The 115,343-nt window shown below is 43.7% G+C and carries 84 protein-coding genes, 2 tRNA genes, 1 other RNA gene and 2 pseudogenes (1 of these 89 cut by a window edge); 47 read left to right on the top strand and 42 right to left on the bottom strand.

Features of this window, described 5'->3' with window-relative positions; translation table 11 throughout:
• The first annotated feature begins 37 nt into the window (after nt 1-37).
• Nucleotides 38-433, top strand: a complete 396-nt coding sequence (mutT, locus tag GQR89_RS17095; protein WP_158771163.1) for an 8-oxo-dGTP diphosphatase MutT — start codon at nt 38-40, stop codon at nt 431-433.
• A 25-nt stretch (nt 434-458) separates the two neighbouring features.
• Here the strand turns inward: mutT and GQR89_RS17090 are convergent, their stop codons facing one another.
• The 7 genes from GQR89_RS17090 to ssrS form a co-directional block, all read right to left on the bottom strand.
• Entirely contained in the window at nt 459-1,478 is a 1,020-nt protein-coding gene (locus GQR89_RS17090) for a hypothetical protein (RefSeq protein ID WP_199271336.1), read from the bottom strand.
• Between the two features lie 213 nt (nt 1,479-1,691).
• The gene (gene rpiA, locus GQR89_RS17085) at nt 1,692-2,348 is read right to left on the bottom strand and encodes a ribose-5-phosphate isomerase RpiA (protein WP_158771161.1); all 657 of its coding nucleotides are present in this window, start codon (nt 2,346-2,348) and stop codon (nt 1,692-1,694) included.
• Between the two features lie 85 nt (nt 2,349-2,433).
• Nucleotides 2,434-3,030 (bottom strand): 5-formyltetrahydrofolate cyclo-ligase, encoded by a 597-nt coding sequence (locus GQR89_RS17080; protein WP_158771160.1) that lies wholly within the window; start codon nt 3,028-3,030, stop codon nt 2,434-2,436.
• A 231-nt stretch (nt 3,031-3,261) separates the two neighbouring features.
• On the bottom strand, nt 3,262-4,197 hold the full coding sequence (locus tag GQR89_RS17075) for a nucleoside hydrolase (protein WP_158771159.1): 936 nt from the start codon (nt 4,195-4,197) through the stop codon (nt 3,262-3,264).
• 21 nt (nt 4,198-4,218) lie between these two features.
• The gene (locus GQR89_RS17070) at nt 4,219-5,115 is read right to left on the bottom strand and encodes a ribokinase (RefSeq protein WP_158771158.1); all 897 of its coding nucleotides are present in this window, start codon (nt 5,113-5,115) and stop codon (nt 4,219-4,221) included.
• Nucleotides 5,116-5,208: 93 nt separating this feature from the next.
• On the bottom strand, nt 5,209-5,619 hold the full coding sequence (locus tag GQR89_RS17065) for a hypothetical protein (protein WP_158771157.1): 411 nt from the start codon (nt 5,617-5,619) through the stop codon (nt 5,209-5,211).
• Nucleotides 5,620-5,804: 185 nt separating this feature from the next.
• Nucleotides 5,805-5,986, bottom strand: a non-coding RNA gene (gene ssrS, locus GQR89_RS17060) — 6S RNA.
• 210 nt (nt 5,987-6,196) lie between these two features.
• Between ssrS and GQR89_RS17055 the strand changes: the two genes are divergently transcribed.
• From GQR89_RS17055 to GQR89_RS17035, 5 genes are all read left to right on the top strand, one after another.
• Complete coding sequence (locus GQR89_RS17055) at nt 6,197-6,766, top strand: UPF0149 family protein (RefSeq protein ID WP_158771156.1); 570 nt, start codon at nt 6,197-6,199, stop codon at nt 6,764-6,766.
• A gap of 13 nt (nt 6,767-6,779) precedes the next feature.
• Nucleotides 6,780-8,108, top strand: a complete 1,329-nt coding sequence (pepP, locus tag GQR89_RS17050) for a Xaa-Pro aminopeptidase (RefSeq protein WP_158771155.1) — start codon at nt 6,780-6,782, stop codon at nt 8,106-8,108.
• Nucleotides 8,109-8,155: 47 nt separating this feature from the next.
• A complete protein-coding gene (locus tag GQR89_RS17045; RefSeq protein WP_158771154.1) occupies nt 8,156-9,367 on the top strand; it encodes an FAD-dependent monooxygenase in 1,212 nt (403 codons plus the stop codon).
• A 37-nt stretch (nt 9,368-9,404) separates the two neighbouring features.
• Nucleotides 9,405-9,872 carry a Cys-tRNA(Pro) deacylase gene (ybaK, locus tag GQR89_RS17040; protein ID WP_158771153.1) on the top strand — a complete coding sequence of 156 codons (468 nt, stop codon included), beginning with the start codon at nt 9,405-9,407 and terminating at the stop codon, nt 9,870-9,872.
• A gap of 275 nt (nt 9,873-10,147) precedes the next feature.
• Nucleotides 10,148-10,756, top strand: coding sequence for a MarC family protein (locus GQR89_RS17035; RefSeq protein WP_158771152.1), 609 nt, complete (start codon nt 10,148-10,150; stop codon nt 10,754-10,756).
• Between the two features lie 61 nt (nt 10,757-10,817).
• Here the strand turns inward: GQR89_RS17035 and GQR89_RS17030 are convergent, their stop codons facing one another.
• The 10 genes from GQR89_RS17030 to GQR89_RS16985 form a co-directional block, all read right to left on the bottom strand.
• On the bottom strand, nt 10,818-12,857 hold the full coding sequence (locus tag GQR89_RS17030; RefSeq protein ID WP_158771151.1) for a hypothetical protein: 2,040 nt from the start codon (nt 12,855-12,857) through the stop codon (nt 10,818-10,820).
• Nucleotides 12,854-15,229, bottom strand: coding sequence for a DUF4175 domain-containing protein (locus GQR89_RS17025; RefSeq protein ID WP_158771150.1), 2,376 nt, complete (start codon nt 15,227-15,229; stop codon nt 12,854-12,856). The genes GQR89_RS17030 and GQR89_RS17025 overlap by 4 nt, the downstream gene beginning before the upstream one ends.
• Nucleotides 15,229-16,881, bottom strand: a complete 1,653-nt coding sequence (locus GQR89_RS17020) for a BatA domain-containing protein (RefSeq protein ID WP_158771149.1) — start codon at nt 16,879-16,881, stop codon at nt 15,229-15,231. Before GQR89_RS17020 ends, GQR89_RS17025 begins: the two co-directional genes overlap by 1 nt.
• A 2-nt stretch (nt 16,882-16,883) precedes the next feature.
• A complete protein-coding gene (locus GQR89_RS17015) occupies nt 16,884-17,786 on the bottom strand; it encodes a DUF58 domain-containing protein (protein WP_158771148.1) in 903 nt (300 codons plus the stop codon).
• A 2-nt stretch (nt 17,787-17,788) separates the two neighbouring features.
• Nucleotides 17,789-18,856 carry a MoxR family ATPase gene (locus tag GQR89_RS17010; protein WP_158771147.1) on the bottom strand — a complete coding sequence of 356 codons (1,068 nt, stop codon included), beginning with the start codon at nt 18,854-18,856 and terminating at the stop codon, nt 17,789-17,791.
• An 81-nt stretch (nt 18,857-18,937) separates the two neighbouring features.
• A complete protein-coding gene (locus GQR89_RS17005; protein ID WP_158771146.1) occupies nt 18,938-19,648 on the bottom strand; it encodes a DUF4159 domain-containing protein in 711 nt (236 codons plus the stop codon).
• Nucleotides 19,649-19,719: 71 nt separating this feature from the next.
• Nucleotides 19,720-21,054 (bottom strand): TldD/PmbA family protein, encoded by a 1,335-nt coding sequence (locus tag GQR89_RS17000; protein WP_158771145.1) that lies wholly within the window; start codon nt 21,052-21,054, stop codon nt 19,720-19,722.
• A gap of 26 nt (nt 21,055-21,080) precedes the next feature.
• A complete protein-coding gene (locus GQR89_RS16995; protein ID WP_158771144.1) occupies nt 21,081-22,709 on the bottom strand; it encodes a TldD/PmbA family protein in 1,629 nt (542 codons plus the stop codon).
• Nucleotides 22,710-22,873: 164 nt separating this feature from the next.
• Nucleotides 22,874-24,640, bottom strand: coding sequence for a DUF885 family protein (locus tag GQR89_RS16990; RefSeq protein ID WP_158771143.1), 1,767 nt, complete (start codon nt 24,638-24,640; stop codon nt 22,874-22,876).
• Nucleotides 24,640-25,995 (bottom strand): Xaa-Pro peptidase family protein, encoded by a 1,356-nt coding sequence (locus tag GQR89_RS16985; protein WP_158771142.1) that lies wholly within the window; start codon nt 25,993-25,995, stop codon nt 24,640-24,642. The genes GQR89_RS16990 and GQR89_RS16985 overlap by 1 nt, the downstream gene beginning before the upstream one ends.
• 291 nt (nt 25,996-26,286) lie before the next feature.
• Here GQR89_RS16985 and GQR89_RS16980 point away from each other — a divergent pair, with 291 nt between their 5' ends.
• Nucleotides 26,287-26,700: a MerC domain-containing protein gene (locus tag GQR89_RS16980; protein WP_158771141.1), complete on the top strand. Its 414-nt coding sequence runs from the start codon at nt 26,287-26,289 to the stop codon at nt 26,698-26,700.
• Between the two features lie 145 nt (nt 26,701-26,845).
• Here the strand turns inward: GQR89_RS16980 and GQR89_RS16975 are convergent, their stop codons facing one another.
• The 4 genes from GQR89_RS16975 to rsgA form a co-directional block, all read right to left on the bottom strand.
• Nucleotides 26,846-27,538, bottom strand: a complete 693-nt coding sequence (locus GQR89_RS16975) for a glycerophosphodiester phosphodiesterase family protein (protein WP_158771140.1) — start codon at nt 27,536-27,538, stop codon at nt 26,846-26,848.
• Nucleotides 27,539-27,546: 8 nt separating this feature from the next.
• Nucleotides 27,547-28,413 carry a DMT family transporter gene (locus tag GQR89_RS16970; protein ID WP_158771139.1) on the bottom strand — a complete coding sequence of 289 codons (867 nt, stop codon included), beginning with the start codon at nt 28,411-28,413 and terminating at the stop codon, nt 27,547-27,549.
• 2 nt (nt 28,414-28,415) lie between these two features.
• Nucleotides 28,416-29,276 (bottom strand): archaetidylserine decarboxylase, encoded by an 861-nt coding sequence (gene asd / locus GQR89_RS16965; RefSeq protein ID WP_158771138.1) that lies wholly within the window; start codon nt 29,274-29,276, stop codon nt 28,416-28,418.
• Between the two features lie 159 nt (nt 29,277-29,435).
• On the bottom strand, nt 29,436-30,464 hold the full coding sequence (rsgA, locus tag GQR89_RS16960) for a small ribosomal subunit biogenesis GTPase RsgA (protein WP_158771137.1): 1,029 nt from the start codon (nt 30,462-30,464) through the stop codon (nt 29,436-29,438).
• Nucleotides 30,465-30,576: 112 nt separating this feature from the next.
• Between rsgA and orn the strand changes: the two genes are divergently transcribed.
• The 6 genes from orn (at nt 30,577) to cynS (ending at nt 35,786) form a co-directional block, all read left to right on the top strand.
• Nucleotides 30,577-31,122 (top strand): oligoribonuclease, encoded by a 546-nt coding sequence (gene orn / locus GQR89_RS16955; protein WP_158771136.1) that lies wholly within the window; start codon nt 30,577-30,579, stop codon nt 31,120-31,122.
• A gap of 168 nt (nt 31,123-31,290) precedes the next feature.
• A tRNA-Gly gene (locus tag GQR89_RS16950) sits at nt 31,291-31,365 on the top strand.
• A 269-nt stretch (nt 31,366-31,634) separates the two neighbouring features.
• Nucleotides 31,635-31,709: transfer RNA gene (locus GQR89_RS16945), tRNA-Gly, on the top strand.
• A 997-nt stretch (nt 31,710-32,706) separates the two neighbouring features.
• Nucleotides 32,707-33,573, top strand: coding sequence for a formate/nitrite transporter family protein (locus GQR89_RS16940; protein WP_158771135.1), 867 nt, complete (start codon nt 32,707-32,709; stop codon nt 33,571-33,573).
• Nucleotides 33,560-35,302, top strand: coding sequence for a bifunctional protein-serine/threonine kinase/phosphatase (locus GQR89_RS16935; RefSeq protein WP_158771134.1), 1,743 nt, complete (start codon nt 33,560-33,562; stop codon nt 35,300-35,302). The genes GQR89_RS16940 and GQR89_RS16935 overlap by 14 nt, the downstream gene beginning before the upstream one ends.
• Before the next feature lie 37 nt (nt 35,303-35,339).
• Nucleotides 35,340-35,786, top strand: a complete 447-nt coding sequence (cynS, locus tag GQR89_RS16930) for a cyanase (protein WP_158771133.1) — start codon at nt 35,340-35,342, stop codon at nt 35,784-35,786.
• Between the two features lie 51 nt (nt 35,787-35,837).
• Here the strand turns inward: cynS and GQR89_RS21785 are convergent.
• Together GQR89_RS21785 and GQR89_RS21780 are read right to left on the bottom strand one after the other, a co-directional pair.
• A pseudogene (locus GQR89_RS21785) lies at nt 35,838-36,170 on the bottom strand (methyl-accepting chemotaxis protein); the annotation flags it as partial.
• A gap of 207 nt (nt 36,171-36,377) precedes the next feature.
• Nucleotides 36,378-37,139, bottom strand: a pseudogene (locus GQR89_RS21780) (PAS domain-containing protein); the annotation flags it as partial.
• A gap of 318 nt (nt 37,140-37,457) precedes the next feature.
• On the opposite strand from GQR89_RS21780, the gene GQR89_RS16920 reads away from it, so the two are divergent.
• Nucleotides 37,458-38,423 (top strand): MBL fold metallo-hydrolase, encoded by a 966-nt coding sequence (locus GQR89_RS16920; protein WP_158771131.1) that lies wholly within the window; start codon nt 37,458-37,460, stop codon nt 38,421-38,423.
• Nucleotides 38,424-38,556: 133 nt separating this feature from the next.
• Here the strand turns inward: GQR89_RS16920 and norR are convergent, their stop codons facing one another.
• Nucleotides 38,557-40,140 carry a nitric oxide reductase transcriptional regulator NorR gene (norR, locus tag GQR89_RS16915; RefSeq protein ID WP_158772308.1) on the bottom strand — a complete coding sequence of 528 codons (1,584 nt, stop codon included), beginning with the start codon at nt 40,138-40,140 and terminating at the stop codon, nt 38,557-38,559.
• A 252-nt stretch (nt 40,141-40,392) separates the two neighbouring features.
• Between norR and GQR89_RS16910 the strand changes: the two genes are divergently transcribed.
• The 6 genes from GQR89_RS16910 to GQR89_RS16885 all read left to right on the top strand — a co-directional run bounded on the left by GQR89_RS16910 (nt 40,393) and on the right by GQR89_RS16885 (nt 48,772).
• Entirely contained in the window at nt 40,393-40,644 is a 252-nt protein-coding gene (locus tag GQR89_RS16910) for a hypothetical protein (protein WP_158771130.1), read from the top strand.
• A gap of 3 nt (nt 40,645-40,647) precedes the next feature.
• Complete coding sequence (locus GQR89_RS16905; protein WP_233269008.1) at nt 40,648-41,922, top strand: NnrS family protein; 1,275 nt, start codon at nt 40,648-40,650, stop codon at nt 41,920-41,922.
• Nucleotides 41,923-41,976: 54 nt separating this feature from the next.
• Nucleotides 41,977-43,167 (top strand): NO-inducible flavohemoprotein, encoded by a 1,191-nt coding sequence (gene hmpA, locus GQR89_RS16900; protein ID WP_158771129.1) that lies wholly within the window; start codon nt 41,977-41,979, stop codon nt 43,165-43,167.
• Nucleotides 43,168-43,747: 580 nt separating this feature from the next.
• Nucleotides 43,748-46,198 carry a TonB-dependent receptor gene (locus tag GQR89_RS16895; RefSeq protein WP_158771128.1) on the top strand — a complete coding sequence of 817 codons (2,451 nt, stop codon included), beginning with the start codon at nt 43,748-43,750 and terminating at the stop codon, nt 46,196-46,198.
• A 102-nt stretch (nt 46,199-46,300) separates the two neighbouring features.
• Entirely contained in the window at nt 46,301-47,887 is a 1,587-nt protein-coding gene (locus GQR89_RS16890; RefSeq protein WP_158771127.1) for a sulfotransferase, read from the top strand.
• A 198-nt stretch (nt 47,888-48,085) separates the two neighbouring features.
• Nucleotides 48,086-48,772, top strand: coding sequence for a pseudouridine synthase (locus tag GQR89_RS16885; protein ID WP_158771126.1), 687 nt, complete (start codon nt 48,086-48,088; stop codon nt 48,770-48,772).
• 70 nt (nt 48,773-48,842) lie between these two features.
• Here GQR89_RS16885 and GQR89_RS16880 read toward each other — a convergent pair whose 3' ends face one another.
• Nucleotides 48,843-50,531, bottom strand: a complete 1,689-nt coding sequence (locus GQR89_RS16880; RefSeq protein WP_158771125.1) for an outer membrane protein assembly factor — start codon at nt 50,529-50,531, stop codon at nt 48,843-48,845.
• A gap of 372 nt (nt 50,532-50,903) precedes the next feature.
• On the opposite strand from GQR89_RS16880, the gene GQR89_RS21595 reads away from it, so the two are divergent.
• From GQR89_RS21595 to GQR89_RS16825, 11 genes are all read left to right on the top strand, one after another.
• Nucleotides 50,904-51,071, top strand: a complete 168-nt coding sequence (locus tag GQR89_RS21595) for a winged helix-turn-helix domain-containing protein (RefSeq protein WP_233269007.1) — start codon at nt 50,904-50,906, stop codon at nt 51,069-51,071.
• Nucleotides 51,072-51,616: 545 nt separating this feature from the next.
• Complete coding sequence (locus GQR89_RS16870) at nt 51,617-53,230, top strand: methyl-accepting chemotaxis protein (RefSeq protein ID WP_158771124.1); 1,614 nt, start codon at nt 51,617-51,619, stop codon at nt 53,228-53,230.
• Between the two features lie 171 nt (nt 53,231-53,401).
• On the top strand, nt 53,402-54,001 hold the full coding sequence (locus tag GQR89_RS16865) for a DUF502 domain-containing protein (protein ID WP_158771123.1): 600 nt from the start codon (nt 53,402-53,404) through the stop codon (nt 53,999-54,001).
• Between the two features lie 359 nt (nt 54,002-54,360).
• Entirely contained in the window at nt 54,361-54,666 is a 306-nt protein-coding gene (locus tag GQR89_RS16860) for a YqjD family protein (protein ID WP_158771122.1), read from the top strand.
• A gap of 4 nt (nt 54,667-54,670) precedes the next feature.
• The gene (locus tag GQR89_RS16855; protein WP_158771121.1) at nt 54,671-55,141 is read left to right on the top strand and encodes a hypothetical protein; all 471 of its coding nucleotides are present in this window, start codon (nt 54,671-54,673) and stop codon (nt 55,139-55,141) included.
• A 27-nt stretch (nt 55,142-55,168) separates the two neighbouring features.
• Nucleotides 55,169-55,435 (top strand): hypothetical protein, encoded by a 267-nt coding sequence (locus GQR89_RS16850; protein ID WP_158771120.1) that lies wholly within the window; start codon nt 55,169-55,171, stop codon nt 55,433-55,435.
• Nucleotides 55,436-55,901: 466 nt separating this feature from the next.
• Nucleotides 55,902-57,683 carry a gamma-glutamyltransferase gene (gene ggt / locus GQR89_RS16845; RefSeq protein WP_158771119.1) on the top strand — a complete coding sequence of 594 codons (1,782 nt, stop codon included), beginning with the start codon at nt 55,902-55,904 and terminating at the stop codon, nt 57,681-57,683.
• 127 nt (nt 57,684-57,810) lie between these two features.
• Nucleotides 57,811-58,695 carry an aldo/keto reductase gene (locus GQR89_RS16840; protein WP_158771118.1) on the top strand — a complete coding sequence of 295 codons (885 nt, stop codon included), beginning with the start codon at nt 57,811-57,813 and terminating at the stop codon, nt 58,693-58,695.
• Between the two features lie 148 nt (nt 58,696-58,843).
• The gene (locus GQR89_RS16835; protein WP_370460956.1) at nt 58,844-59,050 is read left to right on the top strand and encodes an alternative ribosome-rescue factor A; all 207 of its coding nucleotides are present in this window, start codon (nt 58,844-58,846) and stop codon (nt 59,048-59,050) included.
• 460 nt (nt 59,051-59,510) lie between these two features.
• Entirely contained in the window at nt 59,511-60,323 is an 813-nt protein-coding gene (locus tag GQR89_RS16830; RefSeq protein WP_158771116.1) for a transcriptional regulator, read from the top strand.
• A gap of 15 nt (nt 60,324-60,338) precedes the next feature.
• Nucleotides 60,339-61,235: a fatty acid desaturase family protein gene (locus GQR89_RS16825; protein WP_158771115.1), complete on the top strand. Its 897-nt coding sequence runs from the start codon at nt 60,339-60,341 to the stop codon at nt 61,233-61,235.
• A 150-nt stretch (nt 61,236-61,385) separates the two neighbouring features.
• Here GQR89_RS16825 and GQR89_RS16820 read toward each other — a convergent pair whose 3' ends face one another.
• The 3 genes from GQR89_RS16820 to GQR89_RS16810 form a co-directional block, all read right to left on the bottom strand.
• Nucleotides 61,386-63,278: a GGDEF domain-containing protein gene (locus GQR89_RS16820; protein ID WP_158771114.1), complete on the bottom strand. Its 1,893-nt coding sequence runs from the start codon at nt 63,276-63,278 to the stop codon at nt 61,386-61,388.
• 579 nt (nt 63,279-63,857) lie between these two features.
• Nucleotides 63,858-65,855 (bottom strand): serine hydrolase, encoded by a 1,998-nt coding sequence (locus tag GQR89_RS16815; protein ID WP_158771113.1) that lies wholly within the window; start codon nt 65,853-65,855, stop codon nt 63,858-63,860.
• 151 nt (nt 65,856-66,006) lie between these two features.
• Nucleotides 66,007-67,137: a DNA alkylation repair protein gene (locus GQR89_RS16810; protein WP_158771112.1), complete on the bottom strand. Its 1,131-nt coding sequence runs from the start codon at nt 67,135-67,137 to the stop codon at nt 66,007-66,009.
• A gap of 322 nt (nt 67,138-67,459) precedes the next feature.
• Between GQR89_RS16810 and GQR89_RS16805 the strand changes: the two genes are divergently transcribed.
• Complete coding sequence (locus GQR89_RS16805) at nt 67,460-68,071, top strand: EF-hand domain-containing protein (RefSeq protein ID WP_158771111.1); 612 nt, start codon at nt 67,460-67,462, stop codon at nt 68,069-68,071.
• A 138-nt stretch (nt 68,072-68,209) separates the two neighbouring features.
• On the opposite strand, the gene ggt (GQR89_RS16800) is transcribed toward GQR89_RS16805, so the two are convergent.
• The 7 genes from ggt (GQR89_RS16800) to sbcD all read right to left on the bottom strand — a co-directional run bounded on the left by ggt (GQR89_RS16800) (nt 68,210) and on the right by sbcD (nt 83,972).
• Nucleotides 68,210-69,958, bottom strand: coding sequence for a gamma-glutamyltransferase (gene ggt, locus GQR89_RS16800; RefSeq protein WP_158771110.1), 1,749 nt, complete (start codon nt 69,956-69,958; stop codon nt 68,210-68,212).
• Nucleotides 69,959-70,318: 360 nt separating this feature from the next.
• Nucleotides 70,319-72,229, bottom strand: coding sequence for a S9 family peptidase (locus GQR89_RS16795; protein ID WP_158771109.1), 1,911 nt, complete (start codon nt 72,227-72,229; stop codon nt 70,319-70,321).
• A gap of 554 nt (nt 72,230-72,783) precedes the next feature.
• Nucleotides 72,784-74,064 carry an MFS transporter gene (locus GQR89_RS16790; RefSeq protein ID WP_158771108.1) on the bottom strand — a complete coding sequence of 427 codons (1,281 nt, stop codon included), beginning with the start codon at nt 74,062-74,064 and terminating at the stop codon, nt 72,784-72,786.
• A gap of 759 nt (nt 74,065-74,823) precedes the next feature.
• Nucleotides 74,824-76,464: a methyl-accepting chemotaxis protein gene (locus GQR89_RS16785; RefSeq protein WP_158771107.1), complete on the bottom strand. Its 1,641-nt coding sequence runs from the start codon at nt 76,462-76,464 to the stop codon at nt 74,824-74,826.
• A gap of 891 nt (nt 76,465-77,355) precedes the next feature.
• Entirely contained in the window at nt 77,356-77,958 is a 603-nt protein-coding gene (locus GQR89_RS16780) for a thiamine biosynthesis protein ThiC (protein WP_158771106.1), read from the bottom strand.
• Between the two features lie 1,032 nt (nt 77,959-78,990).
• On the bottom strand, nt 78,991-82,701 hold the full coding sequence (locus GQR89_RS16775; protein ID WP_158771105.1) for an SbcC/MukB-like Walker B domain-containing protein: 3,711 nt from the start codon (nt 82,699-82,701) through the stop codon (nt 78,991-78,993).
• Nucleotides 82,701-83,972, bottom strand: a complete 1,272-nt coding sequence (sbcD, locus tag GQR89_RS16770) for an exonuclease subunit SbcD (protein ID WP_158772306.1) — start codon at nt 83,970-83,972, stop codon at nt 82,701-82,703. The genes GQR89_RS16775 and sbcD overlap by 1 nt, the downstream gene beginning before the upstream one ends.
• Nucleotides 83,973-84,490: 518 nt before the next feature.
• Here sbcD and GQR89_RS16765 point away from each other — a divergent pair.
• Nucleotides 84,491-87,019: a TonB-dependent siderophore receptor gene (locus tag GQR89_RS16765; RefSeq protein WP_158771104.1), complete on the top strand. Its 2,529-nt coding sequence runs from the start codon at nt 84,491-84,493 to the stop codon at nt 87,017-87,019.
• 158 nt (nt 87,020-87,177) lie between these two features.
• Here the strand turns inward: GQR89_RS16765 and GQR89_RS16760 are convergent, their stop codons facing one another.
• The gene (locus GQR89_RS16760) at nt 87,178-88,020 is read right to left on the bottom strand and encodes a DUF2797 domain-containing protein (protein WP_158771103.1); all 843 of its coding nucleotides are present in this window, start codon (nt 88,018-88,020) and stop codon (nt 87,178-87,180) included.
• 469 nt (nt 88,021-88,489) lie between these two features.
• On the opposite strand from GQR89_RS16760, the gene GQR89_RS16755 reads away from it, so the two are divergent.
• The 6 genes from GQR89_RS16755 (at nt 88,490) to GQR89_RS16730 (ending at nt 95,916) form a co-directional block, all read left to right on the top strand.
• Complete coding sequence (locus GQR89_RS16755; protein WP_158771102.1) at nt 88,490-90,118, top strand: endonuclease; 1,629 nt, start codon at nt 88,490-88,492, stop codon at nt 90,116-90,118.
• A 134-nt stretch (nt 90,119-90,252) separates the two neighbouring features.
• The gene (locus GQR89_RS16750; RefSeq protein WP_158771101.1) at nt 90,253-91,284 is read left to right on the top strand and encodes an aminoglycoside phosphotransferase family protein; all 1,032 of its coding nucleotides are present in this window, start codon (nt 90,253-90,255) and stop codon (nt 91,282-91,284) included.
• 280 nt (nt 91,285-91,564) lie between these two features.
• A complete protein-coding gene (locus tag GQR89_RS16745; RefSeq protein ID WP_158771100.1) occupies nt 91,565-92,263 on the top strand; it encodes a hypothetical protein in 699 nt (232 codons plus the stop codon).
• A gap of 74 nt (nt 92,264-92,337) precedes the next feature.
• Nucleotides 92,338-93,048, top strand: a complete 711-nt coding sequence (locus GQR89_RS16740; RefSeq protein WP_158771099.1) for a phosphatase PAP2 family protein — start codon at nt 92,338-92,340, stop codon at nt 93,046-93,048.
• A 39-nt stretch (nt 93,049-93,087) separates the two neighbouring features.
• Nucleotides 93,088-93,471: a diacylglycerol kinase gene (locus GQR89_RS16735; protein WP_158771098.1), complete on the top strand. Its 384-nt coding sequence runs from the start codon at nt 93,088-93,090 to the stop codon at nt 93,469-93,471.
• A gap of 387 nt (nt 93,472-93,858) precedes the next feature.
• A complete protein-coding gene (locus GQR89_RS16730; protein WP_158771097.1) occupies nt 93,859-95,916 on the top strand; it encodes a bifunctional diguanylate cyclase/phosphodiesterase in 2,058 nt (685 codons plus the stop codon).
• A 126-nt stretch (nt 95,917-96,042) separates the two neighbouring features.
• On the opposite strand, the gene GQR89_RS16725 is transcribed toward GQR89_RS16730, so the two are convergent.
• Nucleotides 96,043-97,683, bottom strand: a complete 1,641-nt coding sequence (locus tag GQR89_RS16725; RefSeq protein WP_158771096.1) for a phosphoethanolamine transferase — start codon at nt 97,681-97,683, stop codon at nt 96,043-96,045.
• A 249-nt stretch (nt 97,684-97,932) separates the two neighbouring features.
• On the opposite strand from GQR89_RS16725, the gene GQR89_RS16720 reads away from it, so the two are divergent.
• From GQR89_RS16720 to GQR89_RS16705, 4 genes are all read left to right on the top strand, one after another.
• Nucleotides 97,933-99,681, top strand: coding sequence for an ABC transporter transmembrane domain-containing protein (locus tag GQR89_RS16720; protein WP_158771095.1), 1,749 nt, complete (start codon nt 97,933-97,935; stop codon nt 99,679-99,681).
• Between the two features lie 51 nt (nt 99,682-99,732).
• Nucleotides 99,733-100,272, top strand: a complete 540-nt coding sequence (locus GQR89_RS16715) for a peptide deformylase (RefSeq protein ID WP_158771094.1) — start codon at nt 99,733-99,735, stop codon at nt 100,270-100,272.
• Between the two features lie 152 nt (nt 100,273-100,424).
• The gene (locus tag GQR89_RS16710) at nt 100,425-101,735 is read left to right on the top strand and encodes a lytic murein transglycosylase (protein ID WP_370460955.1); all 1,311 of its coding nucleotides are present in this window, start codon (nt 100,425-100,427) and stop codon (nt 101,733-101,735) included.
• Nucleotides 101,736-101,905: 170 nt separating this feature from the next.
• On the top strand, nt 101,906-104,227 hold the full coding sequence (locus tag GQR89_RS16705; RefSeq protein ID WP_158771092.1) for a YgiQ family radical SAM protein: 2,322 nt from the start codon (nt 101,906-101,908) through the stop codon (nt 104,225-104,227).
• Nucleotides 104,228-104,267: 40 nt separating this feature from the next.
• Here GQR89_RS16705 and GQR89_RS16700 read toward each other — a convergent pair whose 3' ends face one another.
• Nucleotides 104,268-104,783, bottom strand: a complete 516-nt coding sequence (locus GQR89_RS16700; RefSeq protein WP_233269006.1) for a CHRD domain-containing protein — start codon at nt 104,781-104,783, stop codon at nt 104,268-104,270.
• A gap of 407 nt (nt 104,784-105,190) precedes the next feature.
• The gene (locus tag GQR89_RS16695; protein ID WP_158771091.1) at nt 105,191-105,736 is read right to left on the bottom strand and encodes a type 1 glutamine amidotransferase domain-containing protein; all 546 of its coding nucleotides are present in this window, start codon (nt 105,734-105,736) and stop codon (nt 105,191-105,193) included.
• 198 nt (nt 105,737-105,934) lie between these two features.
• Here GQR89_RS16695 and GQR89_RS16690 point away from each other — a divergent pair, with 198 nt between their 5' ends.
• Nucleotides 105,935-106,114 (top strand): hypothetical protein, encoded by a 180-nt coding sequence (locus GQR89_RS16690; RefSeq protein WP_158771090.1) that lies wholly within the window; start codon nt 105,935-105,937, stop codon nt 106,112-106,114.
• Nucleotides 106,115-106,127: 13 nt separating this feature from the next.
• Here the strand turns inward: GQR89_RS16690 and GQR89_RS16685 are convergent, their stop codons facing one another.
• Nucleotides 106,128-107,213, bottom strand: coding sequence for an SMP-30/gluconolactonase/LRE family protein (locus GQR89_RS16685; protein WP_158771089.1), 1,086 nt, complete (start codon nt 107,211-107,213; stop codon nt 106,128-106,130).
• A gap of 411 nt (nt 107,214-107,624) precedes the next feature.
• Between GQR89_RS16685 and acnB the strand changes: the two genes are divergently transcribed.
• Nucleotides 107,625-110,237 (top strand): bifunctional aconitate hydratase 2/2-methylisocitrate dehydratase, encoded by a 2,613-nt coding sequence (gene acnB, locus GQR89_RS16680; protein WP_158771088.1) that lies wholly within the window; start codon nt 107,625-107,627, stop codon nt 110,235-110,237.
• Nucleotides 110,238-110,531: 294 nt separating this feature from the next.
• Complete coding sequence (locus GQR89_RS16675) at nt 110,532-110,999, top strand: DUF192 domain-containing protein (protein WP_158771087.1); 468 nt, start codon at nt 110,532-110,534, stop codon at nt 110,997-110,999.
• A gap of 57 nt (nt 111,000-111,056) precedes the next feature.
• On the opposite strand, the gene GQR89_RS16670 is transcribed toward GQR89_RS16675, so the two are convergent.
• Nucleotides 111,057-112,619, bottom strand: a complete 1,563-nt coding sequence (locus GQR89_RS16670; RefSeq protein WP_158771086.1) for an amidase — start codon at nt 112,617-112,619, stop codon at nt 111,057-111,059.
• A 224-nt stretch (nt 112,620-112,843) separates the two neighbouring features.
• Here GQR89_RS16670 and lysC point away from each other — a divergent pair, with 224 nt between their 5' ends.
• Nucleotides 112,844-114,199 (top strand): lysine-sensitive aspartokinase 3, encoded by a 1,356-nt coding sequence (gene lysC / locus GQR89_RS16665; RefSeq protein ID WP_158771085.1) that lies wholly within the window; start codon nt 112,844-112,846, stop codon nt 114,197-114,199.
• A 113-nt stretch (nt 114,200-114,312) separates the two neighbouring features.
• Here lysC and GQR89_RS16660 read toward each other — a convergent pair whose 3' ends face one another.
• Nucleotides 114,313-115,343: the 3' portion of a methyl-accepting chemotaxis protein gene (locus GQR89_RS16660; protein WP_158771084.1), read on the bottom strand. Its footprint extends 994 nt past the window's final position; 1,031 of the gene's 2,025 nt are visible here — the last part of the coding sequence; the start codon falls outside the window, past its right edge; the stop codon is at nt 114,313-114,315.

Raw genomic sequence — 115,343 nt, 5'->3', positions numbered from 1 at the left:
TAGCCCGTTTTTTTTGGGTGAAATATAAGGTGCTTCAATGAAAGTGGTCGACGTAGCAGTAGGCGTTATCAAAAGAGAACAAGCCATTTATATCAGTAAACGTTCAGACGATTTACACCAAGGAGGCAAATGGGAATTTCCTGGAGGTAAGCTCGAACTCGGTGAAACGCCAGCTCAAGCATTAACGCGAGAGTTACAAGAGGAAGTTGGTATTGAGGTCATCGCGTTACGGGATTATATGCTGATTGAGCACGATTATGGTGACAAGCGTGTTCGCTTACATATTCAACTAGTTGAGGGCTTTAGAGGCGAACCACAGCATCAAGAGGGGCAAATTAGCTGCTGGGTTAGTATTCCCCAGTTAAGTGATTACGATTTCCCCGCCGCTAATGCGGATATTGTCAGTAAATTGCAAACTGACAGCTTAGGTTAATTCATATACGTTGAATTGTATTAGGTTACATGCCTAATCTCAGTCGGGTAATTTCGTCCTGTGCCGCGCGAAGCTCTTGTTCTATTTTACGACGTGAGTCAATCATCTCGTTGGCAATAGTGGCTAGGTATTTAAATTCCGAAAAGCCCACGCTTTTTTCATCCATGTGCTTATATTCGCGCTTACAGCGATAAAAAAACATTCCAAAGTTATTAAAAGCACGTTGTAGAGTTAGAAAACTACGAACCAAAAGTACGATTAAGGTAGCCGTTGTGCTTAGCATTATCATAACACTGGTGATTTCCACCCGACGCTGGGCGGCTGTAACTTGCTGCTGTAGGTGATGATCCAGATTTACGAAGTTTTGTTCAACCAAATGCGCCTGATCACGAAAATTTCCCTGTAAACCCGTATTATGATTTAAGCCGACATAACGGTAAGCATCGACTAACTGCATAAATTCATGCTGGTATTTGCTCAATAACGGCATGAGCTGCGAGTATTGAAAGGGCGATTGAGCTTCAATACGCTGAATAAGTGTGGAATATAAAGCACGCTCTTTATTGACGTATTTCAGATCTTTGCGTAATAAAAAATCTTTTTCGGCCCGACGAATTTGCAACAACAATTGATACATATTTAAAAACTCAGCTTCAGATAATTTTGCTTCCAGTGCATGGGCTGCTTGGCGAAAACCACCCTGATAGCCTCTATTTTCATCTAATCCCATGGCAATTCTTGTTTCTACTAGGCTGACAAATTGCTGCTGGTATAAGGGAAAGCTGTTGAATAGCTCATCGAATATCTGTTGATTCTGTTGGGACTGTTTATCGAGTGCTTGAACCGCTGTTAACTGGGTTAAAAACCGCTTGGCTTGATGGGTAAATTTATCAGTGTATTTAAGATCCAAGCGTAATAAAAAATCTTTCTCATGGCGGCGAAGTTGCAAAAAATCTTGGCCTAAGCGTAACAGTGATTTGTTTTTTTCATTCAAATCTACCAACTTTTGGGTGTAGTAAATTTGACTGCCCACAAGTAACAGCATGCCCAATACACAGACCGTTATAATTAATAGCAGGCGAGTTTTAATAGAATCTAAATGGATCAACACGACTAAGCACTACAAATAATGAGTCTAGTCAGACAGTGTGGCACTGTTTTATGACGGTTTAGTGTCTAAGATGGCATATTAAAAGACGAAAAAACCGCCATTGGAGGCGGTTTATATAAATAATATTATTCGAATAGGTTAGTTTGTTTATTCGCTTACTTGAACGCCAGATTCAGTACCTGTTAACACTACGTCAGCTGAGCGCATAGCGAAAAGGCCATTGGTGACAACGCCAACTATATTATTGAGTTGCCGTTCTAATTCCACTGGGTTTAATATTTTGAGATTGAATACATCTAGCAGCACATTACCGTTGTCAGTTACAACCCCTTGGCGATAAACCGGATCTCCGCCAAGCTTAACGATTTCTCGAGCGACGTATGAACGTGCCATTGGTATCACTTCTACAGGTAGCGGAAATGCCCCTAAAATAGGGACATTTTTAGTATCATCAATGATACAAACAAACTTTTTAGCCACAGCAGCGACGACTTTTTCACGGGTCAATGCCGCGCCGCCGCCTTTAATCATGTGGCGATGTTCGGTGATTTCGTCGGCGCCATCTACGTATACCGATAATTGATCTACGGAGTTCAGATCGAATACCTCAATACCTAATGCTTCTAATCGTTTAGTTGAAGCCTCTGAGCTTGAAACTGCCCCTTGGATAGTGTTTTTAACCGACGCTAATGCTTCTATAAAGTAATTAACCGTGGAACCCGTGCCTACGCCAACGATTGAGTCTTGCTCTACATATCTGATAGCGGCTAGAGCTGCGGCTTTCTTTTTGTCATCTTGGTTCATGGTTTTCTTCAGTAAGTCTGGTGAAAAGCAAAGTATACCCAAGGAAAATGCAAAATATATGTTCAGTGTAAAAATTATATTTGTTTCAAGGGGCTATATATATTTTTGAGGGAGTAATAATTTTTTGCATAGGGATATCCCATTTGTCACTTTTTATCCCACTTGGCACTTTCTGACAATCATGAGCCACGCCGTATATCTCAGTGGCAAACGTATTGTGCGCAACAGGTGCCAAAGTACGGTCATAAAATCCTCCGCCCATACCTAAACGGTTGGCTTGGGCGTCAAAGGCAACTAGAGGCGCAAAAATTACATCTATTAAGGGCAGCGGGACGATGTCCGTAACCCGCAGAGCCGGTTCAGGAATACCAAATCTATTTGCTTCCATTTGGCTGTCTTTGTGGTAGCGCAAGAATAACAGTTGGCCTTTGGCAAATGGATGTAGCACAGGCAAACAGACTATTTTTCCTTGCATCCATGCATCTTCGATCACTGGCTTCATTGAAATCTCACCATCTTGAGCCAAATAACAGGTAATATATTTCGCCGCCTGATATTGCTCAATAGCTTGGCAGTGTTCCAGTAGAAGATTGCTTGCGTGCGTTTGTTGCTTCTCTGACAGGCAGTTGCGCTTTTGACGAAAATGTTGACGCAGAGTTTGCCGTGTATAATTTGTATGCATAGTCATTTTCAATATGTTTTTCAATTGGGCGGACAATAACGGTTCAGTATAGCTACGCGTTTATTTTTATCAAAAATACTGATTAACGCGATAGGGGGCATGGATTTTAGATGTTAGTGTCGTAAAGCACTCAAGTGCTTTTTCACTGCGCACTCGAATGCTTTTAACTTTTCAATATTCTGCCGATATCAAACGAGTAATTTGTCGTGATATCGGCATATCTACATTAATTTAGTAGGTATCAATATATAATTGGGTGAGTCTTTCCTTGTCAACTTTAACAGCAACGTCAACCTGTTGTGCTTCGAGCCAATCGGGGCTGGCTGTAGTATTTTTTGGCGCGATTGACGTTTGGCCAATGTTTAGTGGATCCGTTGATACCCGTGCGTGACCTCGGACAATTTCAAACAAACTTGGATCAACAAGATGAGCAATAGGCATCGCGTCATGGAAGAAACACACTCGATCTTCACGATTTTGTGAGTAAAAGTCCATATAGAACTGAGCAGCATCGTGAACAAACCCACCTAATTTTGCGTTGTTTTTGCGTAAAGCTTCTAAAAACGTTGGTTCAAACGGGACCGTCATTGTCACATCTAGACCAAACATAGTTAGGTTCCAGTCTGCCCCGAAAACAATCTCAGCTGCATAAGCATCGTTCCAAATATTTGCCTCTGCAACCGGGGTTACATTCCCCGGCACAAATGCTGCACCGCCCATTATTGAGACACCTTTTAGTAACTTAGGCAACTCGGGTTCAAGACGCAGTGCTAACGCAAGGTTACCAAGAGGACCAATCGCAACTACGGTAATTTCACCAGGATACTGACGAGCCATATCAACAATATATTGTGCTGATGAGCGAGGATCTAATTTACGTTTTGAAGGCTCAGGGCAAATATTACCGAAACCATCCTCACCATGCACAAAGTGCGCGTATTTAGACTGCGGCCCGACCCAAGGCATACCGACACCTTTGCATACGGGAATATCTACACCTGCCATCTCACATAAGGTAAGAGCATTTTGTGCCGCCATTTCAACGGGCACGTTTCCGTACACAGTGGTTAGGCCGAGTACGTCAATATCTGGAGATTGAAAAGCGAAAAAAATCGCCATTGCATCGTCGATTCCCGGATCGGTATCAAGAATAATTTTATGGCTCATAGGGTCCTCGTTGAATGTGGGTTAGCAATTATGTTTAGCAAGAAAACGATTTACTTGTTCTTCATCTGGAATAGATTGGGCTGCGCCCACTTGAGTAACCGCAAGTGCAGATGCAGCACAAGCGCGGGTAAGCGCTGTTTTTGCATCCGTGTGCTGGCTGTAAGCCGATAAGAAGAAACCAATAAAGGTATCACCGGCCGCTGTGGTATCAACCGCATCCACTACAAATGCATCAACTTCAATTCTGCGATCGTTTTTGAGCATGCACACCCCAGCCTTACCTAGCGTGATAATGATTTCGCTCTTTGGCCAGTTAGCACTAAAGTATTGCGCCATGCTATCTAAGTCGCTATGGCCGGAAATTTCTTGTGCTTCAACTTCGTTAACGATCAAAAGGTCAATACACTCAAATGGCAGTTGCTTAACTGACTCTGTCATCGGGGCAGGGTTGAACGCGACTTTGAGACCTTTTTCTTTAGCTTGTTTGAGTACTTCATCAATGGCGCTAGTCTCATTCTGCGTTAATACCCAATCACTGGATTTTACGTCATCCAGAGCCGCCATTACTTCTTTGGACGTAATTTCATGGTTAGCGCCACCAAATAACACAATAGCATTTTCGCCAGATGGCGTGACTTGTATAATGGCATGGCCAGAAGGGCTTTCGGTGCAAGCTACAAATTTACAATTAATATTGTGTTTTATCATGATCTGTTTGAAGTTGGCGTCAGATTCATTGATACGACCAACGTGGCGTACATCAGCCCCGGCTTTAGCAAGCGCGATAGATTGGTTCGCGCCTTTACCACCCAATAAACATTGATAATGAGTCGAGGCTAAGGTCTCACCAGGTTGAACGAAGTGCTCAACCTGATAAACATGGTCCACATTGATAGAACCAAAATTAATAACGGCCATATAGAGTAATTCCGAAAGTTTATATCATTTTGGCATTATTCTAACCGAGAAACTGTATATATGTCCCATATAAGTAACAAGATTTAGCTCTTTTCAATTCAGAAAAGGAAAAATTCGTTTCAGTAGAGGTTTTTTTGAAACAAATGGTTCTTGATTGACAATAAATAATCTGATCGAGACGGTTGCCCCGTGGCCCCAAGGCCACCAAGCAAGCATAACGTCAGGGCGCTCATCTTGCTGAGGGTAATATAGTTTCTGTTTTTTGCTTAGACGGGCGTATTTCCCGGCTAAGTGTTTCATTAAATTTGGAGCTTGCTTGACGTTAGTCACGTCCCACTCGACAGTAAAATGTTGACGCACAATCGCATTGACCTGCTGAGCTTTATCAGCCGAAAATTCAGCTAATAATGCACGATTAAAATCATCGTATTTCCATTTCACCACGTCATTAAGTGCATCTACGATAATGGCGCCGCGTTGGCGTATTATTGTTTCTTGATTCATTTAGGCCACTTGTAAATGTGCTTGAAGTGCATATTTTTCATCCTTGAAGTATAAATGCAGTAGGACGATAAAAATAAAAATTTCATCGATATCATATACCCAAATAACTTTAAACCAGTCGTGAGTGGCCGTACAAGCAACTCTTAATCCGTTATTTCGAAGTCACTTGGGTATATGTAAGATTGGTGTCTCCCGAAATGCCGCTGTTCGGTGTACGCCCGTGAACCGAAAGTTCAGGGCGGAAGTATCATCATTGCCGTAGGCGTCTCGATACGAGCCGAGCTTGCGCAATAGCGATGGAATCAACTTCCTAGGTAAAAAGCATCGGCCAGGGACATTACTGAACTGGCAAACATCCCAGGAGACATAGTACATGCACATTGTTGAGCATGTTTTGAACGAAAATCGATTACTTTTATGCTTGCATAATCACAACCGCGAATTCGACGCCATTATAGTATGTTCTGGGGGGAATGTTCCAATTTCATTTCACTTACTGGCAAATTACTCATGTGCTGGGCATGACCTGATTTGACCATAGTGATAGAATCAAGCATTAACAATACGGGATACTGCTTTGAATACTCAACAACAAAACTACGAACAGATTACGGCCGCGCTGCAGCGCAATAATATTTTAGCCAGTGCAGCTGAAATTCAAGGGCTGTTTTGCGGCATGCTAGGTGGTGGAATGCCTTTAGAATCCCAAGATTGGGTTGACGCGGTGGCAGATTTTGTTAATCAAGGTGAGCCGTTAACAAAAGAAATTGTGCAGTTGTTGACAGAGTTGTATAACGAAACTTGCCAGCAATTACTTGAAAGCGATTTCTCGTTCGCCCTTTGTTTGCCAGATGATGCCGCTCCTATTAATGAACGTGGTCAGGCCTTACTCGAATGGGTTCAAGGTTTTATGCTTGGTTTTGGCTTACATCAAGACGATCTCACTAATTGTTCTGATGATGTAAAAGAAGCCCTTGAAGATTTTGCCGACATCGCTCGTATGGATGAACAAATGGCCGAAGGAGAAGAGTTTGAACAGGCATTATTCGAGGTAGTTGAATACGTGCGTGTCAGTGCGATGTTGTGTTTCAACGAATTAGGCAAATCGCCTGAAGAACAACAAAGCCAACCAAAAACGGTTCATTAAGTATGTTAATGGCATGATAGATTTTGCTAAAAATGAGTTCATTGAGCGGCGCCAACAACTACTAAGTAAAATGCAAAGCAATAGCATTTGTATTGTGCCAAGCGCGACGTTATTGACGCGTAGCCGGGACACAGAATTTCCATTTCGCCAAGACAGCTATTTTCATTACCTATGCGGTTTTCCCGAACCTGACGCGTGGCTGATTTTATCTAATTCTGCTGAATATCCCGTGGGCCTTTGCGTATTGTTTTGTCAGGACAAAGACCCGAATGTTGAGATGTGGCAGGGTCGACGTATTGGCCCTCGCGTGGCAAAACAACAATTTGGCTTTGATATTGTATTTGATATCGAAGACATAGATGAAAGATTGCTTGAATTAATAGATGGTCATCAGCAACTCTATTTCGCTTTAAATGAATATCCTGAGAGCGAAGAACGCATATTGGATTGTTTATCTCAGCTTCGTAGTGCACCTAGGCAGAGTCAAAGTGCTCCTGCGAGCTTAGTCGACAGCCGAGCGTTATTAGATGAAATGCGTTTGTTTAAGTCTCCTTACGAAGTCAATATTATGCGTAGGGCAGCTGAAATAAGTGCGCAAGCTCATATAAAAGCCATGCAGTTTGCTCAGACTGGGCGTTTTGAGTATCAATTAGAAGCAGTGCTACACCATGAATTTGCCATGCAAGGCGCAAAACATCCTGCATATAGCACAATTGTCGGGTGTGGTGAGAACGCCTGTATTTTGCACTACACCGAAAACAGCGATGAACTAAAAGCGGGCGATCTGGTATTAATTGATGCTGGGTGTGAATTACAAGGCTACGCAGCTGACATCAGTCGGACATTTCCTGTATCAGGGAAATTTTCAGCTGAACAACGTGAGTTGTATCAGTTAGTACTGGATGCGCAAATAGCGGCATTTGACTGTATTAAACCCGGTGGCACTGTATCTAAAGCAAACCGAGTAGTGGTAGAGGTAATAACTAACGGGCTTCTCGAATTAGGTTTGCTACAGGGCACTGCAGCAGAGAATATTGAACATCAGCATTACAAAGCCTTTTTTATGCATGGCTTGAGCCACTGGTTAGGGCTTGATGTGCACGACGTGGGTAATTACAAAGTCGACGGGCGTGACCGGCCATTAGCGCCAGGTATGGTATTAACTATCGAACCCGGTATTTATATCGCCCATGATGCGCCAGTAGCAAGGCGGTGGCGAGGTATAGGTATTCGAATAGAAGATAACCTGCTAGTGACTGAAAGAGGGCATGAAGTGCTGACCCACGGTGTACCAAAAGAAATTGAGCAAATAGAAGCGCTCATGGCGCAGCGCAATGTCTAGTCGTAAGTTTACGCAATGAAACGAAACCCTAAATAGGACAGCAATTGATGCAAAGTTATGATGTGGTTGTCATCGGTGGTGGTGTTGTCGGTTTAACCGTAGCACTAACGTTAGCTACCAGTGAACTTAATGTTGCGGTTATTGACGCTCAAGTCGGTGATAAGCCATTGGGTGTTACGCCGCATTTGCGCGTAAGTACTTTCACCCTTGCTACGCAAACGGTTATGCAAAAATTAGGTGCGTGGCAACTTCTTGATCAATCTCGTCTATGTGCTTATCAACATATGTCAGTATGGGATCAAGACAGTTTTGCCAATATAGGCTTTTCTCATGACGATGTGCAGCAGTCTTATTTAGGTCATGTAGTCGAAAATCAGAATTTACGTCGTGCATTATGGTTACGCGCACAGCAAAGTGCCAAAATCACCCTTATTGCGCCCAACAAAGTCAATAAGATGGTGTTTGGCCAGCAAGAGAGCTTCTTAACGTTAGATGATGACACTATGCTCAGTGCGCGCCTTATCGTAGGAGCAGACGGCGCCAACTCGATGGTACGTCAAAACGCTAATTTACCCCTCACATTTTGGGACTATGAGCATCACTCGATTGTTGCAACTATCAAAACTCAGTTCCCCCATGAAAATACCGCACGTCAAGTATTTACGGCCCATGGGCCTCTTGCGTTTTTACCCTTGTGGGATGAGCACCATTGTTCAATCGTTTGGTCTCAGCAAGAACCAATGGCTAAACAGCTGATGAGTTTAGATAACGAAGCTTTTGCGAAAGCATTAATGGCCACATTTGATATGCGATTGGGCATATGTGAGGTTGTTAGCGAGCGTCAAAGTTTCCCGCTTAAAATGCGTTATGCTAGGCAGTGGGTGACGGATCGAGTCGCTTTGGTTGGCGATGCTGCACATACTGTTCACCCGCTAGCAGGCCAGGGCGCAAATCTTGGTATCATGGACGCTGTGGCCTTAGCCGAGCAAGTTATTAAAATCTCAGAGCAAGGTAAAGATATTGGCCTAGGCAAAAATTTACGCCCATACGAGCGCTGGCGTAAAACAGAAGCTGTAAAAATGATTGCCACAATGGAATCGTTTAAGCGCTTGTTTGACGGCGCTAACCCTGTACAAAAACTTGTTCGGGATATTGGCTTATCGGCGATGAATCATTTACCCAAGGCTAAACAAAATATTGTGCGCCATGCCATTGGTTTAAGTGGTGAGCTTCCTGTTTTAGCCATGGATAAAAAATAACTCGGGATTAATCGGAAAACACAATAAAAGGTATAACATGACACCTGCGATTAACTTATTGCTCAAGTATAAAATTGCGCACGAAGTGCTGCAGTATGCACATGATGCGAATGCCGAATCATTTGGTTTAGAGGCTGCACAGAAATTAAACCTAGCTGCTAACTTAGTGTTTAAAACACTGGTGGTGAAGCTCGATACACAAGCTCTATGCGTAGCCATATTGCCCGTTGAGCATAAGCTCAGTATGAAGTTATTGGCGAAGTCAGCGGGGGCAAAAAAGGCACAAATGGCTGATAAAGCAGAAGTCGAGCGAGTGACCGGATATGTGCTAGGTGGCGTGAGTCCTTTGGGGCAAAAAAAGACCTTGATGACAATTATTGATAGTTCCGCATGTCAACTACAGACCTTTTACGTCAGTGCGGGTAAGCGAGGATTAGAAATAGCACTCACACCAGATGATTTAGCCTCTGTGTTAAATGCAAAGTTCGTTGATATTTGTCAGTGAAAAACACCTTACACTTAAGCGACGATGCCGTATTTTAATCGCTTATCCTACCTATTTCACGACTACTAGATACATTAGATAACACTTTTACTATCGACTAAATAGCCCTCTATATGCTATATTCCCCGCTTAAACGGTGTTAAATCATTTCACCTTGTCGTTATTTTATTTACTAAGGAGTATCAATTCTCAACATATTATTTAGGTAACACCCCCACTCTTGTTAGGGTAGTATTTATTACCTTACTCCGTGACTTTTCTTCCGTAGGAGCCATATGAGCGAATTAATACCGATTTTTATTTTCTTCTTTGCCGTCATTGACCCTATCGGTAGCGTGCCTGTTTTTATTGCGACTACCACAGACTTTGATGCCAAAGCCAAGCGCCATATCGCCTACAAAGCTATTTGTGCCGCTGCCGGTATACTGCTGTTTTTCATTGTGGCTGGTGAGTATGTGCTGTCAGCAATGGGAATACCACTTTCTGCCTTTGAAATAGCCGGTGGTATTGTGTTGTTTCTTTTCGCGTTAACGATGATCTTTGGTGAGGGTAAAGCTAAGAGTGAGCTTCGCATGGCTAAGTCGGTCACTGAAACGGCTATTTTCCCGTTAGCAGTGCCGTCTATCGCTAGCCCAGGTGCTATGCTCGCTGCAGTTATGCTAACTGAGAATGCCCGGTATACTGTAGCCGAACAGGCCACAACAACGGGTATCATGTTGTCAGTGCTTTTAATTACGCTTATTTTGCTGTTAACGGCTGGGCCAATTCATAAAGTTATCGGTAATGGTGGGGCTAATATTGTTAGTCGCGTAATGGGGTTAATATTAGCTTCTGTTGCTACCGCCAGTATTCTTGAAGGGATTAAAACCTATTTTGCGTTATAAAATAACCGTTTTATAACTATCGCTTTATTACTACCTACATACCGTGCGCTTGCTCAGAATTTTAGAGCAAGCGCCGGGCTATCCATAACAGGGTCAGTAGTAGCAACAACAAGCCATAAAACCAACCTTTGTGTAACGAACTATCATATGTATTCACGGCGATTTCGGGTGCTGATGCGGCTACTTCTGTGCTAGCTAAATGTTTAATGGACTGCTGCCAGCTAGGCCATGCATCACTTGGATAGACATAGCTGTATTGCTCTGTAACTGATGCCGTTAATTGCTTGTTAGCTTGTTCGGTTGTATGCGTTTTAGCGGTATAGATACGATGCCAGCCAGGGAATTCAGGCCAATAGTGAGCGCACCACCAAGCCGACTGTTCTGGAAGTTGATTTAAAAATAACGGCTGCTGTGTGAGGGCTTGGTTGTTAACGCGCTCGATAAACGCGTGTGGCTCGACAAGATCTAATCCATCACTGCGCGAAGTCAAACACGCATTTACGAGATTATGTACTAACGTTAGTTGATCTTGCTGCTCGTTTTGCCATTTATTTTGCTGGGTATTACGCGCAATTTGTTTTAACAAGTAATGCCACAGATACGTGTAATCGCCTCGCGTCTCATTGAGTTTCCACACATAGGTACGCGGTAACAAGGTAAGCGCTACTTGCCCGAACCCGTTTTTGATACGCTTAACTAAGGCACGTTGATTCGTGGCTTTGAGTAATACATCACCTTTTTCATCGCTGAATCTTAGCGGAGATACGCCAAGTAACTGACTGCTATTGGCGTTACTTGGCGCTATGTATCCATCGACGTTGCCGATAGCTAGCTCATCTGCAGCTTGTTTATCTTCTCGTACTTTTGGGATATTAAGACTGTTTTCTTGGTGTGTATCTGTGTTCAGATTGCTACTGGCTAAATCATTATCGGCTAAAATAAGCAAACCTAATCCGTCTTGTACCGCTTTTTGTAATCGTGTCCGTTCATTTGCTGAAAGGCGTATGAGTGCGCGTCCATCGATTATCAAAACATCTGTCTTATCAAGCGCTTGATTGCTATAAAAACCATCGTCAGAGTGATCCCCAGCATCCGTTTCGGGTTGATTGAACGTTTGTCGTAGATAGGCATCTTGACTAACTTGTGTGACAACTGTCACCTGACTACCCGCAGCGCCGACCCAGTCTTTAATATGCTTAGTTTCGAAAGATGGCGACGATTGCCAAATGGCCAAACGCAGCCCAGCTGGTTTTTCAACAAATACCGCTATGTCGCTTAGCTCAAGTATGTTTTGCTCGTTACCTCGTTCTATTAACTTTAATTTATAGAGCCATTGGCCAGCTGCTTTAGGTCGAGTATTTAGGTTAAATGCTTGTCCGGCTTCTAGCATCAGTTCTTGTTGCACATCACCGCTTGGTGAGAGTAGTTGTAATGAATATTTAATAACGTCTTTATTATCAGCAATAACACGCGTGTCAGGGCCTTGTATGGCGCCACTGATAGTAAGTCGTTCACCGAGGATGAGTTGTTTATTCCAACTCATATTTACTAAACCTACCGTTTTATTTCCAGGCGTGAATGCTACGGCGATACTGCTAGTGTGAGTGTTGCCCCATCTAGGTTGACTAGCGAACAAGGCTTGCCATTGATATGGGCTTAATCCATCACCCAACACCGTTATTTTATTAACATTAGGCATGGTTTTAACAAGTAGAGACGGTGATGATAAATATATCGCATTGGCCAAATCCAAATTACGCTCTAACGTAAACAGCTTGTTGTTAAGTGATTTATCATCGACCACTGTGTTTAGCTTATCTTGGCTTACGCCAGGCGTAATGAATATGGCTTGATTAGTTTGTGTACTGACATAGTTGATATCTAACACGGTTCCCAGAAGTGCTATAAATGCTAAGGAATTTAGGCTTAATAGTAAGCATGAAACATAAAACTTAGATTTAGATAACCGGCGATAAATAAATAGATTACCCAATAACCATGCAGCCAGTAACATCGAGCCTAATATAGCGCATTGAACTAACGACATATTAGCAGGCGTAGATACCGTATATGCGCCAAATTGTGCTATTTGCCAGCTCATTGTTGCTCCTTGCCACGTAAAAATTCTGCATAGTGCGTAATGGTAGATTGAGAATTACTGTAAGGCCGATTAGGTTGCCCAGGGCTACTTTTGGCTGCTGGTAAAAGCTGCCATAGCTGTTCTTGCAATTGTTGCGCGCACAATTCACATGTTGGGGGATAGCGTTTATTCGCACTTTGAATTTGTGCTAGCAGCGCTAATGCATGAATGACATTAGGATCGTTAATTAGCCTTTTCTGAAGCAATGCGTCGGTATCTTGCAGTACTTTGATTTCGTCCCCATTGAAAGGTAATGCTGGGCGCAAAGGGTTGTTGAGTAGTGTGAGCATTCGCGCGAGTGTTTGCGCCTCATTTTCATTTTGAACAGTAGGTATGTTGTGTTTCTTATTCTTAATATCATCCAACTTGCCTTGATAGCGGCGTTTCTCGCTGACAGGTGGAGGCTCAAACCCTAATCGTTTCACATAAATTCGCTCAGCTTTTTTGGCCCGGTTTAGCCACAGTAAGGCTTGTTCTTCATGGGGCAGGGCATCTTGTGGACGATTCAACAAAAGTTGACTCTCAGCTTGCCACATGTATCCAATGGCCCGTTTCATCATTACACGTGGATTTTGCTCTACCGAGTCTTTGCTTTTAAATATGGCGATATCAGTTTCGCCATGGGCATGGCCAAACTGTTCCAGCATTGATTGATAACCAGATTTATCATTTATATTCTGTTGTTCATGAGCATCGTGCCCTTCGTGATCATCCGCTTCGTCACCGTCATCATGACCCGTATGTTCCTCGGTTGTGATGCGCTCTTTACTGTCGCCATCTTCCATAGAACGCGTGATTCCACTGACTTCATCCCCTACAAATTGACCGTATTTATGTTTTAAATCGGCTTGGGCAATACCTAAGCCTTGAGATGAATGCGTAAATTCTGCATCGCTTAACGCCCCACTTTCTTCAATCAGCGATTTAGTATCTATGATTATTTGCCGCTGACTTTTGAAATAGGCTGGCATATTGTTGACTAAGGTACCTTCACTAAAAACCCTTTCAACATCTTCATCTAACCAGCGCACAATCTTGCTCGACGACCGAGTTAATTGACGTTCAGGTTGGCGGTTATCCCACGCTCTGATACTGAAATACAGCTCATCCCCAGGCGCCATTCCAAGTTCGATTAAATCCCATAATTTGCTATAAATTTGTTGGCCCTCTTTATTGTTAGCGGTCACACTATCGAAGGAAAATACACTGTCTCGAAACTTAACGGATTCACCCGAGCCTTTAGCGACCGAAGCAACAATCTCAATTTTACTTAAGCCAAAATCATCACTTATTAGCGCTTGAGTGTTTATCAAAGGTTTAGATACATTGTCAGCAGTTTGAACCTCAGTGATGGTTGCTTGAGGCGTTATATAAGTGATTTTTGGAGGATAGTCAGGTGTTACGCTAATCGTATGAACCGCAATAACTCGCTGTTTTGCATCGAGTATTTGGTAAACGCAAGCGCGTTGAATAACCTTTGATGCGGTAAATAATCCATCGGCGGTTTGGACTAATTTTACGCTGTCATCAGCATTAAATTTGAGCGTGTACTGTGCATCACTGATAGAAAAGTCGAAACGCCAAGATACCTTACTGCCAGCAAGTACTTGCGCATCTAAAGGTTGCATTTGATGGGCTAAATAGCCTGCTTTACCAAGGGCATATTCAGGCGCAACGACATCTAGTTGCGCCGAGAGAATGTTGGCTAATGTATCGGTATTACTATTTTCAGCACTGCGGCTTTCATGGAGAGACGTTTGTTCAACTAACGATGGATTCATATGTCCATTGCCAACAGTAAAAGACCACAATAGGAGACATACTATTGCTGTCAAAAAATTGAGTATCAGCAGTACTTTAAGTGGATAATGTACCGCCAAATCAATGGTTTTATCGTTACTCAAATTATCGAAAGCACCTGCAACACGTTTGCACTGTAGGCGCTGTATGCTGCTCGGTAATGGTTCTGAGGAGGGAGCTAAAGAGCTCTTTTGACCGTCAAGTGTTAGCAGCAGTTCGCAGCTCTCTTCAAGGGCCGTAAACCGTCGGTTGAGATGTTTTGCTAAATTGCTCAGAGTGATCTTTTTATAAGAGGGGCGTATAAAACCCAGCAGCAAAATCAAGGGTGTTGCACCCAGCAACATCACGTACTGACTGTAACCGAACCATAGAGAATCTCCCGGGGTAAATGCAACATAAAGTATTAAAGCAAGCACAAACAAAAGAGGCGAGCACTGCAGCATATGTTGCAGTAATTTACGTTTTTTACTCTTTTGTAATGCTCGCTTTAAGGTATGCAATCGTTGGGCGTGAGACATTCGCTTCTGTGCCATTACTTAGCCCTGCCGAGCGCACTTGCTTTAGGTTTATACTCTGACCAAACTCGCTCGGTACAAAACGCAGCTATCAGCAGAGTGAGTAACCAAAAATGAATGTCATCTTCGCTACGCCTATAAAACTGTGCTTGATTGAAATTCTGCTCGAGGGACTTATTTTGCAACCCTCCAGTATGTTTTATCTGAGATCTATCAGCAGTATTCACATCGCTTTTCTTTGCATGATTAGGCGCGATATCGCTAGTAATTTGTGCTTCAGTGATCTGAGCTCTATTGAGATAACTTTCACGATAAGGACGTTCATTCAAAAGACTATCCAAGGCAAATGGAAAGTCTAAGTGCGTTACCCAGTCTGTCCAATTCGTCTCAAAACGACTGTAAAATTTAATTACCTGACCATTCTTCTTTTGTGGGCTAAATGTGGTTCTGGTTAACACGTTTTGTCGGTCGGGGGTTTGCCATAGGATCTCTTCTTTTGCATCAGGATTTACTTTCTGCAAAAACGGTAACATCGTCGCTGGCTCACCTATTTGGCTTAACTTTATGGGGCTGGTGATATCTTTTGCGCTTGGGTTTCTACCTATGTCAAAAATAGAGCCCCTCATAGAAGTATGTGGTGCAATAACAAGCCAAGTTCCTTGTTTATGTTTTTCTAGGGCAGTTAGAAATAGTTGCCCGCCATTTTGTACATATTGATTTAAGTTACTTAGCGATACGGGGTTGGGAATTACTTCTCCAAGGTAGAATACCCAGTCGTAACGAGCTAACTCGGTCCAACCGGAAAACGTTGTAAGCAGCGCTACATCAAATTGTATTTCGCGTTCGCTTCGGGTATTGATGGCATTAAATGCAGCGCGCAAATAATCTACTTGAGGTTGCTTTGTATCGCTCGAGAGCAGCAGTATTTTTGATATTAATTTGTTATTGGGCACATCTGTTGTTTTTAATATATGCCACTTTATCTGTGCTGGCACTGCAACACGTTCGTTATTGAACTGGGCTAAGTGATTAGTGGCAAATACCTGAATATTGGCCGGGAGTACATTCGGATGGGTGGCACTAAAATTGGCAACTTGCTGCCAAATCGTTAATTGAAGATCGCCAGGTAAAATGCGATCCCTCAATAAATCATCTATGTCTAAAGTAGCGAGCGTTATTGCTTCCTGATGATTAGATTTGTAGCCGTTGCCTGACTGATAACCGTTATTAGCGGTCATATCTGGATCAAACGAGCCTTCGCTGTCATCTAACAATATTAAGCGTTTTTCGGTCTCCTTTTCGAGCTGGTTAAATCCCTTAATAAACGTCTTTTTTTGCTGCTGATTGGCGGCGGCTAGCCAACCATGGCTCACGATAAAATATTTGACCTTGTTATCGTTCTCGGTTGGCTTTACACACTGGGCTAGCAATAAGCTGAGTAACAGCAAAATCACTATACGTAGTGCTAATAATAGCCACTCACTGAGGCGCATAGCATTAGGTATTGTGCTCTGTTTTACGGGGATCAGCGCAAATTGAGAAAAGGAAATAAGCGGCGCTTTGCTTTTGCTAAAAAAGTGAATGGCAAGTGGGATCACGCACGCGAAAATACCAAGTAACCACCAAGGTGATAGCCACGCGCTAGTCAATGCATTGAAAATATTAGTCACGCTTATCTGACCTTTCTGCGAGAAGCTAAATAGGCATGTACGCTTTCATCTAATGGCTGATCGATATTGGCAGTAAATAGATTAACATTCTGGGCTGTTAATCGATTCTGTAAATCCACTTGGAAGTTTTGATAGGCTGCAAGATAAGAGGCTTTTACATCTTGGCTTGAAACGAGTCTTTGTTGCTGTGTTTCGGGATCTTCAACACGTATCGCCCCTTTATACGGGAAAGCGACTTCGTCGTCACAAATCAACTGTATAGCGACCAGCTCATTTTTACTGTGATTCAATGGCTGCATGAAATCGAGTATTTCCTGATCGTGCTGAATAAAATCGCTGAGCACGAAGATCAATCCTTGGGGTCGTATATTACCAAGTTGTGCGTGTAAATTTTCTTTGTTTGGAAATTGCTTACCTACTTTCAGTTGGCTTAACTGCAACATCAATTTATGCCAGTGGCGCTGTCCCGATCCGCAGGGCAGGTAGTCAATCTGTTGATCAGACAAGCCAATAAGACCGACTGAGTCACCCTGTTGCTGAGCGATATAAGCAATGGTAGCCAGAAAATAGCGTGCATAATCAAGTTTATGCCAGCCATTTTGTGCCCTACTAGCGACTGACTGTTGCAGCATAGATTGACTGGCATCGAGTACTAACCAAATATGCGTATCACTTTCACGTTCGGCTTCACGCACAAAATAACGATCTGAGCGTGCAAACAATTTCCAGTCCACTTTACCTAGCTCATCTCCGGGTTCATAACTACGGTACTGACTAAACTCGATACCTGAACCCTTTTGTACGCTGGTGTGTTGCCCTTGCAATATACCTTCTGCCACAGTTTTGGCTACCAAAGGCATGTCTTTAATTCGTGAAAGGGTAAGGGGGTCAATCCATTGCTGCATGGTTAGCTTACGTTGCCATTAGGTGCTGCAGACGCTAATGGGCTTTTTGGCAAAGGTGTATTCTTAAGCAGATGCTCGATTACTGCGTCGGTATCAATATTTTGTGCCTCAGCTTGAAAGTTTAGCAGTATTCGATGGCGCAGCACGCCGTGGGCAACACTGTGAATGTCTGCCAGGGTTACGGCGAAACGCTCACTTAGCAATGCATTGGCTTTGGCGCATAAGACCAATGCTTGACCGGCACGAGGGCCTGCCCCCCAGCGTACGAAATCGACGACTTGTTGGTTATCACTGCCCTCTGGACGCGTATTACGGGTTAGTGCACTGGTATATTCAAGTAGGTCAGAGGAGATATCCACTTGGCGTACGACGCCTTGCAGTGTAAGAATATCTTGGGTATGCAGTACTTCTTTTAACGTGGTACTTTGCGTGCCTGTGGTGCGTTTTAGAATTTCAACTTCTTCAGCCGCACTTGGATATCCCACTCGCACAAACATTAAAAATCGGTCTAATTGGGCTTCAGGTAATGCATAGGTGCCTGACTGTTCAACTGGGTTTTGTGTAGCCAACACAAAGAATGGTTTAGGCAAGGGATAAATACTACCAGCATAGCTGATAGTGCGTTCTTGCATGGCCTCGAGCAGGGCCGCTTGTGTTTTTGGTGGTGTGCGGTTTATTTCATCCGCCAGCAAAATATTAGTGAAAACGGGGCCTTGCTTAAACTTAAAAAAACGCTCGCCGCTGTCATGGTCGGTTTCCAATATTTCTGTGCCTATGATGTCGCTTGGCATTAAGTCAGGGGTAAATTGAATACGTTTATAATCTAGCTCCAATGTTTTAGCCAGCGAACTGACCATTAGGGTTTTTGCCAAACCTGGTGCACCCTCAAGCAAACAATGTCCCCCTGCTAGCATAGCGACCAATAATTGCTGAACCACGTCCTGTTGGCCAACAATTACTCTTGCTATCTCGTCTTTCACTGAGGTAAGTTTGGCGAGTAACCGTAAAATAGTTTGCTCAGATAAAGTGTCGTCTTGAGCCAGTAACTCGACGTTTTCAGTTGTGCTCATGGTCATACTACCTGTGGTTTTAATTATATGCGCATGCGTTGCGCTATTAGTTAATTCGCGCTATTCATTCAAATTGAAGCGTTAAGCCGTCATAGCATAAAGCACGATATTAACGGCAAATTTGGTATTGTCTTCTTTTAACCAGCGCTTATTACGAAAATCGTAATCCCATTCGCAGCCCAAATCCTTATTACTGTATAAAACGGCGATTTTATCGTTTATGACGATAGCTTTTAAGTAGTTATGTACTAAATCATCACCCCAACCATTGAGTTCAATGGAAGTGCGGGGGGGACCATCGAAGGTAAAAAACGCGCTATAAATAGGATGATCATTGGGAATTTTTTGCAATGCGTCTTCACCAAACAGTTTGACCATTTGTGCTTCAAACGTTTTGGCGAACATACCGTCGATATCATGATTACAATCGTCAACAAATACAAAGCCGCCGTTTTCGACATACTGTTTAAAGTTTTGCGCCTCAGCATCACTAAATTGGACGAGCCTGTGACCTGCCATATAACAAAATGGTGCGTTTAGCATGGCTGGGTCAGATAAGGGGACGATGCGCTCTTTAATATCCACCCTCAGGCTAGTGTATTCAATCAACGAGTTGAGCATATTCGCTGGCATGCGCTCATCTACTTCCCAATCACCAGACTCATAGCTTAATCGGGTAAAGTAAAAATCGAAATTATTGCTCTGTGCCCATGAATAACTATCACGAAAAAAGGCCTGTGCGGCAAAAGCTATACAAGCATTTTTAATAAATTGTCGTCGTTGAATACTCATGACTTATTACCGTACACAGGAAATACCGTTGGTGAATATCTCAGGCCCATGTGAGCCTGAGAAAAATCGACTTATACCGCGTCAGATAAGCTACTAAAGGTAAAGTCACGGATTTTCATAGGCGGTATCATGCTGCCATCAATACGCTGTGGCTCGCCAAGTGCTTCGATGTTGTTCAACATAATGATTGGGCTTTCGTTGAAGCGGAAGTTTTTAATCGGATATTTTATTTTACCATTTTCGATATAAAACGTGCCGTCACGGGTCAAGCCTGTGTATAACAAGGTTTGTGGATCTAAGCTACGGATGTACCATAAACGGGTAACCAGTACACCACGGCGGGTATTTTTAATCATGTCCTCCAGTGATTGATCGCCACCGCTCATAATAATGTTACGGTTTGTTGGGATATATTCACTTTTTGTATGTTTCGCCCAATAAGGCGAGTTCGGCATATTTTGTATGGTGCCGTCTTTTATCCAATCAATTTTATTCAACGGATAACCATTACCTGCAAAGGGGGCGCTTGGGGCAATAGAGTGCTGAGGGTCTGAATAAATGTGTACGCGTTCGTCGAACATTTTTTGGCCCAATTTATTTTTAGGCCCTTCTTCACCTTTTGCGACTTTATTACTTAAAAAGCTGCGGCCTTCATCTGCTGAACGTTGATCGAAAGCTCGCATCATATTCTGCAGTAAATCTACGCTGGCTGCAGGCTCGAGAATAACTGTGTATTTTCCTGGCTCCATTTCTTTAGCGTCAGCTGAACCTTTCGATTTTTGAATGGCGATAGAAGACAATTTAGCCGTATCTAATAACTTAACGTCGCTGTAATTGCCCGACGACCAGCCTGAACCTTTGCCATCTTCGGTGCGAATAGTGACTGAGAAATCCACATTGGTTGAGGTGTTATAAGCAAACAACCCCTTGCTGTTCATGATGGCACTCATCAACACTTCATCTTCTAAAAAACCAGCTGCAATTAACTTGCTTTTCTTGGATGGGTCAATACTGTCAAATGCTGCTTGAGCCCGGTCTTCTGGCGTAACGTTGGCAGTAGAGTCAAAATAAGTATTAGCTTCGGCATATTTCTGCTGACCAAACAGCGGCATGAACTCTTCATTTTCTGGGGCAAGTTTGGCAAGTTCTTCTGAGCGTCGAACTACTTTTTCAAGTGACGCATTATCAAACTCATTGATTGTTGCGGTACCTGTGCGCTTGCCAAATGTAGATTGAACGATAAGGATCAGGTCGCTTTCCTGACCAGAGGTAGAAACCGTATTGCGTGCGTAACGAATATTGCCGCCCACTTTGCTTTCTAAATTACATTCACATTCATCGGCTTTTGAGAATTTTAGTACTTTACTCAGCAGCTCTTTTGCATGTTGTTGGGTGATAATTGTCATGATTATATTCCTTCTAAGTGAGCTGCTTACACGTTGCGCGCGGTGTTAATAACATTAATGCTGTCAAATCTCGTGGTTGGGCAACCATGAGAAACTGCGCTCACTTGTGAAGGTTGGCCTTTACCATCAAAGAACGAACCGCCCACTCTATAATCTGATTTACCGGCTAATTGACTACAGCTATTCCAGAATTCTTGGGTGTTTGATTGATACGCCACGTCCTCAATCTGGTCGACAATTTTGCCGTCTTTGATTTCGTAAAACAACTGCCCGCCAAACTGGAAATTATAGCGTTGCTGATCGATTGAGTAAGAGCCGCGACCGGCAATATAAATCCCTTTTTCTACATTTTTGATCACATCATCAGCAGACAAGTCTTTCTCATTGGGGCGCAGTGAAACATTAGACATACGCTGGAACTGCACGTCACGCCAACTTTGTGAGTAGCTACAGCCGTGAGATTCTTTTTGGCCTAGCATATGTACTTGGTCACGTGTAGCTTGATAATTAACCAATATACCGTCTTTAATTAAATCCCACTCTTTGGTTTTTACACCTTCGTCATCATAAGCGACGTTACCTAATGTATAAGGTTGATTCTTATCAGCATATAAATTGACTATGTCAGAACCATACTGGAACTTACCGCTTTTCCACTTATCTAGCGTTGCAAAGCTAGTACCTGCGTAGTTCGCTTCGTATCCCAGTACGCGGTCAAGTTCTAACGGGTGCCCTACTGACTCGTGAATAGTCAACATTAGGTGGGCAGGGTCAAGCACTAAGTCATATTTACCAGGCTCTACTGATTTAGCTTTAAGCTTGGCTTGCAGTTGTTTGCCCGCCGCGGCAGCATCTTCAACCATATCGTAAGAATTATTGTATCCAATGTTTGCGCCTTGAATACGCACTTTGTCTTTTTCTAAACCGTCTAAGTACTCATAACCCATGCCAACTGGATTACCTAAGGCTGAACGTTGTTTGAAACCGTCTTCACCGACGGCGGTGGCAGTAAACGGTGCCCATAAACGATGAATGTCTTGATCGATATAAGACCCGTCAGTTGAGGCGAAATACTTTTGCTCATTTACTAAGAATAAACGCGAACTGATAAAGTTGGCGCCGTTTTGCATCGCGGCGTCATTAACAGATAAGAGTAAATTTACTTTGTCCTGAATTGGCACTTCCATGGCGTTTTTCACAATGGGTGTTTGCCAGCTTACGTCACCCACGCCTTTAACTGGAGCGAGTTGCACAGGCGTAGTTTGAAACTTAGAGTTTGCCATGGCGACAGCGACAGCTTGTTCAGCAGTTTTGGCCACGCTATCCGGAGTCATATTTGATGTAGAAGCAAATCCCCAGGTACCATTGGCAATCACGCGCACACCAATACCAGCAGATTCAGTATTCACAATATTCTCTACGCGCGTTTCGCGGGTCGTGACGAATTGATTCAAATAACGGCCGATACGAGCATCAGCATAGGTTGCACCTTTCGCTTTTGCTGCGTTCAATGCGATGTCAGCAAGCTTCTTTTTATAGGCTACGTCCATTGGTTTATCGAGTAATTGGTCGGCTGAAATCGCCGTCCCCGATATGGGTAGCATAAGGGTGCCCATACCGGCACTCCCTAATTTAATAAAGTCGCGTCTTTCCATTTGCTCTGTCCCCTAGGTTAGGTATTGTTATGATTTTTACAACTTTCTAAGAAGTCTATATTTTAGTCACTTAGTGTATGGCAAACAGTTAAAGTCACTCAAGGCGGCTTTGTACTCTTTGATTGGTAATGCATGTCTAATACGTAACAAGCCGTAACAGACGGTTATTCGTCGTGTTTTTGCTGTGTTTCAATCCATTGGTTCACGCTGTCTTCTAATACGGCCATGGGCAAAGAACCTTGACCTATTATCACATCGTGAAATTGGCGTATATCAAAGTTTTCTTTTAGGCTGCTTTCTGCTTGGCTTCGTAGTTCACGTATTTTAAGCTCGCCAATTTTGTATGACAGCGCTTGTCCCGGCCAAGATATATATCTATCAATTTGATCTGCTGTTGACTTCTGAGTTAGGGCAGTGCGTGAGCCCAAATAATCGATGGCTTGCTGGCGGCTCCAGCCAAAAGCGTGAATACCTGTATCTACCACGAGACGCACAGCGCGCCACATCTCGTAACCTAATCGACCAAAGTCACTGTAGGGATCTTGGTAAAACCCCGCTTCTTTTCCTAGGCGTTCAGAATACAAGCCCCAGCCTTCGGTGAAGGCTGAATGACTCAAGGTGCGACGAAATTCCGGTACATCAAGTTCCATTGCAATGGCGTTTTGCAGGTGATGACCAGGTACAGCTTCGTGTAAGCTCAGTGCTTCAAGATTATACAGAGGTTGCTGGGCAGGCTCAGACGTTAAAAAATACGTGCCGGGTGTGCGCGTATCTGGTGGCGGCATATAAAATGCGCCTCTTGAGGCAGAACCTTTTATGGTAAAGGTGTTACGTGGCAAAGTGGCAAAAAAGCTCGGTAATTTGCCGTACATTTTTTGGGTGATAAAGGCTGTTTTTTCTAATACATCTTGGCGATCTTGGGCATAAAACTGCGGATCAGTGGCTAAAAACTGTAAAAATTCACTGTTACTACCCTCAAAGCCCACTTGTTTAATAATGGCGTTCATCTCTTTTCCGATGCGCTCTACTTCGTCTAAGCCAAGCTGATGAATCTGCTTAGGCGTTAGATCGGTCGTGGTGAAGTAGTTAGCAGTATAAGCATAATATTCAGCGCCGCCTTTTACACTAGCTATACCCGGTTCTTTACGACAATGAGTCATGTAATCATTAACAAAATAATCGTAAAAATGGGCATAGGCTGGCACCACAGCTTGTTTAATAAGTTCCGCACCTTTATGCGCATACTGATTTTTTTGTGCTTCACTAAACTGACTAGGGAAACGAGTGAAAGGCTCGTATAACGCGCTGTCTTTTGGCGTATCAACTATGTGCGTGGATATGCTTTGTTGATAATCTTTGAACGTTTCACAGTGTTGTACAAACCCTTTCTTAACGCCTTGTGCAAGTAAGTCGATATTTTCTTGATTGAAACGAGGATAATCGGCAAGACTGACTAAGTATTGATCGTAATCTTGCGTCGATTGGAATGCCATATTGGCCGGTGCTTCAGCAAAATAGGTATGCCAACCGCTTAAAAAATTAATTGGAAAATAACGGTCTTGAAATTGATAACTGTTGGCTTCAGTTTCTCGTTCATATTTAAATAAGCGATAGCTAACCTGCTGCTTAGCGCTCAACTGGGCCATATCTATGTTATCTAACGCGTCTAACATGCGCTGATTAAATGCGTCACGGCGGGCAAATCCTTGAGCACTAAAGTCGGCCAGTTTGCCCTGAGGTTTCCAACCATCAGGGTCGGTACGAAAAAATATTTTTTCCTTATTTGCTTCTTGCCAATGGATGTCCAGCAGGGTCGAGAAATCTTCGTTAGCGCCTGCCCAAGCTGTTGAACTGATGACTAACAAGGTTAGGGTGCTTATCGCTTTAGTCAGTGCGCTAGATGCATGATTTAATAATGTCGTCTGCTTCATTAAATGGCTTCTTCTTTAGTCGATAAACGAAAAGGGATCTGAGCTGATAGGACCGAGTCTAATGGGCTTACGTTACCTATGGGCGCTTCAAGGTTATCTGGCGGTGTGGTGAACCAGCGAGGGCCGTCTTTTGTCATATAGAGGCAGTCTTCCAACCGTACGCCAAATTCTTCTGGGATGTAAATACCGGGCTCATCGGAAAAACACATACCTACTTGAAGCGGGGTTTGTTCATTGTGCACAAAATTAACAGGCTCGTGGCCTTCCATACCAATTCCGTGACCAGTGCGATGAGATAGACCCGGTAATTGATAATCGGGCCCCAAGCCTTGTGTATGATAGTAAGCTCGCACAGCGTCATCAACTGCACCAGCGGGGGTGCCAAGTTGGGCTTTTTCAAAAGCTATTTGTTGGCCTCGGCGCACAGTTTGCCAAATTTGTTGCTGTTTTTTACTGGCTTCGCCAAAAACAAACGTACGACTGATATCAGATTGATAACCCTGCACCGCGCAGCCGCAATCCATTAATATCGTTGATCCCGCACGAATGGTTTGCGCTTGATTACTACCATGTGGATACGCACTGGCTTCATTAAATAGCGCCATTGTCCAGATACCGCTACCACCGAGTTGCGTTTGCGCACTGCTCATCAACTGTTTGACGTCTTGTTGGCTCATACCTATGGCAAGGTTAGCGTGCACGTGAGCATATGCCCTCAAGGTTATCTCATTCGCTTTGTGCATCAGGGTGATTTCATGGACGCTCTTAAACATGCGGCAACCCTGAGTAATGGGATCAGCTGAGGTATGCTGCATATTGCTCATTAAGGCCAAAGTCCCTTGCAGTACGAAGTACCGTACCGACTGCTCAAATGCTAATCGGCCTTTTTGAACACCGCGGTCCTTCAATATTTGCTGTATCAACGCGAAAGGGCTTTCGTGCTCTTGCCACACACGGACATCGTCACCTACCTGAAGCGATTCACGGATACTGGGTTCTTCGAAGAAGGGGCAAAGTACCGCTATCTCGCCTTCCCTTGGAATAACCACCGCTGTTAGGCGTTCGCTACGCCACCACTGAATACCAGTAAAATAATCCATAGAAGCGCCAGGCTCCAATACCATTGCGGCAATATTAAATTGCGTCATGAGTATTTGGGCTTTTTTGATCCGCGCAACGCGCTCGGCTTTGCTAATGGGAATGCTTTTTGAGCTAATATTAGGCAGCTCTGAAGTTTTAGCGCCAAGTGATGGATTGGCTGAGGCTGTATTTACCGCCGAAACAGTATGCGAAAGGGGGAGGGTAGCAATGGCTGCTGCACTGGCTTTGATAAAAGCTCTTTTAGTTAACTTCATCAGGTTCATTCCTTGTGACACTTGCCCACAACATTATTACAAAAGGCTGACGAGATATAGCAAGTTTATAAAATTACGGAAGCCCAACTGTAAGGAAATTAACCCATCTGCGGAACGTTAATTAACAGTATTGATTTGAGATAGCAGCTCTTGTGGCTACAGGGATGGAAGAACTTAAGCATATGTTAGTTATATTTTGCTGATTAATTCATTGAAAAAAGCGTGAAATAATTTTGCAATATGCTGATTATGTTATATTATAACGTTTGACTTATTAAGGATTGACGCGCAATGCAAGTAATACAAGACAAATCGCTATTAGATAGGCTAGGCATATGGGCCTCAAGTTTATGCGCGGTGCATTGCCTGGCATTACCCATTCTTATTCCCTTATTACCTTTAGTCGGTGCAAGCTTCTTCGCTCAAGCATGGTTTGAACGCATTATATTATCGTTATCCATGATCGTTGGATTTTGGGCATTGTTATCTGGCTTTTATCGTTATCATCGCCAAATTTATCCTGTTTATAGCTTAATGCTTGGGGGGATTATTTATTGGAATAAGAACATGTTTGGCGATAGTTATGAGCCTTTCACTATTGCGATAGGCGCCATGCTTATTGTGGGTGCTCATATAGTGAATTTGAAATTGTGTAGGAGTTGTCACAGTTGTGATACTGAAACAACAAGCTGCTCTGCGGATTAGTCTAACTTGAGGCGTCGTTGTCACGCTGCTTTCTAATCTGGAAATCCAATCGCTAACGCCTCTTTCAGCTTCTAAAATTAGCCTTAAACTTCTACACTAACCTTCTACAAGAAGCGTTCAAATCTCTCTATTAAGCAACACTACCCTAACGTGCCAAAAAAGCTTTTGCTCGTCCCGGGCCATTGCTAAATACACCATCAACATGCCAATTAGCTAACTTGGTTAAATCTGCTTGCTGATCAACTGTATATACAAATATTTTCAAACCTCTACGTTTGGCATCAAGCACAAACGCTTCATCGACAAATGTTACATCTGCATTGACTGAATAGGCATTTAGCGACTGGGCAAAGCCTGCGTAATCAATAGGCTTACTTGCCGTTAAGGCACCAATTTTTAAATCTGGCTTATGTTCTTTAATACTGCGCAGTAGATGGTGGTCAAACGATGAAACAATAAAATGATCTAAAGTGAAATTCAGTTCGTGCAAGGCTTTTTCAATATTATCGAGTACCAGTTGTACATCATGTACGCCTTTTATTTCAATATTCAATAAACAACGCCCAGCAACACACTCCATTACCTGCCACAGGGTAGGGATACTCTCACCAAGGCCAGCATCGAGTTTTTGTAGCTGTTCAAATGTGTATTCACTCAGTTGCCCCTGACCATTGGTGGTGCGATGCAACCAGTGATCATGGATCACCAATAGTTGGTCCCCATGTTGATGTACATCTATTTCTATACCATCGCAATCTTGGCCTAAGGCCTTGTTGACGGCGAGTAAGGTGTTTTCAGGGGCATCGGCACTAGCACCACGATGGGCAAAAACAAGCATAGGTAGGCCTATTTCTTATGTAATTTTTGAGTGTTAATAGTTTCGTACAAAGCGGCTGAAATGACCAATAATCCACCCACAAATGTCTGCCAATTGGGCTCTTCGTCGAGTACCAAAATAGCCAAAATAACGCCGTATAAGGGCTGCATACAGGCAACCAGCGAAAATGTTTTTGCTCTTAGGTGCTGCAAGCTCGTAGCAATCAGTGCATGGGGAACAGCGGTAAAAAACGTGCCGAGTAAAACGAGATATACATAGGTTTGGCTACTAGCTTTGAATAATTCCGGTGTAATGAAAAAGCTCAAGCAGAAGAAAATAACCAAAGTTTGATAGGCCATCGCCAGCGATCCGCTGTAATGGGAAAAGTATTTTCGATGACACAGATTACGCAAGGCATAGAGTATGGCAGAACCTACGCCAACAATAATTCCTAAGGTAACATCGTTATCGAACGACACTTCAGGCACTATCAAGCATATGCCAAAAAGTACCACTACCGCGCTAAGAACATCTTGCCAAACAAGTCGTATCCCTTCAAAGAAGGGCTCAATTAAAACGGTTATCACAGGAAAGGTAAATAGGGCAATCATGCCCACCGAGACGCTGGAATATTGCATTGCTGCAAAATAACTGACCCAATGCGCCGCCATTAATAAGCCTAAGCCGATACCAATTAAATAATCTTTTCTGCGGGCTAGGTTAAGCTTGCCACCACTCATTTTCACCAATGAAAAAAGCATTAAGCAGGCAATAATAGAGCGACCGAATGTGATATCAGTCGCCGAGAGGGGGATTATTTTAGAAAAAAGTGCAGTTGCCCCTAATAAAATAACAGTGAAGTGCAAAGACCACAGACTTTTTTTAACAGGATCCATGACTATTTAGTCAAAGTAGCGAAAACATCACCGAGGCGAGTTTCATCTCCAGCGTTATAGTCAGCGAATTCCACCATATTGGGCTCGAAACAAGCCACTATGGTCGAGCCTAATTTGAAACGACCTAATTCGTCGCCCTTTTTGAGGAAAACGGATTCTTCTCCTTCACTTGGATATTGCCAATGCACGACATTTTTACCCACTGGTGGCGACACTGTACCTGCCCAAACGGTTTCAATGCTGGCAACGATTGTTGCGCCCACTAATACCATAGCCATTTTGCCTTTAGGTGTAGAAAAAATGGCGACGACACGCTCGTTTCGTGCAAATAAACCAGGAACACGTTCCGCAGTTAGAGGACTGACAGAAAACAAATCACCGGGCACATATACCATATCAGTCAGCTGACCATCTATTGGCATATGAATTCGATGATAGTCTTTTGGCGATAAATACACAGTGGCGAATTTACCATTTTTGAAAGCTGTAGCTAATTCAGGTTTTCCACCGAGTAAAGTCGTTAAGCTGTAATCGTGGCCTTTAGCTTGGAAAATATTGTCGTGCCTAATATCGCCTAATTGGCTTACTGCACCATCAACTGGCATCGCTACGTCTTGTGCGTTAGGGCAAATAATCCGTGCATCACTTTTTAGGGCGCGAGTGAAAAATTCATTGAATGACGAATAATCAGCTGGGTTTTCACGCTCAGCTTCTGACATATTGACGTTGTACTGTTTAACAAATAGCTTAATTAAAGCCGTGGTTAAACCACCTGCTTCGGCAGCGGCAAGTTTACCTACTAGCCTTGAAATCAAATGCTTAGGGGTGATGTATTGCAAAGCAATTTTTAGCGAGTCGAACAAAATTAGCATCCTAAAACGAAAAGTTTTTACCGTAGGTGATTGTACAGCAATATTTTATTTTGTGTGAAGGATGATAAGCACGTTGGGCTATATGCTAGTTAAATATGGCGATCAATAATTCACTGACCGCCTTAAATAGGCTAATTATCTAAGCGTTTGTTAAACTTTACTGTGGGCAGGCCGCTGTTCATCTAGGTTTGACAGTATTTTGTGATAGCTCTCATAGCGTTGCATGCTGATATCACCTTTCTCTGCGGCGGCGCGAATAATACAGCCTGGGTCGTCTCCATGCGTACAATCACGAAATTTACAGCCGCCGATATAATCTCTGAACTCTTTGAACCCCCAAGTTAAACGCTCCATGGGCATGTGCCATAGTGCAAATTCACGTACGCCTGGGGAGTCAATTAAATCACCGCCTTGAGGGAAGTGTAACAACTTGGCTGTGGTAGTCGTGTGCTGGCCTAAACCTGAGTTGTCAGAAACTTCTTTGGTGATCTCACTAGCATCAGGTAGTAATTCATTGATTAAACTAGATTTACCTACACCCGATTGACCCACGAAGACGCTAATTTTATCTTTTAAACACAAAGCAAGGTCGCTTATTCCTGTGTGCGTTTTACAGCTGGTATAAACCACCCGGTAACCAATGTTGTGATAAATTTGTAATTGTTTTTCGACGTTCTCGCGCTCAGCATCCGTTAAAAGCTCTACTTTATTAAGCAAGATCACCGGTTCGATCCCCACATCTTCTGAGGCCACTAAGTAGCGATCAATAATGTTCAATGACAAGGCGGGTATAACAGAGCTCACGATAATAATTTGATCGATGTTGGCAGCCACAGGCTTAACACCGTCATAAAAGTCAGGGCGAGTCAGTACTGACTTACGATCTTGGACTATTTCAATGACGCCACTGATGTTTTCAGTACCGTCTTTACCGGGACGGAATAACACCTCATCACCACAGACTACGCTGATAACGGTACGACGAATATGACATCGATGAATATTACCTTCACTGTCTTCAACGTCAGCATGCTTGCCGAAGCGGCCGATAACACGACCTGCTCGTTGATCCTCTAGTTGATCATCAGTTGGGGTAGTCGCTGGCACAGCCAATCGCTTAGTACGATTATTTGAGACTTGACGGCGCTGTTTATGCGTAAGTTTTGGTTTTTTCGACACAGGCGAATATCTGCATTTGCTTCTAATATCTAGTATTATGGTAACGTTAGCTCGGACGGAATTATAGCAATTCCTTTCACCAACTTAATTTAGCGCGATTTTAGGAGTAACTATGACGGTTGATGCACAAAACCTTGTTTGGATTGATATGGAGATGACCGGATTGCATCCCGAAGTAGATGTTGTGTTAGAAATAGCCACAATAGTGACAGATGCCAATCTAAACATCTTGGCAGAGGGGCCTGTTTTAGCCATACATCAATCTGACGATGTGCTCAACAACATGAACCAATGGTGTATTGATACTCACGGTAAATCGGGATTAACCCAGCGTTGCCAAAAGAGCAGTATTAATGAGCAAACAGCTGTAGCAGAAACGATTCGGTTTCTTGAAAAGTATGTGCCTAAAGGCGCGTCGCCTCTTTGCGGGAATACCATTGGGCAAGACAGGCGGTTTATGGTGAAATATATGCCGGAATTGGAAGAATATTTTCATTATCGCAATATTGATGTCAGCACGCTTAAAGAGTTGGTTAAACGCTGGAAGCCTGAAGTACTAGACGGATTTACTAAAAAGGGTGTGCATTTAGCCTTAGATGATATCCGCGAATCAATTGCCGAGCTGGTTTACTACCGTCAGCATATATTCAATATTTGAATAACAATTTTCAGCTTTGTACTTTTCTTCAGCACAATGCCGATAAACTACGCATTTAACCTTATCAATTTCATATAAATGCAATTTAGGGCTTGCGTCCTCAGCTAGTTTTTGTAAAATGCGCACCCGCTGTTAACTACAGCGGATGATTTTGTCACAAATCATGATGCGGGAATAGCTCAGTGGTAGAGCACAACCTTGCCAAGGTTGGGGTCGCGAGTTCGAATCTCGTTTCCCGCTCCAAATTTAGACGTTGAAAGTAATGGAATATAATTACTTAGTATGCGACCCCGAGGGGTCACGACAACGCGGTTGCCGGTTACGAATCTCGTTTCCCGCTCCAAATTTAGACGTTGAAAGTAATGGAATATAATTACTTAGTATGCGACCCCAAGGGGTCACGACAACGCGGTTGCCGCAACGCACTTGCCGTAACGCGGTTAGCGGATATGAATCTCGTTTCCCGCTCCAAATTTACAAAGTGACAAAGTTAGTAAACACCATATCATTATGCGGGAATAGCTCAGTGGTAGAGCACAACCTTGCCAAGGTTGGGGTCGCGAGTTCGAATCTCGTTTCCCGCTCCAATTTCGACTATTCAGTCAAGTTTCAATATTATACATTTTTGGGTAAGCGACCAGTCGCGACAACGCGGTTGCCGGTTACGAATCTCGTTTCCCGCTCCAATTTCGACTATTCAGTCAAGTTTCAATACTATACATTTTTGGGTAAGCAACCAGTCGCGACAACGCGGTTGCCGTAACGCGGTTAGCGGTTATGAATCTCGTTTCCCGCTCCAAATTTAGACGTTGAAAGTAATGGAATATAATTACTTAGTATGCGACCCCAAGGGGTCACGACAACGCGGTTGCCGCAACGCACTTGCCGTAACGCGGTTAGCGGATATGAATCTCGTTTCCCGCTCCAATTTCGACTATTCAGTCAAGTTTCAATACTATACATTTTTGGGTAAGCGACCAGTCGCGACAACGCGGTTGCCGCAACGCACTTGCCGTAACGCGGTTAGCGGATATGAATCTCGTTTCGCGCTCCAATTTCGACTTTTCAGTCTAGTTTTAACATCATACGTTTTTTGTAAGCGACCAGTTGGGATCGAGCGTCGCCCGCAACTCGGTTGGCGCAACGCGGTTGGTGTAACTCGGTTAGCGCAACGCGGTTGGCGCAACATAGGTTACCTATATCCAATCTTATTCTCAGTGGTTATTATTAAGCCTCAATCGTCGCTGCCTATTCGTGCACGTATCGTGCGCCAAAATGTTGCATTTGATTCATTTAAAGAGCACTTTTGCACCATTTCGTGCCAGCGTCATACTCCATAAATAAATTAACCTACTGAAAATATTGATTTTATTCTGTTGGCATAAGACTTGTAACACAGAATGTGTATTCGGGGGATTTTGTCCTCTCAAACAAATTAATTCAGACGACGGCGTCTAGTTTTTTCTGCTTCATAGCGGAAAGACTAGCGCCGTTTTTTTTTGGTTTGCTTGAAAGGACAAAATTAATGAAGTACCGAACAAGATTCAAAACTAGCTAAACACATTCACTTAAACGGGGTTACTTATGGCTTATTTATTACCGGCAGAGTTTGTCACTAAAATGGTAGACGCAGGGGAATCGAAAGTATTTATGTCGACGCGAGATACATTGATACGCGGCTATATGGCAGGTGCAATTTTAGCGTTGGCGGCGGTTTTTGCTATTACGATTGCGGTGCAAACGGGTATGTTCCTACTGGGGGCTATTTTATTCCCTGTAGGCTTTTGTATGTTGTATTTAATGGGATTTGACCTGCTCACTGGAGTTTTCGTCCTGACGCCATTAGCGCTTATTGATAAGCGACCCGGTGTGACTATTCAAGGAGTATTGCGCAACTGGGGTTTAGTCTTTATAGGCAATTTTGGTGGCGCGTTAACAGTCGCCATTATGATGGCCTTCATCTTTACTTATGGGTTTAACACCGACCCCGGCGCTATTGGTAAGAAAGTTGCCTCGATCGGAGAAGCACGTACTTTGGGTTATGCTGAATATGGTACTGCGGGTTGGTTTACTATTTTTATTCGCGGCATGTTGTGTAACTGGATGGTATCTCTTGGCGTGGTTGGCGCAATGATTTCAACTAATGTCAGCGGTAAAGTGATCGCCATGTGGATGCCGATATTCTTGTTCTTCTTTATGGGTTTCGAGCATTCAGTCGTTAATATGTTTTTGTTCCCATTCAGCCTAATATTAGGTGGTGAGTTTTCAGTAATGGATTACCTCGTATGGAACGAGATCCCTACTGCACTGGGTAACCTAGTGGGCGGCTTAGCCTTTACTGGCTTGACCTTGTATACCACGCACGTGCGTACAGGACCAAAACGCAATTTACCTTATACAAAAACGGCTGATTTAGCCTCAAGCTCAGTTGCTGAGCATGCAACTCGCTAAGTTAACGGTTGGCCAGCATAGTATTGCTGGCCTTAAATCTATAAACCAGGATTATTGCGGTTGGCATAGTACTAATGACGCGCAAAGTCGCTTAAAAGGGCAAGTGCTGGCTATTGCAGATGGTATCGGCAGTAGCAGCGTAAGTCAGGTAGCGAGTAAAGCTGCGGTTAATAGTTTCTTGCAAGATTACTATGCCACATCTGATGCCTGGTCAGTTGAAACATCCGCAAGACGAGTGATGCAGTCTATCAATGCGTGGTTGCATGGTTACACCAAGCAAAGTGAATTTCGCTACGACATTGAGAAAGGTTATGTGTGCACTTTTAGTGCGTTGGTTATCAAAGGTGATACTGCGCATGTTTTTCATGTTGGCGATGCGCGAGTTTACCTTTTACGTCACGGCGTATTAGAGCAGCTTTCTAATGACCATCGACAGTATGCCGCACAAGGTAAAAGTTACTTGAGTCGCGCGCTAGGAATGCATCCCCAGCTTGATATCGATTATTCTCATTTAGCAGTCTGCCAAGGCGATACGTTTATTTTGTGTACTGACGGTGTACACGAATATTTAACCCCTGGGGATATGCTTCAAACCGTCACATCTACGCTAGCTATTGATGATGAACATTCTGCGAACACACTTGCTGAGGCGTTGGTGCAACAGGCGCTGAATAACGGCGGTGATGACAACCTGACATTACAAGTCGCTATAGTAGAAGCTTTAATTGAATCACAGCACAAGCCTATTACCAGCGAATTGACCGCCTTGCCTTTGCCGCCTATGTTGCAAGCGGGAGAAAATTTTGACGGTTATTGCATTATTCGCTCGTTACATGTATCTCCACGTAGCCATGTGTATTTGGCTGAGGATTTATCGACTTCGCAACAATGCGTTTTGAAGACGCCCTCAGTAGATTTATCTGATAACGATGAATATTTAGAGCGGTTCTGTTTAGAAGAATGGATCGGGCGGCGAATACATAATCCTCATGTACTCAATATACCCCCTAGCTTACGGGCTAAGCAGTTCATTTATTCTGTGGCTGAATATGTGCAAGGCCAGTCATTACGCCAATGGATGACCGACAACCCCAAACCTGAACTTGAAGCGGTGCGTCAAATCATCGAGCAAATTGCTAAAGGGTTACAGGCTTTTCATCGCCTCGATATGTTGCACCAAGACATTCGTCCTGAAAACATTATGCTTGATAAACAAGGCACAGTAAAAATCATCGATTTTGGTTCGACCACGGTGGCTGGTTTGCAGGAAGTGGGGCAGGGATGTCGCAACAATGAATTGCTCGGTACCGCCTTATACATGGCGCCGGAATACTTTTTAGGCGAAGTTGGCACGCCTCGCTCAGATATATTTTCATTAGCTGTTTTGGCATATCACATGCTTAGCGGCCGCTTTCCCTATCATACCCATGTGGCTAAAACACGTACCCGTGCTCAGCAAAATAGATTAATTTATCAATCTGTTAGAGATGACAATAGCGTTTTACCCGCATGGTTAGATGCCACCTTATACAAGGCTCTTCGAGTTGACCCTTTTAAGCGTTATTCAGAGCTTTCAGAGTTCGTACATGACTTGCGCAATCCTAACGTAGATTTCGTCCGCAAAGCTAAACCACCCATTATGGAGCGTAATCCCGTAGCATTTTGGCAAGGCGTTGCTAGTGTGCTGCTTATTAGCAATCTGTATTTTATTTACTTATTTTTAGCGTAAAAAATTACATTATCATTTTAATTAGGAGTCGATCTTTATGCAAAGCAGAGAACAAGTAACGCAAGCCATTCTGGTAGCAAAAGTACAAAAAGGTATTACTTGGCAACAAGTTGCTCTGGATGTAGGACAGTCGAAGGAGTGGACAACCGCTGGATGTCTTGGGCAAATGACCTTTAATGCCCAACAAGCAAGCATTGTTGCCAAGCTGTTTGATTTAGACGAGAACGCTGAGGCTTGGTTACAAGTGGTGCCTTACAAAGGCTCGTTTACTGAAAGTGTGCCAAGCGACCCGTTGCTGTACCGTTTATATGAGATGATAAACGTATACGGTTCAACAATTAAATCTTTGATCCATGAAGAGTTTGGAGATGGAATTATGAGCGCTATTGATTTCTCGATGGATATCAAACGGGAAGAAAATAGCGCGGGTGATAGGGTTAGTATTGAGTTATCAGGTAAGTTCTTACCCTACAAATCGTATTAATTTAAGTCATTAATAGCTGGTTACTTCATAATTATGGGACCAGCTATAATGTTAGTTTTCGTTACGTAGCTGGTTAACTGTTTCACTCACGTATATTGCCCCCGTTAACACTTCTTCAATTATAGTCGCAGCTTCTTCAACTTGTTTTGCGCTTTGCAGTGATTGCTCGTGAATATCGGCTATGCTGTCTTTGGCTTTTTGCGTGAGCGCACTATTACTGGTGACTAATTGTTCGATTCCAGCGGTCGAGCTGACTGTTCGAGCAGCAAGGGTACGAACTTCATCTGCCACCACGGCAAAGCCACGTCCGTACTCCCCCGCACGAGCCGCTTCAATGGCGGCATTAAGTGCAAGTAAATTAGTTTGATCAGCAATAGCGCTAATGGTTGTCACAATTTTTGAAATTTCCTGTGAGCGTTTATTTAACTGTTCGATCAAATCGGTAGAAGTAAGTGTGCTACTTACGATTGCACTTGACGTATCTACGGTACGTTGCAAAATAACGGCGCCGTCTTGGGATATTTTAGCCGTTTGCATTGATGTACTGTAAGCAATTTCTGCGGCCTCTTGTGTCGCAAGTTGCTGCTCGATACGAGGTGTCACATTTGATGCGATTTTCACGACTTTTATCACATGCCCTTGCTCATCAAGTACAGGGTTATACGTGGCTTCAAGCCATACAGTATTGCCCGTTTTTGTCAGTCGGTTAAATTGACCACCTTTAAATTCCCCGTTAGCCAATTCAGTCCAGAAGTTAGGATTTTCACGGTAGAAATCCTCAGAGCAAAACATACGATGGTGCTTGCCCGCTATATCATTGACCGAGCTATAACCCATGGTTTGTAAGAAATTAGAATTAGCGCTTATCACCTCACCAGTCGGTGTAAACTCAATCAGTGCGTTTGAACGATCAAGGGATTCAAAAATGGCCGTTTGGCTGTCTAAGCGTTGTTTTTCAGCGGTGATATCATTAGCAATTTTTATAATTCTAACAATTTTACCATTCTGCTCCACAGGAAAATAAGTCGCCTCGAGCCATAAGTCACCGCCATCTTTACTTTTTCGCAAAAAGGTTCCATTGGTGCTTTCACCTTGTGCCAGCTGCGTCCAAAATGACTGATACGGTCTAGATTCCGACTCTTCTTTAGTGCAAAAAATCCGATGGTGCTGATCTTTTATCTCGGATAGGCTGTATCCTACCGTGCTTAAAAATAAAGGGTTTGCGTCTAATATTATGCCTTCGGGTGAAAAAGAAATAGTAGCGCAATGGCGCTCAAGTGAGCGAATAAATGATGACTCAAAACTGTCGGATATCGGTGTTTCTAGTTTTGATTTTGCACGAGAAAAAAACATGGTCCTGAACCTCAGTTATATCACTAAAACATATGGAAAATATTTTACCGATAACTTTTAATGATAGTGTTCAGGAATAGTATATTAATACAGCTGTTTTTGTAGACCTATTATAAGATTAGTGCATCACTGGTTTATTTTTTGGTTTTTTTCACTGCTGGATTCGTTTTCTGGTGGCGTTTTTAACTGCTTTTTTGTGATTTGTTAAGGTGATTATTCTGTGGCTCAGCTTATTGAACCACTAAATAACTCTCTTTTAGGCGTTATGGAAAACTGATAATGTAACGAACGATCGTATCGTCATTAGGAATATTGTGCATGAAAACAACGAACATAACGCGTCGTTTGCTCTTAATTCAGGGTTTTGTAGTGGGTCTTACTTTATCATTTCAAGTTTTATCGAATGAAGAGCCTGAGCGCGCCTCTTCCGCTGGCTTTTATCGTACGCTATTAGGGCAATTTGAAATTACCGCCTTAAGTGACGGCACCGTTGATCTGCCAATGGACAAGTTATTGCATCAAGAAAGTAATAAAACGCAAGCTCAACTGACTCAGGTATTTTTAAGTAGCCCTACTGAAACCTCAGTCAATGGCTATCTGGTTAATACGGGCGATGAGTTAGTGTTGGTGGATACTGGTGCTGGTAAGTTGTATGGCCCAACATTGGGTAAGTTAATAACCAGCTTACAGGCCGCTGGTTATGAATCAAGTGACGTGGACCATATTCTAATAACACACCTACATGCAGACCATGTTGGTGGTTTGGCGCGAGATGGCAAGCGTGTGTTCCCCAATGCAACTATTCATGCCGATAAGCGCGATCTTGACTTTTGGTTAAGTGAGATAGAAATGAACAAAGCGCCAGATGCTCAAAAAGGTTTTTTTCAAGGGGCCATGGCATCACTTAACCCTTATGTTCTGGACAACAAAGTAGACGGCTTTGATGGTAGTCAACAGATAGTGCCCGGTATAAGTACGGACGCGACCTATGGTCATACGCCTGGGCATACGTCGTATCATGTGCAAAGCAACGGGCAGGAAATGTGGATCATTGGTGATCTTATTCATGCTCCAGCCGTGCAATTTCCTCATCCTGACATTACCATCGATTTTGATTCTAACCCTGAAGAAGCTCAAAAGCAGCGATCTCGAATATTTCAACAAGTAGCGAATAGCAAAGCGTTGATGGCTGGCGCACATTTGCAGTTTCCTGGTTTGGGCCATGTGCGTAAAGTGGAAACGGGATTTGAATGGATCCCTACTAATTATCAACGTCTTCGATAAGAGCGTAGTTTGATTGTGGGGCTTAAAATTAATCAAAATATACGATTATGCATATGTTGTATTGATTATAAACACCATCGCTAGTGGTATGCTTCTGTCTTTATCAGATAAACCTCTAGCGGACTCAGAGTGGTTACTGCTTAATATTTTTTTCAACAATGATGCCCAAACGTTTAGCCAAGCGCGCCAGGTTAGCTCGGTCCATGTCTAATTGCTTTGCTGCCTGCGTCCAGTTCCCGTTATTATTATTCAGAGCATCAGTGATGTGCTTTTTTTGAAAGGCTTCAGTCATCGATTTGAGCCCTTGCTGGACTAATGAAACGATATTATTATTGTCTGTATTAAGTGAATTATCATGCTCTGCATCAGTTGATACCGTACGTTCGAAATCTAAATCTTCAGGGGTGATAGAGATAATATCTTGCTGCTCTGTGTTACGTGATGCTTTTAAAGAAGCACGGCTAATAACATGTTCAAGCTCGCGTACATTACCCGGCCAGGAATACTCAAGCAGGGCCTCTTGTACTTCAGGCCGCATTTTTAGTTGACGTATTCCGAGTTTCCGAGCTGTGACTTCTAAGAAGTAGCCGGCAAGTAGTAGAACATCATCTTCACGATCTTTAAGTTCAGGAACCCTAATCGGATACACAGATAGACGGTGATAAAGGTCGGCGCGAAAACGCCCTAGTTTGACTTCCTCTGCTAGATCTCTATTGGTGGCAGCGACAATACGCACATTGACTATGTTGACTCTGTCTTTACCCACGGGCTGAATCTCGCCACTTTGCAGCACCCGCAGTAGTTTGCTTTGTACGCTTAACGGCAATTCACCTACTTCGTCTAGAAAAATGGTGCCGCAGTCGGCTAACTTAAATTTACCTGGACGTTCTTTTTCTGCGCCACTAAAAGCCCCTTTGGTATGCCCAAATAACTCACTTTCTGCCAACGTTTCTGGGATTGATGCACAATTAAGATACACCAAGGGCTGCTCTCGGCGATTGGATAATTGATGTACGGTTCGTGCAACTAACTCTTTGCCAACTCCTGTTTTCCCCATGACCAAAACAGTGTAATCAGAACCTGCAACCAACTGAATATCACTTTTAAGCGCCAACATGCTTGGGCTTTTACCAATCAACTCACCACCGTCTCGGGTTAACGCTTCATGGGTCAGTTCTTGCACTAAATCTTGGGCTTGTTGGGCACGTTGTTCTAGTACTTTAAGCTGAATCGCCGTTTTAAGCGTGGCAGCAGATAAGGCCGATATTAGCTGCAACGTACGCTCGGGTATATTGCTAAATGCATTGGGCTGCAGGCTATCAAGTGTTAGCACGCCCATCAGTTGTTCGTCACTGTATAACGGCAATCCCATGCATGAATGCACAGGTAGATCTCCGTCTTGAGCCAACAATAAACCATCGTAAGGATCGGCGAGTGTTGAGTCTGAAGGGAAGCGCACAGGTTGCTCTGCAGTGCAGATAAGGCTCAGACGAGGATGATCACTCAGCTTAAAGCGGCGTCCTAAAGTGTCGGGTGCCAAACCTTGAATTGCTAAGGGTTTCAGCTGATCCGTTTGATAAGCAAGTAAGACGACCGCATCACAATTAATGGCTTTTCGAATAGAAGAAAGCAATCTATCGAATCGATCTTCACTGGTAATACTGTTAGCTAAATCTAGTGCTACTTCTAATAGAAGTGTTGAGTTGAGCTCGATCATGTTTTCTATTCGCCAATTATCTGGACTTTGATATGTGGATAATGACACAAATTTTTCTTTGTGTCATAAAGCATCATTTGAGTCATATTGACTTTTTACGATAGGTCATTATGACTCTTTATTTTTTATTTTGTTTTTTAACTTGTTGATATTTATGATTTATATATGTTGGCACTATTACTGCTGTATCTATGCTATATCGGCCATTTCATTGCTACTAACAGCAGTGAGATGTGAACATAGGAGTAATTCATGGCGTCTTTTGAGGTAAGTAATCCTGTCACGCGTTATAGCAGGTTGTTCAACATAGCGAATTCTATTCTGGCGATTTCGTTAGGGTTACTGTTGCTTAGCATCGCTATTAGTTATCCCTTGTCCGATTTGTTTTCTTTGGGACAACAGATAGTTAGTCATATATTAATCATTATCAGTGCCAGTGTGCTCAAAGTGGCTTACGTCTGCAGATGTATTGCCCAATATGAACAGCATAAGGCGGTTTATTAGATTATGAATATGCCAGTAAATAATCCTATTAATAAACTAGCCAATAACGCCAGTAATGGAACCAGCAAACTTCGATTACCTAATGAGCCTATGGTCAATAATGTAACCGGTGGTTTTGGAACGATTCTATTTTCATTAGCATTTAGGGCATTCTTCTTATTTGGTACTGTATGGGCAGTGTTGGCAATAGGTGTATGGGCATTGTGGTTTAGCGGGAAATGGACCCTTAACTTTACGATGCCGCCCACGTTATGGCATGCCCATGAAATGATATTTGGTTTTGCAGCCTGTATTGCTGCAGGTTTTTTATTGACGGCTGTACAAACTTGGACTGGCTTGCGCAGCATTAATGGCTTAGCTCTTATGGGATTAACGTTGCTTTGGTTTATTGCGCGAGTGAGCTTATTATTAGGCGATACACCAGAAAGCATATTCTTGTTTAGCGTAGCTCAATTTTCGTGGTGGTTTGGCGTTGTTGGTTTTTTTAGCTACTTGATTATTAAATCAAAAAATACTGCCAATCGTGTTTTAATTTTACTCTTGGTGGGTATGTTTAGCTTAAATGCTTTATTCGTGACTATGGTGTTAAAGCAAGAATACGCACTAGCTTCTCATTTTTCCCAAAGCGCAATTGTGTTGTTGTGCGCCCTCATAACGCTTGTTGGCGGAAGGGTCATCCCATTTTTTACCGCCAGAGCACTTACCCAGAAACAATATAAAAACCCATGGTTAGATAACGCTCTATTCTGGTTATCACTTATTACAACAGGGGTATTTGCTGCACAGTTTTTTGCTGACTTTACCCTTGAAACCAGTGGCCTATTAATCATGCTTGGGTGTGGACATTTATGGCGTCTTTGGCGTTGGTATCATCCGGGTATTTGGCAAGTGCCGCTGTTGTGGTCTTTGCATTTAGCTTATTTCGCGATGGCAATAGGCTTATTATTGGTCAGTATAAGCTTACTCACTTCTATGTTAGCCCTTAAAGATGCACTGCATCTCATTAGCATAAGCGCTGTTTCGGGCATGATATTAAGCATGATGTCCAGAGTTTCACTGGGTCATACCGGCCGCGCACTCAAGGTTAGTGTTAGTTTGAGTGGCGCTTTCGCTCTGTTATTACTCGCAGGGATTGTGCGCGCATTTTCTGCTTTCACTCCTCACGTTGTTATTTCTTGGCAGCTAAGTGCAGGATTATGGCTAACGGCGTTTGTATTATTTCTTTGGCACTACCTGCCAGTTCTTATTCGGGCCCGCGTTGATGGTAAACCCGATTAAATTTCTAAGATAAACCCACGATATTTTTTTACTTGACTTAATTAGAGGATTTTTATGTTGTCAGCTCATACTATCGCCACTGTGAAAAGTACCATTCCTTTGTTGGAATCAGCAGGAGTTGCGATCACCGATCATTTTTACCAGCGCATGTTTCGCTTAAACCCTGAGCTTAAAAATATATTCAATATGGCTAATCAAGCCAATGGTCGTCAACAATTTGCGCTTTTTAGTGCGATTACAGCTTATGCTAAAAATATCGATAACTTAGGTGTGCTAAGTGAAGTTGTTGAGCGAGTGGCCCAAAAACACACGAGTTTTTTTATTCAACCTGAACATTACGATATAGTTGGACATCATTTAATAGAAACGCTTCGCGAACTAGCGCCAGATGCATTCACGCCTGAGGTAGAGCAAGCCTGGACGGAAGCATACGGTGCATTGGCTAATATATTTATTAATCGCGAAGGGGACCTTTATAAGCAAACAGAACAAGCTCCTGGAGGCTGGTTAGGCCAACGAAAATTTACTGTGCTTAGTAAAACGCCTGAGTCATCGTTGGTGACCAGTTTTGTATTGTCTCCAGTGGATGGTAAACCTGTTATCGGGTACAAACCGGGTCAGTATTTGGGCATTAAAGTCCAGCCTAAGCACTGTGAATATGCTGAAATGCGTCAATATTCATTATCCGACAAACCCAACTCCAGCACTTATCGTATCAGTGTGAAACGTGAACAGGGTGAAGTAAATGGCTTGGTATCAAACCATTTACATGATTCCGTCGAGGAAGGGGATGTGTTAGACATATTGCCACCGGCTGGCGACTTCTTTTTACAACATCAACATTTACCGACTGTGCTTATCTCAGCTGGAGTGGGTTTGACACCTATGATGTCGATGCTTGAGGCCACGGTAGATAGCCATCCTCAAACACCGATACATTTTTTACATGCGTGCGAAAATCCTGAGCAACATTCATTTACACAACGCGTTGCTGAGCTTGAAAAAATAACACCTGAGCTTAATGCATATACTTGGTATGCAAACCACGCTCCTGAGCAAGATAATGTTTTTAGCGGGTTAATGTCGTTAGCACCCATGGCGCAGCAGTTGCCCTTGGGCAGTGGTAATTTTTATATCTGTGGCCCTACAGGATTTATGTCGTTTATTAAAAATCAATTATTGGATTTAGGCGTTAAGGACGCGCAAATTCATTATGAAGTGTTTGGCCCTCACAGCGATTTATAACAAGCAAAATAGAGCAGCATGATTGTATGCTGCTCACTTTCCTCACCTACCTCACTTTCTATTGATACATTTTCGACCTGCATTCGAGACTCTTGTTCTAAAAGCCTCATCACACCTAATAAAGTATTCCCAATAGGCAGGGGGATTGAGCCTAACCTAGCTGTGTATCTTTTTGTCTGCTTCAGGCAAATTAAGCTCTTAAACGGGTTTACATGTATCACTAGCTGAGCCGTTCAGGGTCGATTATCGAGATGCCAATTTAATTAAGTGAATAGTTATGCATTATTAACCACTTCTATTTGGTGCGTACGGTAGTGATTTCTACTTTTTTTATCGAGCAAGCTCAATTCCAGTAAAGTTTCCTTGAATTTTCTGGCGCAATGCATCATTAAGGTGCGCTTTTAGATTTCACTCATACAAAACCATTATTTATGCATAAAAATATAAATTATGCGCATCGCCGGTTGTATTTTTACCCTGCTTTAGCGCGCAAATGAGATAAAACAGGCATGAAACCTGCTGAGTTAAACCTGAACATACATTTAATACGCAACCGTTAACCATAAAAAGAGACATACGCATGGCGATAGCTAAACGCTTCCTAACTAAACACACATCAATTGCTTTGGCGGTTTCAGCCACTTTTGCTCCTATTCCTTCGGTATGGGCACAAAGTGCAGATATTGGCATTGAGACGATCGAAGTCACAGCGACACGCCGCGCTGGTTCATTGCAGGAAGCGCCCTTGAACATCACCGCCCTTACCTCCGATACCTTAGCAGAACAAAATATCGCCGATTTAGATGATGTGGCGCGCTGGGTACCCGGTTTAACCATTACCGACCAAGGCGGACGCAGTGATTCACCTATTATCGTCAGAGGGTTAAACACTAACTCATCAGGCCCCAGCTCAGACGGTGGTACCGTTTCCACTTACGTTGGTGAGATCCCCTTATTCATCAATATGCGTTTGAATGACATTCAGCGCGTAGAAGTATTAATTGGTCCTCAAGGCACACTTTACGGCGCGGGAACGTTAGGTGGCGCAATTCGCTATTTACCAAAACAAGTCGAGCTTGATACGACTTCTGCTGAAGTATACGGCAATGTTTCCAGCATGAATGAAAGTGACAGTGTCGGTGCAGAAGCAGGTTTTGTATTTAATACCCCCTTAATTGATGATGTACTTGGACTACGGATGTCGCTTAACAAGTTACACGACCCCGGTTTTATTGATTACAACTACCTTGTACGCGAAGGCGGGGTATCGATTGCTGATCCCGATTGGCAAGATCCCAACGATGTCGCAGACAACTTGCGTTCGAAAAAAGACGCCAACGGTGAAGATACTTTATCTGGCCGCGTTGCTCTTCGCTGGACCCCCACCGAAGATATAGATGCCACCTTAACGTATTTCTATCAAAAGCAAGAAGTCGAAGGGCGCTCAATCGTGCATTACGACGCTTTGTCGCCAGATAATGGTTTGGGTGACGTGATTGGCAAATATGAATCAGCCTACCGCTATGTAGAGCCGCGTGAAAAAGAAGACGATTTGCTTAGCTTAGAATTAAGCGTTGATTTAGGGTTTGCAGAGTTGGTATCAGCCACAGGAAAATCAAGTTTTGAGGCGGTCGGTCAACGAGACCAAACAGACTTGCTGATAAGGCTAGCGTATAGCTACGAAGAGTTTCCCGCATTTTCAAGCTACACCCGGGAGCTTGACAATCGAGACGTGTTCACCCAAGAACTGCGCCTAGTATCCAAAGGCGACTCTGACTTAAGTTGGATCGTAGGTGCCTTTTATAACAATATCGATAGTGATGGAGCAAGTTTAGAATTCACTCCTAACTTTGATGAATATGCGATTAACGTCTGGGAAACGGGGGGGAATTTACGTGAAGACGCTCTTGAGTACATCTCAGTTGATGAAACGGAAATCACCGAAAAAGCCCTGTACGGCGAAGTGAGCTATGCGGTGACGGATCAGTTGGATATCACCCTAGGTGCGCGTTTTTACCAGTACGATTTAGAAACCGCGTCTGATGTGGATTTGCCCCTACTTTACACGGCTATCACTGTTGAGGAAGGTGCCGATGATTTCAGGCAAGGAGATGAGATTATCTTGGCCCCACTTGAAAATAAAGCGGACGATAGTGGCAGCTTGTTTAAATTTAATGCCAGTTATCAATTTACAGCTGACGTAATGGGTTATGTCACGTTGAGCGAGGGCTTTAGAATTGGCGGAGCCAATGGCGTTGGGGCGTGCAATCCTGATTCTAGCGGTGATACTCAAGAAGTCTGCGCCTTGCCTAATGAGCAAATTTACGCGCCAGACACCACTACCAACTATGAACTCGGTTTGAAGAGTACCTGGTTAAAGAACAAGTTCCATTTTAATATGGCGCTGTTTAATGTCGACTGGGATGATGCTCAGGTAACCGGCAACACGGAGAACGGTCAACAAACAATCTTAGTTAATGCAGGCAAAGCCAATTCGAAAGGGGTCGAGATGATGTCCCGAGCCATTTTTACTGATGAGTTAAGCGCGTATGCGACCTATGCGTTTACGAAGGCTGAATTGACCGAAGATGTACCTGAGTTATTTGATGACTCAGACGCCCTAGATGGCGACCGCTTGCCAGGCTCACCCGAACATCAGTTCTCCCTTGGTCTTAAATACTCTACTGAGGTCATGGGCGATAAACTACTTGATGTGACTTACGGTATTACTGCGCAAAGCGATGTTTATTCTAAAATTGGCCTGCACGAATCAGGTGAAGTGATTTCGGGTTATGCATTGAGTAACGTGAGCGCATCGTTATCTGATGAAGATTGGACTGTCACCCTATATGTAGATAACCTCTTCGACAAATACGCTTTTAGTTCTTCACGAAACGACTTAGGCGATATTGGTTTGGCAGTGGCCCCTGATACCAACTCAAACCGTGGTGATCTGTTGCGTTACTATGGCCATTACTTAGAAAGACCGCGTACCATTGGGTTAAAATTCAATTATCAATTTGGTATGTAAGCGATAATCGACTATTCAGGGCACCTAAGGTGCCCTTTTTTATTGATATTATTATTCAGCTAGCGTCAATATAGTCAAATGTTGAGGCAAATTAAGAGACCTATGCAAGAAATTAAGCAGTTACATCAACAGGCTATCACTGCGCTTAATAAACGTGATTTTGCGCAAGCGCACAGCTTGAGTGTACAAATTATTAAGCACGATCCATCGCACAGCGACGCCTACTTTTTGTTAGCTATGGTCAATATCGAAGTGGGACAAATTGCAAAATCGATAAAGTTGCTAGAAAAAGCATTATCTCTTTCTACTCATGTTGAGTACTGGGTTTATCTTGCCAAATGCTACTCCCTCAGAGGGGAAGCACAGCGGGTGCTCCATGCCGTAGAACAGGCCCCTCTGTTGCAAGTGAATAGTCCATTAGCACTCGATACCTTTGGTGTTGCCCTAAGTCGCGTGGGGCTGCATGAAAAAGCATTGCAGTATTTTGCTAAAGCCTTACTTGTGGACAAAGACAATGCACAGTTTTGTTATAACTTTGCTGTTTCCAGTAAATTTGCTGGCCAGTTTGCTATCGCTAGAGTCTATTTTGAGCGGGCAATCACCTTAGCCCCTGATTATCATCAAGCACATTTCGCCCTTTCGGATCTTGGTGGTGTATCAGCACAGGCCAACCATGTAGCACGATTACAGGCAACGGCTAAACGCACCAAGCACGTTGATGCATCACTGCATATCGCTCACGCGCTAGCCAAAGAATACGAGGCATTTGGGCAATATCATCGTGCTTTTGAGAGCTTACAGGCGGCAAAACGCGACAAACTCAACAGTTTGACATACACATTCCATGACGACGAAATGCTTTTCAACAGTGTGCAACAAACCCAGTTAAGCGCGCCGAGCAGCAAAGAAATGGCAGCAGGGCAAGGGCATGCTAGCGACCAGCCTATATTCGTGTTGGGTATGCCACGTTCTGGGACAACACTCGTCGAGCGAATTTTGAGTAACCACAGTGACGTGTTATCCGCAGGTGAACTGCAGGATTTCGGTGTTGCAGTGAAAGAGCTATCAGGGACGTCGTCTCCTAACGTGCTAGACGTTGCAACGTTGCAAAAGGCAATGTTGTTACCTCCTGTGCAAATAGCCGAGCGTTATCTTGAGCGAACACTAGCCGTGGTAGGGAATACACCACGCTTCGTCGATAAATTGCCCTTTAACTTTTTTTATATCGGCTTAATACGAAGAGCATTCCCGAATGCTAAGATCGTCTGCTTGTTGCGTAACCCTATGGATACTTGCATAGGCAATTATCGCCAGCTTTTTTCACTTAACAGTCCATATTATGCTTATGCCTACGATTTAGAGAATATAGGGAAATTTTATGCACGTTTTCATCAGTTAGTGCATGAGTGGCAGGCCAGAGACACTAACAACTTTACGTTGTTGAATTACGAGCAGCTCGTTAGCGAACCACAGAAAAACATAGAGCAATTACTTCATTTTTGTAACCTACCTTGGCAGTCCCAATGCCTGCATGTGGAGCAAAATCAAGCGCCAGTTTCTACTGCCAGTAAAGTGCAAGTGCGAGAGGCCATCAATCGAAAATCTATTGGTAATTGGCGTAAATATCAGCCCTATACAGAGGTCTTACAGGCTTTGTTTAAACGGGAGCAGATAAATATTGAGACCTAAAGTAACAAGGTGCCCTACGTCCAGACCTTCTACTTGGCTGTTCAGCTAAACATTGATCATACCTAATTAATTTGCATTCGTTGACTGTGGTTTGGTATTGCCTATCTGTGTGGCATAATCAGCGCCGCAAAAATAGTCCTCACTTTTGATAATATTGTCAGCGTTATTTACCCTATCCCCTCAACTATTGGAATATATATGCCTGCTGTTAAACGTCTCGACCAACTACTGAGTAATTTAGGTTATTGCAGTCGCAGAGAAGCGCGTTATTTGCTCAAAGACAAACGCGTTCGTGTGGCAGGGGAGATTGCCAAGAGCCCATCGCAAAAAGTTGACCCTGCAAACGTGCTGGTGGACGCAGAGCCATTGGATATGCCTGAAGGTATTTTGGTTATGCTGAACAAACCTTTAGGGTATGTGTGCAGTCACGATAACAACGAAGGTATGCGTATTTATGACTTATTGCCACCTCGCTGGGAGGCTCGCAACCCTAAAATCGTCAGTGTTGGGCGTTTAGACAAAGACACCTCAGGGCTGATATTAATCACAGACGATACCAAATTAGTACATAAGCTTACGTCACCCAAACATCACGTTAATAAACTATACGTTGTCCACGTGGATAGACCATTGCAGCAAAGTATTGTTGATGAGTTTGCCAAAGGCGTAATTTTAGGGGATGGTGAAGAGCAATGTTTACCCGCTAAAATTGAAATAGTCGAAGAAAACGTGGCTAATGTGACGCTAAATGAAGGTAAATACCATCAAGTTAGAAGAATGTTCGCAGCCTGTGGTTATCACGTTGATGCGCTACACCGAGCGCAGTTTGGCGAATACAGTTTAGGTGATTTAGCTGAAGGCGAGTGGCGAGATCTAACGCTCTAAGTTAAATACGCTTTGCCTATGGGAATGTCGGCCAAATTTAATGAAGATAAATAGCGCGACGTGATGAACGTTAAAAGCTATTTTTAACCTGTAGGCGCCATTCCCAACTATCGACGAATTCAGAGTTAACTAAAGGCTTCGCGATATCGATGTGAATGACATTGCGATGGCTTGAGCGACTGGCGTAGATACGTGCGCCGATACCGACACTTGATAGTATCGAGTCGGAGTCATTCAGCCTCGCTTCGTCCCCGCCCCAAGCGCGGCCTACATCGGCAAAGGCAACCATACCCACGTCGAATAATTTATAGATGTTGTATTTTGGATAGACGCGTACTTCTGCATTGAGTAAAGCACTATGCTCACCGTGTTGATATTGCAACGGATAACCACGTGCTCCCGTGTCGCCACCTATTACCACAGGTTGATCGAGAAATTGCTGAGCAGATGTCACCAGACTTTGCTTACTATACAATGACCAAGTGTCGTCGAGTCGATAGAAATGCTCGGCGCTAACAGCGATCTTCAATTGATTCTGTTCATCGCCATCAAATACACTTTGTCCTTGGGCGGATAACAGCAGCAAATAATCTTGCCACTGATACCCCTTATCACTGCTAAAGTCCAAATGAAACAAGCGAGAATCCGTTTGTTGAGTGTTCATATCGATCCCAAAACGCACACTATGATGCCAACCTAAGTTCACATCCTCGTTTTGCCCAATGAGATATACATTCGACATCACTTTGAATTCGGCTTGGCGGTACTCGAGCCCCAGCCAAGGGTAAAGATAGTCTCGGTCGACCGGTAAGAAGAGTGAGTCCTGTGGGGTTTGTTCAAACTCAGGTAAGGTAAAACGAGTACGATCCTTGGTGATACCAGCCGTTAAGCGCAGCACGTTTCCGTATTTATCAGCCTGAAGGTTGTTATCAAGTAGCCAACCGTAAGTAAATTGTTGAAAATCGTGATCCAGCGCAAACCGGTTGCGGGTCCCACCATTTTGGTACAGACGTTCGGTTCGTTGATCCGTTTCATAATGTATATTGAACATATTCTTGGTTGAGCTTTGATAAAACGGATCATCGAGAATTAACTGCACCAATTGACCATCGTCATTGTCCATAAAACGGGTAGAGATAGTCGCGTGAGACAGATAAGGAACAGGGGATCTAAAATCAACTTGATAGCCTGAACGCTGATCATCTTCTTTGTAGCGTACAGTGGTGCGTATTCCTGTGCCTAAAACGTTGTCTTCCTCAAAGCCTAGGGCTAATTTGTTTTCTCCCCCCTTGCGCCCAAAACTAAAGGTCGGTAGCAAAGACCAGTTATCCCAGGTGGTCACATCGACCTGAGTATTGCCACCGCAGTCCCGCTCAGCCGTTACACTCGCATCTCTGAGGTAGCTTTCACTGCGCAATATACGTTCTGCTTCGGCGAGTTCGTATGCAGTGATCTCTTCCCCTGATTTAAAAGGTAATAGGCGTTTGACCACACTTTCTTGGGTGTCATAGTGCATCCAGTTGGCAAACCTGTGTATTGCCACCGTGTCATCTGCGCTTTCATCAAAGATTGGCTGAGTATTAATGTTGATGGTTCGTGCAATGAGTTTGGGCTCAATCTTTGGTTCTAGTACATTTGACTCGCTGTCTGTTGCAAAAAGTGCAAGGCACCCAGCTTGTGTCAATGTAGCGGCATGTGATGTGCTACAAGGTGAAAGAGCAATAAAGCCAGCAAGAGATAGACAAGCACTTTTATTCACGATTTGGTACACCTAATAACAGCAGCCATGGTGGGGCAATATCCTATTGTCATATTTCGGGTCTCACTTTGTTAACACCAGCATGCGCGTTGATTATTAAGGTTTACTTAATCTGTTCTTTTCATTTTCACATGATGCAGCGAGCGTATTCGTAGGGGGTATCCCTCGAGATGAAATGAGATGCTAAGCGCGGGAATGTTTTCGTCACGCAATGTTATCGTGCTGGTCGACATACATAATTTATTGAACCATCAACCCTGTGCGTAATTTATCATTTTAATACGTAATCCAATCGCTAGGCTTAGGGGGCATTCGCATAGAAACATAAAAAAAATCAAAATTGATAGCTATAACCAAAAAATACTGGCGGTTTTGCATTTACAAGCCAATTTAACCAATATCGAATTAGCGGAAAAAGTGAGTCTATCCACGAGTGCGTATTTTCAACGGGTTAAAGCGTTAAAGGAAGCAGGCTATTTTAGAGGGTCCCATGCTGCCGTCGTTTTAGAGCAGCTGTGTGAAGATGTATTTTACTTTTGATAACAACAGTACTGCGATGCGGCGCAAATTTGCTGACGTTATTAAAGATATGCCGTATATCATGGATTGCATGTAGCTCAGCGGCGCTGTGGATTATATATAGCTTAGTTGTTTTCCCGATATCAAAGCCTTGAACGAAGCATGTACGGCTTTAAGCGACAATTCCAAGTTATCTATTAAACACATTAAAACACGCATAGTGCTAGACAGGGCAAAATGGTTTTTAGGCTATCCCTTAACCCAACTTAAGTGGATTGATGACACAAATCACGATTAACGAACTACTATCATTATAAAATATGGTTAAACCAAGAATCAAAATAGTATTTATCGCTCGGGACAAGACTACCCAATGCCGCAGAAAACGGGTCATTATATTTAGCTTAAACAACTTTATTCATAAAATATTGGAATGGGGCGATATATAATTATCAAGTGCGTGGATTGTGTTAAAGAATACTGTGTATCAGAAACGAATTTAACCCTTTTTACCGATAAATCGGAATAACCTTTCGTTAATTCAATAGGATAAGATGCTGTTTACTATGAGAAAACTAAGTTCAAAAATATTCAGTGTAGTGATGGCATTTGTTATCGTCCTTGGTTTGATTGCGGCAGTAACAATCAATAATCTCAGCTCTCATATGACGCAATATAGTGAGTTGTTAGAGCGGGACGTCAAAGCAACATTACTTATCGACACCATGAACTTAAATTTTAAGCGCCAAGTTCAGGAATGGAAAAACGTTTTGCTGCGAGGTAAAGATAGCGCTAAGCGAGAAAAGTATTGGAATAGCTTTTTGGCTCGCCACAATGAAATTGAGGATTATCTTCTGCAGTTTGAAAGCATCGACGTGAGCGATGACGTTAGTCAGCAGCTCGCTCTTTTCTCTGCTCAGCATAGCGCCTTACTCCAACAATATAAAAAAGGATACGAGATATTTATTCAGTCTGGTTTTGACCCTTACGCTGGCGATAACGCCGTAACGGGTATTGACCGCGCGCCCACCAAATTGCTCGAATCTCTAAGCGCACAAATAAACCAACACGTTATCGCACAGAACCAGTATCAAAATGAACAAGTCGCTAGCTCGCTGTGGTGGGGCAGTATCAGTTTGGTATTCACGCTCTTGATAGGCGTGGCGATTTTGCTTTGGGCCATTAAAGCCATGGTCACCACACCACTGCGTCAGCTTAGCCGTCATATTTATTACGTCAGTCTAGGCCGTCTCGAGAAGCCTTTGTCTTTTGAGCGCAAAGATGAAATAGGTAAAATGGCGCAATCAATTGAGACTTTACGCAGCGATTTACTTGAAATTTACTCAGGACTGGACTCAACCCAACAAGATTTAGACCGAGTTTGTTCAAGTTTGGTCGACAGTGCAGGGGCTATCAGCCAAGGCGTTACCGAGCAAAATAATGGCACCGTAAGCGTTCAAAATGCAGTGCAGCAATTGTCGCGGGTGGCGCAAAGTATTGCGGATTCTGTGCAAAACGCCGCGGACTCTGCCGCCCAAGCCAGCCAATCTGCCGTTACGAGTATTAACGTGATGCAAGAAACCATTGAAACCATATCAAGTTCGTCTCAGCAAATAGAAGACACCGCCAAAGTTATTGCTGATTTGAATGAAGATGCTCGTAAAATTGGCTCCGTACTGGATGTTATTCAAGGCATAGCCCAACAAACTAATTTACTCGCATTGAATGCAGCTATCGAAGCCGCGCGAGCAGGCGAGCATGGCAGAGGATTTGCTGTGGTAGCAGATGAAGTACGTAACTTGGCGGCAAAGACCCAGCAGTCAACTGAAGAAATCCAGCAAATGATTGCTAATGTGCAAAAGGGCACAACCGATGCGGTGAACGCCATAAGCCAAGGCCAAGAACAAACTAAATCTAGTGTGGACAAGGTACTAGAGGCTGATGGCAACTTAAAAGCAGTGACCAGTGCGATAGAAGAAATTTCCCAGGTGAATCAGCAAATAGTAGATGCAGTTTGTGAGCAAACCAATGTGACAGAACAAATATTGAGTCACTTAAATTCGCTCAGTCAGGTTGCGAAATTAAATGGCAAACATGCACAGTCCTGTGATGAAGATAATTTAACCTTGTTGGATGTGAAAGATCGCATGGCAACCATTATTCAAAAATTTGTGCAGTAATCAGGGGATTTACAAGCAGCTCAATTCGCGAGTTGAATAAAGATTATAAATCTGCCATGCGGGAACTGCTAACTTGCTTGTAAAACGTGATAAAATTCCTTCAAATCAATGAAATATTGCAGATTCATTGCGTCGAATGACTGCTTCTGTGACCTCCGCTGAGATAGAACAATGCTTAAAAAAATAATGCTGCTGGTGGTTCAAGGACTGCTTGCGGTAATCCCTATTACCTTGACCCTGTACGCACTGTATTGGCTTGTTACCACCGTTGAAATGGCGCTTACTCCTATAATTCCTGCCCAATGGTACTTCCCAGGTATGGGATTAGTGACGGGGATCGTATTATTATTTTTTGCCGGACTGTTGGTCAATGCCTACGTAATTAAGGTTTTATTGCACTGGGGTGAACTCATATTCGAGCGTATTCCATTGGTTAAAACATTTTATGGTGCAATTCAAGACGCGGTGAATTTAATCAACGTTGGAAAGCAGCAAAAAATGCAAAGTGTGGTGTCGGTTCAAATCAGCGACAGTATTCATCTTATTGGTTTTGTTACCAACCAAGATGGTGGTAAAAGCTTGTTTAAGGACGCTGAAAAAATTGGGGTGTATATTCCCCTGAGTTACCAGATCGGGGGCTACACCCTATATATCGACCGCAGCAAAGTCACTTCACTGGATATTGATGTTGAAACGGCCATGCGGGTTGCCTTAACTGGCGGCGCACAATCTAAGAGCGAATTTCAACATCGAAAGAGCAAAACCAAGTGATTGTTACAGCCTTTGGTTGGGCAATTCACTGAATTAGTGTGAGTGTCTTTAAAAGCATGCAGATTGGTGTGCTTTTAAATCCAAATGAGGGCGTTTCTTGTTGTTCGTAATAATTGCATAGCCAGTGCAATTAATTCCCACTCCCCCTTTCCTACCCTCTGTCTACCGTTGCATGTAATGGCCCTACAAGCCTTGTTATTCTTAATCTTTTTAATTAAATATCACACTGGCACAACCATTGCTTTTATCTTTGTAACAACCCAGCAAGATAAGTTTTTTAGCTGAGTTAGAAAATTTTTAGGCTAACTATGTGTGACTCAATCATTTGATGATCACCGTAACATCGTAAGGGGATTACTATGGAAAATGCAAAAACAGCGTCATCGAATACTACTGCGAAACAAGACTCACCTATTTCTAAGCGGGCTCAAGAAGCTTTGCATGAATCAGTAGATGCAGTAGCTGATAAAGCCTCAAAAGCAGAACGCTCAGTGCGTGAGACCGCCCATCGTTCGGCTGAATCTCTAGGGGAAACTCAAGACAAGATTGTTAAGCAATGGAATGGCTCAGAAGTACGCCGTTTCGCCGCTGAAAATCCTGTCGCGACCGTGGGAATAGCGTTTACTGCCGGTATGCTGTTGTCTTCTTTACTTCGTAGACGTTAATACAGTGAATACGCCAAACCCAGATCAGGCAAGAGACGCAAGCAGTGATGCCGAAGCGGTCGATCTTATAAAGGAAATGATGGGGGCCGCAACGGATGCAGGCCAGCGTTATCAGCGCCAGTTCTCGCTGGCCAAAACATTAATGGGGCGTGAATGGAAATTGTCCGCTCGCGCTCTGTTGCTTGTAATGACAGGTGTGCTGTTGTTAACCGCCGTTGGAGCAACCTTATGGTTGACGCTCAACGCAATGCTGGCACTAGGTTTAGTCCAGTTAGGTTTGCACTGGGCATGGGTCGGAAGCAGTATTTTATTGCTTAATGGTTTGGTGTTATGGGGGTTAATTGCCACTATACGTGCACTATTAAGGCATATCAGCTTTAGTCGCGCATGGGAGGCGCTTACGTTATCTACCGATGTAAGTCTTACAACAAAACCTGACCATACTAAAGAGACAACGAGTGCTAGCCAGCACTAAGCCTGTTTATTTGATAGGGGTGTGCCCGTGTTAAATCGTATAACGATGAGCCGACTCTTGCTCGGTCGACGTCTAACTGACGTGGAAAATATTGAGCGAAAAGCGTACGAAAATCAGCAAATAATTTTAGCGCGCAAAGAGCAGATTGCCAGTGCTGGTCGAGAATTATGTCGATTGCCTATGGCACCCGTAGCTGGATTCGCCGCAGGCGGACTGACAGGAATGCTTAGCGATAGCAAACCTTCCACCGTTCCGCTAATTATGCGTATTGTCAGCCTAGCTAAGCTAATTTAGCTATCCAAATTTAAAGTATAACGCTGTCAGAATACGCGTCTGAGTAGCGTTATAACGATTTTTAGGAGTCACCCAACTCACCCCAGGCAATATTCCTCTGCCGCTTTTTGGTGACTCCTTTTTTATTTGTGTAAACAACCCGGCCTTCACACTTTTTTATGCACTGCTTAGCGCCGTTTAGGCCAGCTAACCGAGTATGGTTAAACCATCACAGTAAAATTATTCCAATCTAACGCTTTTTAGATACGTAATACATAAAAATAGACAGATTCTTTGGGTAAACCTAACTCATTAGCCTACTCATAATTCAACGCGTGTTGCCATCTAAGTAATGCAGCTTATGGTCCAGTGAAATGGCCAGCGATAAAGCGTGAGACATGCAGAAGGACAGGCTTACACTTTTTGCTTTTTCATTTTTGACTGTCTTTGATAATGTGACGCGATTGACCATTACTAGGAATAATAAATGAAACATAAAACATACTTCCTGAAAGGGTCACTTTTAGCCCTATCGGTAGTCGCACCTCTTTTGTCGTTGCAAAGTTACGGGGCATCTTTACCACCCGTTGAAGCTGAAAATGGCATGGTGGTTTCTTCACAGCGCTTTGCATCCCAAGCCGGTATCGAAATTATGAAATTGGGCGGTAACGCCGTCGATGCTGCAGTAGCGGTAGGTTACGCACAAGCGGTTGTTAATCCTTGTTGCGGTAACATCGGTGGTGGTGGGTTTATGACCTTACATTTGGCTAATGGCAACGATCACTTCATTGATTTTCGCGAAATGGCACCTGCCGCAGCTAGTGCCGCAATGTACCAAGATCAAGATGGAAATCTTATTCCCAAAGCCAGTACCATGGGGTGGGGAGCTATCGGTGTGCCAGGCACTGTGAAAGGGCTGGAGTTAGCCTTAACGCGTTTTGGATCGGGCACCCTGACGCGAGCACAGATTATGGCACCAGCCATAAAGCTTGCCGACCAAGGGTTTATATTAACCCGTGGCGATACGGATGTTATTGATACCAGCTTAGGGAAAATGCGCGGTGACGAGCAAGCAAAAAATATCTTTTTACGCGCTGATGGTAGCCCGCTGCAACCGGGAGACAGGCTTACTCAAAAAGCACTAGCCGTGACTTTACAATCTATTGCTAAAAATGGACCTGATGCTTTTTATAAGGGGGATTTACCCAAAACTATCGAAAAAGCCTCACGAGCCAATGGTGGTTATTTAACGGCAACGGATTTTGCAAACTATACAGCAAAAGAACGCACGCCCATAAAATGTTCCTATCGGGGTTACGACTTTATTTCTGCTCCACCGCCAAGCTCTGGTGGCACGACTATGTGCCAAATTCTCAATATATTGGAAGGCTATGACATGAGCTCGATGGGCTATGGCTCGTCTGATGCAATACATTACACCGTTGAAGCCATGCGCCACGCGTTTGTTGATCGCAATAGTTTACTAGGCGACCCTGACTTTGTTGAGGTGCCCGTTGAAAAGTTACTTAGCAAAGAATACGCAGCTAAAATTCGTCAGCAAATAGACCCGATTAACGCCACACCATCAAGTGAATTGGCGGCAGGGGTTTCCCCTCACGAAAAACCGCAAACCACTCATTATTCCGTTATCGATAAAAACGGTAATGCCGTTTCAACCACTTACACCATTAACGGTCGTTTTGGAGGAGGCGTTATGGCCCCTGGCGCGGGATTTTGGTTAAACGACGAAATGGATGACTTCACATCTAAAATTGGTAGTAAAAATATGTTTGGCCTAGTGCAAGGCAAGAACAATGCTATTGCCCCGGGTAAACGTCCTCTTTCCTCTATGTCACCGACCATAGTGACTAAGAATGACCAACCTTTTTTAGTCCTTGGCTCACCAGGGGGCTCACTGATTATTACTATTACCCTCAACACGGTAATGAACATCATCGACTACGGCATGAACTTACAAGAAGCAGTTAATGCACCGCGTATCCATCAACAGTGGCTACCCGATATTGTAATGTACGAAAAAAGAGGGATATCACCCGACACCCTGAAAATTCTCAAATCACGTGGTTACACGATGTTAGAAAGAGGCACATGGGGCGCCGCTGAAGCCATTATGGTAGGGCTACCAGATATGAAAAAAGAAGAAAAGTCTAACGTTAGTGACGCGGGGGTATCAGGTAAAGTTCGCGCCGGACTTTATTATGGTGCTAATGATGCTAGGCGTCCACAGGGTGCGGCAGTAGGGTACTAAAGCGTTGTTTTTCGTCGCGCTTATTACTAAGCCAGCACTGTTCATACGGGCTCAATTGTTTTATATGCTTTAACTTGAATGTGCATGTCACGGCCTCATATCTAATGTTAGAAAAGGAGAATAATTCATGCAGCACGAAATCGTATTAAAAGATGGCACTCGCTTTCCCGCACTAGGTTTTGGTACTTGTGCCATAGGTGGGTGGCAACAAGATGACGACTATGTCGTCGACACTATACTCAAAGCCATTAAAGCAGGGTATCGCCACATCGATACAGCCTCGCTCTATGGCAACGAGCGTAGTGTGGGTAAAGCCATTAAAGCATCGGGTATACCAAGAGAAGCGTTCTTTGTCGTTAGTAAAGTATGGGATACCGAGCAAGGCTATGACGAAACCCTGAAAGCCTTTGATGCTAGCCTGAAACGCTTAGACATGGATTATATTGACTTGTATTTAGTCCATTGGCCAAATCCAGCTAAAACCCAAGCTACATGGCAAGCGTTAGAACACCTTAATGGGCAGGGTAAGGTACGCCACTTAGGCTTGTCTAATTTTAGACAATCAGACATAGAACAATTGTTGTCTTTTGCGAAAGTGAAACCGGTTTACAACCAATTGGAGCTGCATCCGTATTTAACGCAGAAAGCGTTATGTGAGGTGTGTGATAAACATGATATTTATGTCTCCTGCTGGTCGCCACTTGGCTCAGGTACGTGGAGTGGTGTTCCCACCAGTGAAAAACCAATAGCAGATCCGGTGATCCTAAACATAGCTGAAAAATATGGGGTCAGTGCAGGGCAAGTGATTTTAAAGTGGGATATACAGCAAGGGCGTATCGCTATTCCTAAAGCTGAAAGTGAGAAAAATATCAAAGCTAATCTTGAACTTGACTCGTTTGAACTCAGTGCTAAAGAGATAAGTGTAATCGATCAGCTTAACCGCAATCACAGATACGGAGGCGATCCAGATACAGCCTACGACGGCAATATGAAAATGAAAGTGCCTGACTAAGACTGTTATACCCGACAGATAAAATCGCGCATTTATGCCAACGCCAAAACAACCCTCTTGGTTGCAATATCGTTATTATGAATGCGCGAGATAGTGGTATAATGGATCACCCTATCTAGGGCATTAAATACCTAACCTTAAAGGAAAAATGATGAGTAAGCAGAAAAGTACACTAGCGAAAGCGCAAGTGGGTGAGACAGATTTAGGGCGAGGAAAAATTAAAGATAATTTTTTAGCCGCAATAGTGACGTCAAAGCTTTATAAGATGCAGGTAGTGAAAGCCAAAAAAGGCAAAGGTTCTTACCAGCGCAATGCAAAAAATATAAGACAAGAGTCTTATTTAATAGCGGCTTGAGTAATACCTAGCCCCTATTACATAACACTCTTACCAAATGCTAACTCGACACTTATTGCTGGCAAATAGTGCTGCAAAGGGCCGCCTTAACAAATTACCGGATTGTTGAAACTGCCGTCTTCGTTAGCGGATAACGCAAGATAGCCGCAAGCCCTTGAGATCCACAACAAGGGCTCGCTCATATGGGCTTTTCTGTTAATGTTTTCCATACCTGTATTGAGACTGCTTTGGCTGCAATGTCATACGTACCCAGCTATTTTCTCACCTATTTTCAGATCTTCAAGCTCAACCGCGATACTTGACGAGTGAATTTTTGCTCTATTTTGCTAAGGACTAATGCGCAGCGTTTCCCGTTCAAGGCCAGCTAACTTGCTTCGGTTATTTAACTCTATTACATTTATTTGCGTAAAATGTAATTTGTGGTAATAATAAATGCAGGCACTATTATCGAGCAAGCCCAATGCTTAAACGACACCAAATAACCCCCAAGACCATTATTCTTGATGTGCTGCGATTAACCCGCAGTGGCTATTGCCAAGCGGCTAAGTTAATCGCTGTAGGGGAGTTGTTCGACTTTAAGGCGAGCACGATGCGAGTGGCCTTAACACGTCTTTTGACCGCGGGGAAAATAGAAGCAGACGGTAGCAGTGGATATCGCATGGGCTCTAATACCGATTTGCTTAGTGACTACATTGAGCAATGGAAATTAGGGGATTTACGGCGTAAAGAATGGCAAAAAGACGATTGGCTAATGGTTCTTTTACCTAGTAATCCTGATCGCGCAACCCGCTCTTCAAGCCAAAGTACCTTGCAGTTCTTCGGTTTTCGCAAGGCGCAAAATAAAGTATGGATACGCCCGAATAATTTACTGCCTGCTTTGAGTGAATTACGTGCCTTGTATCAGTTGGTTGGCCTTGAGCCAGAAGCGTTAGTTTTTAAGGCCTCGGATATTCCAGGTCCCGAACAATTCATATGGGAAAGCACTTTATGGAATACCCAAGAACTTCAAACCCTGTACGAGCAACAGCTAAGCCAATTGACTACAAGCAAAGCCCGCCTTGATAAATTAAAGGTGAAAGACGCCCTGCGTGAGAGTTTTATGATAGGTGGCGAGACGATAAGTTTATTGGTTAAAGATCCCTTGCTACCGGATGAAATGTTTTGTACCCCCAAGCGTGAACAGTTGCGCCATGCCATGTGCGACTACGATGTTTGCGGGCAGAAAATTTGGGCTCAGTTTATGGGCGAGTCTGCCGTGATCAACGTTTCGTAATACTAGGATAAGTCGATGAAAGCACATGACGTATTTACCAGGCCAGAAATTGTACAACTGATGACCAGAAGTAACCTGCGCGCCTCACTATTGGTTCTGAGCTGTTGGGCGTGGGTTATCGCGGCTATGGCGCTTGTGGCAGTTTGGCCCAACTTTTTTACGCTAGCCATCGCGCTATTAATTATTGCCGGGCGACAACTGAGTTTTGCTATTTTAATGCACGATTGTGGTCACAATAGTCTGTTTAAATCAAGTATGCTCAATCAATTTGTCGGCACGTGGCTGGTGTCTGCGCCGGTATTCACAGATATGCGAACCTACTCACGGCAGCACACTATTCATCACAAAGATGTTGGCTCGGCGGATGATCCTGATTTGGCTAATTATGCCGCTTATCCGATCACTAAGGCGTCATTGCTGCGCAAATTTTTGCGCGATGTTTGTGGCTTAACGGCACTGAAATTCTGGTTTTATATTGTTAAAACACGTCTTGGGTCGCAAAATAGCATGGTTTCGAATCAGGCATTATTCAGAGGAATAGTCGTTAATCTGGTTATATTTTTATGCTGTTATGCATTAAATATGGCGTGGTTATACCTAGTATGGTTCGCTGCCTACAATACGATTTATTTTCTGTTTTTACGCATCCGGCATATTGGTGAACACGCCGCTGTACCTAATTCTAATAGTCCGAACATGTTCGAAAATACCCGCACCACCTTATCGAGTTGGTGGGAGCGATTATTAGTCAGTCCGGTATATGTAAACTACCATATTGAACATCATTTATTGCCCTCAGTGCCGCCCTATAATTTACCATTGATGCACCGTTGGCTGGTGGCCAAAAAGGCGTATGCCAATACACCCTTACCATCAGGTTATATTTCGATGCTGCGCAGCGTACTGCATTAGCCTTGAGCATTAACGAACAGTTCCACTCAAGCTAAACGGGCAGAAATGCATAGCACGTGACGCCTGATGATTAGGTCAATAGTGTGCTTGTGGAAAAGTCGTCATGACGGATATTGGTGTTATATCTTGAAAGTAACGCTATACCAATAGTTAAAAGACGATCTGATCCTTGCCTAAAGCCTTTGCCTTATATAGGTTTTGGTCCGCACGATTGATTAGATTGTGCAGCGTTTTATCAGTGTCTTTGTGGTACGTTGCAACGCCCATTGAGAAGGTGACGTTGCTAAAATCATGTTGTCTTTGCTGGATTATTTTATGTAATTCATCACGTATTCGGCTAAAAATAGCCGAGATTTCTGCTGGGGTCGTATTAGCAAATACAAATAACCATTCTTCACCGCCATATCGACCAAATTTGTCATATTGTCTAATCGTGTTTTTACATGCTGTAGCAAATGCAACCAGAACATCGTCGCCCACTTTGTGACCGTATTTATCGTTAAGCTTCTTAAAGTTGTCGATATCGATTATGCCTATCGTCAACGTTTGTTGGGTGCGGATAGATTCTTGAAAACGTAATTCAGCGTATTCTAGTATTGCCCGTCGATTAGGTGAGTTGGTCAAGTGGTCATTCAATGCCATTGACTTAAAGTGGTTTCGATTTCTGGTTTGAATAAATAACATAAAACCTACCGCAAGCAGCAATAAAATACCAAATCCGATTACCAGCCACCACAGCTTTTGCTGAGCGGCCTGCTGATTTATTTGCAGGTTTTTAAGTTTATTTTCAGTGACCAGCGCTTGGTTTTCCTTCTCCTTCAATTTGCTACTGAATCGAATAAGCTGTTTTTCAATCTCTTTCTGCTTTTCCTCTGAGCGAACATCATTGGCGAACGTATAGTTCTCAGCCAAAATATCGAAGGCTTGTTGAAAATCCTTTTTTGCATATGCAATATCAGCATCAATTTTATGTAGCGCTATTTGGTAAATAGGATCTTTAAGATTTTTCAAAATACGCCGGCATTGATCGGCTTTTTGCTTAGCAAGGTCTAATTCGTTTAGCGCTAAATACGCTAGCGCTTGCCCTTTAAGTGTTTCAAATAGAGGCAGCGCAGAGCCACTTTGTATAAATATAGGTTCGATTTCGGTGTATAACGCAATGGCGTTTTGCCAGTTTTTCTCTTGAATATCGTAGCTAGCCAATTCTTTTTTCGCCCACGCTATGCCAATGTCATCATTTAATTCAATGCTCAATTGCATTGCTTGCTGCATATGGTTCCTAGCTTCCTTGATATTGTCGCTATTTAAGTATGAATAACTCATGTTAAAAAGGACAATTGAACTGCCAAATTTATTGTTTAACTCATAGGATATAGCAAGGGATTTTTGCAAGTATTCAAGGGCGACATCAGTATTCCCTAGGGAATTATTTATATTGGCTAAGGTGTTTAGCACTCTTCCCACCGCGGATAAATCATTCGCTAATTGGTATGATTCATAGGCTTGATTGAGCGATAGCAGGGCACCGGTATAATCCAAAGATTGATACAAGCTGTCGCCTACGTCATGATAAATTTCCCCCGCTAATTGAGGCGATGCGACAGTGCTGGCTTTTTCAAGCAAACGGGATTGTAGTTCGGGAATGCCTTCAAACAAACCTTTCGAATCTTTAATGTTTAAATCAACTAATTCTAGTCGTATTAATATTGTTGGCTTATTGAGTTTATTTGCTAACGTCATTAATGGCTTAAGTAATTTTTCTGCTTCGTTAATATCAGTCGTGGAAAGAAGTGATTCGACTTTTAGAGTGGATGCGTATAGACAAGCCTGTTGCCAATTATTTTTTTTACAGGTAGCAATAATGGCGTTGAGTTTTTTCAGCATTTCAAGTGGCGACTCGTTGCTTTTATTGTCGATTAACTCAATCTGCGTAAATAATTGTGCTTCATCGGTGGTGGAATTTTCTTGTGCAACGGCGAGATCGCCCATAACAAACGACGATAAGATAAGAAAAATAATGCCTAATATGAGTGAATTTCGCATACTGATTGCTGGAGTAATTCCTTAAAACCATTTATTAAAACGATTCCTTTGCGCTATTTCCGTAAAGAAAGCGAGCAGGCTAATTGGTTTTTCGTCATGCTAAAAGCCAAATAAAATGCTACTTTCCATACTATTTGATGTTAGCTATTTTAGATAGCTAACCATTCTGCATAAATATCAATGGGTATGCGTTAAGTAAGATAACGCTTACATCAAAGAGTAATGGCTACACCTAATCAATGCAATACGACTATTGACGCTAACTCTCCCCGCCAATGTTATGTATAGCTAAGAGCCGCGACTCATTCCGTTGATAAACGGTTATTAGCCCCGAATATTATTCGCGACCTTAGCAAATGGCGACAAGCTACTATTCAGCTTGGTTTGACCTTGGCTGTTTTTCTCACCATGAGGCGCAGTTCAATTAAAGCCCCCAGCAAAAGTTACGCCACAGGATCATTACCACCTAAGTTGACGCGCTTAGGTCAAGCCATAGGGTACCGTGAAAGCTGAACCGTATGTGTGGTGTTGCACCGATAAATAACACCGGGCACTTACCGTATAAACTAAGTATATCGCTTAAGAGTCAGGCTCGGTCAAAACGTATTTGTGTTGCGGGGTAATAACACTTAACGTGCGTTTACCGTTTGTCTCTCCAATGAGCAGTTCCAACTGCCCAAGGGTTGCATCGCCTGTTGCCACGAGGGATACCGTGCCGTCCGGGTTGATCTTTGAACCTAGGGGACTGCTCCAAGTGCCCGAGTCGAGTATTATCGCGTCATCCATCACGCGAATATCAACGGTACCAAGTTTGGGGCTATGATACGTTTTGGCCAGCGCTGAGACGACGTCAGGGTCTGCGGGAATGGTCAGCAATGCGCGCTCTTTAGCACGAGCTTGCTCAATACTTTGCTTCGTTGCAGTGACTTGAGCCGCCGCTTTTGATTCGCCGTTATAAAGTAGCTCTATTAATTTACGTTCGAAGGGTTCGAATAGTGCCCAGCCTTGATCAGAATTGGTTAGAATTACGGCGCCAACATTGGATTCTGGAATGATGAACATTTGAGACAAATATCCCGCCATTGATCCACCGTGTTTCACAATAGCGATACCATTCATGTCTTTATTTGACAAACCCATACCGTAGGAAGACCCCGCGCCGGTTTCTACAAATGGAGCCCTGCGCTCTAACAATGGTGCCTCAGCAAATAAACGCGTGCCGTTAGGGCTGATACCCGCCGTGAGTTCATTTTGAATATATTTGAGCATATCTGTTGGCGTAGACCAAGCACCTCCTGCGGGACGGTAGGCTGTCATGGTATGATTAAAGCCATCACTTGGGGTCTGTTTGATGTCTTCAATTTCGCCATCAAAATTTACCGTATAGGGCTTAGCAATATTGCCATTTAATGCTGCTTTGAAGTCGAAGGTGGTATTGCTCATACTCAGGGGCGCAAAAATATACTCTTGCATAGCGCGATCATAAGCGGCGCCGATTTCCATATTGGGATAAAGCAAATGAGCGGCCACATAACCTGCCGCTGCAGCCATCTGATTATTATATTGATAGATCTCACCAAAGCTACTAGTAGGCTGAGTTCCGGCCAATTCATCGAAGACAGCTATAGCAGGTGTGCTTGCAGTGTTATTAAATACCCATTCAAAATCTTTACGAGGTAAACCTGTGCAGGCACACACTAAATGGCGAACCAATACACTTTGTGTGGTTTTATCGTCACCCAATCGAAAGTTTGGATAATGATTAATCACCGGATCGTCCCACCTGATACGCCCCATTTCTACAAGCTTAGCAAGTAGTAAGGTTGTCATACCTTTTGTATTAGAGGCGATAATAAAACGGGTATTCCCGTCAATGGGCTCACCCGTTTCTATGTCTTTTACGCCGACTCCGCCAGTATATATAAGCGTACCGTTTTGCATTATTCCAATGCCAGCACCGGGTATGTCGAGGTTTTCTGCCGCGCTTTCTACAAATGCTAAGAGCTCGTGTAAGATTTCAGGCGTCAAGGTATTGGCTGTGCGCCCTGATAGATCCTCGGCTTGGTATCCCGCGCGGGTTATACTTCGATACAGGGTGCGTGCCGCTGCACTTCGTTTGCTCATGGTGCCTAGATGACCGTCAATTAATAAGACCGTCCACTTCCCTGCGTAATGATGGGGGTAGGCGGAGACCCGCCGCTCTTCGGAAGGAGAGGTTTGGTATTCAATCTCCCAGATTGCATCCCATCCGCGAGCAGGCGGCTCTTGCGTACTTAGCTTTACCTTACGTGCGAAATTGGCATCTATCGTTTTCCAAGCCATTTTTGCTGCGTGCTGGGCATCTAGCGCATTTGCGATCGGTACGAGAGTGAGTGTGGTATCGCCTTCAGGTGCGGTGTACATAACCGTTTCATTTTTTTTTGACACAGACCAGCCTTTAGGCGCGTCAAAGGTGGGCGTTGTATTTAGGGTGATTTCAACAACAGGAGCTGGTTCAGACTCGTTTTCCGTTTTATTAAGTGAACATGCGCTGAGAAATATAATGATTGCCAAGCAAACCAATTGAGAGAGTTTCATTTAATTAACCAAATAATATTTTGATAATTAAAAGGCTAGACTAATTGGCGTGATAACACTACAACCCATCCATTTAGGTTGATATCCCTACCGAACGCATTACCTTAAAGAAACACCATTTTAGCTAAAAATAGCGCTGTGCTTTGTATCTTTAAGGCATGATTAATTCAAAGTCAGCGCGACCCACAGAGATACCATTCACTATTACTTCAACGCTATGTGCACCGGCATAATAAACCCGAGTGGTAATGGCTTTAATGGCATGTTTTTTCTCAATACTCAGGATTTCGCGGGGCATTAAGTTGCTATTACGCCATTTAAACACCTTGCCGATGGTTTTGCCGTTAGCTTTTTGGTGATGCACGACGTAATCAATCATCAGCGCTTGGGGCGCATCCGTGTTTGAAGTTAACGATAAACTAAACTGGAGTGCCTCACCGAATATCACTTGCGTATTTAACACGCTAACCTTTGCCGACGTTATTACTGGCGGTGCAAAGCCCAGTGCTGCTAAGGTTCTTTTATGACCATTTTTAATCAAAGTACGACAAGCATGGCGGACTAACCTTCGGCGGTTTGTATTGGCATCTTTTAACCATTGTTCTGCGAGATCAGCGACTAACTCTGGGTGATCTTTAGCAATATCATTTAGATTGTTGGCAACTGAGCGTCGAACGTATTCTTCGTCATCGTCTTTTAACTGTTCTAACAGCGCGATAACAGGTGCAGGGTCTGCAATAAACATAGGAAGTTGCATGGCCCAAGGTAATCTGGGTCTGCTGCCCTCAGAGACAAGGCGGCGAACATGTTGGTCAGGATCGCTTACCCACATGGCAAACATGGCCAAGGTATTTTGCGCTGACTGCAAAATAAAAAAGCGGATAGCAAATTCTGACGACAAGCGCTTAGTCATCTCCTTTAGCAGCATCATCGAAAAATCAAAATGTCCTTGGCCCTGCAAGGCCACGTAATGGCTAAGGGTCATGACTGCCCAACCGGATATTCCCGGGTTTTCAGTGCTGCTTGAGGTGGGTGGCTCGTCTTGCAGGGCTGGCAAGCTGGCCAGCAATATTTGTCCTGCATGTGCAAAGTCCGCCGGAAGATAAAGGATCATCGCTTGAGTAATATGCTCAGTACGAGCCTTTAATTCAAGTGACGCCAGACCATTGCTGGCTGCGGCTACAAAAGCGGGCTTATCGAATTCGTTGTAATGGAGGCTGAAATACCCCGCCATATCTTCTACAACATTTTGATTTAACGAGTTTTTAAATGGCTCAGCCACAAATGTGTCCCTATTGATTACGCTGTATGACGATCGGCTAGCGGTGGGCGACGCTCGGTGGTCGTCACTTGGTGACCGTCACGCGGTGGTCGTCACGCGGTGAGCGACAGACGATCATAAATGATATTTTGGGATTTTAGCATGTGGTGTGAATAAATCCTGTTACATCAAAAGCAATATGTTCTTGCGCTGCCCTAAGGCACTTTTGACTTAGGTGTGAGTCTGAGTAAATAGCAGGTGAGGTGACAAAGTGGTTTTTGTGACATATTAAAGCACTGTTTCTGACGGTGCTGATTAACGTTAACTGGCAGGAGAAAAGGTTTTGAAGGTAAATCGTGATGCTAAATCTTATGTCGCGCTAGCGCTGCTGGTGGCTTTTTCGTTGAGCGCTTGCAGTTCGAATGACATTGGGAAAGTAAATGCGGGCACAACATTGGGTCCACCGGACGGTCATCATCGTGGTGGTCGTGATCAAGGCAGGCCGCCTGAGGGCGGATCCCAGCGCAGTGTCTGCGAAGCATTACAGCAAGGTCCGTTGAACAATGCAGAGCACGGGCCGATGGACAACGCGGATCTTAATCGAGATGGCACCGTGATGCGTGACGAACTCGAAGCATTTATGGATCAAGGGAAATATAGGCGTATCACCATACTCACATTTTTCGACTTGTTTGACACAAACCAAGACAATAAGCTCAGCGATGATGAGTTCGCTAAAGTTGACCCGCCTTACGGTTTTGACGGCACAGATGCAAATGGTGATTGCGTGGTAACGCGCGAAGAAGTACTTGCTTACGCCAATCAGGCTGGGCGCAGTTATCGCAAAATTGGACTGGGTCAGTTTTTTGATTTAATGGATACAAACAACGATAACAAAATCACCGCCACAGAAGTGGAAGCAGCCCATAAAAGCGGCCTACTTGCTCGATTCTAACGGTTAAATGTATTTTCGCTAAACAAATATGGCGGCCAATTGGCCGCCATATTGCTAATTGAAAAGTCTATTTACGGTATGTATTGCTTCTACAGGATCTGTTGGTGAAGATTTCTGTTCAAAACAAAGCTGCTCGTTCTAAAGCGTACCGATTATGCCTTCTCTGCGTTTGTCTGCTGCGCCCTCAAGGCTGCCATCAGGTTTACGCATAATCACGCTTAAGCCTGAATTTTCGCCTTTTGATGCATCAACGTCGAATCCCATTTCTTTCATGGCTGAAATTAATGAATCGGATGCGGCATCTTTTTCTAGGCGCACGGTTTTACCTCGGGCAACCATATTCGGCAAATCAACGGCGGCTTGTGGACCTAGTCCCCATTCAAATACCCCGACCAATGTTTTAACGGTGTAGGCAATAATGTTATTGCCGCCAGGTGAGCCAGTGGCCATTAAGAAGTCGCCATCCTCGTCTAACACAATGGAGGGAGACATAGATGAGCGTGGGCGTTTATTGGGCGCAACGGCGTTAACAATAGCGTTACCGTTTTTGTCATGATGCTGGAAAGAGAAATCAGTTAGTTGGTTGTTCAAAAACATGCCGCCAACCATACGCGTGGTGCCAAAGATGCTTTCAACTGTCGCTGTCATTGAGACCACATCGCCTTTGGTATCCACAATGACAAAGTGCGTGGTGCCGTGAACGTCTTGCGTGGCATCGATCCCCGCAGTTTCATTGCTTGGCGTGTTGTTATAGGCCCAAGGATCGCCTACTGCATAGGTCAGTGGTGTGGCTTTATCCGATATAAGGGTTGCGCGCTTGGCAAGGTAGTCTTTGTTTAACATACCGCTAAGAGGCATATCGATAAAGTCAGGATCTGCAATAAATTGGTCTCTGTCGGCATAAGCAAGTTGCTGCGCCTGAGCTAACAATGCCCAATTTTTGGGATCATCTGGGCCTGCTGCACTTGGGCGAGGACCATTTTCTAAAATCCCCATAATCATACCCACTGCTAACCATGAAGAAGGCGGCGGTGCGCCACATACTTGAGTATCGCGATAAGGCTGACACAGTGCCGCACGTTTTACAGGCTGGTAAGCAGCGATATCTTCTGCGGTTAATGAGCCCGCTCTAGGTTGCTGCTGCACCATAGCCGCGATTTTTTTCGCTATATCGCCGTGATAGAACTCAGCAGGATCTTTAGCAATGATGTCTAAGGTCTTGGCATAGTCAGGATTTTTTAAGGTGTAACCCACGGGGTAGGGTTGGCCGGCGTCATCAAAAAAGTACTCGTGCGCATCCGTTGGCCCTTGGTCTGGCGTACTAGGAATATACTTACCAAAACGTTCTAACATGCCATGTAAACGAGGTGATATTTCAAACCCTTCGTTGGCAAGTTTGCTGGCGTAATTAAATAGGCTCGCCCATTCTAAAGTGCCTTGTTCTTTGTGGGCCATCGACAGCATAGCCAATACCCCCGGCACACCGGTAGACAATCCGCTAGTTTTAGCTTGAATAAATGGCATTGAGTCGCCGTTTTCTAACATAAACATATCTGGCGTCGCGCCACTTGGGGCCGATTCGCGGCCGTCATACACTGCCAACGTTTTGCTTTCATTATCGTAATGCACCATAAATGCACCACCGGCTAGGCCAGAGCTTTGCGGCTCTACTAGGCTTAATACCGCTTCAATGGCGACAGCTGCATCTACGGCGGAACCACCGGCGCGCAATACCGCTAGTCCTGCTTCAGTTGCATGAGGGTTTGCGGTGACCACCATGGCTTGTTGTTTGGGTAGCTCTACTGCTATTTTTGTTTGATTTTCTGCTGAACTGCAGCCCCAAAGACTGGCTGATAAGACCCCGAATACGAATATGTGAAACTTCATTGTTTGTTCCCGATAGTTAAAATCTGATAGTTGAATCAAAGAGGCGAGAATCACTTTTGAATTATTTCAAAACGCGCAGTACACCCAAGCGATGACATGTATTTATGCCACCCTCTATTTTTCTATCATAAATAACCACTTACTGACAATAAACTTGCGTTAATGAGTGCTAAATTATCGTTTAAGGCAGGTCGAGTTGCTACAATTCGTACTGATACAGGTTATTAAGCTGGTATGTTTATTCACTTGGTATTAAAGCCAATGCGTAGCAATAACCTCAAATATTTGCCAGAAGCACCCACCATAAAGTCATTATCATGGGTGCTCGGCTACGCAATGATTTATCTACATCAATATCCGTTACAAGTGTTTATTCAAAAACGTAACAACTTTATTCATATAGGCTTTTTGGTTTTCAGGGTCGTAAAACCCATGGCTCTCTGCGCTGACGCCATAAAATTCATACTCTTTTTCATTTTTATCTAATGCGTCTTTCAATCGTTCCAGTTGCTCAATGGGTGCTCGTTGATCTTTTTCACCATGAGCGAGAAAAACAGGAACTTGTATTTTATCAACGTGGTAAACAGGTGACATAGACCTAATATGTTCTTTATCCTTACCTAACGTCGTTTCCAGATAACTACTACCCCAAGAACGGTCAACTATATCGCCCTCTTCAAACATCATTTCAAGGTCGTAAACACCCGCATTACTGATGGCACACTGATATATGGTGGGGTAATTGATAATACTTTGAATAGCAGAATAACCACCAAAGCTTCCTCCCATAATGCAGGCTTTATCTTTTAGTGCTTTGCCTTGTTGGATAGCCCACTGATATGCATCATAAATATCCTGTTGAATAAGTGTACCCCATTCTCCGTAGGCCGCTTTTTCAAAGGATTTACCGTAACCTGTTGAACCACTAAAATTAACCTGTAAAACGGAGTAGCCATTTAACGCCAAGAATTGTGTTTGGGCAGAGTACGTCCAATAGTTACGTATGTGAGGCCCTCCGTGAACAACGACGATCAAGGGCGCAATTCCTGCGTTTTTAGCTGTTTTTGCTTGGGTAAAGTAACCATTTAATTGATGACCGCTATCCGTGGTAAAGCTAAAGGGATCGGTCATGGCCATTTGGTCACTATTGAGTTTCGGAAATTTCTTAAATAGAAATGTTAAAGCGTTTGCCGTTTTATCGTAAATAAAGAAGCTGCCAGCATCTATGTCTGAAGAGACAAGTAAGGTGTACAGCGAACCGTCATTGGAATGGCTGGTGATTTCAACTGATTCACCGGGAAAGGTTGCCAACAGGCTCTTAAATACTTTGGCCTCAGGTAAAGACGTATTCAGCATGTAATATGCTGGAAAACCGTCATCAACACGCAATCCATATATATTTCGGCCATCTGTTGTTAACGAGACACTCGTAATATCCACATTTTCGTCTGTTAAAATAGCTTTGCTTTCACCACTTTTCAGATCGAATTTAAATAATCCTGTTTTATCTTGTCCTAAATTATCTAACGCATATAAATAGCTATTATCTGTGCCTACGGTTAGCGGTGTAAAGGAGCTGCCAAAATCTTGGTTAGATATTTTTTGCCAATCACCGTCTTGATGGATATAAACTTGGCGGTTAAAGTCTTTATCAGTACCGTAAGCAACGGTTAATTGTCCATTTTCATTGGTTAGAAAATCTGCGGTGATAACGGGAGAAATCGCTACTCGTTCTTTTAATAGTCCCTTGTAGATATCAATTTTATTTATATCCGCGACGCGATCACCAGAATCACTCCAAGGTGTTGAGCTAATCAATATATGATTAGGCTCTTCAGGGAGTAAGTCGATAATGTTAGCCCAACCTCGGGTTTCCTTTTGTTTTTGTATTCGCGTACCAATTTGACTTTCGCCTGCTCGATAACCATAAATAATGCTGCCTCTAGTTCCGTCATAATCGATGGCGTATAACTCACCGAAAAACCTAGCTTCACGTAACCCGGCCACTTTTTGGTTAATTTTTATAACCACTCGTTCGTTATTTACCCAATAGTATTCTCCCACCTCATTTTTGCCTGATAGGTTCAGCGACCCGGCTAATTCCATTGAAGTACGATTTAGAAAAACCAGAACACGCTTACCTTCAGACATCATGGCAACCGCTATATGTTCACCATCCGGTGATAACTTTACATCTTGATATTTGGCATCGTCGAATAAACTATCCCAATTTTGGGCGTATGTAGATGAGCAACACAGTACTAAATTCAAGAAAAAGACTGCTTTTGTTATTATTGTTATTCCCTTCATAATCAAACTCACTTTCTATTTTTATAGATTTTTATTTTTAGGCTACCGCTAATTAAATATGTGTATTAGTAACCTTATGATTTCCTTTCACTGTTAAACATTAAAATATTGATTAACCCTCCATATTGCTTTTTATCTAATGGTTTTAATTCCATATGTTCGAGTGATTAACTATCCATTATTTATATTGCCATGGTCAAGTTATTGGGTCGAAAAATCCCCGCTAGTAATGTTAAATATACTGACTTTTTGCTTTAAAGTGGGGCGTAGGCAAGCGAGGTAATGTAGCGAATAAACAAAGGCAAGGTAGCCAACGTATTGCAAGTTGATAGAGCGTTAATAAAGCATCAGGCGTGATAAAAAGAACGTAAGCAATCTTGTTGCTTATTTAAGTCTGGGGTAGGGCAATGACAACGCTTTATAATAACGCCTCAAAAATTAACTGCTTTTAAGAGGCGTTATTATAGTTATGTTAGTAAATTAAATGCTTAATCCTTACTGCGCAAGGCTATTGCCTAAGCAGTTACCTTTTGGTCGTCGTCGGTAAGTCTATTAACGGCTGAACCACTGCGAATGTACTGAACTACCGCGAGCAGAATAACGAGACTAGAGAACATCAAAGCATAACGCAGAGATTCGGCACCATATTCGGGAGTCAAAGCGTCACTCATCATACCGGTCACGACAGGGCCACAGCCTAATCCGACTATATTCAAAATAAAGAACAAAATAGCCGATGTGGTTGCACGCATTGATGGCTTAACCAAATGGTGAGAAATCGCGATAGTCGGCCCAAGGTAACAAGAACCAAAAACATTACTGATAAATATGCATACCAATACCCAGGTTAATGAGTCTAGACTTAATGCCAACAAAGCAAACGGCACTGAAAGTAACACGCCGATAGCCGGTACCCACATATACCAACGTAAATTTATTTTGCCGAATTTGTCAGCCAAAAAACCGCCGCTTAGGGCACCAATCACACCTGAGAAACCAATAATAAGACCCAGCGACACACCCACTTCCGAGATGCTCATACCATGACTTCGAATTAAGAAAGAAGGGATAAAGGTTAACGTAGAGTAACCGGTAAAAGCACAGAAACCCGCAGCAAACGCCGCTTTACGGAAGGGTTTAGAATTCCATAAATAACTAAGGGTTTCTTTAAAGGTATATTTTTGACCCACAGTTGGGTCAGACACCATACCAGAACCACCACGAGGAGGCTCTTTAAGGGTAAAGCGCACCACAACGGCCATCAAAATACCGGGTAAACCCACCGCGAAAAACGCCATACGCCAACCAATTTTGTCAGCTAACCAGCCACCTAGTAATAGGCCAACCAAAATACCCAAATACAACCCCATGCTATAGATAGACATGGCCGCACCACGTTCTTCAGGCTCATAATAATCGGATATCATAGAGTGAGAAGGCGGACTCGCACCGGCTTCGCCGATACCGACACCAATTCTGGCCAGTAGTAATTGGGTATAGTTTTGTGCCAAACCAGATACTGCTGTCATACCGCTCCACACGACCAAGGCCATACTGACAATATTGCGCCTATTGCCCACATCGGCCCAACGTGCAATGGGAATACCCACCACCACATAGAACAAAGCAAAGGCAAAGCCGGTTAATAAACCAAGCTGGGTATCAGACAAACCTAATTCAGCTTTAATCGGCTCTTGCAGAATGACCAGAATCTGCCGATCAACAAAATTGAATATATAAACCAAAGTAAGAATAAACAGGACATACCGTCGATAACTGCGTGTTTCCGCATTCATAAAACATTCTCAAGTGACTATTTTCATATAGGAAAATCGAGTATGCCGTCTAACTTTTATCCGCTCAAGCACCAGAAATGCATGTAAGGGGTGTTATCGACCTGTAGACGAAGGTCGTATGCGTTTACAAGTCAGTAACAATGCGGTTACGCGGGGGTTACATTGGGATCAGAAGATATCTATTTTTATTATGAATGAATTATTATAGGGAAATTGGTTCTTTATTTTCTCGAAGTATTCGCGTTTCTTATTATGTGCTGCGCACTCGGGGCAATAGCTTTGCTTACTGTCATGGATTGCGATAAACGCAGCGCATACTTTGGCGACAAAGTCGTGCTTTTGATTTTGTCCCGACTCAAGGAACCCCGAGCACCGAAGGCTAACACTGGATCAATGACATGAATGTCATTTAAGTGAAAGCCGCGTCGGGAACGCGTTTTCACGACCAGTGTTAGACAAGACGCGCAGGGAATAGAGACTTGCCGGAGGGCGGCTTCTTTACTTCGGGCTATCCATGCCCTACGTGCTGCGCACCATCCTTCGGATGTTCAAAGTTGTTCCCGACAACTTTGTCTGGTTACTCTTTCTTAGCTGTAGAAGAAAGAGTCACTGGTGCGGCAAGGATGCCGTATCAAAAAACGCAAAGGATTGCGGTAAGCGTAGCGCATATACTGTGCGCGAAGCGTAATCACTCTAGCGCAATGACGGCTAAGTGCGCGCAGCACATACACTCCCTTACGCACATCGACTCGATGCCCCTCAACCGAGTTTAAAATAACCCACAGTCGCTTTTAATTCCTGCGATAAAGCATCAAGTGATTGGGTGATTTCATTATTTTTTTGCAGGGCGGTGATTGATTCAGCTGACATGGTATTGATGTCTTGCATTGAGATGGATATTTTTTCGATAAACGCCACTTGCTGATTGGTTGCGCTGGCCACTTCTTGCACGTTAATCAATGAGCCGTTCGCTTGTTTTTCGATATTGAGCAATAAATCTATTGTTTCGATGGTTAACGCGCGGCCGTTTTCAACTAGGGGTTGGGTTTTTTCCATTGCCATCACCGAAGCGGCTGTTTCGTTTTGTACTTCGTTTATCATTCTTTCAATTTGCTGGGTGGCTTCACCTGTGCGCAGTGATAGGTTTCTAACTTCATCAGCCACTACCGCAAACCCGCGGCCGCTTTCGCCTGCTCTGGCTGCCTCGATAGCAGCATTAAGGGCTAATAAATTGGTTTGGTCAGAGATGCTGCCAATAACACTGATAATACTGCCAATCTCTTTGGTTCGGTCTTCTAGTTGTTTAATTTGCATAACGGTTGCACCAACCGTGCTAGATATTAATTCCATTTCACGGGCGCTTTCATCGATTTTTTCTTTGCCTAGTTTGGCAAATTTAGAGGTTTCCGCGGAATTGATTTCTGACTGGGACATGGATTCAGACACATGTGCCAGTCCTTGACGCATGGTATTAAGGCTTTCAGTTGTTTCACTTGTAAGTTTGGCTTGTATTTGGGCGGCTGTATACACTTGTTCAGAGCCAGCAGAGACCATTTGAGTTTGCGCGGCAAGTTCAGTTGCGCCGCTAAAAATACTGGCTACGATCCCGCGCAATTTTTCGCGCATGGTGACCACTGAGCCCATTAAGCTTTCAGGGCAACACGTATCGATTTGGGTATTTAAATCGCCGGAGGTCATATTCGCCAGTGCATCGGCCGCTACAGAGGGTTCTGCTCCTAATTGATTGGTTAAATTACGACTGATAAAAACCGTGACGCCCACACCGATAAGAATGGCAATGCTGGTAATAATCACCATGAGATATTGAAAATTACCCGCTACTTCCCGTGCTTTTGGGGTAGCGACTTTATTCACTTCTTCTTGATAGTCAATAAACGCATTAATGACTTTTAACCATTGCTTAAAATCACCCGCAACTTCAGAGGCGAGTAGTGACTTAGCCTGTAAGCCATCCCCCTGTTGCGTTAGCGTAATTATCTGTTGAATTTGCGGGGTTGTTTTCTTCTGGATAGCAGCGATTTTTGTTAAAATACTCGCTTCTTCAGGCGTAAAAATCACACCCGAGTCAATCATGTTTTTCATCGCCTGCTCAGACTCATGATAATAGGTTTCTAGGGTATTAATATGACGCGCTAATACTTGCACCTCAGCATTATTGGTCGCTAATACGACGTCGCGTATATCAATTGCCCGGTCATGCACACTTCCTCGATAGTTAATTGCGTAGCGCTGTTTGACTGAATTAACATCAGATATTTCGGTTAAGGTCTCATCAATGTAGTTCACATTCTGAATACCAATAACAACTAAGGACACCATCATAAATAACACTAACCCAAAGCCCGCAAATAATTTTTGTCGAATCGTCATGTTATGCATTTTGAGCCTTTAGGTTTATTTGGAAAGATAGCGGTCTGTAATAGTACGATAACGCTTTAATAAGCTATCGGCATATTAAAGAAGATAAGTAGACCTTTCACAAAAAGAAAGTATTTCACCCATAAACAGCCAGCGCTTAAAAAAACGATAAAACGATAAGCGCAGCGCATGCCCAGTGTGCACAGCACATCGCAAACAAAGCTCCGGTGACATAGTCGTGCTTTTGATTTTGTCCCGACTCAAAGCACCCCGAGCATCTAAGGCTGACATTGGTCAGATTACATGGAGCAATCTGAGTGAAAGACGCGTCGGGAACGCGTTTTCACGACCGGTGTTAAGTGAGACGCACAGGAAATAAGTGACTTGCCGCAGGGCGGCTTCTTTTATGAAATGCGTCCATGCATTTAACCTTGTGCGATAATCGCTGAGGCCATCCTATGGATGTTCAATTCATTCCCGATGAATTTGTGCTTACTTTTCTTAGCTGTTGAAGAAAAGTACGTCGGGCCGCGATCGCCTCATGGATGAGGCTTGAAAAAAGGCATGAATGCCGGTAAGCGCAGCGCATAGGTGAGCAACGCTTTTATCTAGGAAACGATTTGCCGAATTAGCAGGGTACTCGTTCTGAATTTATGTTGGCTATAACATCACTCCTTTTTGGGGAAAAGAGGGCTGATATGTCTGTAATTCTTTTGCCTAATACTTAAACGTCTCTGACCCTTTTATTTTCCTTGCGCCACCTAACATACGCAATAATTCGTTAAAACGTAGCGAACCATCTTTTAGATGCCAAAGAATTTTGCTACATACAACGTCAAACATCGGAACATACACTATGCACCGATGTTTATTCTTTATTTAAAAAGACTCTCACGCGTAAGACATTAAGCCTTAATCTTCCTTACGGTAAAGACTTATCAAGCATATCGCTAAAAGTAACGTTGCAATCACTCCTGAACCGCCAGCAACGCCTGAGGGAAGAAAGCCATCACGGCCAAAGGTAATTAGTATGCCATTGGCAGACATTGCAACTACACCCGCTAACGCTGTAAGGCCTCCTATCGTTTTGCCACCTTTTGCTAAACTTGCCATTCCAAAAACAAGTGCTGCTAACCCCAATAACACTTTGGCTGCATAGTAAATCATGAAAGACAAAGCAACCACACCACCAATTAAAGGTTGTGCCCCTTCAACGTTACCCGCAACTTTTCCAAATGATGAAAACAAACTCAGGCCAATACTTACCTGCACGATGTTAAGCACAGCACTAAATGCAATAGCTGACCATCCCAATTGATAGTTTTTTGCCTGCGTCAAAGCCGCACCGGCAAAAGAGACAAGAACAGTAAATACTACTGCTTCTAGCCCCCATAAAATCTGCCTTGAAAAGCCTATTTCAGCAACATAAAGAGCAGTATAAATAGCCTGTGTTATTGCCAACACCAACAATAAATATGCCGTAATTAGGATGGTGCGTTTATTCGTAAACTCCATTATGTACCTCTTATAATTTTAAATTTAACGCCTTCTCATAGCTTTTTTTCACTAGATTAGCCTTAGTTTTTGTATGGCCCACCACAAATAAGTAGCAAATCACCGTATCTTGTTACCCGCCTAATACATAACGTATCGAAGCTATTATTAGCATGCAAATTGCTAACATTGTTAGCTGATTTAAGCGGGATAGCTTTTTTGAAGCAGCATGCTCCATTTACAATATAAAACCTACTAAATCACAGTTATATACAGAGCTATTATCGTGACATAACGCTCTAAAAAGAGCTCTATGGGTACAGTAGCTTTGCATACATCAAATAGATAAAACTTTTTAAGAGGTAGTTTTCATATTGGAAAGCATAAGACAGGTAAAGTTACTCAATTCTTTCACGTGGTGAGTCAACAATATACCCATGTTAACGTGTTTCAAATCCGCACTCGGAAAAGCCGCTATCCTAGCGGCGTAGCAGTTTCTTTTGGCGACGTAGTCACTGATTTTTTCACGACTCCAATTTTCTATATTTTGAATTGGCTTGTCAGATGTCCAGATATGGGTGACCCCGTGACGTTTAGGAGCATCGATCTTGTCGGGTGAACGATTCGCCATGGATGGTGAAGCTGTAACTCCATTATGGGGTGCGTTACCAAGGATGGAGTTAAACTGAGTTTTGTATTTTAAGTTTTCGAAGAACCTGATAAACAAAGTGTTTTACAGGCGATCTGCATGGATGCACAAAGGTAACATCTCGCCGCTTAGACATAGAAGCCGATGAAAAATATGGGCTAAAAAATTGGTTGGAGATCGGTCGTTCTTGGTGACTTCTTTTGGCTGTTGAAAAGAAGTTACTGGCTCGTAGAGATGAGAGTCAAAAAACGTCATGGATGACGGTAAGCATCGCGCATGCTCAGTGTGCACCGCACATGGTAAGCGAAGTGCATAGTTAGCTTGCGCAGCAAACGCTTGACGCGAAGCGTAATCTTAGTCGCGTAGCGATAAATCAGCGCAGCGCTCCCCTAGCGCTAGCAAGATCAAACCACCGCGTACTTACGATCCAACTCACTTACCCCTAAACCACTCTTTTTAGTCACTGCCAATTGCGCCACAATCCGCTCTTTCATGGCTTCAACATGACTGATCACGCCTATCATTTTGCCTGAAGCATGCAGATTATCTAGCGCGTCTAAAGCTATATCTAAGGTTTCACTGTCTAGAGTGCCAAAGCCTTCATCAAGAAACAGCGAATCAATACTGGTTTTATGACTGACCAATTCTGATAAGGCCAGTGCCAGCGCAAGGCTGACTAAGAAGCTTTCACCACCGGATAAGGTTTTGGTGTCTCGTTGAATATCCCCTTGCCATGTGTCTATTACGCTAAGCGCCAGACTGGCGTCGGCTTTGCGTTTAAGCAGGTAACGACCGTGTAAGCGTTCCAGCTGCTTATTGGCCAAATACATTAGGTTATCAAGGGTAAGCCCTTGGGCAAAAGTGCGGAACTTGTCACCTTTTTGTGAGCCAATCAACGAATGTAAGTAGTGCAGGTGTTCGAATTCTTGCCTGTGTTGGTCAATTTGCAGTAACAAGGTTTGTTGCTCGCCTGTGCGCTGGCTGTCTGAGCTGAGTGCGTGGCTAATTTCCCCTTCGCGTTTAGTGAGAGCCTGTTGCTGCTGAGTCAATGCTTCTAGGGCGGTTGTCACATCTTGCATGCTGGTTTGTCGCCATTGCTCGGCGTTTGGCGCACTTAGTAAGGTGGTGACCTGTGTTTGGGCTTGCTCAAGTAATGCGTGTGCTCTGGCGTGTGCGTTGTCTAACCGCTGTTTAAGTTGTTCGAGTGACGTACGGGTGGCTTCATCAAGTAAGGCGGCTTCAAAGGCACGTTGATCAGCAAAAGGGCTGTTGTTTAAACGCTCAAGCCACGCTTGTTGGCGAGTGTGCAAGCGTGCCTGATTTTGCGCCAGCTGTGCCTGAGCATTTTGTACGTTGGCTGCGTGAGTATTGTGCTCGCGCTCAGCAAGGCTAAGCTTTTCTTGTGCCTCATTTACACTTTGCTCGAGTGCGCGCAGGGACAGGGCTAGTTTATCGCGCTCGTCTTTGACTGATTTGTCAGCGAATAGCGCAAAGCGCTTTTCTTTAAGACTTGCAAGCTTGCTGGTCAAACTATCTCGTTCTTGCTTGATAGCCGTTAACTGGGCATCAAGGTCCGACAACTGCGCTTGCGTATGCTCATGAGTGCTTTTGAGCTTTTCAAGCTGGCTTAGGGCCTCGCTGCGCTGGGTAGTGTGCTGCTCCCATTGTGTGGCATCGTGCTCTTTGTTTTTTAGCCAATTGAGTAGTTCGTTATCTTGCGGGGCCGGGTAGCCGTGGCCTTGAATTTGCTCTGTTAACTTAGCGTTTAATTGAGCAATAACTTGGCTAAGCTTGGCGTGATCCTCTTTAAGCGTTTGCACGGTGCGGGTGAGACTTTGCAGTGCATGCTGAGCAAGTTGCCAAGCTGAGTCGTAGGCCTGCACGTGGGCTTGGCTTTGCTGCCATTGCTCTTTGTGCTGATTGAGCAAATTGGTTTGCGTTTTGAGCTGTTTAATATACTCACTTAACTGGGTTGATTCAGCTTTGATTTGCGCATCAAAATGGGCAAGCTGTTCGCTGTTTTCAATGGCCAATAGCTGGGTGTCTGCACCTGCAAGTATGGTGTTATCTGTGCTTTGGATATGCGCTGTGCATGTTTGCCAATGTTGAACTTGAGCGCTTTGCTCATTTTGCAACCAATCAATGCGTTGGCTTAATTCTGCTTGTGCGCGAATAAGGGATTCAAGCTTAGCGCGTACCTCAAGTCCTTGTTCTTTTAGTTGATTAAGCTGCTGCTCGGCTTGTTGCTTTTGCCCAATGGTCTGGGGAATATCTACCGCTACATCGCTGCCTGCTGGATGTTCTTTTGCGCCGCATAAAGGGCAGGGTGTGCCTTGTTCAAGCGCCGCGCGAAATTGTACGAGTTGCTCTTCTTGGCTAACCAACTGCGTGAACAGTTTAACTTGCTGCTCTTGTGTCTTGTATTGGGTTTTAAGGGCGTCACGCTGAGTATTTAGTTTGCTTTGCTCGGCTTTATTAAGCTCGATGGCGTTATGCTTTTGCGTCAGCTCTTGGTGTTGGTTCAGCCACTGCTTTTGGGTGTTTTTGAGTGTTAAAAGATCAGGCAATACTTGACTTAGCATACTAAGGCGCTGTTCTAATGCGCTTAAATCACCGTTGCGCTCAAACGTGGCTAATTGCGCCGCTTGCTGTTGGTAGCTTTTTTCCAGGCCATTGGCCTGAATAACACTGTCAGCATGCTGCTTTTGCTTGCTTTGCTCGGCTTGTTGCGCGGCTACTAACTGGCGTTGTTCATCGGCCATTTTTACGGTTAGGGCATCTTGGCTTTGCTGCGCTTGTTGTAGTTGGCTGGCTTGTACTTGCCACTGACCTAAGAATTGTTTCAAGGCGCCATCGGCTTTGTGAGACTCAAGGTAATTGTCGGCTTGGGCCAAATGTTGTTGCTGCGAGGTCAGCGCTTCTTGTGCACGCTGGTGCTCAGTGAGTATTACGGCCTTTTTGGCACTAAGGTTGTTATGCTTCTCTTGAACGTAAGCCGTCTGCTCTTGATGTTTAGCTATGTCGTTATCAAGGGGGATAACGTCATCGTTAAGGCATTTTTCTTGGGCGAAATGCTTGTCTTTGCTGGCTTTTAGTTCATTGCTTACTGTCAGTGCAACACGCTTACGCTCATCTAGCGTAACAAGACTTTTGGTGAGTAAGGCGGTGCTTTGTGTAATATTTTTTTTATCGTGCTCACATTGGGTTTGTGTGTCGTTTAATAGCTCAAAGGGGGCGCGCAAAGCTTCACTTGGGTGACTATTGGCTAGGCGTTGCAGCGCTTCTTTTTCTTGCTCTTTGTTTGCTTGGGCTTGCGCGACGTGTTGTTTCGCTTGGGTGAGTGCACTATTGGCGCCGTTAAGTTGTTGCCACCAATTCACATGAGCTTGCTGGGCTATTATTTTTTTGCCCACTGCGTTTTGCTCAACAAGCAAGGTATGTTGCTCGTCTTGCAATTGTTGTTTTTGCTCAGTGGTTAATAACTGTACGCCTTTCGCTTGCGCCTCTAATTCAGCCAGTTGTTGCTTGGCTTGGCTGTAGTGCTGATGAACACGCTCTGAGATAAGCCCGTATATTTCGGTGCCCGTGAGCTCTTCTAATAGTTCAGCGCGCTGCTTTTCATCGGCATTTAAAAACGCTGCAAACTCCCCTTGTGAGAGCATCATGGATTTGGTGAATCGGCCAAAGTCGAGGCCGGTTATTTGCTCGATAAGTTCTGATTTTTTCTTGATCTGATTGGCCAAGACCTTCTGGGATACCACTTCACCTAGTTCAACCACGGCAGCTTGCAAATTGCCATCGGCGTTTCCCCGTGAACGGCGCATGCTCCAAAATGCGCGATAAGCCACACCTTTCACTTCAAATTCCACTTCGGCGCTACACTCGGCGGTGCCACGAGTCATGATCTCATTATTGTTGGCCGATAAGGCACCTAAGCGCGGGGTTTCGTGATAGAGCGCTAAACAAATCGCATCAAGCAGGGTTGTTTTACCCGCGCCAGTTGGGCCAGTGATGGCAAACACGCCATTGTCGGCAAAAGGGGCTTGGCGAAAATCTATTTTCCACTGGCCTTTTAGAGAGTTTAAATTGCTAAATTGAAGACTAAGAATTTTCATTATTTTGCCTCCTCTTGACGTACTTCTTCTACTATATTGGCAAACGTTTCACGTATTTGGATTAAGCGTTGTTGCTCTTGCTCTCCCTCGAATGCTTCAAGAGCGAGACGTTTTTCAAACACATCGAACGGGGTGAGCTCGGCAAGGGTTTCGTTTTTTATTTGCTGTAAACTTTGCGCGGTTTTATTTCTGGCGCGGCGCAATTGCAGCACTTCAACGTTTCGTCCTTCGATCAAGCTTTGAATTTTTTGCTGTAAGTCGCTTAAGTAATCTTGCACTTCAACATGGATACATAGCCAAGTGGCTAGTTCGTTGCTTTGCTCTGCGCCTTCATCTTCACTGCTACGCATGGGATAAGCCGCTAATTGTTGGGTAATGCTGTCAATATCTCCTTTGAGCATAGCCATTGGCTGAAACAGTGGGATCGCTAACGGCGTAATTGTTCGCTGGCCTGTGTGGTCAAATTCCACTAGCACGACTTGCTTTTGTGATTTTAGCTCATCAAAACTCAAAGGAATGGGCGAACCGCTGTAGCGAATATGCTCTGACTTGGCGACTATCTGCGGGCGGTGAATATGCCCCAGCGCGATGTAATCCGCAGGGGGAAAACCATCAGCAGCGAAGCCATCTAGGGTGCCAATATAAATCTCACGGACAGATTCAGACTGGCTGACGCCCAAGGCTGTTAAGTGACCGGTCGCGACAATGGGTATGTGTTTTTCTGTGCCAGTTGTTATGTAATTTCGACGGGCGACTGCATGTTGATAGATGTTGGCATAGTGGTCTTTTATCGCTTCGCTTAAGGCGAGCTTTTTATCTTCACTGGTTTCACCTGAGCGACTTTGCAATACATCACGGGGGCGAATAAAGGGAATGGCACATAAAATGGCGCCCACCTCATCATTAGAGTCGGTTAGTTCGATAACTTGTTGCTCTATATCGTCGCAGGTATTAGCGATGACATGGGTGTGCAAACACGCGAGTAATTGCTTGGACTCGTTTAGGGTAGAAACCGAATCATGGTTACCGCCTAACACCATTAACGTGCAGGTGAGTTTACTTAGCTCTACCACAAATTGATTGTACATTTGCCGAGCGTAGCTGGGGGGTGTACCGGTATCAAAAATATCACCCGCAACGATTACCGCATCAATTTCATGTGCCTGTATTTGCACAAGCAACCAGTTTAAGAAGGCTTGATGTTCGTTTTTTCGGCTTTTAGTAAAGAAGTTTTGCCCGAGATGCCAATCAGAGGTGTGTAGAATTTTGATACGCCAAGTCCTTACTGGTTTTACGATTAATATACTGCTAACAGCAAGTGTACTGCATCGATGGGGCGCAAAGTAGACAGTGAAGAAAATTCATTGTCAGGATCAGCAAAGCATGTTGTTGCTCACACTTAGCGCAAGCATAACGCTAATCGCTTGCTTGTTTTGGCGCGTGATAACTGTTTGTCCAAATATTTCGTTTCCTGATCGAAGACGTTGGGGTGTTTTACGCGATATTAGCTTTCTTTAACCGATAACTAATTGCTTTTCGAAGGGGTTAACCTATTGATTTAACTGGTTTGTTTTTAAGCTTTTAGGCGCAAAATTTGTAACTAAATATGTGTAACTGCGCCGGCGAAGGATTTTCGTGTTAATAGTGTTTACAGCTCATATTAACTGGGCAACCACATACCCAACAACTGTTATAATAATAATAAATCGTTCTTCTGACCGGACAGAAAGCAGTAACAGAAGACGACGCAGTGTTGAACATTTCATATTGATTCTGGGACATACAACACATGAAGAAAACACATACCTTTAAAGCCAAAGATCAGTGGTTAAAAGTCGCGCTTATGATGAGTGCTTCATCGGCAATTTTAAGCGGGGCAAATGCCTACGCCCAAGAGCAAACAGTGGAAGCTGCAGATGAACTCGAAAAAATCAGCGTTATCGGTTCTCGTCGTTTAGGCCGTACCGTTGAGGATAGTCCCGTGCCTATCGATATTATTGGCGCCGAATCGTTAAGCACCACCGGGCAAACCGAAACCAATATGATTTTGGGCAGTTTGCTGCCCAGTTTCAACTTTCCTCAGCCGTCATTAACCGATGGTACTGATCATGTACGCCCAGCTCAGCTGCGTGGTTTGGCGCCGGATCATACCTTGGTACTGGTCAACGGCAAACGACGTCATTCTAATGCATTGCTTAACCTTAATGGTTCAACGGGTCGTGGTTCATCGGCGGTCGATTTAAATGCTATACCGGCTAATGCGATTGAGCGTATTGAAGTATTGCGCGACGGTGCTGCCGCTCAGTATGGTTCTGATGCCATTGCTGGCGTAATTAACATTGTACTCAAAAGTGCCAGTAGCGGCGGTTCTGCGTCGGTGACTTACGGTGCTAACGTAACGACTATGGACGGTGTACCTGACTTAAAAGATGTGGGCATCGACGCAAATGGCGATTTAGCGTTCACAGAAGGTGGCGATCGCGAACTAACCGACGGTCAAACAGCGACTATGCGTGCCAATATGGGCTTTGAGCTAGGCGACGATGGCTTTTTAAATATCTCTGCTGAATTTCGTGACCGAAGTGCAAGCAACCGTTCTGACTATGATAATCGTGAAAACTATGCACGTATCGACGGTGAGCTTGACCCTCGCGAGCTAACCTGGGATCGCTACAACCACAACTTTGGTAATGGTGATGTACAAGATGTAGCCGTGTTCTTTAACGCGGGCCTTGAGCTAAACCCAAATGCTGAATTGTATTCGTTCGGCTCGTACAGTACCCGTGAAGGTGAAGGCGGTGGTTTCTATCGTCGTGCCAGCGATAGCCGAAATATTGAGGCGATATACCCAGATGGCTTCTTGCCGATTATTACCTCTGATATAAACGATTACTCATTTGCCACTGGCGTAAAAGGTGTAATGAGTGATTGGAACTATGACGCATCTGCGGTGTATGGCGAAGATGAATTTCAATTTGGCGTTAAAGACAGCTTAAATACGTCACTTGGGCCAACTAGCCAAACGGTATTTGATGCCGGTACGCTAATTTACGACCAACTTACCTTAAACATTGATCTTAGCCGTGAAGTCGATGTTGCAGGCTTAGACAGTGGGTTGAACGTGGCAGTGGGTGCTGAATATCGCCGTGAAGGTTACGAGATACAAGCAGGTGAAGAAGCATCTTATATTCAAGGTGAGTTTGGTGGGTCTGCTGGCTCTCAGGTATTCCCTGGCTTTACCCCTGAATCGGCGGGCAGCAATAGCCGTCACAACATCAGTTTGTATGTGGATTTAGAAGCCTATATTACCGAAAACTGGAATGTAACAGTGGCAGCACGTTACGAAGACTATTCTGATTTTGGCTCAACCGTTAATGGTAAGTTTGCTACTCGTTATACTGTGTCCGAAGATATTGCCCTTCGTGCGTCGGTGTCTACAGGCTTTAGAGCGCCGTCTTTACAACAACAATATTTTACGTCGATCGCAACCGTGTTCGTAGATGGCGAACCCACTGAAACAGGTACGTTTGCGCCTAGTAGTAATGTTGCTCAAGCACTTGGCTCTCCGGGTCTAGATGCAGAAGAAGCGGTTAACTATGGTGCGGGTATTACTTGGTCACCTGATTCAAACTTCAGTTTGTCAGTAGACTATTACAACATCAAAATTGATGATCGTATTGTGTTATCTAACAACCTATCGGGTGAAGGCATTGAAGCATTACTTGCTGGCACCGGTGCTAACCGTGCGCGTTTCTTCTTGAATGCGATTGACAGTGAAACCTCTGGTGTGGATGTAGTGGCTTCCTATAACACAGACATTCAAAACTGGGGTGACATTGCCCTTAATGCTGGCTTTAACTATAACAAAAACGAAGTAACTGATGTTATTGACCCACCTGCGGTACTCGCTGGGGCGGGCTTTGACCAAGGCAACTTGTTTGATGATGTAGAGCTGCGTCGTTTTGAAGTGGGTTCACCTAAAACCAAGCTTAACTTAAGCGCGGTATGGAGCATGGACGAGTGGCACGCCACATTGCGTACAACGCAATACGGTGAAACTCAAGAGCCATCAAGCGACCCGGCGACTAACGAAGTGTTGCCAAGAAAATGGGTGACAGACTTAGACGTAGGTTACGACGTGACAGAAAATCTGACCCTAACATTAGGCGCCAACAACTTGTTTGACGTTTATCCTGACACTACCCGTGAATTGGTCGATGAAGTGGGCACATTTTCACGCTTGTTCCCATACTCTGGGTTCTCGCCGTTTGGTTTCTCGGGCCGATTTGTTTACGGTAAGGTTGCTGTAACATTCTAAAGGTTGGTCTTTGGCGGTCTTGTTAGGCTGCCAGTTGGTCACGCAAGTGTGCTGACATAACAGAGCAATATAAAAACATTATCGGGGGCAGCATATGCTGTACCCCGATTTTTTTATCTTTTACACAAGGTATTTGGGTGGCAGTTGGCTTATTTAGCTTATTCGGCTGTTTCAATACGTAAGTGGTAACCAGCATATTTGCGCATATTAATAACGCGATCCCCATCAAGCATCCAGTATTGGCCTTTCAACCCTTGTAATACGCCACTGAATGTTAGTTCTTTATCTAAATTAATCGATTTTACTTTTTCAGGATATTGCTCAACTGGGTAGTGTATGTTCACTGCTGGCAGGTCAAGTATGTCAATAGCCTGAAAGCCATATTCATCGGTTATCTCATCTAATTGATCTTCAATTTTGGTAATGAGATCTTCTTTTAATTGCTGTAAATCTGAGGTGTCGGGCTGACTTTTCAGCATCGTGCGCCAGTTGGTTTTATCGGCAATAAATTCTTTCATGGCGGTTTCAACCAAGCCACTGGTTAAGCGATTTTGCACACGCATAATCGCCATTGCTTGGGTGGCACCTTGATCAATCCAGCGACTGGAAACGGGTTCATTAACATGGCGGGTGATGCCCACCTTGATGGTGCCCGTGTTGGCCAAATAAACATAATGATCGGAAAGGCAATTGGCCTCACCCCAACTAGGTTCTCGGCAGGTACCAGCGTCATAGTGGCAAAGCTCAGGTTTGATAATACAGCTATCACACTGGGCCAGTTTGGTTAAGCAACGGTAGCAGTAACCTTGGTTGAAGCTCTTCTTCGTTTTTGTTTGGCAATGAATGCAATTGATCAAATTGTCGAAGCTGACTTTAATCTCTTTGCCAAGCAGTGCATTCATATCGATATGTTGTTCGCCAATGGGTAGCTGATATTGCGCAAGATGCTCTGAGTCAGTGGAAACCTGCATTTTACGAATGTTGCCTTGATAAATGGTCATGATGCTCTGGTCCTGTGGGAAATGTGTCTAATTTTTGTCGGCACGTCTTTTTAGCCAAGCCGGTTATTGTGCCAGTTTGCAGCGAATATAGCGAAATCAACCTTGGTATTTGTGCAGCGTAGTACTTTGTTCAGACGTTATCTTGCAAGGTGCTACTAGGCATAACAGATAACTATCTAGGCAACGGGCGCCGACGAGGGATACAGCTACTGGGCCTCAGACGTGGATATTCTATCATCGACAATGACCTGCTCCAGTTTCCATCTATTTCCAGCAATACCCTTCAATATTTTTCAAACCCATACAAGGTCCCCTTTGCCCTCACTGAGCAAAAATTGACCAAATGGTCTATTGTATGGTAAAAAAATTACCTGGAATTCACAGTTGTCACTGAAATATCATCAATCTCAGGCAGACTTTGATGGCCAAATTCACCTCAATAGAACGATAAACATAAGACGAGAGCAATATGAAAAAAGTAGCCTTAATATTATGTGCCACGCTGTTTGCTAGCCACACTGCGTATGCAAACGTTGAAAATGGAAGCTTCGAAAATTGGACCGCTGGTGCACCTGCAAGTTGGACAACCATAGACTCGGGGATCCGTATTACTCAATCTGCCAGTGAGGTGAAAAGTGGTAATAGTTCGGCGGCGATTAGCGTAAATACAGGCTCTCAGGGTTCTACCGATTTTAGGCAAAGCGTGAATGTTGTCGCCGGGCAACCTTATTCAGCCAGTGTTTGGGTTCGCCACACTGAAGGCGGTGTAAAAGCGCGTTTATATGTGAATGGTTACCGAGATTACTCCACCGCAAGTTTGGTCAATCAATGGCAGCAACTGAGCTACAGCTATACACCTAGTGCCAGTGGCAGCATTGAAGTGGGTTTGCGTTTTTATGATGGATCAGGTTTCGATGGTTCAGAAACCGTATACGTGGACGATTTTGAACCCAATAGTGATAACGGCTCTGACCCTAGTGCCTGCAATACTAACAGCGGAAGCTTCGAGCTGGTCACCGACAATTATGCCAGTGAAACGAGTTGGCAAATCACTAACAGTCAATCTGTGGTGTTGGCTTCCGGTAGCGGCTACGCCAACAATACTAGCTATAGTGAGCCACTATGTTTGGATGACGCAAGTTATGTATTTACCATCGATGATACCTATGGAGATGGTATATGTTGTAGCGTAGGCATGGGCCAATACAGCCTTTTTTTTAACGGGGTTACGCTGGCCAGTGGTAGCGACTTTGTTAGCAGTGAGTCTTCAAGTTTTACCTTAGGTACATCCTCAGGTGGTGGCGGTAATAGTGGGGGAAGTGGCGACCTAAGCACTTATTACGCCACTGCCCAAGGGTTAACAGGTTATAGCCTGAAATCCTCCTTGTATAACATTATCAAAGGTCATGCTAGCCAAGGTTATGGTGCGCTGTGGACGTTTTACAACGCGAATGGGCGAGACCAATATTATGAAAATGATGGCTCAATTTTAGATATTTACTCAGAGAACCCTAGTGGCACTGAAAGCTATACTTATACTGCGGTAAGTGATCAGTGTGGTAATTACTCAGGGGAAGGTAACTGCTATAACCGTGAGCATTCGTTTCCTAGGAGCTGGTTTGGTGGGGCAGTTGAGCCGATGAATTCTGATGTGCATCATATTTTTGCTACGGACGGTTATGTAAACTCTAAACGCGGTAGTTACCCCTTTGGGGTGGTGGGCAGCGCAACCTTTACGTCGACTAACGGTTCTCGTTTAGGCAGTGCCAATGTTGGGATTGGCTTTACTGGCACAGTGTTTGAACCCATTGATGAATTTAAAGGGGATATCGCGCGGGCCTATTTTTATATGGCTACCCGTTACCAAAATGTGGTTGGTGGCTGGCAAGGTAATAGCACGTCGTCTAACGCGGTCTTAGATGGAAGTAGCGATCACGTCTTTGAAAACTGGACGCTGAATTTGTTGAAAAACTGGCATCAACAAGACCCCGTAAGCCAAAAAGAGTTGGACCGTAATGAGGCTGCTTATTCCCATCAAGGTAACCGTAATCCCTTTATTGATTATCCTCAATTCGTCAGCGAAATATGGGGTCAGTAAGAATTCGTTTTACCCAGTAAATTATCTTGATTAGTCAATTACCAGGGGCGTTATTCGCCCCTTTTTCAGTTCTATAGCATTTGTTATGCTTGAACAATAGATTTGAACAGAGCGCAAAAAAGTATAGGAGGAATATGAACACACTAGTCTTGCAACAGATTCAGCGCTACTGCGATGATCCCCAGCTGTATAAAGTACAAACGTTGCAAAAGTTGTGGAGTAATTATGGTGAGATTGCTCGTTATTACAGCCCTAAACGCGATAAAAATATCATTGTTAAACATATTAAACCGCCATCTGAGGTGAATCATCCCAGGGGCTGGCACAGTGATGTGGGACATCAGCGTAAAGTTGATTCATATCGAACCGAGGCAGATTTTTATCAGCATTATGCTGCCTTTTGTTATGACAAGTGTTACGTGCCTGATTATATCACCCTAATTAAAGACTCGGTTCATACTGAGCAGCAAACATTGCTGATGGAAGACTTAACATCCAGTGGTTTTAGCTTTACCTTTAACACTGCAAGTGACCAGCAAGTTAACATAGTGCTGAACTGGTTAGCGCATTTTCATGGCCGTTTTTTACACATCACTACGCCTGAATTGTGGCCTGTAGGTTGTTATTGGTATTTAGCGACCCGCCAAGCTGAATACAATGCGATGCCAGACGGTCCATTGAAAGATAGCGCTGAACAAATAGATAGGGCGTTAAATAGTGCGCGTTTTAAAACGCTTTTACACGGTGACGCCAAGTTAGCTAATTTTTGTTTTAGTGACGATGGTCGCGTGGCGGCAGTGGATTTTCAATATGTTGGTCGAGGCGCGGGTATTAAAGACGTGATGTATTTTTTGGGCAGTTGTTTACCTGATGGGGAGTTGAGGGCAAAACATGATGCGTATATTGACTACTATTTCGCACAGCTAAAAAGCGTGTTACTTCACGGTAATGTTGCGAAAACCAGTGGGGATAATGTTAATAATCAGGCTATCACGGATTCAGTGCCTGATAATACGGTTTGGGTATATGAACTAGAACAAGAATGGCGAAAGTTGGTACCGTTAGCTTGGGCTGATTTTAATCGTTTCCTGCAAGGCTGGAGCCCTGAGCATGTTAAAATAAATGACTTTATGCAGGCGCAAACGTCGTTAGCACTGGCAAGGTAATGTATAACTGCTCGCATTCCTTTGCTCATTCTCGATTACGTGATGATAAATAATGGCGCATGGTAAAGAGTGACACACAATAAATGTGTGACACTCTTGGTCATTTCGTTCTTGCGTTTACCCTCACAAGAGTTATGGAATTCGCTATTGTGATTGAATAGCAACAGGAACCAGTACACCATCAAGAAACTGATAAGGTGACCATCGCTTTAGCTAATCTTCGCTGATTACGACCTTATTTTATCTCAACTCTTTTTTACTGACTCAAGCCTTGCTAATTATGAATAAATCGCTACTTTTCGCTAATATCCGGCGCGCTTTAAAAGTAAATTTCATTCCCGCGATATGTTTGCAAGTTATCGCTTTAGGGATTGGATTAAGCTACTTTTATTGGCCAGCAAGTCTGCCGGTGTTTAATTTTTTTGGTCATTTAAAAGCACAACATGGCGCCAGCTATGCGGTGGTTTCGACGGCTTTTTTTGGTGGGCTATTACCTTATTTATATTTATTGAGCACGGGGCAGATTAGCTTTAAACCTAAAAGTCAGCTGGTGTTCTATTGCTGCCTGTGGGCAATGATGGGCTGGCTGGTGGATACCTTCTATGGCTTACAAATTGTCCTATTTGGTAATGATACTGACATTGCCACCCTTATAAAGAAAACCGCATTTGATCAGTTTGTATTTAGTGCTTTACTGACGTGTCCACTTTTGACCTTAAGTTATCAGTTTAAAGATGCGCAATTTAGTTTTAAAGATTTTTTGCAGACCCTAGATAGCCGCTTACTTTTACTCTATTTGCCGACCACAATAGTTACTAATTGGTTGGTTTGGATCCCTGCGGTTTTGCTTATTTATCTTATGCCGCCAGTTTTGCAGATCCCACTTTTCAACCTAGTCTTATGCTTTTTCGTTTTAGTGCTAGCCATGTTGAATTCAGATCCAAAGGTGTCTTCAGTCCCCATTAAATCGCGACCTTAAGTCTTCTTCCTAAGTCTGTGTTAATAATTGCCATATAAACTGGCGGTCGTTGTTTCATCCTTAGGGCTGGTATTTTGACGCGCTCATTTTTATTTTTTTTCTTCTTCTTCGGCCTAGGCTTGCTGCTTATGGTGACTTTTCAACTGAGTGGTATTGATGAATGGTTAGCGACAAAACTGTACATTTATACCGATAATTGGCAGTCGAAAAATAATTGGTGGTTAGACGCAGTTGCCCATAAAGGCGGGCGCTATTTGGTGATCATTGTGATGCTATCACTCTTAAGCCTGACGATTGTTAGCTATTGGCGCGCTTTATGGCAACCATGGCAACGCAAGGTTGGTGCCTATGTGTGCGTGGCGACGTTAAGTGCTATTGGGATCGTGTCGTTTTTAAAAGGCTTCACAACGCTGCCTTGCCCTTGGGATATACAGGGATTCGGTGGGGATAGGCCGCCAGTCTATTTGTACGATATATTTGCTAGCAATTTAGTCACAGGACATTGTTTTCCTGCGGGTCATGCCTCAGGCGGTTATGCTTTTTTTAGTCTGTATTTTGCCGCTAAGGTTTGGCGGTGTAAATCCCCCCAATCGTCATCCTACAATCTATGGTTTTTGCCAGGAGCGTTCCTTGGGGCGATATTTGGCGTCGATCAGCAATTACGTGGGGCACATTTTTTATCTCATGATATTGCTAGTGCACTTATTTGCTGGGGTGTGTGTGCGTTACTTTATTGGGGCTATTTCACCCGTGGTGAACCCGCCCAAATAGACATTAATCACTGATACATTCTGTTAATTTATCCTCTTCATCATTAGGCATATATGCATATTTCATCAAATAAATTAAACGGTACTGGCTGGCGCCGGATTGCTAAAGCCACGCAGTGTTCTTTTCAAGGTTTTAAAGCGGCGTGGTTATTCGAATCGGCATTTAGGCAAGAACTTGTATTGTGTGCGCTATTATTGCCATGCTCATTGATACTTAAGCAATCCGCATTTCATTGGCTAGCCTTAATCATCAGTTTGCTATTTTTGTTATTCGCAGAAATGATTAACTCTGCATTGGAAGCGCTGGCCGACAGTGTATCCCTTGAGCACCATCCTCTTATTGGCCGTGCCAAAGATATGGGCTCGTCTGGGGTCTTTATCGCTATGGTTATCGCCTTGTTGGTCTGGGGAGAAGCGCTTTGGCGATATATGCTTTAAGCGCGCTAGAGCATTCAATTGAAGGTCACAGAGTTCAAATCGCAGCCTAACGGTGATGCATATTGGATTACTATCTCCTAAATGGCCCTTTAATGTATAGAAATTGCGCTTTAACAGGTGTTTTGTTGTTAATACATAATTAAACACATGGACATCTCGATAAATCTAGTGGTTAATTTATTGACCTCCTATTTCTTCTAGATTACAGTTCTAAATCAGTCTGTTGCGCATTGCGTAGATCATATATAGCGTTTATCCTTTCAGTATTATTATTAAGCATTTTTGTTATCAAATTCTTGTTTTAAGACGCAATATAGATTATTAATTTATGTAGCGAGATAGAACATTGTTTATTCCGTCAAATCAATAGGCAGTTAATTTAGCGATATGTTAATCCCTGAAAAAGCCATAAAAGATGCTGTTTACCAATTATTTGATGCGGTGGATGTTCTTTCTGTGCAAGGATACGATGAAGAGCGCAGGGTTATTTATTGGAATTTGGGTAGCGAATTACTTTACGGTTACACCGAAAAAGAGGCCTTAGGCAAAAAACTAGAAGACATCATTTTCCCTGAGCATATGCGTCAATTTGTCGTCTCTGCGCACAAAGATTGGCTCGAACAGGGTATCAAAATTCCTGCAGCTGAAATCACGTTGTGCAATAAAAGTGGTGATGATGTAAGCGTCTTTTCAAGTCATGTATTGTTTACCAATGAATATAACAAACACGAAATGTATTGTATTGATATTAACTTGGCAGAGGTAAGACAAGCTCAAGCTCAAGCGAAATTTAAAGAAAATATGCTTGAAGCTGTGTTTGAAGCGACTCCTGATAGGTTTTTCTTAATTGAAGAAGATGGCACTATCATTGATTATCACGCGGGCGATAACAAAGATCTCTACGCTGCACCAAAGGAATTTATTGGTAAAACGATAAAAGACTTATTTCCTGATAAGGTTGCTAGAAAGTTTAAAGTTTACAATACGAAAGCAATGTCTCACGGGGGAGGGGCGAGTTTTGAGTATGAGTTAACTATGCCCAATGGCGTGAGTTACTTTGAAGCAAGACTTAGCCACTTAAAAGCGTTTAAGCAAGTCGTAATCATTGTTCGAGATATTACTGAACAACATAAAGCTGCGGAAAAAATACGGCAACATGCATATTTTGATAGCTTAACCTTATTACCCAATCGTTTTTTATCCCTCGACCGTTTAACGCAAATGATTGAGGAAGCGAAAAGAAATCGCGAAAAAGTCGCGTTGTTATTTTTAGATTTAGACGATTTTAAAAAGGTAAATGATTCATTAGGCCATGAAGTGGGCGATAAACTACTGATAGAAGCCTCCAATAGATTAACACTCGCATTACGCAAAGCAGACACTGTCGGTCGTTTAGGTGGTGATGAATTTATTGTGTTGCTACGCGCGTTGGTAAATGATCGTGACGCAATTGAAATTGCTGAACATTTACTTAAAATATTTCGTGAACCTTTTCAAATTGATGGCAAAGAGCTCATTCTGACCTTAAGTATCGGCATAGTTACCTATCCTGAAAACGGTAATAGTACCTCTGATTTGCTACGTAATGCCGATGCCGCAATGTATCAATCAAAATTACTAGGACGCAATACCTATTCATTTTTTACCAAAAAAATGAACGATATTATGTTACGCCGTTTTGAAATAGAGGGGCAGATGAGTCATGCGTTAGAAAATAACGAATTTGAAGTCTATTATCAGCCCAAAATTGATGTCAAAAATGGACGAGTTATTGGTGCCGAAGCCTTACTTCGCTGGCGCAATCCAACCTTAGGTAATGTGACGCCAGATGAGTTTATTCCTATCGCGGAACATACCGGATTAATTGTGCCTATTGGCAAGTATGTTGTTGAGCAGGCCCTCAAATTCTTAAATGAGTGGCGAAACGTTCATCAACGAAATTACACCATGGCGGTTAATCTATCTCCGCGACAATTTAGGGATAAAGAACTCATTAGTTTTATCAAAAAATCCCTTAGTGAAGAAGGTATTAAACCTGATAGCTTAGAATTTGAAATTACCGAAGGGATTTTAATGATCGGTAACTCTTATATTGATGATGCGTTAGATGAAATCCATAAGCTGGGAGTCAAATTATCAATGGATGATTTTGGAACAGGATATTCATCACTCAGTTATTTACGCCAATATTCGTTTGATATATTAAAAATAGACCGAAGTTTTATTAACGGGATAACCTTGGAAAAGGAAGATTTTGACCTGGTAAAAGCAACCATAGCCATGGCCCACAGTTTGGATTTACTGGTGGTGGCTGAAGGCGTTGAAACCCATGAACAACTCACGCTATTGGGTGAACTCGGGTGCGACTTAATACAAGGGTATTATTTTAGTCAACCCATACCGGCTAACGAGATGTTGAATTTTCGGTTCACTGCAAATCACTAAGCCAATCTGCTAAGGCGGATTTTGGCGAACCAAACATCATTTTAGCAGGGGACCGTTTAAAGGTCCTTGATTACTCTGCGGACTGTCTGGTTTATACCGGTATTTCACCTCCTAATGCCGTGAATTCTAATCTTCTGGTTTCATGGCTAGCAGTGGCGGCGACGGGGTCAACGCTACGTCTGATTCCACTTCCATACTTTGTAAAATAGCCTGAGCCAGCGCGTCATGAGAATTGGGCACATCTTTCAGGGCACGCGTCCTAGGGATGTCTACATCGGAAGTCTCACCGGCCCATACAATCAAAGGCACATGCGTTTGTGCTTCAGGGGCAAACATATATGGCATGCCATGCAGATAAACGTTGTTTTCTCCTAATGACTCGCCGTGATCGCTCACATAGATCATCGACGTTTCGTATCTGGGTGTATTGTTTTTTAAAAAGCCTATTACTTTGGATAAAAAGTAGTCTGTATACAAAATAGTATTGTCGTAGGCGTTAATGATTTCTTGATTACTACACATTGATAATTCGCTGGTTTGGCACGCTGGGGTGAACGTTTCAAACTCTGACGGGTAACGCTTGCTGTATGCTGGGCCATGACTACCCATTTGATGCAGCACAATCAGAATGTCTTGTTCTTGGGCGTCGATGTATTCCTGTAGTCCATAGAGCATGCCTTCATCACGACACTCATCGTCACACACTGGGTTGGTATCCTGATTTTTGAAACTGACGTAAGGTATGCGGTCGGCGACGCCTTTCGAATCAGAGTTGTTATCACGCCACAGTACGTTAATATCCGCTTTGGCAACGATGTCGAGAACATTTTCAGTGGTGTTACTGTTGCCTACATCAAAGCCGTCTCGGCCGATTATTGAGAACATACATGGCACCGATATAGCTGTTGATGTACCGCAGCTACTGATTTGGCTAAATGACACTAAGTCTTTCTCTTTCGCCAGTAGTGGATTGGTTTCACGGGCATAGCCGTTTAGTGAAAAATGATCGGCTCGGGCTGTTTCCCCCACAACGACTATCACTAACTCACGGTGTAAGTCTGTGTCAGGGATAGCGGCTCGGCTTGTTTCGAATACAAATTCAGTGGCCGAAACTGCGCGCAAATTCTGTAAGGCCAATGCGACAAATGAATACATGGGTTGAACAGGGTTGCTGTAGTAACGAATAGGTTTATGTTCACGAAAGAAGCTGGCGTACTGGCCGCTAAAAGCAAATATATTAGCGACGATAATCGCAACGCTGCTCAGCAAGGTAACGCCGGTAAAAACAGAGCGGCGTTTAAAATCCTTTAGGTTTGTTTGTTTTTTTATGCTGATGGCGTTAAAAAATATACTGGGTAGCACACCAAATAGCGTAACGTGGCCTAACATGCCGATGTTGAATAAGTCTGTTGCTTCAGCTGAATTGGTAGCAAACATGTTACGGATCATTTCTAGATCAAATATGACCCCAAAACCATCGGTGAAATAACTGCATACTGCACTTGTTAACAGTAGGATCGAAATAGCCAGTTTCACCGGCATCATCCAATTTAATACAATGCACACTATGCTGGTTAATGCCCAGAGCATCATGGCGACTGAACTGATAAATAGCGCATTTTCAGGCCAGGGGTATACCGCTTCCACGTGACTAAAAAAAGTGCTGTTGCCCGAGATAGTGACAAAAAATGTGCTGAGTATTATGGCCAGTTGAGGACTAAGTTGCCAAGTTTTCACTCGTCCTGTTATCTGTTGAATAAAACTCATGCTGATAAAATCTGCCGGTTTTGAATTTTCATTCTGCTGGATGACCGTATTGTTAAACACCCTATTGGAATGAGGCGTTATTTAAATGTAGGCGCATCCTAAAGGGCACAACTTAACATTATATTAAGGTGTCATTTAAATCAGCTAGACTTGCCCCAAGATAGTCTGTAGTTATTTTTGTGAAAATATAAATATTAAGTAATCAACTGATTAGCGGTTATTTTTCTCCTTGAGATTATTAGGATGCCTGTGAAAACTGTAAAAACCCTCACCTTAATGCGTTGGTTATTTGGCCAGCTTGCTCCCTATAAAGCTAAAGTGATTTGTGCGGTTGCCGCGCTTATTGTTGGCTCAGGCTCTTGGTTATTGCTCGGCCAAGGGGTAAAAATTGTCGTTGATGAAGGCTTCGTGGCGAATAATGCCGATAAACTTAACCAAATGATGCTGCTAGTGATGGCTATCGCACTGCTTGGCAGTGTGGCCGCATACTTTCGTTTTTACCTTATGATATGGCTGGGGGAAAGGGTTAGCGCGGATATACGCCAGTCGGTATATGCCCATTTACTGACGTTACCTCCTGCTTTTTATGAAAAAACCCGCACCGGTGAAGTCATCTCACGATTTACCAGTGACACTACCGTATTACAGTCGGTGGTGGGCATGGGCCTTTCGATGGCGTTGCGGGCAAGTATTACCTTTATTGGCGCCTTGTTACTGATGTTATTTACCAGCCCAATGTTGACCTTGTATGTGTTAATAGCCGTGCCCATTGTGTTGCTGCCTATTCGTATCTTTGGGGCCAAAGTGCGTTATTACGCCCGCACTAGCCAAGATAGAGTTGCTGATTTAGGGGCGTATGTTGATGAGTCGTTACATGAAATTCATACCGTTCAAGCCTATTCACATGAGCACCTAGACAAAAGTATGTTCCAAGGGCGGGTGGAAGATGTGATGAACGCAGCGAAAAGTAGAATTCGTTTTCGCGCGTTATTGGTGTCTTGTATTATGGGTATCAGTATTACGGCCATTACCATTGTAGCTTGGCTAGGCGCGCAGCAGGTATTAAATAGTAGCTTAAGCGCGGGGGAATTAACTGCGTTTATGTTTTATGCTGTGATGGCGGGGGGCGCGGTGGCGACCATCAGTGAAGTGATTGGTGAAATTCAAAAGGCGGCGGGGGCCAGTGAGCGTTTAATGGAGCTGCTGAATACCAGCAGTACCGTGTTACAGCCTATAAAACCTGAGCTATTGCCATCTTATGTCGCTGGTAATCTTACCCTTTGTGAGGTGGATTTTACCTATCCAACGGGGGAGGGGGTTCCAGCGTTACAACAAATTAGCTTGGCCGTTGAAGCGGGTGAACGAATTGCGTTGGTGGGCCCAAGCGGTGCCGGCAAGTCGAGTTTGTTTCAATTGTTGCTGCGTTTTTATGACATTCAAGCGGGGCAGATTACGTTAGAAGGGGTAGACATCACCCAAATCGATCTCGATATACTGCGTCGGCAGTTTGCCCTTGTGCCACAGGAGTCGGTCATTTTCGCCTCTAGCGTAGCGGATAACATTCGCTACGGACGTCCTGACGCCAGTGATGAAGATGTGCAAGCTGCAGCAAAAGCGGCCAGAGCCGATGAATTTATTGCCTTGTTGCCAGATGGTTATCAAACCTATCTAGGTGAACGAGGTGTGCGCTTATCTGGGGGACAGAAGCAGCGTATTTCTATTGCGCGAGCGATATTAGCAGACCGTCCCATCTTGTTACTCGATGAAGCGACCAGTTCCCTTGATGCAGCAAACGAGCAGTATATTAAACTGGCGCTAGATGAACTTATGCGCGGTAAAACCACCTTAATTATTGCGCATAGATTATCTACTGTGATCAATGCTGATCGGATCGTGGTAATGGATCAGGGCACAATTGTTGCTATCGGCAAGCACCAGGAGCTTATTGCCAGTAATGCGCTTTATCGTGAGTTTGCTGAGCTTCAGTTGGTCAATTAGCACCTAGTATTTGATAATGGGTAATCGAACGAATATGAGAAATGTACTGTGATGAAAATAGCCCAAGTAGGGGAAGCAATATTGCGCGCCACGGCTAAGCTCGTAGCGGACAGCGAAATACACTCTGATGAATTTCAAACCTTTGTGGATGAATTGCTGCTCATTATGCAAGAAGCTTATGGGGTAGGTATTGCCGCACCACAAGTTTTTGATGAACGGGCGGTGATGATTATTGCGTCTCGTCCTAGTCCGCGTTACCCAGACGCGCCGGACATGGCGCCTCTGGTATTGATTAATCCAAAAGTGATACAAAGCGCTAGCGAGACAGTAAAAGACTGGGAGGGGTGTTTATCAGTGCCTGGTTTGCGGGGGTTCATTCGCCGAGCAACCTGGGTTGACGTTGAATATCAGAGCCGTGATGGCGGGACACAAAAGCGGCGTTTAGACGGTTTTGTGGCGCGCATTTTTCTACATGAATATGACCATCTCATCGGTAAAACATGGCTTGACCATGTGGAGGTGAACACGGATATTATGGCTGAATCGGTTTGGCGGCGTGATGTTGCAGGGATACCTGAAGAGGCCGAGTAGGCACGTGTTGAATATTGCGTCAGGCTTAAATAGATAACAAATTTGTATAGGCAAACCCATCCCAAATCTGTTAATTTTCGGCTAATGGTTTAGCGTGATATATCATGGTTAAACATAATCTTTTTTATGAGTGAGAGTGTAAGTTGCGAACAGTGTTAAATAGATTTTCGGTAGTGATGTGTTTGTCCGTGTTGGGTTGTCTGAGTGCGCCTGCCTATTCTCAAGCTAACGATGAAGGCAAAACGCCTAATAACGTTCACCCACCCGTGCAGACCTCAGAGGCAGAGCAAATGAACGACGAAGTGGCAGAAGCGCTAAGCCCCAGAGCTCTTTTTGCCCAATGTGTGGTTGACTTACAAAGCCAAGCACAGGCGGTTGGCGTGTCAGTGCGGGTGACCAAAGACGTATTAGGCCAAGCTAAATACAAAGAAAAGATTATTTCGCTGGATCGCAATCAGCCAGAATTCGTGCAAACGTTCACTGATTACTTCGATAAGCGCGTAAATACGTGGCGTATTGAGAAAGGCCAGCAAATGATGGCTAAGCATCACGCGTTTCTCGCTCAGTTGAATAAAGAATACGGCGTACCCGCACAATATTTATTGGCGTTTTGGGGCCTCGAAACTAATTTCGGCTCCTACAAAGGCAAAAGTCCAGTGATTGATTCATTGGTGACATTGGCTTGCGATAACCGCCGTAGTCGCTATTTCTCCAGCGAGCTTATGCAAGCTTTGCTACTTATTGACCGTGAAAAATTAGATGACAAGCAAATGGTCGGATCATGGGCTGGGGCAATGGGGCATACTCAATTTATGCCATCTGCTTACATGAAATATGCGGTAGACGGTGACAAAGATGGTCAGATAAATCTATGGGAAAGTGAAAAAGACGCCCTCGCATCGGCAGCAAACTTCCTGAAAAATTTAGGTTGGCAAACTGGGTATAAATGGGGGCGAGAAGTTAGCTTACCTGCGTCGTTCAATTATCTGCTTGCCGGTAAAAATGATCCGAAGCCTTTATCAATTTGGAATACGGCGGGGGTGACACGTACCGATGGTAAGGCTATTGGCACTGGCGATATGAAAGGTGCGCTGTTAATACCTGCGGGTCATGATGGGCCTGCATTTTTAGCTTATAAAAACTTTAATGTGATCTTGCGTTGGAATAACTCTGAATACTATGGCATTGCCGTTGGGCATCTTGCCGATCGCATTGTTGGGTTAGGTACGCTATCAAAACCCCTACCGAAATTGCCTAGCTACACGGTAGATGAAATGCGTCAGCTACAAGATAAATTGAACGAGCTAGGTTTTGATGTGGGTAAGGCTGACGGTATTTTAGGTCCCGGCACTCGCAGCGGCATTCGTCAATTTCAACTTTCCCAAGACATGATTGCAGACGGGTATCCTGCCCGTAATGTGTTCGATGTGTTAATGAGCCAGCCTAGGCCGACTAACTCTTAGTTTTGTTCAGTATTATCAGCAATGCCCATCGATTTTGATGGGCATGCATCCTCAATGTAGCCGCGTGTTTAATTGCCTTTTTCGAACGACTTTACTGGGCTAAAAAGCACTTTAGGTATATACTCCTGCGGTCAAATTTTAAGCATGTTTTTATTTTTTTGTGGAGTTGTATGTCCAACCTGAGTCAACCTGTCGCCAAATCGCCTGTTAAACGCCAACCTGTAGGGCGTATGAAAGCCGAACGCGGCCTCTTTTCTTACCCCAAGTACTGGGCTGAGTGTTTTGGCCCTGCGCCATTTTTACCCATGTCACGCAAAGAAATGGACATCTTAGGTTGGGATAGCTGCGATATTATTATTGTGACGGGGGATGCATATGTTGATCACCCTAGTTTCGGTATGGCGGTGATTGGTCGTGTGCTTGAGTCTCAAGGATTTCGCGTGGGTATTATTTCCCAGCCAGATTGGACCAATAAGAATGACTTTATGCAACTCGGTGAGCCTAACTTATTTTTTGGTGTAACCGCAGGCAACATGGATTCAATGATTAATCGTTACACTGCCGAGCGCAAGTTGCGCCATGACGACGCCTATACTGCTAACAATGAAGGGGGGAAACGCCCTGATCGCGCGGTAACGGTTTATACCCAGCGCTGTAAAGAAGCCTACAAAAAACCCGTCGTTATCGGTGGTATTGAGGCGAGCTTACGCCGCATCGCCCATTACGATTATTGGTCAGATAAAGTGCGTCGCTCGGTATTGTTTGATTCCAAAGCCGATATGCTTATGTTTGGCAACGCTGAACGACCATTGCTTGAAATGGCACATCGCTTTGCTGCGGGTGAAACCATAGAACAAATGCAAGATATTCGCGGCACCGCCGTTATTCGTAAAGAGCCACTACCCGGTTGGCAAGGTGTTGATTCAACGCATTTAGACAGTATAGGAAAAATCGATCCAGTCATTAGTCCCTATGAAATGATTGAAGACAAATGCGCAGTATCTTCTGAAGCCGAAAAGCAAGCTGCTATCGCAGAGCAAAAAGCTCAGCCTATCGTAGTGCAGCCTTTTACCTCGAAAACGCAAAGACGTAAACCTTGGGATAAAACCTATGTGTTATTGCCGCCCTACGATGTGGTGCGTGCTGAAAAAACCCATTACGCACATACTTCTCGTATCTTGCACAAAGAAACAAACCCAGGTTGTGCGCGAGCCTTAGCGCAGCGACATGGCGATAGAATTATTTGGATTAATCCGCCTGCTTATCCACTTGAAACCGAAGAAATGGATGCCGTGTTCGATTTACCTTATGCACGGATACCGCACCCTAGTTACGGCAAAGCTAAAATACCGGCTTACGACATGATAAAAACGTCGGTGAATATCATGCGTGGCTGTTTCGGTGGTTGTACTTTTTGCTCGATCACTGAGCATGAGGGACGGGTAATACAAAGCCGTTCTGAAGAATCGATTATTCGAGAAATAGAACAGATTCGCGACAAAGTCCCTGGTTTTACCGGCGTTATTTCAGACTTGGGTGGGCCTACAGCGAATATGTATAAGTTACGCTGTAAAAGTCCTAAGGCTGAACAGGCGTGCCGTCGTTTATCCTGTGTGTGGCCAGAAATTTGTGGGCATCTAGATACGGACCAAACGCCTACTGTAGAACTCTATCGTAAAGCCCGAAAGGTCGAAGGAGTGAAGAAGGTTCTGATTGCATCAGGCGTGCGTTACGATTTAGCCATTGAAGATCCGAATTACGTACGTGAACTCGTCACTCATCATGTCGGTGGTTATCTTAAAATTGCCCCTGAGCACACTGAAAAAGCACCACTGGATAAAATGATGAAGCCGGGCATGGGTACCTATGACCGCTTTAAAGAAATGTTCGACAAATACACCAAAGAAGCAGGTAAAGATCAGTACCTAATCCCGTATTTTATCTCTGCCCATCCAGGCACAGAAGATGAAGATATGTTGAATCTTGCGCTATGGTTAAAAGAGCGCAACTTCAAATTAGATCAGGTGCAAAACTTCTATCCGTCACCGATGGCAAATGCCACCACTATGTATCATACGGGCAAAAATCCGATCCATAAAGTGACTCATAAGAGTGAAGAGGTATCGATCCCCAAAGGTGAAATTCATCGCCGTTTGCATCGTGCATTCTTGCGTTATCATGATCCGGTCAATTGGCCATTATTACGTAAGACATTAAACGAAATGGGCAAGGGATATCTAATTGGTAGCGGGGCGAAGTGCCTCGTGCCAGCAGAGGGACGCAATGAGCTTAAAGGCCGAGATCATAAAGAACATGCTAAACGCTCAGCAAATAAAGCCTACGCCAAAGGCAAGGGAGTTCAATCGCCTAACGCTAAAAAAGCGCAACAAGGACTGACCCGTTTTAGTGACAATCAACCCCATAATAAAGTGGCTGCTACTGACGCCGCTAGCCGCAAAAAATCTAAGTCTAATGCAAAAAAGCCGCACTAAATAAGTGTGGCTTTTGGTAACGTGATAGACAATGGTTGACTTATTGACGACGGCGTCGCAAATATACTAGCGCTGCCAATGGCAACATTAATAATGAAAACATGCTTGGCGTTGGAACCTCCCGTAGCACTTGGCCACGTATTTCGCCTCCGCCAAAGGTCGGTGTGTGTATATTTACATACCACATTCCAGCCAGTAGGTCTGTTGCTTGCTGACTCGATAACAGCGCATTGCCCATGGATGGGTTTATGGTGCTATCGATAGCTAATTGAACCCCTGCATTTTGCATGGGGGTTGCCGGACCATGAAAGTGTGCTGCGGTCACATCAACTAAATCAACCCAACTGACCGTCCAAGAGAAATCATTTGTCATATCGTCTAGCCACATAGTCGCTGTGCCAGTTGCTAAGCTGCCGGTACCGTTTCCTGCATTGGCCTGAAGCCCATCAATCGTGGCGGAAAAAGAAATTAAACTGGCTTTTGCAGGAGCAATAACCATCACTGTCATGAGCGTGACTAACTGTAAAAATCGAGCTGCGCTGGCATATTTGAACATAGTGTTAAGTCTCCGGTAATCTCAATTCGGACAGCAACTACTTGGTTTTTATGGCATCAAGACGTAATAAATTGAGTTAAGTTAAAATGCCCAAAATGGGAATTTTGTATGCTATGCAATATTCAGCATTCAGCATATACTGAGGACCAGCACTTATTAGGCCAATCCCAAAATACGACATCATTTCAGTTACTTAAATCTATGACTTAATTCTTTGTCAACGCAGATGTAAGAAATTTCGACATCTAATAGGGTAAATGGGCGGTTTACTGTTAGAAGATGCTTTGCAATCCATATGGAAATAAAAGAGCGTTGCGGGAACGATTATGAATACATTGAAGTGAGCAAGACGACAACAGCCACATATTTGCGTCTGTTATCGTCGTGGGAATTGAGCTAATGGCGGTCTATTGGCTTAACGCTTTGATGATTTGCTCGCTGAACGCTGGTAAATCATCTGGATTTCGGCTGGTAATTATTTGCCCATCAACCAAGACTTGCGCATCTTGCCAATTGGCTCCAGCATTTTTCAAATCGGTTTGAATACTTGGATAAGATGTTAAGTTACGGCCCTTTACTATTCCCGCTTCTATCAATAACCAAGGTCCGTGGCATACCGCTGCGACCGGTCTTTGTTTCTCGTCACTAAAGAAGTCTTTAATAAAGGCAATGGCTGCATTACTGGTGCGAAGCGTATCCGGATTGAACAAACCACCGGGTAGTACCAAGGCATCGTAATCTTCACTTTTAGCTTCTTGTAAGGTTAGGTCGACCTTAATGGAATCTCCCCAATTGTCTTCGTCCCAGCCTTTAATTGAGCCTTTCTCTAACGAGATGATGTCGACATGAATGTTAGCCTTTTTTAAAGCGTTCAGCGGATAAAACAGCTCACTTTGCTCAAATCCGTTGGTGGCTAAAATGGCTACCCGTTTATTTTCTAGGGAATTACTCATGATATCTCCTTTATTTTTAAGCGAAAAAATTGTTTGCCAGAAGCGCTCTATAAGCGTTATTTGCTATTCATTACTTCTAGGCTGTAGCTAGGGACGTGCCAGATATGCTTCTTTGGCTTAAAATGTTCGCCAAACGACGAAAATAAAGGGCAGAGGAGTGATGAAAATGAAAATAAGTCCCCTATTAGAGGTGAAAATATGGGGCGTTTTTATAGAGCTAAGAAATTTTTACAGGTTGAGGTTGATGATGCAGGGCAAAGAATAAAGAAAGTATTGATGGTAAATGTCGCTTGGGGGAAAATCCAACGTATCTACAAAAAAACAAGAGCGGAAAGTATTGAACGGGTGACTTATGGTGATCCATCAATTACGTCTTAAGCTGGGCTAAGGCTTACTGTAACGTTAGTTTCTTTCGGCCTACGTTATCAGCGGTTAAACTACTAATATACAAGGCATCATTCGTTTCAAGTACACCAGTGGTGAACGGGTATGCGCCGCTTGCGTCTTGTAAATCCATAATGACTTGACCGTTTTCATCGATTTTAATGACATGGCCATAGTCTTTGGTTCCTGGACGCATAAACGCAGGTAAGCGCTGCATAACTTTTCGTAGGAAGGGCGAATCAGCTAACGCATCTAAGCTTTTTGAACGAGGAGACGCAAACCCGAGCCAATAACCACCGGTAGGAGACTGGGCAATATTGTCGGGAAAACCTGGTAAGTTATCGATCAAAATATCTATCTGCGTGGCTTTTGGGCCACTTAACCAATACCGCAGTACTCGGTAACTACCGGTTTCATTGACCAAAACTGATTGTTGATCATGACTAACTGCTACGCCATTGGCGAAGACTAATCCGTCGAGTAATACTGTTGTTGCCTTACTTTTTGGATCGTAAGCTAATAACCGCCCATTGCCTGCGTGCTCTAACACTTCCAATAAGCTTGCGGCTAATGTTCCACCAAATTCTTGGGTTGAAAATTTAGTGGTGGCGTCTGTAAAGTAAATCATGCCATTTTGCGCCACGTCCACATCATCTGCATAAACTATTTTACTGCCATTTACCTCATTGCTTAGTACGGTTATTTCGCTCTGGGAATCAATAGCCAATAGACCTTTTTCTGCATCTGCAACCAGCAAGTTACCTTGTGTGTCGAATTCTATTCCCAATGGACGTCCGCCTGTGTTGAGCCAAGGTTCGAATCGTTCAGCACCGGGCTTTAACAGCAAGATATTTCCTGAGTGAGTGGCTGTAGCGATAGTTCCGTCGCTGGCCAAAGCAAAGTCTTCAGGACCTTGTTGCCCATGTAATGATAAGGTGTCCAAATTGGCTAATTTTTTATTCTGGGCATAAGGGCCTGTATAACCCTGTGCTTTTGGAGCTTGCCAGGCTTTTGGTTCCACGGGAACTGGCCACATCAGTAAATAGGCTCCAGAAGCAACCGCAAGCAAAATACTGAATTTGAAAATTTTCATGCTATCTCCCTGATAAAATGACATTTCATGTATAACAGTTTGTCGTTAGTGGGGTAAATTGTTATTAATTATTCAGGTACATTTATTAACCTTATTCGAGTGTTAAATTTTATTTAGCTGACACAAATAAGGAGTAGATTCAAATCAAGGGGACATTTTTAAGTCTTTAGTGCTTTTGAAAATATGCTAGGTTAGTAAAAATGCAATTTAATCGCATTTTGGCTGTATTAAAACGCTTTTTCGCTGTACTTAACATCCTATTAACCCCTATTTTTATAGGGAATAGCCGGTATAAGGCTGTAAATAAACAGGTTATTTTTATTTTGTAGCGTTAAGCCTTATACTTGTCCGGTTTTATTTACATACTCAAGAACGTCCGGTGTTCTTTGAGTCAATCAAGAGGTCCTAATTGTGTTAGAAGCATATCGTAAACATGTTGAAGAACGTTCTGCCGAAGGTATCCCACCTAAACCGTTAAATGCCGAGCAAGTTGCTGGTTTGGTTGAGTTACTTAAAGCGCCGCCTGCGGGCGAAGGTGACTTTTTACTTGAGTTGTTATCAGAGCGAGTTCCACCGGGCGTAGATGAAGCTGCATATGTAAAAGCAGGCTTTTTAAGCGCTATCGTTAATGGCGAAGCGACTTCTCCGCTTATCAGTAAAGATGCGGCTATTCAGTTATTGGGTAACATGCATGGCGGTTATAATATCGTCACTTTGGTTGAAGCCCTAGATAACAATGATTTAGCTGAATTGGCTGCTGAAGAGCTTAAGCATACTTTGCTTATGTTTGATGCATTCCACGACGTTGAAGAAAAAGCTCAGGCGGGTAACGAGTACGCTAAAGACGTTTTACAGTCTTGGGCCGATGCTGAGTGGTTTACTTCTCGTCCCGATATGCCAGAGAAAATCACTTATTCAGTATTTAAAGTGACTGGCGAAACAAACACCGATGATTTGTCGCCTGCTCCAGATGCATGGTCACGTCCTGATATTCCTTTGCATGCTCGTGCTGCTTATAAGATGACACGTGATGGCTTAACGCCTGAAGTACATGGCGAAGTAGGTCCTCTGAAACAAATCGAAGAAATTAAAGCCAAAGGCCATCCAGTGGCGTTTGTTGGTGATGTAGTTGGAACGGGCTCTTCACGTAAATCAGCGACTAACTCTGTGCTTTGGTTCTTCGGTGAAGATTTACCCGGCGTACCAAACAAACGTGGCGGTGGTGTTTGTATTGGTAACAACGTAGCGCCAATCTTCTTCAACACCATGGAAGATGCGGGTGCGTTAGTATTTGAAGCTAACGTAGACAAGATGAATATGGGCGACGTGATCGATATCTTTCCACTTGAAGGTCGTATCACTAATGCTGAAACTGGCGAAGAACTTGCGAAATACGAATATAAGTCTGAGGTATTATTAGACGAAGTTCGTGCTGGTGGCCGTATTAACTTAATTATCGGTCGTGGCTTAACAGACAAAGCGCGCGAATCGTTGAAATTAGGTGCATCTGACTTGTTCCGTAAGCCTGACCAACCTGTAGATACAGGTAAAGGTTATACGCTTGCCCAGAAAATGGTTGGTAAAGCGTGTGGTGTTGATGGGATCCGTCCTGGCACTTACTGCGAACCTAAAATGACGACTGTTGGTTCACAAGATACTACTGGTCCTATGACCCGTGATGAACTCAAAGATTTAGCCTGTTTAGGTTTCTCAGCTGATTTGACTATGCAGTCTTTCTGTCACACTGCTGCTTATCCTAAGCCAGTTGATATCGATACTCAGCATACTTTGCCTGATTTCATTATGAACCGTGGTGGTGTTTCACTTCGCCCTGGTGACGGTATTATCCACTCGTGGTTAAACCGTATGTTGTTGCCTGATACTGTTGGTACAGGTGGTGACTCGCATACACGTTTCCCTATGGGTATTTCATTCCCTGCCGGGTCTGGCTTGGTTGCATTCGCAGCTGCGACGGGTGTTATGCCTCTTGATATGCCTGAATCAGTATTAGTGCGCTTTAAAGGCAAAATGAAACCGGGTATTACCTTACGTGATTTGGTTCATGCCATCCCATTGTACGGTATCAAGCAAGGTCTTTTGACCGTAGCTAAGAAAGGCAAAATCAATGCTTTCTCTGGTCGTATTCTTGAAATTGAAGGCCTTAACGAATTAACTGTTGAACAAGCATTTGAGTTATCTGATGCATCTGCAGAGCGTTCAGCTGCAGGTTGTACTATCAAGCTTTCTAAAGAATCTATCGCTGAGTACTTAACCTCTAACATCACGATGTTACGTTGGATGATCAACGAAGGTTACGGCGACCCACGTACTCTTGAGCGTCGTGCTCGCAAAATGGAAGAGTGGATTGCTAACCCAGAATTAATGGAAGCAGATAAGGACGCTGAGTACGTTGAAACCATCGAAATTGATCTCGCTGAAATCAACGAACCGATTCTTTGTTGCCCGAACGATCCAGATGATGCCAAAACTTTGTCTGACGTTGCTGGCGTTAAAATTGATGAGGTATTCATCGGTTCATGTATGACCAACATCGGCCACTTCCGTGCTGCAGGTAAACTACTTGAGCAATTCAACAAAACATTGCCAACTCGTTTGTGGATCTCTCCACCAACTAAGATGGACCGAGCTGTGTTGATGGAAGAAGGCTATTACAACATCTACGGTCGTGTGGGTGTGCGTACCGAAATGCCTGGTTGTTCATTGTGTATGGGTAACCAAGCACGTGTATTAGCTAACTCTACAGTACTCTCTACCTCTACACGTAACTTCCCTAACCGGTTAGGTGATGGCGCTGACGTGTATTTGTGTTCTGCTGAGCTTGCGGCCGTTGGCGCAATTGTTGGACGCATTCCGACCACTGCTGAGTATATGGAATATGCTAACAAGATTGAATCTATGTCTGGCGATGTGTTCCGCTACTTGAACTTCGATCGCATTGATGAATTTACTAAAGCAGCCGAAGCAGCTAAAGAAAATATCATCCCTGCATTAAATATCGCTTAATCACTGGTTTATTTAATTAAATCAGATTAAAGCATTAGAAGCCGGACAGGTGAAAGCCTTGTTCGGCTTTTTTGTGTCTGAATTTCCATTTTTAACCAAAGTACTCAAATTGGGTTGTTCACTTATGCTCTGGGGTACAGTAAACTTAGCCCATGGTGAATAAACTAACCCATTGTTTTTAGTTGGGTTTTATCACTCTAATAATTAACTGTGCAGACTGCACTGGCACGTAAAATGCTAAATAATTTTTGTTAGCAACTATCATCGTGCTGTACTCAAGCGAATGGAATACTTATGTCGTTAAAATTTTTACGTTTATTTGTCCCGGTTTTATTAGCCGGGTGTTTTGGCTTAGCTACATTTCAGGCTGCAAGTTCAGTAGATGATGGGCAGTATCAGTCATTACCTTTAATCCAGATTACAGTGGGTGATATACCGTTGGAGGTTGAATACGCCTATACGTTCGAGCAACGGGCAATGGGGCTGATGTATCGTAAGTCAATGTGTGAACAATGTGGAATGTTGTTTAAGTTTTCTGGTTCGAAGAAAGCCAGCATGTGGATGCAAAATACCTTTCTAGCGTTAGACGTGGCGTTTATTCGTAGTGACGGCGTGATCACCGATATTAAGCCCATGCAGCCACAGGATTTAACGTCAGTGGGCGCATCACAAGCCGTACTTTATGCCCTTGAGATGAATCAAGGCTGGTATGCCAAACACGGTATAAATGTCGGAGACAAAATGGTTATTAAGGCGCAGTAACCTTATACGCCTTGATCCATTTATTGATCCCTTTTATTGATACCGTGTGCCAGTGGGCTAGTTTAATCGCGGCGTGATACGCGCCTGTGTTATTTGCTCGAAACTGTACGCGGCCTCTATTAATATTCCTTCAGATTTTGCCGCACCGAAGAAGCTAATATTTACCGGCATTCCACTTACATCTCCCATCGGTACTGTAATATGCGGGTAACCTGCGACAGCCGCCGCACCGATTGCGGAGCCTAGAAAATGGTCGCCATCGATATGATCTATTTTCCATGCTGGTGCGGTTGTTGGGGCAATCAGTAAATCAACTTCATATTTAGCTAATGTAGCGTCAATACCTTCTTTGCCTGCTTTACGTTTAGCGCGAGCCAGTGCGTCAATGTAAGCGTGGTCTGTCATTGAAGGTGACTGCTGAGCACGCAAAAATGTTTCCTGACCAAAAATAGGCATAGTACGTTCTTGATCGACAATATTTTTTTCAATCGCATCTTGTAAACTAGTAATAGGGGCTTTGCTTTGCGATAGGTAAAGATTTAAATCTGCCTTAAATTCTGTCAGCAATACGGTGAATTCATCATCGTTCCAACTACCTTTATTTTCGATGTTGGCGTTTTCTACGATTATCGCTCCAGCCTCTCTTAGTGTGGCAAGTTGGGCATCGAAAACCTTATCAAGTTGCGGATGATAGCCCATCAGATTACGCACGATACCGATGCGTTTACCTTTGAGGCCATCTTTTTTTAGATGAGTTGCTAATGCTATTGGCTCAAAAGTGATGGGATCTTTTGTGTCTACGCCCATCATGGCTTCTAACATCATGGTTGCGTCCGCTACTGTACGAGCCATGGAGCCAGCGGTATCTTGTGAGTGGGCGACGGGAATGATACCGCTGCGACTTACTAAGCCTAATGTTGGTTTGATGCCGACTATGCCGTTGACTGCAGCAGGGCAAGTAACTGAGCCATCGGTTTCTGTGCCTACGGCAAGTAAGGTGAAGTCTGCCGCAACGGCGACGCCTGATCCAGAACTTGACCCACAAGGAGTGCGAGTTGGGTCGTGGGGGTTCAAAGTTTGTCCATGCAGGCTGCTCCAACCACTAGAGGACATATTAGAACGAAAGTTTGCCCATTCAGACAAGTTGGTTTTACCCAAAATAATTGCATCTTGTGCTTTGAGCTGTTTCACCAAATAGGCGTCGTCTGCGGGAACATGACTGCGCATAAGCCACGAGCCGGCGGTATTTGGCATACCTTTCGCGTCAATATTATCTTTTAGTAACACGATTGCACCGAATAATAAGCCAAGTGGCTGGCCACTTTTTAGTTTTTGATCTAAATCACTTACTTGCTGCTCAAGCTGATTGCTTAGTGTTGCGACGGAATTGAGCTGCGCGCCATTTTCATCAAATTTTTGTATTCGCTGTAAATAATATTCACTCAACTGAGCCAGACTAATTTGCTGCGTCCGCAGCAGCGTTTGGGTTTGTGCTAAGGTAAGTTCATGTAATGATGGTGACGAGGCTCGGCTAGGTTGTTCAGCAAGACTATTGGCTGCCATTATTGTGCTAAATAGCCCTGCGGCTAATATGAGTCGATATAAACGGTTGATGAGCATAGCGTGGGTCCTTTATTTTTATTTTTTATTACTGGTGCGTCGTAGTTTAAGGTGAATTAACATACGTTGATTACCATTTTGAACATTAAAGCGGCTTAAGCTGGCGCGCTAACGTATAGCCTATTCCAAAAAGTGCACATAAACTCATAAAATATGCTTTATATGAGCAAAAAAGCTGGTAATTTATGGCATCTTTTTTGTTCAAATTTTAATTAGGAAAAACATTGAGTGACTCTTCGATAAACGTAGCAAAATTTGGTGGCACCAGTGTCGCAACTCACGCAACGATGCTTAATTGCGCCAAAGTTGTTAAAGCTAATCAGAACACAAAAGTGGTGGTGGTCAGTGCATCTGCTGGCGTAACTAATATTTTGGTTGAGTTAGCCCACAAGGCGCTAACAAAAGACGAAATCACTGCTTACATTGAACAAATTCAAGCGATTGAGTTTGCCATATTACATGACTTGGGTGCCCCGACATTAGTGGCTGATAAGCTGATGGAGTTACTTGAGTCATTGAGACAACTGGCTTTTCATGAAGAAATGTTACATCGCCCAGACTTAAAAGACGCCTTGTTATCTCATGGAGAGCGTATGGCGTCTTTACTGTTTAGTGAAGTGTTGTCGCAAAATGGTGTACCTGCGGATAATTTCGATGTACGTAAAGTGCTACTGACCGATAGCGAATTTGGTCAGGCGGCGCCACAACTTGATGGTATTAAACAACGCGCAACTCAGTTAATGGCGCCGGAGATTGCGAATACAGTATTGGTTACGCAAGGCTTCATCGGTTCTGATGAAGCGGGTAATACTACTACTTTGGGCCGTGGTGGCTCTGATTTTACCGCCGCTTTATTAGCTGAAGCTTTAGGTGCCCAGAGCTGTGAGATTTGGACTGATGTGATTGGGGTTTATACAACGGATCCGCGCATTACCGATGCTGCCCGTCCGTTACCCGAGCTTAGCTTTGAAGAAGCGGCTGAAATGGCGACTTTTGGTGCCAAAGTGCTGCATCCTGCGACTATGGAGCCCGCCCTTCGTCAAAACATTAAAGTGTTTGTCGGTTCAAGTAAAGAACCAGAGAAAGGCGGCACGTGGATTGTACGTGACTGTGTGCATGAACCGTCTTATCGAGCGATTACGCGTCGCAAAGACCAAGTAATGGTGACCGTGAAAACACCTAAAATGATGTACGCCCAAGGCTTCTTGCAGAATGTATTTACGATTATTGCTAAGCATAATTTGAGCGTTGATTTGGTGACCACATCTGAAATCTGTGTGTCGTTTACCTTAGACAACCCACCGAATTCTGTGCTGCAACGTCTTAATCGAGAAACGATTGAAGAACTAAGCCAAATTTGTGACGTGCAGCTTGAAGAGCATTTCGATTTAGTTACGGTAGTGGGTAACAACATGCATAGTGCTGCTGGTGTATCTAGCCGTATTTTTGCTGCTGTTTCTGACTTCAACTTGCGCATGATTTGTTTTGGCGCAAACGTTCACAATATGTCGATGTTAGTGAGCGAGAAAGACAGTACCGATGTGGTGAAAGCCCTACACAGAAACTTGTTTGAAGCGTAGTGATAAAAGACTGATTTAACGGTCAGTTATTTTATAAGCTAACATAAAAAACCCGCTACCTGCAAAGGGAAGCGGTTTTTTTATGCATTAGATAGGGGCATTATTGGCGTTAATTAGACCTTGAACTGCTGTACTGAGTGTTGAAGCTCTTCAGCTAACTTCGCTACCTCATGGCTTGATGCCGACGTCTGATGAGCGCCTACTGAGGTTTCCTCGGCAATGTTTACTATGTTTTCTAGCTTTTCGCTAATTTCTTGTGAAACTACGTTTTGCTCTTTGGCCGCTTGGGCAATTTGCGAACTTACGTCGTAGGCTTTATGAACCGCATCTGAAATTAGCTGTAACGCTTGGGTAGATTGCTCAGTTTTTTCTACACATACAGAGGTTTGCTCTTTACCTTGGTTCATAACCGCAACGGCTTTTTCTGCCCCAGCTTGTAGTACTTCAATCATGGAGTTAATTTCTTGGGTGGATTGCTGAGTACGGCTAGCTAATGTACGGACTTCATCGGCTACTACTGCGAAGCCTCGTCCGTGCTCTCCAGCACGGGCCGCCTCAATCGCAGCGTTTAGCGCTAACAAATTCGTTTGATCCGCTACTCCGCGGATAACATCTAAAATTCCCCCAATACTTGCACTATCCTGATGTAGTTTATTGATAACCTGAGCCGCTTCATCGACATCTCTGGCGAGCACTTCGATAGTACGAATATTTTCTTCAGAGATAGCTTTTACTTTTTCGGCTTCTTCGTCAGCATGTTGAATTTGACGCAGGGTGTCTTCTGCGCTTTGACTAACCACCAAGGACGTACTGTGCATTTCAGTTGTCGCGGCTGCGACTTGCGCAATTTGTGATTTCTGCTCTTGAATAGATGTGGTGGTTTGCATGGTAACCGCTGACGTTTCTTCAGACGCCGCCGCTAACTGAGCAGAGCGTGATCCAATACCTGAAATTAGTGTTTTTAGACTATCAACTAAGTTATTGCAGTTTTTTGCTAAGGTGCCAAATTCATCATCTGAAGAGTCATCTAAACGGCGAGTGAGATCGCCCGAGGATACAATATTAAGCATCTCATTAACCCTGTTGAGGGGCCGAATAATGGCGCGAATACTACGGTAAGCAATAAAACTGGCGATTAAAACTG

The organism is Paraglaciecola sp. L1A13 (assembly GCF_009796745.1).
In the GTDB taxonomy this organism is placed as follows: domain Bacteria; phylum Pseudomonadota; class Gammaproteobacteria; order Enterobacterales; family Alteromonadaceae; genus Paraglaciecola.
The sequence above is the reverse complement of the archived record's forward strand: the minus strand, read 5'-3'. Positions and strand labels throughout refer to the sequence as shown.

Excerpts from the sequence above, each read along its gene's own strand:
- GQR89_RS17075 (WP_158771159.1), bottom strand. The coding sequence starts at position 4,197 with ATGAGCCATAAAATTATTCTTGATACCGATCCGGGAATCGACGATGCA.
- norR (WP_158772308.1), bottom strand. The coding sequence starts at position 40,140 with ATGATCGAGCTCAACTCAACACTTCTATTAGAAGTAGCACTAGATTTA.
- GQR89_RS16780 (WP_158771106.1), bottom strand. The coding sequence starts at position 77,958 with ATGGAGTTTACGAATAAACGCACCATCCTAATTACGGCATATTTATTG.
- GQR89_RS16905 (WP_233269008.1), top strand. The coding sequence starts at position 40,648 with ATGAATATGCCAGTAAATAATCCTATTAATAAACTAGCCAATAACGCC.
- GQR89_RS16895 (WP_158771128.1), top strand. The coding sequence starts at position 43,748 with ATGGCGATAGCTAAACGCTTCCTAACTAAACACACATCAATTGCTTTG.
- GQR89_RS17010 (WP_158771147.1), bottom strand. The coding sequence starts at position 18,856 with ATGAGCACAACTGAAAACGTCGAGTTACTGGCTCAAGACGACACTTTA.
- GQR89_RS16705 (WP_158771092.1), top strand. The coding sequence starts at position 101,906 with ATGTCCAACCTGAGTCAACCTGTCGCCAAATCGCCTGTTAAACGCCAA.
- ggt (WP_158771110.1), bottom strand. The coding sequence starts at position 69,958 with ATGAAGTTTCACATATTCGTATTCGGGGTCTTATCAGCCAGTCTTTGG.
- GQR89_RS17005 (WP_158771146.1), bottom strand. The coding sequence starts at position 19,648 with ATGAGTATTCAACGACGACAATTTATTAAAAATGCTTGTATAGCTTTT.
- ybaK (WP_158771153.1), top strand. The coding sequence starts at position 9,405 with ATGACACCTGCGATTAACTTATTGCTCAAGTATAAAATTGCGCACGAA.
- GQR89_RS17000 (WP_158771145.1), bottom strand. The coding sequence starts at position 21,054 with ATGACAATTATCACCCAACAACATGCAAAAGAGCTGCTGAGTAAAGTA.
- GQR89_RS16730 (WP_158771097.1), top strand. The coding sequence starts at position 93,859 with ATGTTAATCCCTGAAAAAGCCATAAAAGATGCTGTTTACCAATTATTT.
- GQR89_RS16745 (WP_158771100.1), top strand. The coding sequence starts at position 91,565 with ATGAATAAATCGCTACTTTTCGCTAATATCCGGCGCGCTTTAAAAGTA.
- GQR89_RS16785 (WP_158771107.1), bottom strand. The coding sequence starts at position 76,464 with ATGCATAACATGACGATTCGACAAAAATTATTTGCGGGCTTTGGGTTA.
- GQR89_RS16865 (WP_158771123.1), top strand. The coding sequence starts at position 53,402 with ATGCTTAAAAAAATAATGCTGCTGGTGGTTCAAGGACTGCTTGCGGTA.
- GQR89_RS16970 (WP_158771139.1), bottom strand. The coding sequence starts at position 28,413 with ATGGATCCTGTTAAAAAAAGTCTGTGGTCTTTGCACTTCACTGTTATT.
- GQR89_RS16725 (WP_158771096.1), bottom strand. The coding sequence starts at position 97,683 with ATGAGTTTTATTCAACAGATAACAGGACGAGTGAAAACTTGGCAACTT.
- pepP (WP_158771155.1), top strand. The coding sequence starts at position 6,780 with ATGATAGATTTTGCTAAAAATGAGTTCATTGAGCGGCGCCAACAACTA.
- GQR89_RS16835 (WP_370460956.1), top strand. The coding sequence starts at position 58,844 with ATGATGAGTAAGCAGAAAAGTACACTAGCGAAAGCGCAAGTGGGTGAG.
- GQR89_RS16885 (WP_158771126.1), top strand. The coding sequence starts at position 48,086 with ATGCCTGCTGTTAAACGTCTCGACCAACTACTGAGTAATTTAGGTTAT.
- GQR89_RS16825 (WP_158771115.1), top strand. The coding sequence starts at position 60,339 with ATGAAAGCACATGACGTATTTACCAGGCCAGAAATTGTACAACTGATG.
- GQR89_RS17035 (WP_158771152.1), top strand. The coding sequence starts at position 10,148 with ATGAGCGAATTAATACCGATTTTTATTTTCTTCTTTGCCGTCATTGAC.
- GQR89_RS17015 (WP_158771148.1), bottom strand. The coding sequence starts at position 17,786 with ATGCAGCAATGGATTGACCCCCTTACCCTTTCACGAATTAAAGACATG.
- GQR89_RS17080 (WP_158771160.1), bottom strand. The coding sequence starts at position 3,030 with ATGCATACAAATTATACACGGCAAACTCTGCGTCAACATTTTCGTCAA.
- GQR89_RS16975 (WP_158771140.1), bottom strand. The coding sequence starts at position 27,538 with ATGCTTGTTTTTGCCCATCGTGGTGCTAGTGCCGATGCCCCTGAAAAC.
- GQR89_RS16670 (WP_158771086.1), bottom strand. The coding sequence starts at position 112,619 with ATGCTCATCAACCGTTTATATCGACTCATATTAGCCGCAGGGCTATTT.
- GQR89_RS17025 (WP_158771150.1), bottom strand. The coding sequence starts at position 15,229 with ATGGCACAGAAGCGAATGTCTCACGCCCAACGATTGCATACCTTAAAG.
- GQR89_RS16990 (WP_158771143.1), bottom strand. The coding sequence starts at position 24,640 with ATGAAGCAGACGACATTATTAAATCATGCATCTAGCGCACTGACTAAA.
- GQR89_RS16690 (WP_158771090.1), top strand. The coding sequence starts at position 105,935 with ATGGGGCGTTTTTATAGAGCTAAGAAATTTTTACAGGTTGAGGTTGAT.
- GQR89_RS16775 (WP_158771105.1), bottom strand. The coding sequence starts at position 82,701 with ATGAAAATTCTTAGTCTTCAATTTAGCAATTTAAACTCTCTAAAAGGC.
- orn (WP_158771136.1), top strand. The coding sequence starts at position 30,577 with ATGACGGTTGATGCACAAAACCTTGTTTGGATTGATATGGAGATGACC.
- GQR89_RS17045 (WP_158771154.1), top strand. The coding sequence starts at position 8,156 with ATGCAAAGTTATGATGTGGTTGTCATCGGTGGTGGTGTTGTCGGTTTA.
- GQR89_RS16790 (WP_158771108.1), bottom strand. The coding sequence starts at position 74,064 with ATGAATGCGGAAACACGCAGTTATCGACGGTATGTCCTGTTTATTCTT.
- GQR89_RS16765 (WP_158771104.1), top strand. The coding sequence starts at position 84,491 with ATGAAGAAAACACATACCTTTAAAGCCAAAGATCAGTGGTTAAAAGTC.
- GQR89_RS16910 (WP_158771130.1), top strand. The coding sequence starts at position 40,393 with ATGGCGTCTTTTGAGGTAAGTAATCCTGTCACGCGTTATAGCAGGTTG.
- GQR89_RS17090 (WP_199271336.1), bottom strand. The coding sequence starts at position 1,478 with ATGCTGTTACTTGTGGGCAGTCAAATTTACTACACCCAAAAGTTGGTA.
- GQR89_RS16920 (WP_158771131.1), top strand. The coding sequence starts at position 37,458 with ATGAAAACAACGAACATAACGCGTCGTTTGCTCTTAATTCAGGGTTTT.
- GQR89_RS16980 (WP_158771141.1), top strand. The coding sequence starts at position 26,287 with ATGCAAGTAATACAAGACAAATCGCTATTAGATAGGCTAGGCATATGG.
- GQR89_RS16755 (WP_158771102.1), top strand. The coding sequence starts at position 88,490 with ATGAAAAAAGTAGCCTTAATATTATGTGCCACGCTGTTTGCTAGCCAC.
- GQR89_RS16715 (WP_158771094.1), top strand. The coding sequence starts at position 99,733 with ATGAAAATAGCCCAAGTAGGGGAAGCAATATTGCGCGCCACGGCTAAG.
- GQR89_RS16685 (WP_158771089.1), bottom strand. The coding sequence starts at position 107,213 with ATGAAAATTTTCAAATTCAGTATTTTGCTTGCGGTTGCTTCTGGAGCC.
- GQR89_RS16940 (WP_158771135.1), top strand. The coding sequence starts at position 32,707 with ATGGCTTATTTATTACCGGCAGAGTTTGTCACTAAAATGGTAGACGCA.
- GQR89_RS16700 (WP_233269006.1), bottom strand. The coding sequence starts at position 104,783 with ATGTTCAAATATGCCAGCGCAGCTCGATTTTTACAGTTAGTCACGCTC.
- rpiA (WP_158771161.1), bottom strand. The coding sequence starts at position 2,348 with ATGAACCAAGATGACAAAAAGAAAGCCGCAGCTCTAGCCGCTATCAGA.
- GQR89_RS17065 (WP_158771157.1), bottom strand. The coding sequence starts at position 5,619 with ATGAATCAAGAAACAATAATACGCCAACGCGGCGCCATTATCGTAGAT.
- GQR89_RS16695 (WP_158771091.1), bottom strand. The coding sequence starts at position 105,736 with ATGAGTAATTCCCTAGAAAATAAACGGGTAGCCATTTTAGCCACCAAC.
- hmpA (WP_158771129.1), top strand. The coding sequence starts at position 41,977 with ATGTTGTCAGCTCATACTATCGCCACTGTGAAAAGTACCATTCCTTTG.
- GQR89_RS16760 (WP_158771103.1), bottom strand. The coding sequence starts at position 88,020 with ATGACCATTTATCAAGGCAACATTCGTAAAATGCAGGTTTCCACTGAC.
- GQR89_RS16735 (WP_158771098.1), top strand. The coding sequence starts at position 93,088 with ATGCATATTTCATCAAATAAATTAAACGGTACTGGCTGGCGCCGGATT.
- ggt (WP_158771119.1), top strand. The coding sequence starts at position 55,902 with ATGAAACATAAAACATACTTCCTGAAAGGGTCACTTTTAGCCCTATCG.
- cynS (WP_158771133.1), top strand. The coding sequence starts at position 35,340 with ATGCAAAGCAGAGAACAAGTAACGCAAGCCATTCTGGTAGCAAAAGTA.
- GQR89_RS16820 (WP_158771114.1), bottom strand. The coding sequence starts at position 63,278 with ATGCGAAATTCACTCATATTAGGCATTATTTTTCTTATCTTATCGTCG.
- GQR89_RS16985 (WP_158771142.1), bottom strand. The coding sequence starts at position 25,995 with ATGAAGTTAACTAAAAGAGCTTTTATCAAAGCCAGTGCAGCAGCCATT.
- GQR89_RS16675 (WP_158771087.1), top strand. The coding sequence starts at position 110,532 with ATGTCGTTAAAATTTTTACGTTTATTTGTCCCGGTTTTATTAGCCGGG.
- GQR89_RS17030 (WP_158771151.1), bottom strand. The coding sequence starts at position 12,857 with ATGAGCTGGCAAATAGCACAATTTGGCGCATATACGGTATCTACGCCT.
- GQR89_RS17070 (WP_158771158.1), bottom strand. The coding sequence starts at position 5,115 with ATGGCCGTTATTAATTTTGGTTCTATCAATGTGGACCATGTTTATCAG.
- GQR89_RS16815 (WP_158771113.1), bottom strand. The coding sequence starts at position 65,855 with ATGAAACTCTCTCAATTGGTTTGCTTGGCAATCATTATATTTCTCAGC.
- GQR89_RS16870 (WP_158771124.1), top strand. The coding sequence starts at position 51,617 with ATGAGAAAACTAAGTTCAAAAATATTCAGTGTAGTGATGGCATTTGTT.
- GQR89_RS16750 (WP_158771101.1), top strand. The coding sequence starts at position 90,253 with ATGAACACACTAGTCTTGCAACAGATTCAGCGCTACTGCGATGATCCC.
- GQR89_RS16995 (WP_158771144.1), bottom strand. The coding sequence starts at position 22,709 with ATGGAAAGACGCGACTTTATTAAATTAGGGAGTGCCGGTATGGGCACC.
- GQR89_RS16830 (WP_158771116.1), top strand. The coding sequence starts at position 59,511 with ATGCTTAAACGACACCAAATAACCCCCAAGACCATTATTCTTGATGTG.
- GQR89_RS16860 (WP_158771122.1), top strand. The coding sequence starts at position 54,361 with ATGGAAAATGCAAAAACAGCGTCATCGAATACTACTGCGAAACAAGAC.
- GQR89_RS16890 (WP_158771127.1), top strand. The coding sequence starts at position 46,301 with ATGCAAGAAATTAAGCAGTTACATCAACAGGCTATCACTGCGCTTAAT.
- GQR89_RS16935 (WP_158771134.1), top strand. The coding sequence starts at position 33,560 with ATGCAACTCGCTAAGTTAACGGTTGGCCAGCATAGTATTGCTGGCCTT.
- mutT (WP_158771163.1), top strand. The coding sequence starts at position 38 with ATGAAAGTGGTCGACGTAGCAGTAGGCGTTATCAAAAGAGAACAAGCC.
- GQR89_RS16840 (WP_158771118.1), top strand. The coding sequence starts at position 57,811 with ATGCAGCACGAAATCGTATTAAAAGATGGCACTCGCTTTCCCGCACTA.